We start from the raw sequence: 115,343 nt of genomic DNA, 5'->3' as shown, positions 1-115,343 counted from the left end.
TTTCCGGGTTTCTTTTGAAACAATCGAAACCCCAAGATTCATTGCCTGAATCGCTCCGCACAGGGTAATGTACAGAAAAACATAGGAATAAAAACCGAGCAGTGTGGTGATGGTCTCCAGGGAGAGGCCCAAGGCTTTTTTGACCGCATCCGGAAACCCTTCCAGTACTACTTTAAATTCTGCCGCCTCGCGTGAAAACGAGGGAAACATCGACAGGAAGAGGAGAAGCAAGCCAATCATTGCGCACGTCCACAGAATCGTTGATTTGCGATAGGCCCTCAGCTCGTGCAAATACATATTCATGGCGGCTACTCCTCCTTTTCATAGTAATGCATGAAAATCTCCTCAAGATCCGGTTCCGTCACCCACAGGTTCACAATCTCAACTAAGGCAATCCTTTTCATAATTTCATTGAGGTTGCCACGGTATAAAAAGCTGACAGTCGTCCCGTCCGCTTCCAAATCAGTGGTCCCGTCCAGTTGGAAAAGCCTCTCCTCCACCGGCACGGCTGTTTCAATCTTAAACTTTTTATACGTATTTTCTTTCAACGTACTGATTTTCTCAACCTGAACAATTTTCCCTTCCTTGATAATTGCCACCCGGTCGCACAATTTCTGAACTTCGCTTAATATATGGGACGAAAACAAAATCGTCACGCCTTTTTTGTTTTCTTCACGGAGCAGCTCGAAAAATTTCTGCTGCATCAGCGGATCAAGGCCGCTTGTCGGTTCATCAAGGATAATCAGCTTCGGTTCATGCAAAAGCCCCTGGATGATTCCGACTTTCTTTTTATTTCCGAGCGAAAGATCATCGATTTTTTTATGCACATCCAAATCGAGCAGTTCTGCCAGCTCCTTAATTCTTTTCCTGCAATCTTTTTTATAGAAGCTTGCTGAATACTTAAGAAGGTCAATCACTTTCATATTGTCATAGTAAAAAACTTCAGCAGGCAAATAGCCAATCTCTTTCTTGATTTTGGGCGCGAATTTCACACAGTCCTTCCCAAAAATCTTCGCGCTTCCGCTCGTCGGATAAATGAGCGACAGCAGTGTGCGGATTGTTGTTGATTTACCTGCCCCATTCGGCCCGATAAATCCGAAAATTTCCCCTTCCTCCACATGAAAGCTGATATCCGTAATTCCCCTAGCTTTTCCGTAATTCTTTGTTAAGTTGTTTATTTCAATGACATTCATCTAGTCCGCCCTCTTTCCAGTCAGGTATAGAAAGATTTTCTGAGCACATCCAAATACCCGTCCATTTTTGCCAAAATTTCATCATAATTTATTTCATCGACTGATAGGAATTTGATTTTTTCCTGAACTTCATTTGAAAAGCCTTGGATTGTCCAGATGATGATATTGATCGCCCTCTGAATGTCCAAATCTCCCCTGAATGGTGACAGGTCGATGTTCTCAAGGATTCTGGCGTAGCTTCTTTCAATCAGTTCCTTATTCCGGAGCGTAATCTCCTGGGATTCTTCCCGGACGGCCGCCAGCAAAAAATTAAACATATCAGGATGCTTATGAATCAACTCGAGTTTCAGCAAAACAATCTGACGCATTTTTGTAAAAATTTCTTGTTCCATCGAATCTGTTTTTCTGAAAAATTCTTTTTCAAAAATGTCGAGTGAATAGTCATACAAGTATAGATACAATTGCTTTTTATTTTTGAAATAGTGGAAAAGAAGGCCTTTTGAAATGCCTGCCTTCTTGACGATTTCATTCGTCGACGCATGTTCGTAGCCTTTCTGGACAAACTCATCCAACGCGGCGTTTAAAATGCGGTCCCGCTTCTCCGTTTCCAAGTTCAAAAACTTCGAAAACACGTATGCCCTCTCCCCCTTACCTCTCGTTAGCTGCTGTGGTCAATTTAAGATTATTCCTATTGACCAGTCTGGTCAATACAATCTTTTCGACAAACTCCGGATATGGCGGGGCAGGATTTCATTTTCCAACACAGGTTCTTGAAAATAAAAAAAGGCTGCCGGGATTTCGACAGCCTAAACGAGAAGGAAGTGACTACGCACTTCTCTCGTTGTATTTCTATCTATTCGCGTCTAACCACTTCCATCTTCATACCGGTTACCGAATTTATGGTTACGACTTTTACATATCTAGGTTCTACAGTGATTTGGGGATTTGTTAATTACGCAATTTTAACATGAGTCATGCATCACGACAACTTGTTCCATATCTCTATCCCGATAATTGAGGAAGATCGCGTTAAACATTTCAGCAGTTTTATTTGGGCATTTCGATAGCACGTCTTCCCAAATTCGGGCTTTCAATGTCACATCCAGGCCATAACAAGATCCAAACCGGATTCGAACACAATTTTTGCCGCATAATGATCCGCCATCAAGATGGTCGTTCTAAGCTTTTTGACATAGCTGAGCGACTTCCGGTTTAAGAAGTTTTTATCAAATATCATCAACTACTGCGCACAGGCTTTTATATAAAAAGTTGACGCATAATGATTCCATTAATAACAAACTATAAGTGTAATTACGAAAGGAGGAAGCATTGATGTTTAAAAAACTTCTGTATTCAGTTTGTGCCCTTTTAGTTACCCTCATGATGTTTGGGAATTACACTGGATTTGCTCAAAATCCAATCACAAACCTTTTCGAAAGTACTGAAAGTGCACAAGACATGAATAACAATGATGATAATGATAATGATAACGATTGGGGTTGGATTGGGTTAATTGGTCTAGCAGGTCTTTTAGGAATGAGAAGGAACGATAAGAGACAATAGATAGCCAAGAACACAGCTCCCTTTAAGGACTGTTGAAAACTTTTTAAACAACCCGAGACCAAGCCACTTCCATAAGTGGCTTGGTCTCGTTAGTAAAAAGTTCGGTTTTAAATCATTTTCGTCAATGTGCCAAGGAACCAATCCCGGAAGGCTTCAAGATCAATTCCGACTGCGACATTTACATTCGGTTCTACGTCTCTAAACACTTCCATTGTCATGCCGCTTGCCGGGCCTTCGGTTACGACTTTTACATGTCTTGGCTCAACAGTGAACATCTCAGGATTTGTTAAATAAGCAATTGTACAAGAGTCATGCATAGCAACGCCTTGTTCCAAATCACCATCCCGGTAATTGCGGAAGATGGCGTCAAACATTTCGGCAGATTTATTTGGGCATTTCGATAGCACGTCTTCCCCAATGCGGGCTTTCAATGTCACATCCAGGCCAATCATGACGATATCCAAACCGGATTCGAACACAATTTTCGCGGCATGGGGATCGGCCCATATATTGAACTCGGCGGCACCGTTCACGTTTCCACCTGATAATGAACCACCCATTAAGACAACTCTATCAATCTTATTTTTCAACTGAGGATACATCAGCAGCAATGCCGCGATATTTGTTAAAGGGCCAACCGGGACAAGTGTAATTTTCTCATCCGATTGCTCAAGCAAAGAACGGATTGCTTCAACTGCATGCTCTTTTAAAATAGTACGGTTTGGTTCAGGGAAGTCGTAGCCATCCATCCCGGTTTCTCCATGAACCTTGTTTCCCAAAGCAGGATTCAATAAAGGCGTTTCCATCCCTTTTGCAACCGGAATGTCCTTATCGAAAAATGTGACAAGCTTCAGCGCGTTCGTTGTGATGTTATGAATATCTACATTTCCTGAAACGGTCGTAATCAATTTTACATCCAGTTCATCCCTGTAAAAAGCCAACCCCAATGCCGCAGCATCATCTATACCAGGATCGGTGTCAATAATAATTGGAATTTTTCTCATTATGGTGCGCCTCCTAATTATAGCTCAGGTGTAACGGGAACCGATTAACAAAGAAATGTGGATTTTCCACACTCAATCCCTGTAACCGGTTCCATATCATTCGTACAAACACTCTTTTTTAAAAAATCAGCCAATCCCCGTGACATCTATATAATTTTTTATCTGCCACTTCAGGTATTGTGTAACCGATTACACATATATCGTAAACTAAACAAAAACAGTAGTCAATTCTCCCGGCAGAAATGTTAATTCCCATCCTTCCAAAATTCGCCGATTTATCCAGGAAGAAAACGAAAATGCATTCAACGCAAATTTCCGCTTTGTATTCACAGCCTTTTCGACTAAAACAATCCCCATCCTAAATATAGATGGGGAATTGCCTGCTTATTGTTATCGTTAGGAAAATAATATCCAGGTAGAGACTGGCACCGGTTGAAAAATTACGTATGTCGTTCCAGCAGCTATTTCAAATTATTTATCCTTAAGCTCCTTAAGCTCGTTGATCAACTGGTCGGTACGCTTCGCATTGCCTTCAGCGAAATTTTCCAGCCGATTTTTGAGCTCATCATCCTCATGGATATTGTCGGCTGTGATTAAATAGGTCCGCATTAGGTCTTCTTCCACTTCAAGCGAATGTGTAAGGACTTCCTCTAGCTTTTTCTTATCATTGTTCAACGTTCACGCCTCCTTTACGAGTATCGTTCTCTATACTTATTCCCATTATCCGTCAGGCAAAAACAGCGAAAGGCGCCCATTAAAGTTGCGCTCTTACGGACTTTTCAAGCTATTCCCGTTTAATTTTGAAATATACTTGAGATTACACATGGAACTTCGAAAGAATATTTTATGTGTGCAACTTCAGAATAGGAGTTATAAAACAATCGCAGCTACTAGGGTCTTTAAACCATATTTGCTGGTTTGGACACTGATGCTTAACTCTCCTGGATAAAACTCACCATTAAGAACTATGGAAAAGCTGGGATATTCTTTAAATTTTTTGTGCATGTTAACTAAATTTCATGCTAATTTTATGCTTGATTCATTTGATATGTCTATGTTGAACAAGTTCTTTTTTCATTTTCTATCCAAATAACACAATGACAAGTCTTGGATATTTAACTATTATTACAGTTAACACATTGTAAACCCTTTCAAAAAAAGGGGAATAAAGGGGGAGACATCATGGGTAAAAATGATTCAGTGCCGAAAAAAGGTTTTCAGTTGCCGCATATTTATGTCATTTTGTTTTTGTTCAGTGCAATTGCGGCAGTAGCAACCTACTTTGTTCCTGCAGGGACGTTTGAGAGAATTCCGGGACCAGAGGGAAGAACGACGATCGATCCTAGTTCCTACACACAAGTTGAATCAACCCCCGTGGGACTCATCGATTTTTTAACTGTTATACCAAGAGGATTGATTGATGCTGGGGAAGTTGTTTTCTTTACGTTTATTATTGGTGGCATGTTCATGGTCCTTAGACGTACAGGGATTATTGAAATTGCCGTTGATAACTTATCGAGGAAATTCGCCAATAAAAGTGTATTGCTTATTCCGATTTTAACGACTGTATTTGCGGTTGTAGCCACACTAATAGGTACACCAGAATTATCTTTAGTCTACATACCGGTAATATTACCGCTTATGATTGCATTAGGGTACGATTCGATGGTAGCGGCAGCTATTGCATTATTCGGTACTGTTATCGGATTTACAGCGGGTGTCCTAAATCCGATCAATACAGGTTTAGCCCAAAAAATATCCGGTTTGCCAGTGTTTTCCGGGGTCGGATTCCGGCTTATTATTTTTGTTTTAGCAGTAACAATGGCAGTACTCTTTCTTATGCGATATGCAAATAAAGTGAAAAAAGACCCAATCAACAGTTTCGTTTATGAAGATGACCGGGAAAAACGCGAAATGTATCAAAAAGTCGGGAATGTAGAGAAAATTAAAGCTACTGCAAGGCAGAAATACGCAGCTTTAGCTACTCTTGTTTTCTTTGGTATTTTAGTATACGGAGTTATCGGACATGGCTGGTTCATGGTAGAGATGTCTGGATTGTTCATTATCATGGGAATTGTGGTTGGTTTAATTGCTGGACTGACAACATTGCAGATTTGTGAAGGATTTAATCAAGGGTTCCGTGATGTGTTAGTAGGCGCGATTATCGTTGGGGTCGCCAGAGCAGTAGCTGTTGTTCTGGAAGATGGACAAATTATGGATACAATTGTTCATTCCCTAGGTTCATTTGTTGGGGATTTGCCACCTGTATTTAGTGCTGTTGGAATGTACATCGTTCAGTTATTGATCAACTTTATTATCCCTTCAGGCAGTGGACAAGCACTTGTGACAATGCCAATCATGGCGCCATTAGCCGATATGGTTGGTGTTACAAGACAAACTGCTGTACTGGCTTTCCAACTGGGTGATGGATTTGCCCACATTCTCTATCCTACTTCAGGCTACTTTATGGCAGCATTGGTAATTGCGGGTGTTCCATATCAAAAGTGGTTTAAGTTCTTTATTCCTCTATTTGGACAATTTGTAGCATTATCTATTATTATGCTGATCATTGCTCAATCCATCCAATGGACAGGCTGATAAAGACCTGAAATAATAAACTTAGCATGGTAAAAAGCCATAAATAAAACTGGGGCTGCACCATTGTCACATTGACTTTGGGACAGCCCTTTATCGTTACCGGAAGGCTACAGTCTTGTTTCAACCCGTTGATTAGCAATTGCGCAATCCCGACAAAAGCAAATGCACTTCACCACTGATTGCTAAGTTGGGAAGGTTCCCTACATTTCTGGTCTAGCTTCCCGAAGCGGTTCTACACTTTGCTTTTTTTCAATCGTTCCTTCTCATCTATTTGTTTTTCCACCGCTTCATCCCAGCGCCCGAGCCATGTATTCCAGACACGGGAGTAAAATGTGTCCTGTTCTTTATTGTACAGTTGAAATTCCAGGCATGGGAGATGTTTCACTTCCTGCTGTTCAAAGCTGTTAACAGCCTTAACGACTGTTTGAAAACCGTCTTCCTCCACTCCGTTCTCCGTTTCGGCTAGGTATCGCAACATTTTCTCCTCATCAATAAGGTTCTGATTCTCCGCATACCGATACAGTGGCAGGTCTTTGTCTGCTCCTGGCAAAGGCTCGTCCTTCTCCGGCCAACACTCATCATGGAACAGGCTGTATGAAAGACTTGTCGATTCTTCTTCCAATTCCTCTTCCATGATGCCGGTTTTTAGCTGCCCGTGCCCTTTCGGCGTAAGCATGTACGTCCCTTTTTCCAGCCGTATCAAGCCCATACGCTGCATTTTTTTCAATAAATCTTCAATGAACAGCTCCTCAACGAGCAGCAACTCGGACAAATTCGCTGCCCGGCGAATTTCGGTTTGCTCAAACGTAAGCATCATCATTTTCATGAGAATATCCATCCTGGAACGCTTTACACGGCTGAACGCGACAGAGTAGGTAATGACCGGCATCTGCCAGACCATCGAATTTTTGATTTCGACTGATGGATTTTTCAACAAAATCGCACGTAATTGCTTTGTTAATTTATCCATGCAAACTCACCTCTTCCAGGGTCCGCAGTCCCTCATGTTTCTTTACAGATTCAAAAACATGGGTATACATTTCTTTCGCACCGGCATGTTTCGTCTTTTCAGTAAACATCTTTGTACTGCCAATCATCACAAGCAGCTCCCTTGCCCGGGACAAAGCGACATTCAACCTGCGGTAGTCCTTGGCAAAACCAATATCGTCATGCTTTTGATCGTGATTGCGTACCATACTTAACAGGATCACGTCCATCTCCATGCCCTGGAATCTGTCGACTGTCCCTGTGCGGATCTCCAAGTGGGGCAAATGCAATTCCTGATGTAGAAGGCGGTCAATCCTTTTCACTTGCTCTCCGTAAAAACTAATGACACCAATGCTTTTCATCTCATCCAAACCCATTCGTCCTGCTTGCTTCGCTTCTGCCGTTGCCTGGTTCAATTCAATCAACAGTTCCCCGATTCTTTTCAGCTCGGCAGGATTATACAGGCTTTTACCGCCTTGCATTTTCTCCTCGAAAAACGCTGGCTCATTCGGCATATCGAGCCAAAGAAGATGATCGTTTCGCTTGATGAGCGGGGACTCAAGCTTATGGTCCCGGACCAAGTCGGAATCAGCCAAGCCGCATTGTAGCTTTTCATTTTCTTGCATGTAAAAAGGCGTAATGGTTTCCATGATGTTTTCATGCATCCGATATTGAATCGCAAGCATTGTTTTATTGCTTTTCGGCAAGTTTTTAAACAGGCGTTCAAACAGCGACTCTTCTAATAGCTTTTTAAGTTCTGCTTTTCCCTCAAAGTCATCATTTTCTTTCATCATTTCCTGAAGGGTTTCCTCAAGCGTATCGTTTCCGAGCAAAGGAGGCAGCTGATGATGGTCGCCGACAAGAATGATTTTTTTGCCTTTCAGCATCGGTAAAAGGAGCTCAGGCGGGGTTGCTTTTGATACTTCATCAATAATAACAACATCGAATTCCGGGTAGCTTTCGATAAAATCTTTACGGGCCGATGCAACACAAGTTGTTCCAATCACATTGGCATGCTTCACATAAAGCTTTCGGATTTCATTCAGGTCATGGTCGGTTGCTTCTTCCAGCAAAGATCGCCACATCCCCTGAACTGACTGGAACAACGGCAGCCGTTTCTTCTCCTGGTTCAACGACTCCCGTGTAAACGAATTGCTCGCAAGCTTTTTTAATACCTCTTCGTGCTCCCGTTCCGGTTCAGAAGCTAAGACTTCATTAAGCGGAATCTGTTCAGCTTCTTTTTCTTTGAGCAGAGTGGAGAGTGTTGCAAGACGGGCTTCGATTTCGATGTTTCTCTGCTCTGCTTCGTGTAGTTGAAGAGTCTCTTGTTCACGCTTCTGGCGATTTTTTTCAACCCTGAGCTTTGTCTGCTCGACCTGCTCTTTCTTTTGCCGGAGTTCAAGCAGGTTGGATTCTAATTTATGAAGCAACTCCTTTGCATCGGGGATGAGTTCCACCGTCTCCTTCATTTCCTTATGCTTGCTTTGTAAAAAAGTAAGCTTGGAGCCCTGCTCACACATCTGCCTCTGATAGTTTTGAAAAATCATTTTGTAATCATCCTGGACAGGCTTAAGCTGGCTAATCAGTTCCTGCTTCAACCGCAGCAATGCTTCCTGTGCCATTCTCTTATCATCATCATTCAACTTTAACCGATGGGCTTTTAACCAGATATACTGTCTCCTGCCATATAGCCCTTCCAGGTATCTGGCAAGCCTTTGAGAATGAATCGTTAAGTTTCCTTTCAATTCACTTCTCAGTTGCGTTAAAAATTGGTCAATTTCATTCGAATTGGCGGCTATGGGAGACGTGTTTTTAAATTGTTTGTACTGGTTCCCTATGAGCTGTTCAAGATAGCCGATGGCAGCTTGAAGTTTATCGTTATAGTCATGCAGTTTCTTAAGCTGTTGTTTTCGTTCACGAAGAGATTCGAGCATATCTATGATTGACCGGACTTGCAAAGACCGGGTGAAATTCTGTTCGAGAATGATCCATTTTAACGTATCGATTTTTTGGACCGAGGCTATTCGATCTGCCAATGCAGCCTTCTGTTCCACTGACTCTTTCCATTTCTCACAATCAGCAGAACTTTGATCTAGCGCTTGTTTCATTTCGGTTATTTCGTCTTCAAGCTCTTGAAGTTCAACACTATTTTGGAGATGTCCAATTTCTAACTGTTTGGCATTTATCTGTTCATGAATCTCATCAACGCTAGGCGCTTCAGCGAGTACCTTTTCGTCTTTTCCAATCGTGCTATTCAGCTCATGAAGTGACTGTTCTACTTTTTGTAAAAGCTCTTGTATTTGCTTCTGTTCTTGTTCAGCATCCTGGATGTCTTTTTTAGACTGATCTATAACGGACTGAATTTCGTCATATTTCTGTTGGACTTCCTTTTTTGCTAAAAGTTCGGCCTCTACCTGGACAAGTTCTTGCTGGAGCCGCTCTTGTTCCTGTTGGTTCGCCGCCCATTCTGTTTCTATTTCCGTTTCTCGCTGTTTCCTCGTTTCGAATTGATTTGAAACTTCCCTTAGGGTATGGTCTTTCCAATACTGCCCTACATTTTCCTCAATGAACTTTTTGCCTTCTTCTTCAATACTTTCCGTACGGCCGACCCGGAGGATTCGGATATCCTTATGTGCAAGCAATCGGCCGAGGGCATTGTCGACCGCCAAATTTGACTGTGATGCTACGAGAGTGCGCAGCCCCGCCTTCGCATTTTGCAGGCAAATTTCCGAAATAACGGTTGTCTTCCCTGTTCCCGGCGGGCCTTGGATGACGTATAAGTCTTCGGCAGACATCGCCCCTGTGACAGCCGCCTTCTGGAACTCGTTCAATCGATTGTGAAACTGCAAGTCAACCTGCTTTTCCACCGCTTTGACAGGCGGTTTGTTTTCAAATAAAAGCCGTTCCAGTTCAGGGTTCGCGGCCAAGCCGTTTTCCAATTGCTTAAACCCTTGCCGCAGCCTTTTCACCTGGCTCAGGGTTGCGAAATTGCTAAAAATCACTTCCCTTGGATGTGAATCCAGTCGGTGGCTGCGTGCCTGTTCCTCCATATATGCGTGCAATTCAACCTCAACCGTGGATGCCGAACGATTCGCTTTCAGGACTTTGCCGATATCCTGGCCGCTTCCCTTCAGCTTTACGCTCATATCCTTGAGAGACTTCCATTCCTTCTCACTCATCTGGCAGCCGGTTATTTTTACCCGGCTAAAATCATCGTTAAAAATAAGCGATGAATAGCGGGATGTGATATCAGGAATATCCGCAGACTCCTCCTGGATTTTCAAATAACCTTCCCAACTCGAAATCCGCTTCTTCACGTACAGCGAACTTTCCTGGGCGACCGGCATGGTATGAATTAAATTTAGCAACTCATACGGTACAGGTCCGCTATTCGGAACATTCAGCTCGAAGGCAAGACTAGCGGGGACACGCCAATTGGATGCCAATGGAAGATGTTTTGGCCTTGTCGTGACGTTCCTCACAACAAACAAGTCCTGCTTCACCAAACAATGCAGGACAATCACAAACCTGTTCCACTTGTGTGCCAGCCTTTCATTTTTCTCAAGGTCAAAAAACAACGCAGCCGAAACAAGCCCATCTGCCGATTGAGGATATTTTTCTAAATAAACATAAAAGGATTTTTCCAATAAAAAAAACGATCGCTCCTCCAACCCAAGCTCTCGCATTTTATCCTTTGCCTTATTGGTCAAGGTGATCGGACATCTATATGTAGTTTTTTGTGTCTTCACCATATGTCCACCCGCTTTACGAACAACAAAACATTTCGTCCATCAAAATAGTAACCTAGCAATTATAGCACACTCTTTGCGGGATGGATGGACATTCCTTTTTCCAGTCATAAGGTTTAGTTGTTTACTTTACGCAAATTTTTAGACAGTTGCAGTTGCTACATCTCAAACTCCCATTCTTCCTTCAAATGGAGGTAGAGGGCGAGAAGGTTATTTTCGAGTTCTGCCTCTGTTTGAGTGTGCCACTCGACTCCTGCTTTTGTAAGTAGTATGGCAGCAACTTGCTTAGTTAGTTCCGTTTTTTCGTTTATAGGGAGTTGGAGGAAGCGGGCGGCGTATGTGTTGATGAGCTTCCAGTCCTTGGCGTTGAAGGATTTGATTGTCCAGTCGCCAAGTGCCAGCGTTTCCTTGCTGACGCCCCTGTTCTTCATTTCCGTTTCCAGCGGGGAACTCTTTTTTCCCTTTTTCACCTTTCGCTCATGAATGACAATTGTTCCGGCGACGAGGTCACCGAGCCGCTTGTGCTGTTTTTGGAAAAAAACCATAACAATCCCGATGAAATAAAAGCCGGGCAGCATGTCAATGATGCGAATCAAATTACGGATCAGGCTCGACAGAAGTGTGATGCTGTGCCCGTTTTCCTGCATGACACGGATGCCTAGAAGCTTTTTCCCAAGCGTCCTGCCCCCGGAGAAAAACTCATACACAAAAAAATATCCCCAATTGACAACAAACAGCCCGATAATAAGAAATCCCAGTACATACGATTCGGCAAAGCGGATTAGCCAGACATCAAAGCCAGCCCCAAGGGAAAGTAAAACAATCAGTACAACAGCAATATTGAATGCCGTTAACAGCGCCTGGTCAATCAGGAATGCTGCCGCCCTGCTGCCAAGTCCTGCGGTTTGGAATTGTAAAGAAACGTATTCCGGTGTTTTGATATCGATTTTTTCCTGCTGCATGCTACTCCTCCGGCTCTTACAGTTTTCTATTAATCTTTCTATTCCCGGCAAAAAAATCTATAATGAAGATAAATGCCAGAGAAATCCAGTACAAGCAGGTGCCTATATGGATGTAAAACAGCTGATCAAAAAACATCGTGAAGAATGGAAACAGCTTGAACAGCTCATTTCCGAACTTGGCGGGCGCAAAAAGGGAATCACCGGAGAAAAAATTGACTCTTTTCACCGGCTTTACCAGAAAGCCTCCCAAAACCTATCCTATTGCCAGACGCATTTTCCGAATGACAATGTCACCGGATACTTGAATGGCCTTGTTTCGAAGGCGCATAATCTCCTGTATAAAGACCAAATTTCAAGCGGCAAGCAAATCCGCCATTTTTTCAGCACAAAATTCATTGGGCTGCTGCTTGAACAATGGCGGTTCGTCGTCATCGCGTTCGTCCTGTTTACGGTTGGCGCGGTAGGCAGCTTTTTTGCGGTATTGAACGATCCGCTCCATATATATACACTTCTTCCCGATAACATCTCGCATGCGGTTGACCCGGACCGGCTTGGGGAAGGGCATGAGGCCATCGATTCGGCCGTCATATCCACTGAAATCATGACGAACAATATCCAGGTCGCGTTTCTCGCCTTTGCCGGCGGCATTACCTTTGGGCTTTTGACTGTGTATTTGCTTGTTTACAACGGTGTCCTCGTCGGCGCACTTGCCGCCCTTTTCTGGCACTCAGGGAAAACGTATGATTTCTGGGCATATATTGTACCCCACGGCATGATCGAATTGACTGCCATCTTCATCGCTGGCGGCTCTGGCCTTTTGATGGGCTACAACCTGTTTGTCCCCGGCAACCTGTCTCGCGGCTACCAGCTGAAAAGGCAGGCAAAACGGTCCGTCCAGCTGCTGCTCGGCACGATTCCCTTGTTCGTTATCGCCGGGATTATTGAAGGCTATATCACACCTGCAAGCATTTCGCTCGAAGCGAAGTACGCGGTGTCCATTTTAACCGTCCTTGCACTTCTGCTTTATGCCATTGTCGGAGGGCTGAGATTCTCAAGAACAACTCCTAAAGAGCATTTTGGTTCATGATGTCGATATAATGCGAAATCGCCGTGACGGCGAGATGTTCCTCTTTGGCCTCCACCATTTGGAGGCCCTGCTTTTCCCATTTGATTTTGCCTCTTTGTTTAAGCAGCTCCTGCTGCTGGGCGATACTTTTGATCATCGCCGTTTTCACCTCGTCAGGCCTTATTGCGATGCGTTCTTTTAAGGTTCCATCCTCGATTCCAACCATGAAAAACAAATGCCGCTGGCGCAATCGTTTCAAATAAACGAGCGCGTTTTCTTCATGAAGGAAGGTACGGACATCGCTGAACAGCAGCAGGAGGCTCCTCTTCTTCTGGACATTCTCAAGATACTGCAGCACTGCTCCGTAATTCGGCTCGACAGGATCAACTTCAAGACCGTAAATCGCCTGAAGAATTGTCTGCAGATGATTCATCCCCTTTGCAGGCGGGACATACACCTTAATGTTTTTCGAAAAAGCAAGGACTGATACATAGTCGCCTTTTTGCAGCACAGCGGCCGCCACTGTCAGCGCTGATTCCAGCACATGCTCCAGGCGGTTGCCTTTTTTCAATTCGGCTCCCATCATCCTCCCGCAATCGATCAGGAGCGTGATGTACTTCCCATGTTCGGGTTCGTATTCATTCGCCATCACTTCGTGCAGCTTTGCAGTTTGGCGCCAATTGATTTTCCGCGGATCATCGCCGGGCACATAGGACCGCACCTTGGAAAAATCGCCTTCGCCCATCCTTTTTCGGCGAATGGCAGTACCTTCATGCAACAGGAATTGCTGGGCATTTTCCAGATACCTGCGCGTTTCCGTCAAGTCAGGGATCACCTTGACCAGGTCGGCAAGGTGAGGCGTCACCTGTTTTTCCCACAACCCGATGCTGCTACAGTAACGAAAGAATAAGTTGCCAATCTGATAATCTCCGCGGACAGAAGCGACCGTTTCATATGGGATGATTGTTTCCGATTGCCCATTTACACTGCCTGTGACAGGAAACGGCTGCCTAAAGGTTTGCGGTACTCCGTCGATGAACCGGAACAAGAATGCGTGCCGCGACTGGTTCGCTACCAGCACCTCAATCCTGGCCGGTATTCCCCTCTCCATTTCGCCTGGGAATACCCTCTGGAAGGAAAGCTCCTTCCGCTTCGGTGTAAAAAGCAAATCGGCCAGGCTAATTACAAGGAAAAGAACATTCGCACCAAATATCACCAACCAGGAAATCTTCACCATGACTGCACCCATTAAAAGTGCGGATAGCGGCAAGAAGGCCATTAGCAGCCTTTTTGTCGGGACAATGCCCCTATCTCGGAACAGGAACCGATCCCACAAGTTCTTCAATGATCTGGTCAACGGCCGCTCCCTCCAATTCCATATGCGGTGCAAGCTGGATTCGATGCCTCAGTGCTGGTTTTGCCACCATTTTCACATCATCTGGTGTCACATACTGCCGGCCCGACAAATAGGCCCAAGCGCGCGCCGCTTTTCCGATGGAAATCGCGGCACGTGTGCTCGCCCCATAGCGGATATAGTCGGACTCCCTCGTTTTCCTGACTATTTGCATCATATAATTGAGCACTTTGTCCTCGACTGTAATCGACGCGATTTCATTTCGAATAGTGATAAACGTTTCAAGATCAAGGATCGTCCGTATGTCTTCGACAGCAAAGACATGGTGCAGGTCGTTTTTCAGGACCTGCTTTTCCTCCTCAAAGGATGGAAAGCCAATGGTCAGCTTAAACAGGAACCTGTCCTGCTGCGCCTCGGGAAGTGGGTACGTCCCTTCGAATTCGATCGGGTTTTGCGTGGCGACAACGAAAAACACATCCGGCAAACGGTATGTATCACCCTGGATCGTCACCTGCTGCTCCTCCATCGCTTCAAGCAATGCAGCTTGTGTTTTGGCGGGGGTGCGGTTGATTTCATCGGCCAGGAGGATATTCGTAAATATAGGCCCCTTTAGTGTCTGGAAGATGCCTTCCTTCATATTGTAAATCATGCTTCCGGTAATATCGCTCGGCAGCAGATCTGGCGTAAACTGAATGCGGCTGAAATCCCCGCCGAGCAGGCCCGCAAGTGTCCGCACTATTTTTGTTTTCCCGGTGCCTGGTACTCCTTCAAGCAGCACATGGCCTCCTGTCAGGACCGCACACAATAGCAGGCGCAGATTCGTAGCCTGGCCAAGAATTCTTTCCTCGTAGGAATCCAATAATGCTTGCAGCTGTTTATTCAACCTTTCTCCACCTCTATCCTCAAGTCGTCGAGAAGCCTCGACCAAAGCAGGTATTCTTGTTTGTTCAGCCCGTCTTTCGCCAAAACGGCGGACAGCCCCTGTAAAAACTCTTTTATTTCCTCTACGGATTTTATAGTCCATTTTCTTTCCAAATAATCTGCCGCATCAATCCATGGCATGGAATAAGGAATTCGCCATTTTTCCTGAAGCTTCTGCTTCGTATAATCGGCCTGAATCTTGATGCTGTCCCCGTAACACCTGCCGCGGATATACCATGCTGCGAGCGCCCGGATGCCTTCGTCACTGAACCGAACGTACTCCTCACGCGGTGCGTAAACAGGACCAAACCGTTTCCCTTTTAGCCAAAGGAAAATGGCTGCCGCAATCGTCCCCTGAAGGACGAGGAACAAAAACCATTTCGGATAAACGAGTGCTCCTGACAGTACGCTTCGCTCACCGTGCACATACTCATCAAACAAAACTGAAGAAGGGCCAGCATCGTTCACGATTTTCAAAAAGACGGCAAGGTTGTCCTCCTTCAGCACTTCACAGTTCGTGATAAGTTCAGGCGCTACGAGAACATATAAGTTCCCTTTTCCAACCTCCCTTTGGGTGGCGACAGCACCCTCCTTGTCCCGGAGGAGAATCTTATCCTTTTTTGATGGAATCAGCCTATTAGGCAGGTTTACACTCACTTTGTATGTATTCTTCTCTTCGTCTTCCAGCAGGTTCGATTTTTCCACCGGTTTTACGGCTGCTGTTTTCAAGGCGAAAAAACCGTCCGGTATGTGTGACAGAAGCAGGATTGAATTCCCCGCCTCCATGAATTCCTCATACTGCTCCATTTCTGCGGTTTTCGAGATATTCAGCGGCTCCACCATGATCAGGAGCTGGCCTTGGGCCGATTTAGGCAGTACCTTCGGCGGGTGCACCCATTCCTTCGCACTTTTCTTATCTTGCAGGAACGTATAAATCGCCTTCACTCCGGTTGGTGCCGGTGAAGAGGCGATGTATTTTGGATAGCTTCTTGCTTCAGGCTGATATCCAATTATAAGAATGGCTATAAAAACCGTAATCAGTACAACAAAGGGAAGCCATGAGCGCAGGAGTAATCCACGTTTACCCATCACTGCTTCACCCTCCCTTCCTCCAGCCACGCAGCAATTTTGCCGCGGAAGGAGAGATAATCATTGTTGCTGATTTGTCTTTCACCGTATGTCACTTCGTCAAAAACAGAAGCAAGCTCATAGAAACGATCAGCATCAGCCCTGCTGGATTTACCTAGTTCAGCGAAGTATTCCCAGTTCGTTTTCCACTGTCTTGCTTCAATGCACTTTTGCTCGTGCAAAAACAATAGCAGAGCGAGGAAAAAATGGCGGACAGCCTTACTGAGCTGGCCTTCAGCTTCAAGCCTGATAGCCCTCTCCATATGCATCTCATACGTCCAGTCGATTTCCCGGGAAAACTGAAGCGGCTTATATTCCCTGTTCAGCTTTTTCCTTCGGCTATTCCTGATCAGCAGATAGGCAATCCAGGCTAGAATGAGAACAATAATGGCAATAATCACAATGAGCAGCGGCGCCGCGGCAGACCTGGACCCTTGTGCCAGGGAAGGAAACCAGTTTTCCAAAAGATCAGCGAGCCAAGCCATCGCCTCATTCCACCATTTCTCAACGAACCCGGGCGGTTTGGAATAAACAGTATATTCCTCTTGATTTAGGATTTCTTCAAGTTCTTTCCTTGCCTCAGTAGAATCAATCAAAACCTTCACCTAACTCAAATTCGATTTTTGCCATAAAGTGAAGCTTCAATCAGTGGGGATTTCTTGATCCCCCACTGATTGTTAGCTGAACCAATCGGGCTTTTACGGGCAGTCGATCCCCCACTTAACTTCTTCGAATAGTTCTAGATTCTTGAAGTGGGGATCTTACTGCCCGTTAATGCGGGATTAAGAAGAAACAGGCTCATATTCTGAAAGTAATTCCTTCAGGTCATCCGCCTCGTTTCTCACTTTTAAATCAAGGTAGATGACACAATAGCCTACAGAGAAAAACATCGTTGTCAAAATGGAAACTAGACTGACGATGATCGAAAGCAATACACTGCTTCCTAAAAAGGCGGTAAAGGCCATCTCGACGGATGCTGAGATAATAGTCGTAATCAGGGAAAAGACAATATAGATGCCCAGCAGCTTCCATGTTCGCTTTCTCGTCAGCTTCCAGCTGCGGCCAAGCCCTGGCGATTTCCGGTCCAGTACAACTGAGCCAAAGTAAAAGCTGAAGCGCGTCAACAACAGTACCGCGACAAGGAAGAGACCAATCGAACCGATGACGGCCAGGATGATGCCCGTAGCATCATTGGATAACGCGCCAATCATACCGCCTGCGACTATTCCGATAGTCGGGATGGCTATAAAGGCGATGGCCATGAGAAAGTACAAAATCGAGCTTCCAAGCATTGCCCAATAGCGTGACAACGCCAATTTGAATACCGAACTAACCGTGTACTCTTCGTTTTTACGAACATGGTTAACCGCGAAAAGAATGGCAGCTTGGGCAATCGGAAATAAAAACAGACTAAGCAGCGCGGTCACGCCGATTCCAACAAATTCAGCCGGCATAAACGACGGGTCAACTTCGCCTGTTCCCTCAAAGCTAGCCAACATCTGCTCTAACCAATCTCCCTCGCCACTCTTATCACGAAACAATGGTTTACCCGCCCCCACCTGAAACAACGCATCAATGAGATAAACCGGTCCCATGATTGCCAAAAGCACGGTCATAAACTTCTTAAAATGATTCTTGCTCAGCGTAAACGTATGATCCAAAATTTCCCCAACACTCTTTGGCTTGCTAAACTTATCATCCAATTAAAAATCCTCCCGAAAGTTAAGATAATTCATAATACTCATTTTAACATGTGGACCGTCCCCTCGCTCCCATTATTTTCAAATATTTTGAAATTGCGTAGATGAGCCTTGCTCATATTATAAAAAGGAAAAGAGAAGTGCCTCATCACACTTCTCCCAGGTATGAACCTTTTGAATTTTTCATTTTCCTTAACACGTCCTACATATATATATCTTAATTACTGTTTAAGTGTAATAACCTTAATCCCTTTAAGCTACATAACTTTCATTTTTTTTAAAAAAACTCCAAAGCTCATATCTCCCCACGCAACTACCCGTTGTTCTTGAGTCCTTTTCTGTTTCCGAAAAAAGCTTATCAATTGTATCTATATCTTTATTTGATGAGTTTTCCCTTTCCAAATGTAAAGCAAGATGGTCATAATACTCCTTGTTTTCCCGCAAGTCCCATTTCCACCAGGCAAGGTCCATTGGTCGGGAATGATTTTTACTTTTATCAAACTCAGAATCCTCGACAAATGAATCAAAGCCAAGGATTTCACCTAAATTAGCAAAATAATCAATTTCCCGATTGGTCATCATGGAGCGATTATGAAGTCTAGTTAAGTTCAACCTCCGATAATTCCTGACATATCCCTCAAAGAACTGCATTAAATCGAGATAATGTTTTTAGACATGGGCCTCATTTCCCTCTTTCGGCTTTTTACCAAATAATGCCGCAATGAATCTACATTGAGTTTTAGGTAGCGTATCAATCTCTTTCGGAAAAATGCAAATCAGAGCAACAGAACCAGATTGCTAAATATTTTGTTTTAACTGGTAGCAATTAAATCTAAATTTTTAGAAACATATATAATTCACAACGCAATTTTAAATCCGACTTTTCAAAAAATAATTAGCGCTTACATGCATAACCTTAAATTTCGCAAATAAATTAAGTGTATAAATTTTTTACTGAAGGGAGAATAATATGGAACCGATTCGTTTCACAGAGGATTTAGAATGGGTGGGACCTGGTGACCCAGAAGAATTTTATGGTAGGTCTGTAGATGTATATGTAATCAAAAACAAACCAGAAATCACAATGTACCTAGACTACAACAAAAATTTGCTTAGAGCAGAAGATGAAAACGGCAAGGATATATCAAAAAATTATCGAATCATTTAGCAGTAGCAACTATCATATACCCTCTTTAACAAAACACAAATAAAGAATTAAACATATACCCATATTTAACATGCCAATGTTCATTATTTGTAGTTTTAACATTCATCAAAGAGAGTTTACCTCAAGGGAAAAGTCAAAACTTTTCCCTTATTTTATTTTCTAACATATTATTTAAGTTTACTTAAATACTCTGACAGGTAAAATAATAGGAAAAGCTCCAAAGGGTGAAGACAATGGCAGACAAAATTACAAAAGAACAACGAAGTCATGTAATGCGTTCCATTAAATCTCAATCTCAACTTGAAAACCTAGTATCAAAAGAATTGTGGAAAAAAGGGTATCGTTTTAGAAAAAATGATAATACGCTTTTCGGCAAACCAGATATATCCATAAAAAAATATAAAGTTGTTATTTTTATCGATTCTTGTTTTTGGCATTTTTGCCCCATACATGGCCATCGCCCAAAATCCAACCAGGAGTATTGGGATAAAAAATTAAATAAAAATATTCAACGTGAGGCAAAAGTCAGAGAACATTACAAAAAATTAAGATGGAATTTAAAAAGGATATGGGAGCATGATGTGAGAGAAAATTTAAATAATACCATAGATGAATTAGCAACTTTCATTGAAGAATGTAAAAATAAAACAATAGCCTCTAACAGATAGGCTATTGTTTTATTTGATATTCAGATGTTAATTTAATTGAGGACCAACCGTGAGTTTCACCTTTACTAAATTTTACCCTTAAACTTATTTGTTCTAAATCGGCATTCCAAGATAGAGTATTCTGTATTGCTGTAGGTGTCTGTAACAAAACTTTTATTTCCCCTAAAATCTCTGTGTGTTCTTTATAAATACTTTTACCCTCATCATAAAATGTTATTGCCATCGTTGCTTTTCCAAATAAGTTTTCTATTCCTGTCCTTAATTGTTCTTGGCTTCCACCCTGAATTTTCGTGCCAAGCTCTTCTGCAATTATTTCTAAACTTTCACTACGGTTTATATTTCCAGCTAAATATTCTTCTTTTACATCAGAAACAAATGAAGTAATACTTCCTACATTAAAATATGTAGGACCAAGTATAGATCCAATCCCCGGGTTTTTTGTAGTAACTTTTCTTCCAGTTTTCGCTAAGGCTTTAAGAGAAAAATCTTCTTGTATATATTTCTCGCCTTTCCTTAAAATTAACTGTAAGTCGCCTGTATTTAATCTATCACTGATGTAACTTTCCGGCACCAACTCTATACTTTCTATTACGTAATCTCCGTATTTTTTACTTAGGTAAGAGGAAATTGCAGAAGTAATTGAAGAAGTTGAATCAAAAAGTTTTTGTAAAACATCTTCTTTTACTAAAGAGGAATATCTCTCTATTAGACGAGTACACTCCTCTGCATCAACTTGAGTTACCTCCGGGTTTTGTTTCACTATATTATAGTAAGTAAAAGCCTCATGGCATTTACCGATTGCATTACTCGAGTTCTTCCCTTGAATATACTGATGTTTTTCTATTAACTCCGCAACTTTGCTTAAAGTCTTATTATTCTTAACAAAGTTTTCTGATTGAGATGGAAAAGTTGCGTAACTTGTTGCCAGTTTAATAGAGGATATTGGTCCGCTCTCAAACTTAAACCGTAAGGTTAATGCAATATCCCCAAATTTTATACCTAATGAATTTTTGCCTATCTTATATAAATTTATTTCGTTAAAAGCAGTCAAATTATAATTAAATTCCTCTATATTTATATCGGAATCATATCTTCCGTAACTAGTAACAAGGTTTAAATCCTCCGTCATAAATAAATTATTAAAAGCATGAATAAACCCACTATCTTTTCTGTTATATAATTCCTTTATTAAAATAAAAGCTTCTTCCCGAAGAGCATATAAAAAATCATTTCTTAGTGGATTTATTTCCTCAGTGAATGAGGGATAGTACTTTCTTATAAGCTTTTTTAATTCAGTTATGCCAAATATATAATGAATACCTAATTTTTCTTCTACAATGGCTGATAAAAACTCCTTGTATTTTCTTACAAAAAACCCATTAAATACAGACTGGGTTTCCTCATCTAAAAAGTATTTTGAAAAGAAGCTTTTTGCGCCAATGTTTTTAGGCTGGATTCGAGCCCCCTTTTTTATTAGAAACAAATTAATTGATATTTGTTCATTGTTATCCAAAAAAATTGTTATATCTTTTTCTTGGTCTGGATTGTCATTATTAAATTTTGAAATTACGTAATTAATATTTGGATAAATTTTAATAATATAGTTTACCGTTCTTTTAGTTGTCTCGGGAAATGAATCAATAGACAGATTTTTTAATGACAATAATAATGCTTCACAAACCGATTTAACGTGTTGGTCACCAATCCGCCTTGGGTTCTTTTTCAATTATCTCACCTCTTTTACCTAATTATACATTATCAAATATATAGAAAAAACTGGCCAACCAATGTAAAAAGTGATAAAATACCTCTATATGATATCGGGAGGTATATACTATGAAACTAGAAGAAAGAGGACGCGCTAAATACCGCCCTTTAAAAGAGTATGACACTGAACAAGTTAAAAAGCTTCTCCTAGAAAAAATTAAGGAAGAAGAAAAATTGATAAATAGTTTAAAGGATCAAAACCCTCTACCACAACTAAACTATCGAGATGACAAAATCAATGTTATTAGCTTGTTTTCAGGATGTGGTGGACTTGACTTAGGGGTCGAGCTAGCGGGACTATCAGCTGTACTTGGGGAAGAAGAAGCTATGAAGGCTTTTAAAGAAAAAGATTGGTACGATGCAGTTCGAAATGAGAGTATTTTTCATACAATTTATTCAAATGACTTATTTAAAGAAGCAAACGAGTCCTACAGACGCAATTTTCCTCATGTATACCAACAAGAGTTAGATATTAGAAAAGTGAAATATTTTCCAAAAGCTGATTTAGTTCTAGGGGGCTTTCCTTGTCCTGGTTTTAGTGAAGCAGGTCCTCGCTTAATTGATGATGAAAGAAATTTCCTCTATATTCACTTTATTAGATGTTTACTTCAAGCAAGGCCTTTTGCCTTTATAGCAGAAAATGTCAAAGGTCTGATAACACTTGGAAAAGGTGAAGTCTTAAAACAAATTGAACAAGACTTTTCTTCTGCAGGGTATAAAATCAAAACCAAATTAGTAAATGCAAGAAATTATGGGGTGCCACAAATTAGGGAAAGAGTATTTATTGTGGGTATTAGAGATGATTTAGACTTTGAGTATACTCACCCTGAACCAACACATGGACCTGATAAAAAACCTTTTAAAACATTAAATGATACAATCAGAGATTTAGAAAATGAACCAGGTCCCTGCTTTGAAGGGGGTTTTTCTCCTATCTACCTCTCAAGGAACCGAAAAAAGGATTGGGATGAGCAAAGTTTCACCATACAAGCCTCCGGGCGGCAAGCCCCTTTGCATCCAAAGGGACCAAAGATGGAAAAGATTGGTCCAGATAATTGGACACTTCCTGGAGATATTACAGAGCATCGCCGTTTATCAGTTAGAGAAGTTGCTCGAATTCAAACTTTCCCAGATTGGTTTTATTTCTCTGATGGAGATAACTTTGCTGTTCAACCAAACAACAGATTGGACAAGCAATATAAACAAATTGGGAATGCGGTACCTGTATTATTAGCAAAAGCTATGGCAATGCCACTTGCTAATTGGGCGAAAGATAACTTAGACTTAATAAAGCAAGAAACATTTACGTTAAAATAAGCAAAAAAATACCCGAACAAAGGCTTCTTAAGTCATTTGATCGGGTTTTTTTATTAAAAATTTGAATTAAAACTAAGTTTGATATCATTCCTTATCAATCTTTTTTTCAAATACACCAGAGCCGTAATCCTAATTCCCTAAGATTGTGAAAATTATAAAGCTGTCTTCTATTCGATTTGTAAGTCTTGGATTTGTTCAAATAATCACCTTAAAAACAGAACCAATAAAAAAAGCTGCCTCAAAGATCCGATGATTAACGGTCTTTGTGACAACTTCTTAATAATGATTTTTTGCTTCTTAAATTTTTCGCTCTGCTACCAACACCGTCTCCGGGGTCTTGGTTTTTCTTACCAAGAAGAAATAACACATAAACGCCAAAGTACTGGCGCCAAAAATTACGGCGGCCATTGGTACTCCTGTGTAAGCTCCGCCAATTCCTACGAGCGGGGCGGCCAAGGAACCCATGACAAATGGCAATACCCCCAATAAAGCAGAAGCACTGCCTGCCATATGCCCTTGAGATTGTATGGCCAATGTGAAAGACGATGTTCCTATCATACTTATGGAAGATAGGAAAAAGAAAACTGGAATCGCGACACCAATCAACGGGGCTTCCAATACGAGTGCAATGAGTAAACTAAAACTTGCTACATTCGCTAAAGCCAGGCCTATTTTCAAGAAAGTCCGTTCCGAAACGATGTCTGTCAAGCGTCCGACTGACTGGCTTCCGATAATCAAGGCCAACCCATTGACCCCGAATAACAGACTAAACTGCTGAGGGGTTACCCCGTAAATGTTTTGGTAAACAAACGGAATGCCAGAAACATAGGCAAAAATGCCAGCCGTGATGAACCCTTGGGTAAAGGCATAGCCCATGAATTCTTTGTTTTTAAATAATGTTCCAAAATTGCCGACAACCTGAGGCAAATTACTTGGGACTCGCTTTTCTGGTGGCAAAGTCTCTTTTAACTTATATGAAACGGTAATGGTCAATACGACCCCAATACATGCAAGGACAATAAATACCCAATTCCAATCCTGAAACGCTAGGATGGCTCCTCCTGCAACCGGTGCAATAATTGGCCCGAGGTTCCCAACCAACACCATTAATGTGAAAAACTTTGTGAGTTCTTTTCCGCTAAAAAGATCCCTTACAATGGCTCTGGATAAGACAATTCCGCCTGATGCCGCAAAGCCTTGTACAAAACGGGCCGCTATAAGAAGAGAGATATTCGGTGCGATTGAGCATGCGAGAGATGCTAGGATGTAAAGACATAGGAAGAATACCAACGGCTTTTTGCGCCCTTTCACATCACTTAATGGCCCAATGACCAATTGCCCTAGACCAAGACCCAATAAAGCGGCAGTCAAGCTGATTTGGACAAGTGAAGCCGTCGTATCAAATTCCTTTACTATGGTAGGGAAGGCCGGCAAATACGTATCGATTGTAAATGGCCCCAAAATGCCAAGTGAGCCTAAAAGCAAAGCAAGCTGCAGCCGTTTCTTTCTGCTGGATTTATTCAAGTCGGTCTCCCCTTTCTATATGGTTTTTCATGCTGAAGACCTAATAAGTTTCGGTAACCGAAATTTCGCATTTGTCCATTATATCCTGAACTATCCCTTTTGGTAAACATTTAATAGAAATAAATTTGCTTTTTAAACTCAAAGTGGACTAGTCCTTCTATTTTCCGGACTTATGGCTAGCTTCTCAGACTCTTAGAGTGAGCCAAAAGAAAAAGGATAGATAAAGCACTATAGATATGCCCCATCTATCCTTTCTTAGGTATTTTCTGTTTATTTGAAAACAATTCTTAGAGAGGAAAGCACCAAAAATAATTAGTCATTGTTTTCCGTTAAAACTTCTGACGATTTATTCGCTTTACTACTAGATTCATCATGCCCGGGCCCGAATAAATTCAATATTACTACTCCAACAACTATAAGTGCTATTCCTGTGATACTAGCCAAATTAATTTTTTCTTTCCAAATAATCACTGAAATAATCGTCGTGGCAATGATTCCAATTCCTGACCAGATTGCATATGCAGTATTTAATGGCATTGTTTTAAGTGATAACGATAAAAAGAAAAAGCAGCTAACGAAAGCTACTATAACACCAAGCGTAGGGTAAAGTTTTGAAAATCCCTCAGATGCTTTCAATAAAGAAGAACCAATAAGTTCTAAAATGATGGCGAGCATTAAAAAAAGGTGAGACATTGTTATTCTTCCTCCTGAATCATGTTAATTAGCTCATTAATTTGTTGCATAGGTTCGTTTGGTTACCCTCTCTATCCCCTTTCCTTCTGTCTGAAATTGCTCTTACTTTTTGTCCACTACCAACACAATGAGAGGGGGGGGATTTTGCTAAAAAAAAGAAAAAAGTCCGAATAACAATTAAGTTACCAGACTCATATTAATGGATTCTATCATAAGTTATACAGTTGCTCCAATATAAGGACGACCCTTCCTCCATACAGCCGCTATTTAGGAAAAATAATAATATTATCAGCGACAAAAATCCAGATTTCCCATGGCGGCAGCTTTTAATTTAATATATATATTACGTGATTACCTGTTCCTCCTGCTAGGGGAAGAACACAGTTGTTAGTATTTTGGCCAATCAACAGTTCCATTCCGGTTGGTGTGGAAATATTGATTCCTCTCATTGAGACATAAGCATTTAATTTTTCATTTTTTCTTATGAGGTTATTTCCTGAAATAGTACCGGAATTATTGCCCGAACGAAAGGCGATGGCAGATGGCGCCACATATACATTATCCTGAACGTCCTCTACTTTGTTCCCAGAAACTGAAAACTGATGATTGTGAGTATATAAGTGAATGCCATTTGCATATGAATTGACTAGAGTATTATCTTTTATCACTAAGTCTTTAGTAAATGACGCCTGAATAGCACCCGAGATGTTATTTCCTTGCTGTCCGGCTTCAGTTAATTGATTACCTTCTATAGTGCAGTCTCTGCTGTTATCAGACGAAGCTCCAGCGACTACAATCCCATATCCCTTACCGATCCCATCTATTCGGTTGCCTTTGGCCGTGCATTTCTGGGATCCATATAAATCCATTCCATTATTTCCTGTTGCATTAACAAATGCGATTCCAACCTTGGTATTTCGTATTGTATTGTTGTTAAATGTAATATTCTCCCCGCCATGAGTATCTAAAGCCTCCCATAACGGAATGTCTTCTATTATACTGTCTGTCACAGAACTATCCGCACTTCTCGGATGTGCTTCTAAGCTGCTCTCAGCACCCTTTCGCGAGAAGAAGACGCCATAGGCATTCCCTACGCTTCCTGGTGAAATTCCCTTTATGTGGCTCCTATCAATATGCATATTTCTGACAGAAAGACCCCCAATGCCTGCAAATCCAATATCATGAATATTAGTATTTGAAATCTTTACATTATCAGCAAATTCAGCAAGGATACCATAAAAGCCTATATTGCGAATCTTTACATCCTCTATGACAATATTTTTGGTATAGCCAGCAGCACCTGCTCCCTGAATCCTTATCCCGATTCCTTTACTATCTGCGATCTTATTGCCTGACCCTTGAAGCTCAATACCATATAGCTTTACCCCACTGCCAATAGTCAACAGGGTCTGGTGTTTATTATCATTGTAAATCTTTGACCCGTACCCAATAAGAATGGTGTTGTCGGGAATCTTTAATCCACTGACTTTATATGAGCTTTCATACGGCAAAACAACATTTTTGCCGGCTCCAAGATTTAATGCCTTTTGCAATTGATCCGTCATATCAAAACCACTGTTAGCCAGGCTTGTGTCAATCATATCCGACACAAGTATAACGTTGTTTTTATCATTATCTGCCACTTGTGGATTAAGCCCCATTTTTACTTCTGCAAGATTGTACAGCCCATCATTATCAAAATCCTCAAATTCCATGCCTGATCCCAGGCCATACTCCCACTCCCAATTATCATCTAAGCCATTTTTATTATCGTCTATCATTCCCTGACCAGCTGCCAATGTATTGGGCAGCCAAATGATGGACAGAATTAAAATAATAATAAAACCCTTAAAGTAAATTCTCAGATGCCGCATTTTCCTTCTCCTACTCCCGATAACTAACCAAAAAACACTAAAAATAGTCTCTTTTTCATAGTAATCTTGATATTTTTAGCATTATTATACATAAATTAGGTAGATTTATGTAGGTAAAAAGTGACGAATTTTTGACATTTTTTAGACTAAGTGTTTTAAGGAGAAGGTTAATTACATAATGGATTCTACTGTGCAGTTGAGCTAATGTCATGATTATACGGGTCTTATTGATTAAGCAGTCATCCTAAAAAAAGGAGCCCCTAATAATTGGGCTCCTGATTATATAGTCCTTATAGGAAAGCCGGCTCTCTGTCAGATTTCTGGTCAATAGAGCTGGCTTTATTGCTTTCCTAATAAGGGAATTTTCTCTTTGTGAAAAATATAACTTGTCTGATTAATTGACTCTTTTAATAGAAGAAATCTTACTAAAAACCTTACTAATGCATGCCTACCCTTGTTTCTGCAAGACATTTTGAGTGCCGAAAAAAAACAAAAAAGCCTGAAGGAATAGAAAATAATTTTTTAAAATTTCTTGGAGTGTATTAAATCATTTTCTTCCTTTTTATCTAATAATCCATTTTTTCTTGCTAAGTTAATTACATTAGAAATGGGAATTATTTCATTGGGGGATACACCCTTCATTGTCGCTCCTTTAACTGCAACACCCACTACTTCATTATATTCATTAACAACAGGGCCCCCGCTATTTCCTCCGTATATCATTGCAGAAATTCCTGAGTTAGAAGGCGAAAAGTGTCCTTCATGGGGTGATGAGGGACAAAATCGAGCTGCAAAATCGTAAAAGTGTCCTTCATACATAACCCCGCTCTATCGGACAAAGCGGTGTTCCAATAGGATAAAAATGTCCGTTACCCCACCCCATCCAATGACCTGCCTAAACATAAATTAGGGGAAACCCCAAACATGGTTTCCCCTCATCACATATAAAATGATTAAATGGTAATTTCTATATCCAATGCCCCGCTTTTTAATGTGTTAAATGGGGTGTGGCTTGCTGTTTGGTTTGCTTTGATTCCAACCATCACCTGGGTGTGGGAAGCAGATCGAATATAATAATATCCCATCACGGTTGATCCTGCTACAAGCCCCCCGGCACCCGCATCCATCACTTTTACGAAAGGGCTCGTTCCTGATGGCACATTTTTTAAATTGACTGCTAGCCCATACGTATTCGATACGATAGAATCGACAAATTGAGTGCCGGCTTTGTAGGTAACAACTCCATTCCCGGAATTGGCCGCGATTCGAAATGCAACGGGCTGCCCTTGAATAGGCTGATAGGCTGCGTTACCGCCCGTGAGAGTATTTGCAAGAACGGTTCCGTTTGTTTCAGCTGTTAATGGTTCCCCAATTGTGCCAAGCCGAACTGTATTCCCAAACGCCCCGACTTTATCACAATTCCAGAGCTTAATTCCATTTTTAGCTGCTGAATGCGGAAGCTTGACGGTATTGCCTGACACCGTTCCTTCCTGAAGATTTCGCACCATGATTCCAATCGGGATAGCTGAATCCTCTATCTCAACCTCATTATGGCTGACGTTACCCGAATAGTTAGGCTGTGTGGCCACGGAATAACCGCAATAGATAGCATAAGGGTTAAAGGCAGTGATGGTTTTATCAAGCTGGTCTGGAACTTCATGGATTATATTTCCCTCTATTGATACTCGGTCAAATGCTCCTACAAAAATGATACCGTATGTCCCGAAGCATTTTTTTATATGATTGTTTTTCACTAAAGCATTCAATTCCTGGGTTGCTTTTGTACCTCCCCTTGCCCCTTCAAGTGCGATGGCTGCAAGTGGATTTCTCGCATATCCGCAATTGACCATTTTATTATTGGCAATAATGGAGTCCCGTGCGTATTGAGTAGAATTTACATATTGATAAAAAATCCCGCATACCATGGAATCGGCTATAAAATTATCCGTTGCAATCATACCGCCTCCGGAATGGGCATCAATTCCCTTTCTTTTGTTGCCCCGTATGGTATTAGCGTGGAACAATCCATCCCGTGCTTTTGAATAGTTGGTGCCCACCATATTGATCCCATACCCGGGATCTACATAAGTATGGGTTTTCGAGGCGTTTGGATGGCCTGCCCGCTCAATGAGGCAATCGATGACTTCCGGCCGGTCAACAGCTGACATGGCAAAATTAGCTGAATAATTATCATGGCCATAGCAATTGATAAATTTGATATCTGAATTATCACTATAACCTAAATTAGCTGGAAAATAATCGCCCAGGTGGCCAATAAGGAACCCCGCATAATTAAAACCGTAACTTTCACATTTTTCAAGGGTGATCCGCCTGCACCCACGGTGAATCAATATTCCAGATCCAATATTTCCTATAAACCCGCCACCAAACGTTCCGAAAGGAATTCCATCATTTTTTAATTTCGCACTGGTATCAAAGCTATTGTTCTTATAGTAATTCCAATAACCCGATGTTGGATAACCTCCTGCCGTGGTACCCTTTTCTCCATAACCGGTTACTGGATCCAACGGAGGAAACTTGCCGTATCCTTTTGTTTTCAGTCCTTCAATGACGATGTCTTCACAAAGCTGAAGTTCCAATATTCCCTGTGCATGAGTGCGAGTTTCAAACGTGGCACCCCAGGCACTAATCCTGATATTCTTCTTCCCTCTTAGCAGCAGGCATGGCTGGTCATTATTCGGGAAGTCGGTTAATCCCTTATTTTTTTCTACCCAGTAAAGGCCAGGGGGGATAACGATGGTGTCCCCAGTTGCCGATTTATCAAATAACGTTTGTAATTCGGCGGTCGACTGCATCCTGCCCGTAGGATCGCTCGCCTGCAATGTGATACTGGACATAGAAGCTGATAAATCCTTATTGTTAGGAGGAGTCATCTTACTTTGTTCCTCATTTGCAAAATCCATTTTCTCACCTCTTTGCTAAAAATTCTATATCCGTACCAGGTCTGAAAAGCCTTCAGGCATTACCCTGTACTTCTTAGATATGATATTTATATGCTTGTTCAAAATCAGAAGTATAGGTACTTAGGAAATAAGCAGGAGGAGTTTACACCTATTTATTTGCCGAAATACCACTGTTCTTTTATGTAAAAAGGGCCCAGCCCAAAAGGGCAAGGCGTTTTAATCCGCTTTACAGCCTATGATGACGTTTTTTCCCTTCTCAAGTTCATGTTCGAGGCGTTCTGCTTCTTCTTCGGAAAGTCCCAGCAAGACCATTTTATCCCTTAATTGTTCACCTCTGCTCGTATGGAAAAATGCCATAATATCCATAATATCGATTAGGCTATGCTCTTCAAGGGAGGTTTCATCCGTGCCGTTTTCCCCAATAAGCTGCTCCGATTGACGTTCATTGTAGGGAAATACATATTTCTCTTTCCCCTCTAGCAGTATTTCAGAAAGGAATGTCTTAATGTCATCATAATATTTCATAATTTTAACACTTTATTCAGAAACCACTAAATAAAGCACTCCCACTCATAAAACCAGTTAAAGCCATTGTTCCGCTTATTTGATACCACCTTGGTAGCTTACTTAACCAGTATACTCCGATTTCTAATATTACTGTTTTGGTAAGGTTGCAATCCCAAAAATACGTTTCTTTCAAACTGAATAAAACATAGATATACCTGTTCCTAGTTGAATAATACCAAACAATAATAATCTGAATTGTTCCAAAAATTACTCTCCCTTATAATAAAGTACTTGAGTCTTGCAAAAACCATGTCGTAAAAAATGTCGCTTTTTAACTTGTTTTGACATGTCCCTAAAAATAAGAATGACATCCCTTAATTCGTGGAATTTGTAGGTTACCACACCAAACAAAAAGCCAGAAAAAAGGAGATGTCTAAGGTCATGGTATCCTTCTATTCAGCTATCGTTAAATTCGTACTATTATTCGGTCTTTGCCTTTCTAAGCCTCAGATGAATCATCTTACTTCCATATGCATGGAATTATTCTGGCAGAGGGCCGAAAGACGATAACACAAATCCGGGAAAATACCGGTAAGAACCGCGACCTTAGTTCAATGACACGCTTCCTGAAGGAATCCCCATGGTGTACCAACCGAGTCGCCGGAATATTGAAAACTCCGACCTTCATTCCGTTACCATGAAGGATAAAGGGAGATTTCGCATTTATGACTATGAGGGCTCCATTTCGAATATTGATAATGCCAGGGTCCTATTATCATGGGAAAATCTTTTTCCAGTGAGAAAAAACCATTTTGCTTACTCTCAACGGATATCAGCCTGGATGTCGTGACCATCCTGGAATATTAGAATATTCGCTGGGAGATCGAGACGGCGTACCGCTACTTCAAGGAAATGATGGGCTTTGACCATTATCAGCTTCATTCCTATAAGGTAATCCAACGGTACTGAACCATACTGTACCTGACGCAGAATTTCCTCGAACTTCAAAGGATGGAGTGGTCAAAGGAATCCCTGATCACCTTCGGAGAAGCAGTCAGAAAAATAAGGAGCGACATGTTTGGACAACTGGTCGTGTATGTGTACCAGGAAGGTTGGGCCAACACCCCATTGGATAAGGTTTTTAAAACCCTCAAACTAATCGCTTAAAAACCGATTTTCTTAACTGCACTACCCGTATGCCCTTTTTTAGGGTTTTTATCAAATAATGCAAGAGTCAAGTGAATTAACAAAAATTAAAGAAGAACAAAACGTAACATAAAATGAAATTGGGGACTGCTTATTACGATATTGATTTGGTTATTTGCACAAAATTTGGTTGTGTGATTGACCCGAGAAATACATTAAGAACAATAAAAAAATACATACGTTCTTCTGGAGTAACAGTAATTAGGTTTCACGATATGAGACATACACACGCATCCATTTTGATATCGAGTGGTGTTGATATTGTAAAAATTGCTAACCGCCTGGGACATTCCAATCCCAGAACCACATTAGAAATTTACGCTCATCTAATTCCTAATTCTCATAGTTATGTAGCTGAAACATTTGCAGAAAAACTGAGGGGAAAACAAGAAGATAAATTCTGTTAGCAAATTATTAGCAAACACATTCAACTGAAGAACTTTACAAGATGTTCGCATTTAATAAAAGCAAAAAAATTGGCAGCACTCGTTTAACAAAAAAAGCCACAAACCCTTTTAATAAAAGAATTTGTGGCTTTTTCGAGTATGATTCCGACTGGGTTCGAACCAGCGACCCCTACCCTGTCAAGGTAGTGCTCTCCCAGCTGAGCTACGGAATCGTTATTAAGTTTTCCTCTTGGTGAGGACAATAATTACTATACTAAGAAACAAAGTTAAAGTCAATACCTTTTTATTAAATTCATTACATAATGAAAGCTTCCGTCTTTAAAGCAGATAATTTGGATGCCATCCCCACTCCCGCTTACACTATTAGTACACCTTACTATTTCGGGAGGGATTCGAGTGACATTGAAGATTCGTATATATTCAGATTTTGTTTGACCGTTTTGTTATATAGCGGAGGCTCCGCTAAAGGAAGCAATTAAAGGCAAGGATGTTGAACTGGAATGGATGCCATTTGAGCTGCGGCCGTTTCCCCATGAGACGCTGTCACCAAAGGGCGATTATATCCAAAATGCTTGGCATGGCTCAGTATGGCCGATGGCTGAGCGTTTTAACGTAAAAATCGTCCTTCCGGATGTTGATCCGCAGCCACATACACATCTAGCGCATGAAGGAACCCTGTTTGCGAAAGAGCATGGAAAAGGGAACGAGTACACAGAAGGTGTGTTAGCTGCCTTCTTTGTTGATGGCCGTGATATTGGCGATATTAATGTGCTGACGGATGTTGCGGGGAAAGCAGGACTTGATGAGGCAACGTTCCGGGAGGCACTTGAAACGCGGAAGTATGAGCAGGCGCACCAGGAGGCTCTTCGCCATGCGTATGAGGAAGCCCAGATTACAGCTGTTCCTACGTTTTTTATTGGGGACCAGCGTGTTCAAGGATTGAACACGAAGGAGATGCTGGAGCGGTATATTGAGCGCGAGCTCGGCAAGGAGCCGCCAGCTGCGGGCGAAGCTTGCGGGATTGATGGCTGCTGACTTTGTTCGTGGGCGCCAGCCGGGAAACCGGCTGGCTTTTTACATAAAAGGGCTTGGACTGAAGACTTGCACCAACATTCCAAGGATTAAGTTACCACTCTTGATCCTCGGTATAGAATTTAATATCGACTGTTTTTCCTAGGACTTTTTCTGCACTGGAAGAAATAAGCTCAAGGTATCGTTCTCTTAACCAATCTTTTTGAAAGGAATTGTCACACGAAATGATGAGTGTATTTCCCTCTAGTTGGACTTCCGTTTTCTTAAACCATGTTTCGAAGGATGGAGTAGAAATCTCTGAAGATATAATGGTCAATATTTCTCCCCAAATATCCGCTTTTTGATTTTTCATTTCACTATTTGCTGTGCCACTAGTTTTGGTAACCTTATATTTATGCTTGAGGTTTTCGTATTCTTGACCAGTCAGTTCGGAACTCCAAAAAATATAGTCCGCGGCTTGATTTTGATTTGCTGCCAATGCTTTCTCAATCCGTTTTGTATCTTTTTCCTTTATGTAATCCTTTAATTGCTGATCATAACTAGAACTGGATTGTTGAATTTGGTTAAATTCTTCCTTTGTAAGAGCTGAATACTTGAATAAAACCATCGCGTCGAACCATTTGCCATTTTCCAAGGCTTGCTTTATCCGTTCCTCATCGATTTTTTTAACCATTTCTTCGCTTATGTGCTCACACATGCAGGCTCAATCCTTTCAGTTTGTTAGGAACCCTCATCAGAATTCTATTTTTATGTTGGGTTTCATAGTTTCATTGTTCCTTTACATTATAGCCCACTATACTAGTTCACATCTCTGCAATGTTACATAAACATACGTTGCAGTTAGGTTGAGCTGTCTTTCTTAAGGACACTTACAAACGTTGTTGCTTATTTATGAAGGTTCTATTTATTTTCACTACCCCATAAAAAAACCTAACACAGTTCGGTTTAGGATAGTTCTACATCGAAAATCTTTTTAAATTTATAATCATCAATATCTGTAACCCCATGCTGCTTATGCAATTGCTCCCGCTCTTCTTCTTCCCTCTCTTCCTCAATAATCTCGATTATTGCTTTGGCTCTTCCAGATAAATTTCGATTAACATGGTATCGCAATAGCTCCAATGTTTCTTCATCAGCTCCCCTAAAGAAATCCTCGTTATGCTTTGACCATTTTTCCACTAACGGCTCTTGAATAAAATCCTTATGACATTCACCTGGGTATGCCTTGGTTGATGCAACTGCTTTACATAACGATTCCAGAATCATTCTTAATTCCGAGGCTCTAACTATTTCAGGTGCATCTAAGTGAACAAGCTGGTTGTAGCGTATCACCCGCATTAATAGTTGTTCGGCATTCAGTTTCAATAGCAATTCTTTTTCTTCCATTCCTAGCCCCTCCTAAAAAATTTTCTCATATATTGCTATACTCAAAAGATGAAAAAACACACATTTCTTTTAGGAACGGTTCGCCTACATTACTAGTACGAATTGGGTGCGTTGGCTGGCTAATTGGTGGGTGCCGGCTGTGTGCGTTGCCGCCAGCCGGTTTGGCGGCTGGCTTTTCAAAATAAAAGAAACAACCCAGCTATGGCTGTTTCATCGTAACTTAGTTTTTTAGACGTTTAATTCAACAGATACAGGACTGGTATGTTGCCTTTGTTTTTTCGCCTTTCGGAAGTGGAACAGTTCATAGAATGTCGGGATTACGATCAGCGTCAGGAACGTTGATACGAGCAGCCCGAAAATAACGACGACAGCAAGCCCTTTTGAAACAAGATTCATGCTCATTGCGGATTCGTGCGCAAATAATAGCGGAGCCATGGCAAAAACGGTGGCAAGCGCGGTCATCAGGATTGGCCGCAGCCTTACAGTCCCTGCTTCCATGATGGCTTCCCTGATCGTCATGGTCTCTTCGTTATGGCGGATCCGGTCGACAAGCACAATCGCATTCGTCACGACGATTCCGACAAGCATCAGCATCCCGATTCCGGATGAAATATCAATGCCGGATTTTGTTACGACAAGCCCTAAGAGGGATCCAATTGCCGCAAGTGGCAAGGACAGCAATATCGCAATGCTCGCCCGGAATGACTTTAATGTGACGAGAAGGATGATAAACACGATTCCAATGGAGAAGAGGGCAAGTTTCCCAAGCTCGACTAGATCATCGGATGACTGCATGGATGCGCCGGTGATTTCAGCGCTTGTTCCCTCTCCGAATGTGTTGTCTTGCTTCCAGACTGCCAATTGTTTATTAATTTCCCCGGCGACATCGACCATTTTCTTCGGGTCGACAACAGCGTTGACCTGAAGGTAATGGTGGCCGTCTTTTGAGAAAATAGTACCCGGTTTGTTGGACTCCTCAATGGTTGCGATGCTTGACAAGACAACCGGTCCTTCAGGAGTCATCAACTGAAGAGCCTTCAAATCGTCCGCACTATTGATTTCCTGCAGAGCACCAAGTTGGACAAGCGTGCTTCGGCCGTCGATTTCAACAGCACCGATTACTGCCGGCTCGATCATGCCGCGGATGGATTGGGAAATTTGCTGGGCATTGGCGACGGTTGGGTTTACCGTTACGGTCACGGTCGGCTTTTGATCTTCTTCATTGGTTTCTACTTTTTTGACACCGTCAATGCCTTCGAATGTTTTCTTGACTTTGTCTGCCGCCCGTTTAATGCCTTCCTCATTATTTCCGATGACATCCACAGATACAGTCGTTTTATTCTCACCCATGAGCCCTGCCGTGTTGGCAGTTAACTCCGCTCCCGGGAATTGTTCTTTTTCGTTCCTCAGTTTCTGAACCAGTTTAGCGGAATCTGTCCCTTCTTTCAGGAACACCATGAACTGGGCCTGGTTTGGATCCTGAAGCTCGCCAAACTGGGCAGCATCGGCATTCGTCCCGGCCAGGACAATGTGGTTTGTAACGTCTTTCTTTGCGGAAAGAAGGTTTTCCATTCTCTTTATCCCGTTTTCCATTTCCTTGAATTCGGTTCCATTTTGGTAGCGAAGCCAAATGGATAGATACGCGCTATCCTTTTGGTCGACGGAACCTTTTGGCATCGCCGCAAACAAGCCGATTGAACTGATGATTACCACAACGGATAGTAAAATTGGCAGCCATTTATGGTTCAGGGACCAGCTCAGGATTTTCGGATAAAATGCTCCTTTTTTATGCTCTTTTATTTTTACTTTTGCCATCATTCGCTGGCTGAGCATTGGCACGACGGTTAGTGATACGAGCAAGGAAGCCAGGAGCGAACACGTAATGGTAATCGCAAACGGTGCGATTAAATCTCTTAAACTGCCGGAAGCAAGCATCATTGGCAGGAATACCGCTACCGTCGTGAGGGTCGATGATGTAACCGCAGCGGCAACCTCTTTAACGGAGTCTACAATAAAGGCAGGGGTAAGAACTTTCTCCCTTTTTCTTCGGTAAATGTTTTCGACGACAACGATGCTGTCATCAACAAGCCGCCCGACCGAAACCGCGATTCCGCCTAAAGTGAGGATGTTCAACGTAACCCCGAAGAAGGTAAGCAAAATCATCGTTAAACATAGCGAAAGCGGGATGCTGACAATGGTGATCAGGGTCATGCGGAAGCTTTTCAGGAACAGCCAGATAATCAAGGTCGCAAATAAGGCGCCAGTCAGTACTTCCCTTGTCATCGCATTGATTGAATCCAGTACCGTATCTGCTAAATTAATGAAAATCGTTGCATTGAAAATTCCTTTGTAATCCTTATTGATCTTCTTGGCAACTTCCTCTACCTGCTTGCCTACCGTGACCGCATTACCCGTGGAATCTTTCTGGATAATGAGATGAATGAAATTCTTTCCATTCATATGCGCAATACTCTTTGTGTCCTTCTCCATTGATACCTCAGCCACATCTTTCAATTTAGTGGCCGCATTCAACTGAAGGTTCTCCATATCTTGAATGCTGTCAATTTTACCGGTTACAATAATGCTCGTCGCCTGTTTACCCAAGGTTTGCTCACCTACAGCGACAGTAGCATTTTTCCCCTGGAGGAGCGTGTACATCTTTTCGAGAGGGATTTGGGCAGCGGCAAGTTTTGCCGGATCGACCTTAATCATGACCTGCTGGTTCTTACTACCGTACTTTATAACGTTCCCTACTCCCCTTATGTTCTTGAGCTGGGGGAGAACTTCATTTTCCACGAGGCTTATTTCTTTGTTTTCAATTTCCTTATCAAAGGTAAGCCCTAGATGAACAATGGGGATCTGTGATGTATTCAGCAGGACCACATATGGTTTCATGACGCCATTTGGTAGGTTGACCATCGAGATGTTTTCTTGGATCTGCTGCTTTGCTTCTCTTAAATTTGTGCCGGATTCAAACGTTATCATCATCTGGGTGAAGTTATTGCCGGTTTCGGCGATTACATTGCGTTTCCCTTTGATGCCTGTTAAGGCTTTTTCAATAGGCTGCGSTACCTGTTCATCCATTGTGACGGCATCCAGGCCGTTGCCTACCGTCGAGACCGTAATATAAGGCTGGTCAGCTGACGGCATGAGTTCCATCGGAATCGTCATATAGCTGAAAACGCCGAAAATCATCGAGACAATTACGGAAAAAACAACTGCAGCCCTATTCCGCAACGCCCATTTTGTAAACCATGTCATACACATCCCCCGCATTCTTTTTTCCTTGCAATATAGGAAAATTATACTTAACATCCGGGTCTTTTGCACTACTAAATGGTAATAAATGAAAAACTTAACATTTGGTTCTTTTTTTCTTAAGAAAAAGTTAACTGGCAGGCATGCTGAGTTAAAAGAGTAAACTGCAAATCTTTAGAAATTGTATACTTATAATGAAAGGTAACGAGCGGTGTGCGTTGTGCGTCTAATTGTTGGATGTTGGCTTTGTGCGTTGCCGCCAGCCAAAGGGCTGGCTTTTTACATAAGAGGGGGTTGAGGGGTTTGGGTGTTAAGGGGTTGAATCATTTTTTGTTTTCGGTGAGTGATTTGGAGCGGTCGGTTGCGTTTTATCGGGAGGCGTTGGGTGCGAGGTTGCTGGTGAAGGGGCGGAGTACGGCGTATTTTGATCTGGCTGGGATGTGGTTGGCGCTGAATGTGGAGGAGGATGTTCCACGGAATGAGATTCGGGCTTCGTATACGCATGTGGCGTTTTCGGTGGATGAGGCGGAGTTTGATGGGATGGTTGATCGGCTGAAGCGGCTGGGCGTGGAGATTCTTCCTGGGCGGGAGCGGGATCAGCGGGATAAGCGGTCGGTGTATTTCGTGGATCCGGATGGGCATAAGTTTGAGTTCCATACGGGGACGTTGGAGGATCGGCTGGCGTATTATCGGGAAGATAAGGGGCATATGGAGTTTTATGAGGAATAGAGCAACTATAAAAGTTAATATGTTAACCAATTTTCACGCTATTTTTATTTAAAATATGGGAGATGCAGAATAAGAAAAGAGAGTAAATCATATATAGATTACTCTCCGTTTTTATATGATAAACCTTAAACATAAGTAAAAACAGTCTATTGTTACTCATTATGCTAATTTATATTAGAATATTCCGCTGTGGTATCTACCTTTCCTGTATAGAACAGTAACAGTAAAAATAGAATGCCTACCGATACAAAAATGGGTGTAAAACCCATTTTTGTTCCGATTAACCCAAAAAGTATGGGGACAACAAATTGCACTCCCTTATTTATAGAAATTCTGATTCCTAACACTTCACCTGTTCTACCAGCCGGGGAACTATTATAAACCATATTAATTGTTAGCGGCTGCGCACAACCCATTCCCAATCCTAGGAAAAAAGAGATAAGCATTAGTAATATGAAATTATTTGTTAGAGGGATAAAAACAAAACATAAGCCAGCAATTAAAAAGCAACTTGAAATAATAATGGATTCGCTATATCTTCTCGAAATCATTGGCATAAATAAACGAACAATATAATAAGCAATTGAATTCGCACTAATAATGATTCCGATAGAGGTAGCACTAAACTTTATGAATTCTGCATAGATTGGGAAATAAAATTCATACAACCCTATCCCTGTCAGAACGATGGCGCTAATTAAATAAATTTTTCGTAATCCCGGGTGTGTTAACAATTCGAAGCGATTACTAGCCTTTACTACCACTTGTCGAATTTCTGCTTCCGGGAAAGGAATCGTATTACTGATGATCAAGACTCCACATACAAAACATATTAATGATAAAACAAGGAAGGTGGGTCTATAACTTATTAAGCCGATTCCAACTCCAGCGATAATGGGCCCAATGAATCCCGCGAGCGAAATGCTTAACCCATTTGTAAAAAAGTTTTTGCAAAAATATAGGCGATACCAAAAAGCACCTGAGTAAAAATAAGAATGATTATATTGCCTTGGAAGAGAAACGGTATGAAAAGGGATATCCCACCTAAAAAAGCTCCAAAAACCAGTTGGATTTTATATCCGTACTTATCTGACAATCTGCCTACCCATACCGCGAAAAGCATTGGAAATAAAGAGCCAGCCGATATAATCATTCCCAATTGAAACGCATTCGCTTCCAGAGATAATGCATACAGACTAATATGTAAACTACTCGCGCGATAGCTAATGTGTATCAACATTAAAATACCGACAATTTTATTAATCAAATAGACCCCATCCTAGATAGGAGCATCATTTGAATTTAATTTAACAACTCAAATTTTATTCCTTTATCACGCGCTATATCGGCTAATTCTTCTACGATAACTGTACTTAATGGTAAGCCATTTTGCAGACGGCTTTCCATTAAATCGTATTCCAATTCACCCGGGAGTAATATTTCCTCTACCCCATCAGCTGTAGCCAAATTTTTTATATCTGATTTAAGTTTTTGGATATTATCCTTAAACGTATCTATTTCTACGAATAAATCAGGGCGCATAGCAAAGAAAAAATGGCCGACATTTTGTGTCCTATCAACTTGTTTCATGCTGCCGATATTTGTACCGAATGCTGCTCCTGAAATAATGCCCGATAAGATATCTACTAGCAGGGCCAATCCAGAGCCCTTTGGCCCTCCAACTGGTAAAACAATCCCTTCTAGTGCGGCTTCAGGATCTTCCGTAAATTTCCCATGTTTGTCTAATGCCCAACCAAGCGGTATTTTATGATTGTTTTTTAATGCGTACGTTATTTTTCCTCTAGCTACTACGCTGGTGGCCATGTCAAAAACAATGTTTCGATCTGTAAAAGTCGGGATAGCATACGAGAGGGGATTCGTACCAAAGTACTTTGCCTTTCCCCCCCAAGGTGCCATACTTGAAGGTGCGTTCGATACTGCAAACCCGATACAGCCTGCGTCCGCGATTTTATTCGTGTAGTCTGCCAGCATCCCACAATGATTTGAGTTATATACACCTATACATGCCAATCCGGTTGCTTTGGCTTTATTTATTGCTAATTCAACCGCTTTTGTTGCAACAATAATCCCTAAGTTGTTTCCTCCATTCACCCTGCAGAATGAAGGGAAATCATTTTCTATATGGATATTATTCTTACTCGCTACTAAATTCATTTTTAATCTATCAATATATGGCTTTACTCGAACAACTCCGTGGGATTCGATCCCCCTTAGGTTTGCTAAAACGAGATGCTTTGCTACACAATTTGCATCTTCACCTGAATTACTATGTGCTGAGAAAATATCAACCACTGCTTTTTCCAGCTTTTTCGGATCAACTTTAATCATCTTTTCTAAAACTGCCACAACTACATCTCCACATCATCAGCTATTTTTTTATTTGTAAAACCCAAGTAAATACTAACAATAAGCATAATAATGGCAATGATTAATAAAGTTGCTGATATTGGCCTCTGGAAGAATTGTGAAAAGTCTCCTCCAAAGATAGTTAGTGATCTTATTAATGAGCTCTCAACTAATCCACCTAACACGAAAGTTAAAATAACTGGTGCCAATGGGAACTCTGCTTTTTTCATGAAGTAGCCAATGATACCAAATACAAGCATGGCTCCAACATCAAATAAGCTATTATTCAAACTATAGGTCCCTAAGATTGTAATGATTAAAATAATAGGCAATAGCAATTTAAATGGAACCATTGTTATTCTCGCCCAAACGTTAGCCAATGGTAAATTCATTATGAGTAAAATGAAGTTACCAATAAACATACTAGCAATGACCCCCCATACGAATTCAGGGTTTTTATCCATCAATGTTGGGCCTGGTGTTAATCCATGCATAATAAAAGCTCCAAGTAATACAGCGATTGCTGGCGAGCTCGGAATACCTAAAGTAAATAATGGGATTAATGCCCCGCCACTATAAGCATTGTTTGCTGTTTCTGGGCCGGCTACTCCTTCAAGAGCTCCTTTACCAAATTTCGAAGGATCTTTTGAAATTTTCTTTTCCATAGAGTAGCTTAAAATTGTTGGAATCACTGAGTTTGTTCCAGGGACTAATCCAATAATAAAACCTAAACCACTACCTCTTAAAATAGCTTTCATTGTTGGGCCCCACTCGCCTTTTCGTGGCAATAGCCCTTGAATTTTTGGAGGCTTAGTGGCTTTAGCCTTAAGATTTTCTTCAGCATTAATTAACAACTCAGATATACCGAATAGCCCCATTGCAATGGAAATGAAATCAAAACCGTCTTCCAGATTTGGATTTCCAAATCCAAAACGAATGACACCCGTACCTGCGTCCATTCCTACCATTGCTAATGTTAAGCCAAATAATGCCGCTAATAATCCACGCACCAAAGATTTACCCATCAATCCGACAAGAAGGCACATTCCAACGATAATTAATGCAAAATACTCCGGCGGGCCAAATTTTAATGCTTGTTCAGCAACTAACGGTCCTACGAGAACTAACCCAATAATGGCTATAATCCCTCCAATAAAAGAACCAATAGCTGAAATTCCAAGGGCTACCCCTGCCCGCCCTTGTTTGGCTAAAGGGTATCCATCTAAACACGTAATGACCGAGGCAGCTTCTCCGGGCGCATTGATAAGTACAGATGTGATGGTTCCTCCATACATGGATCCATAATAAATCCCTGCTAACATAATAATTGCCGAAACAGGTTCCATACCAAACGTCAAAGGCAACAGGATAGCAGTTCCTGCAGTTGGGCCCAGGCCTGGCAACACTCCAATCAACATGCCAAATGTTACACCCAGCAGACAGTATAGAAGGTTTTGCCATGTAATCGCGGTTTCAAATCCAGTAATTAGAAAGTCTAATGATTCCATTACAGTTCTCCTTTACCATCCAAATGAATTCACAGGTAATGGTACACTCAAGATAGAGCCAAATAACCAAAATACAAACAAAGCAATTCCCGCTGCTAACCCCATACCGATATACCATTTATACCCTCTTAAGAACAAGAGGAATAACATAAGGAAACTTGCAAGGACAAACCCAATGTATGGAACTGTTACGATAAATAAAAGGAGTGTTCCAGCAGTTAATAATACATTTTTTAATCCTTCACCCTTTGGCATTACGTCCGCAAACTTAATTGCATCTTTTTTCAAAGAAGAAAAAATATTTATGATCGATAATATGATCATTAAACCGCTTATCCACATAGGCAGTAGTCCCGGACCCGGCCCAAATTCACTATAATAATTTAAAGAAAGGGATTGTATTAACACAATCCCTCCAATAGTCAGGAATAAGAGGCTTACATAAAGGCCAATATTTTTCATGTTAGCTACCCCTTTTTATGTTTTACCATCCTAAAACACTCTTTAAATTAGAAACTACTTTTTCCTCTTCCAGAAGAATATTTTTATAATCTTCTCCTATATGTAAATCCACATTCAATCCAAGTTCTTCCATTTTAGCTATATGTTCTGGGTTATTTATTGCTTTTTCAAATGCGTCTTGTAATACTTTTAATACCTCTGGGTCAAGTCCCTTCGGAGCGCCGATACCACGGGACGAATAGTTGACAACATCTCCAACAGTTTCTTTTAATGTCGGGACATCAGGAAATTGAGCAATTCGTTCTTCCATCATAACTGCCAACACTTTCATTTGACCTTCTTTTACAGGCTCTAATACTTCACCAGCTTTAGCAACCAGAACATCAACATGTCCACCTAAAACTGCTGTAAATGCTTCCGCTGTACCATCAAAATGTACAGGCTTGAATTTTGTTCCTATTTGGTCATTCAACTGTAATGAAGCTATATGGTTACCAGAAGCGACGCCATTCGTCGTTGCTGTTACATTATTCTTTTTTGCATACTTTATTAAATCCTCAATCGTATTAAAGCGATTGTCGTCAGCCTTAACAGCTATAACACCAGCATCCAGTACGTGGCTTGCGATATATTCAAAGTCATCCAAATTTTGCTGCCTCTTTGTTGTTGGATTTAAATATCCAGTGATTAATCCAGGGGTATTTAAATATCCGATTGTATATCCATCTGGCTTTGCTTTAATCAGATCCGCATATCCGATCCATCCGCCACCACCAGGCTTGTTCTCAACTACAACCGGTACCCCGAGTTCATCTTCCAAATAAGGCGCTAAAATTCGCGCGCCTAAATCTGTCCCACCGCCAGCCGCAAATGATACGATTAAGGTAATCGGTTTGTCCGGGAAAGTTTTTTCCTTTTTCTTTTCTTTGCCCTCACTTTTTGCTGTTGTATTATTAGATGAACATGCGGCTAATAGCAGCATTAAAATTAGTACAAATGAAAATAGTTTTGTAAATTTCATAAAAATTTCTCCCCCAATTTATAAATATAGTTTTAAAACGTCTTTCCAATTAGATGGTTTATCGCCATTTAACTTTTCTTTCAGATTTAATTTTGAGAAGTACTCCAATTTATCTCTTGCTGAACATGTCATCCTAGAATCTAATTCCATTTCAGAAAGCATTTCTATTGATCCATTTAACTCGATCGCTCTTCTTTCAGCATGAATTGCGTTCCCAGTAACAAGTCTATTCAACGTTTGTTCGAAATTAAAAGCGTCCATCGTTTTTGAAACAGATTTTAGGACTATATCTTCAACTTTATATGTATACGCTGCTTCTAGTAACTCAATATAAAGTGCTGACACGCCTTTCATAAAAATACTTCGAATTAATTTCACCGCTGAAGCCGTGCCAGGCTCTTTCCCCACATTAACCAAATCCATTCCGTATTTCTTCATTTTATCAGTAAATTGATTTGCCCCAGAGCCACTTAAAATAATTGGGACTTTATGTTTGTAAACAGGTAAAGACCCCAACATTGCAACATCTACAAATAAACAACCGACTGAAGTAATAAGTGTACTAATTTCAATTTTAGTTTTTGGAGTGGATGCTGTCACATCAACATATATAGTATTTGGGGTCAAATCATTTTTAACCGTTTGAGCTACTTCCAAGGCATTGTTTGCAGGAACAGCTACAAATACTATTTCAGATCTATTTAACACTTCTTTGGCATCAGCTGCTAATTCAATTCCTATTTCTGCGGCTTTGTTTTTAATTTTCTCCCCCCAAACATCATGGTTCATCATTACATCATAAGCTGTAATACTCGTTATCCCTTCGGTAGATAGTCCCTTTGCCAGTTCTGATGCAGCTTCCCCAAAACCTATAAATCCAACAGAAACCATGTCAACACCCTCTATACTCTATGTCTGTTTTTTAAAAAGCCGGGTTTAATTCGTTCAACGGAGTCAGCATCTAATTTTCTACCAGAATAGCTAACTAAAAAGTCCAAGCGGCTTTTTTCGTAATTTGCTTTCTTTTCTGCTAATTCAATTATTTCAGTTACATTTTCTTTTGCAACAACCACAACTCCATCTTCATCACCAAAAATTAAATCTCCGGGGTTTACTTTTACACCGCCACAATCAATTGGAGTATTAATGCTTCCAGGCCCATTTTTGTTTGGTCCATTAGGAATGAATCCTTTTGCATAGATAGGAAGATGAATATTTTCCAAGCTGCTGCGATCTCGGACTAAACCATCAATTATTATTCCTTCAACCCCCATTAACGTAGCAGCAGTTGCCATTAGTTCACCTAGATAAGCATTTTGCTTATGGTTTTTACCATCGGCAACTATGACATATCCCTGTTTGCATAAATAAATGGCTTCATGAAGATATAAATTATCTCCAGGCTCTAAATCTACCGTAACAGCAACGCCTATGACCGCCTTTCCCTTAGTAGCCGGTTTAATTTCTGAATCCATAGCCCCTTTGCGTCCCATTACATCCGATAAAAGCGCTGAGCTTAATTGATTTGCTCGTTCAATTAATTCCTCATCATATAAACTTGGTAAAATCAACTCAATTCCCCCCTTTAATAAATGTAGTAAATAATACTATTATTTTTAAAACAGAAACTTTTTTTACTACTTTTTTCAAGATTACCATCTCCCTTTATTGATGTAAACCCTTACATTTAAATAATTTTAAAAATTCACATAAATGAAGCCTCAGTATTATCTACTGAGGCCACAATTTATTTTTCATGATGATAGTTCATACCTAACAGAATAGAATTTATTTTTTCTAATCTTTCTTTTGTTCTTTCGGGGTATTTAATGGCAATCGCGCTAATAATGTAATCAACTATTATCATTGCAGTTACAGGCGAATTATGAAATGCAATACTCTCTGGGCTCGATCGGATCACTAAGTCCGAGTATTTAACTAATGGAGATGAGTAACTATCCGTCATCGATATAATTTTACAGTGACTATTATTGGCCATACGCATATAATCTACGATTCTATTTGCATATCGAGGGTAACTTACCGCTATTAATAAGTCCTCTGAAGTTAAGTCAACCGATTTATCAACCCAATCAGAATAGTCCGCTATAATTAATTCACAATTACCAATAAGCCTATTAATACCTTGCGTTAAGTATTGCGCGACCGGCAATCCACTTCTCACACAAGTGCAAAATACTCTTTTAGACTGTATAATCATTTCAATAAACTCATTCAACGTTTCTTCTGAAATACTCCCTAATGTATGCTTGATATTTTGAATTTGCGTTTCGGCAAACCTTTCCCAAAGCTCACTATTATTTATTTCTTTTACATTAATTTCTAATCTGGTTTGCGGGGCCGATTGATTTCTCAATAATTCCTGCAAACTTTTTTGAAATTCACTATACCCGCTATATCCTAAATTAAATGTGAAACGCATAACAGTTGTTGTGCTTGTACCAACAAGGTGTGCTAGTTGATCCAAGGTTAAAAATGYAACTTCCATCTGATTATTCATAATATAATCTGCTACTTTTCGTTGTGATTTTGGTAAATCAACTACCTTTTCTTTTATAACTGAAATTGGGTTCATGTTCACACACCTTCCAATAATAGAAGAAACTAGATATATTAGTACACTACTAATTCTACTAACTATTAACAACCGCCTCTCCCATAAAAGCTTGTCAAATATAATAATATCTTATTTATTCTAGTGGATGTAGTATTTTTCTGCCACTTATCATCTCTTCTCATTTTAAAAAATATTAAAGGATCCCTTTAAAGCTTTTTTTTCTGTGAGTGATTTGGAGCGGTCGGTTGCGTTTTATCGGGAGGCGCTGGGTGCGAGGTTGCTGGTGAAGGGGCGGAGTACGGCGTATTTTGATCTGGCGGGGATGTGGTTGGCGCTGAATGTGGAGGAGGATGTTCCGCGGAATGAGATTCGGGAGTCGTATACGCATGTGGCGTTTTCGGTGGAGGAGGCGGAGTTTGATGGGATGGTTGATCGGCTGAAGGGGCTGGGCGTGGAGATTCTTCCTGGACGGGAGCGGGATGAGCGGGATAAGCGGTCGGGGTATTTCGTGGATCCGGATGGGCATAAGTTTGAGTTCCACACGGGGACTCTTGAGGACCGGCTGGCGTATTACCAGGAGGATAAGGGGCATATGGACTTTTATGAATAATTTGTTTTGATTGGACCTCAAATAGGTATTCTAATTTAGCATGGAAATAACTAATTTATCTAGACGTTTATAGATCGCTGTCTATAATTCAAATTAATCAAGTATAATAAAAAGAAATAACTGAACGGAGGAGTGTAAATGAAAAGGCTATATGGGCATGCAGCGGATATCATTAAGGAAATTGTCCGCGAAGGAGAAACGATTTTTGAAGTCGATGGAAAAAAGTATGTTTTATCCCTGCTTGAAGAGCCAGGAACTTCTGTTAAAGAAGATGTTGTGCATGATTCCGAGTTAAAGGAGAAGTTAATTAAGGCAAAAGATGACATTTCGAATGAAAAAGTTTTCTCAACGGAAGATGTTTTGAAGATGATTGAGCAAGGTGAAATATAAATGAAACTCTAATGGACCAGACAGGCTTTGGAAGTATTTGCACAAATACAGAGCAGGCATTTTACCTTTGACGAAACCAAAGAATATAAAAAGGAATTAGTGGCTAAAATCGAAAGAATGATTTCCCTTCTAGGTACAAGCATTCCGTCCAATCAATCACATTGGGAAGGAACTTATAAAATTATTGTAGATAAGTATATTGTTTACTATTCCTATTCAGAGGATTACTCAACTTGTTATATAGAATACTTTAAATATTCCAGACAAGAAAGATAAGCTAGACAAGATGAATAAGTGTTCACAACCCCTACACAACTTCCACTATTAACCTCATAGCGCCGTTACCCCGTAGGTGATTTGTCCCCTTGATTTACGGAAAGACATTTTACGAATTTATTTATTCCTCATTCATGTTTTATTTTGGAAAAATAGGATAATTACATAAGTAATCGAACCTTTACAAAAGTTTGAAATTCTATTGAATATGGTATAATAGTTCCTGGTTAGATGTATATATATAAAGACCGAACATGCTGGTACCATGTCCGGTCTCCAATTGGCGGTTCTTGCAAGGGGCCGGCATTGGGGCAGTTAATCCACCCGAGCGACCACTCAAGGGTGGATTATTTTTTTTGTGAAAAAGCCAGTATTGTGACAACGAATCCCGCGAATGAAATCATTAGCGTCAGCGATTCGTATATTGTCACCGGCATCACCCCTTTCAACAAGGAGTAACCGGGCCACCCTTGGACAAACCTGTCCTATTGTTCTTTTATTATACCATCACACGCATATTAATACGGACATATATTCGTATAAAATAGGTGTTAGGAGGTTGGGAAAATTATTAATGGTTGGCAATTGATCCTTTTTCGTATTGTTCCTTAGCAACTTACATTATTTGGTCAATCTTTACTTACCTTAACATTCTTGCCCTGCCTTCCCACTTTTTAATAGCTTCTATTAAAATTCGTATTTTGCCTCCTTAGCTTCACGAATACTTCTATATGTTTCAGTTAATACTATTGTATCTTCTACCAAACGCTCCATCCGGAATAACACATCGTCATTGGTAATTCTGGCTTGAGCTGAAACACGCTCACCCGTTATTGGGTTAGGAATATGATCTCCTAATGAATAGAGTCCAAATTCCATACCTTTTGATGGATGAATTCGATATTGTTCCATACTTAATCCTCCTCAATTGGTTTTAGATTTTTTTCAATTTCTTCACGGCGATTCTCTAAAAATGGCGGCAAATCCAATTTTTCACCTAACGTGTTGATATCGCCGTCGATTATGAAGCCTGGTCCGTCTGTTGCAATTTCAAATAAAATACCGTTTGATTCGCGGAAATATAAGCTCTTAAAGTAGAAGCGATCCACAATACCGGATGACTGGAATCCTCGAGCCCGTACTTGTTCGTCCCAGTAGGCAAGCTCTACTTCATCTTTGACACGAATAGCTAAATGATGAATACTGCCGCGCCCAGGTTTTTCAGCAGGGCCGTCAAAAGATTTCACAACGATTTCGCCAAATACTTCACCTTGTATCGATTGCAAAATTGCTTCATCTTCCGTACGTGATACTTCTGTATAGCCAAACATCTCTGTCAGGGTTCTTGCTAATTTATCAAGTCTGCGCACGGTTATTTCCACCGAGCCCATGCCTTGAATTTGGTGTTCTGCGGGCACGCTAGATCCTTCCCATGTTTCCCAGTGTTCAACTTTCTCGCCATTTGATGCAAGCAGGACCATGCGCAGGCCTTCAGAATCTTCAAATTGCAGGGCAGGCCGGTTGGCGTACATGGTGATATCACCGTGTTGTACACCATGTTCCTCCAAACGTGCTTTCCAATAGGTTAAGCTCTTTTCTGTTGGTACAAGTAGACCTATTTGAGTAATGGCATTTGTGCCTCGGTATGTGCGTCCAACAAGCGGAATTTCAAAGAACGATAACTCTGTCCCCGGACTTCCTGTTTTATCCCCATAAAACAAGTGATACATCGACGGATTATCCTGGTTGACCGTCATTTTCACACGGCGTAAACCAAGTACATCACGATAAAAGTGGTTATTTTGTTTTGCATCTTTTGTAATCATTGAAATATGATGATGTCCTGAAATGGCGTACATATGATATTCCTCCTTTTTCATTTGACTAATCAAGTGATAGAGTGAAAAAATTTACTTCTTCGACATTTTTATATGGCTATTTTTTTGTACACGGGACATGAGCGAATATAAAACTCTTTGCTCTTCCTCAGACAAACACTCGTCAAAAAATGAGGATTGGAACGCAAGCTGAGCATCATAGGCATTATTTAGTTTTTCACGGCCCTTATTTGTTAACGAAATTGTTTTCGTTTTCCACTCTTGCTTTCGTTCAATGAGTCCGTCTTTCTCAAGGCGAGCGAGCATACGGGAAATACCTCCCTGTGTTACCGTGACTTTCTCAGCTAATTCACTTTGTGTTAATGGCTCGTAGGTTGAAATTTGCATTAACACATCAAATTGTGCAGTCGTTAATTCAAATTGCTTTAAAAACTCATTTGAAAGCAAGTTACTTTGATGTGTGAACCGAGTGATCCGTAGCCAGATTAATGAACCACGAGTGTTTTTCTGCATAACGTTGTGTCACTCCCTCTCGTTATTGTCACTTTACCACTCAATTGATTAAAACGCAATAAAAACATCTCGAGTTCGAGATGTTTTTATTGGGAATGATAAAGGCTATAAAGATACATCTAACATTTTTTGTGATTTAGATTTAAAATCAATCGTTGGGTAATTTTCAATTTCCATGATGGCTGCTTATATCAAGTGTTTATCACGTTCTTACTAACCTCTAAACTCATCTGCAAACCTCTTTCATTTTTATTCAGCTGGTCTCGGGCCGGGATCCAAACCAGAGTTTTCTACTGTCATGATTGGACGAACCATTAAGTCAGCATTCACACGGATTTGGCAAGATAAACGCAAATAATCTTCAATTCCCTTTTCGGAAAATGCTTTTTTCTCTACATTCGATAAATCACATAACTCACCTGCTAAAAGTTCTACTCTGCAGGTCGTACATTTCCCCTTTCCTCCACAGCGGTGGAGAATGTTTACTCCATTATCTTCGAGAGCTAACACTAATTTTTTCCCTTTATCAACTTCGAAAGTTCCTTGTCCAAACACAGTTACGTTTGGCATTTCTTTACCCCCTCAAAATAATGAGTAATAATCACCTTAGTTATTTTTTCCCTACATCGTTCTGTTCATATAAATAGGGAATTGGAATGGAAACAAATTTGATTTTTGATTTTTGCTATAAATTCCGACATTCAAAAAATACAATTACATATATTTAATTAATACGGATGTCTGAAGCGAGGGACTCTTATGTTTATTTATGTAGTTAAAAGTGGGGAATCCATTTTTTCCATTGCAACAAAATATCAGGTTACAATGGATAGTATACGCATAATGAACAAATTAAAATCTGACCGAATAGTGCCTGGTCAAGATTTACTCATCCCAACAAACATGTATATCGTCCAGCATGGGGACTCCCTCTATTCCATTTCCCAAATGAGCTTGATTCCAGTTGAAACGATCCGGCTATATAACGGTTTGCAATCGGATATATTAATGATTGGAATGAAATTATATTTACCTCCAAGAACCAAGTATGAAGCGGAAGGTTTTAGCTATATAACCCCCTCCAGACCTGAATTGAATCAATTGATTGTTCAAACCTTCGCCCCCATTAATACTTATTTTGGAGTTTTTGAGTACCATGTTCTTGAAGATGGAAGTTTGAGTACATTAAATGATGAGCAACTTATAAGGGTTATTAGAGAGAATAAGGTGGCACCCCTTGCTGTTATTACAAATTTGACAGCGACTGGATTCAATCCTGAGCTAACAAGACGGGTTTTAGGTAATCCTGAAATTAGAGAGCAACTAATTAATAATATTTACAACTTGGTTAAAACTAAAAACTATGCGGGTGTAAATATTGATTTTGAACGGATACGTGAAGGAGAAAGGGATTTGTATAGCGGCTTCTTGCGTTCATTAAGGGAACGATTGAGACCCGAAGGATTTTATACATCTGTTGCCGTTCCGGCTAAGACAAGCGATTATATTCCTTGGTTGAAGGGATATGATTACGGAGGGATTGGAGCAGCGGTTGACTTTGTCTTTATAATGGCCTACGATTGGCACGAAACAAGCAGTCCCCCAGGACCTGTTGCTCCTATTGGAGAAGTAAGAAAAACAATCGAGTATGCTCTTAAAAATATGGGAAGAAATAAAATTATCCTTGGGGTTCCGCGCTATGGGTATTACTGGACAATGTCTGATGCATCTGTGGTTAGCGCGCGTGCTGTTTCTGTAGGCAGGGCAACAGAATTAGCTATGAATTATCAAGTGCCAATCAACTATTCAACGGAATATCAGCAGCCTTTTTTTCAGTATCGAGACGAAACCGGAAAGAGACACATTGTGTGGTTTGAAGACGCGAGGGCACGTGCCCAAAAGCTCAAATTGTTTGTTAATTATCGTTTAAGAGGGATAGGCGCTTGGCAATTAGGATTGCAATTTCCTCAATCCGCCATTTTAGTGAATGAATTTATGTTTCCAAAAAAAATCATATGATTTTTTTGGATCTCCCGCATAAAAAAAACTAATCGGAAGCATTTCCGATTAGTTTTTCCTTTTTTGATTACACTAAAATGACCTTCTTCTATTTATCCAAAAAAAGCATTTCCTTTAGCTTCAAATGAAAATTTACTTTCAATGGTTACAGATATACTTTATTTTGCAAACGGATCTTTATTGTCATATTTGTTGTGGTGTATGACATCCGATTCAAGGTATTGGTACACATCATCGACAATTTCGATACCTTCTAGCTTTGATTTTTGTTCAACTAAAGTAGTGTTTTGACCAGGATATAATACCTGTTCAAATCCTGGCGCCGGTTTAATATTATTTAAATCGCTCATCATTTTGGATATGTTTTCCTTAAATGTTGTTAAATCTGTAAAATATGCTGGATTGATAACGATATGAAGCTGACCTAAATTACGCCCTTCGCTCAAGTCATGATACATGGATGAGACTTGGTTCCCGAATGGCAAACCTAGTAATATACCTGATAAAACGTCCACCATCATCGCTAAGCCGTAGCCTTTCGGTCCTGCGATTGGAAGTAAAGCATTGACTTTAAACGGATCTGTTGTTGGCTCACCATTTTTATCCACCGCCCATGTGTCGGGTATGGATTCATTCTTTGAGCGGGCATGAAGAATTTTCCCCCATGCCTGGACTGTAGTCGCCATGTCAAAGGTAATTATATCGTCATTTTTACCGGGGGCCGCAAACGCAATGGGATTTGTCCCATAGTACGGTTCAACCCCTCCAAAAGGAACAACCATCGGATCCGATTGAACAACAGATAGACCTATCAAACCTTCTTTAGCCGCCTGTTGGACATAGTATGAAAGAGCTCCACTGTGCCCGATTCGTCTTACTCCTACTACTGCAATTCCAGACTCTTTGGCCATGTCGATTGCGTGATCCATCGCTTTTTTAGCAGCCACATGACCAACACCATTATCGCCATCAAATATCGCTGAGCTTGGTCCTGTTTTTTTAAAAGTAAAATTGGGGTTTGTGGTAATTCCACCTTTCGCGATTCTTTCAGCGTAATAATCCACTCTCATCGCACCATGGGAATGAACGCCTCTAAGATCAGCATGAACGAGTACATCCGCTACTCCCTCTGCATGTTCTTCTGAAAGACCAGCTTTATTCAATTTCACTGTAATTAATTTTTTTAACGCTTCTTCTGTAGTTTTCAAATTGATCATCCCCTGTTAATTATTTTGATTGATTTTTACTCTTTATAGGCTAAAACATACAATGAATCAATTAATGCCTTAACACCCATAGCTAATTGTTCCGGGCTTGTATATTCTAAAGGATTGTGGCTAATCCCCTCACGGCTTGGGACAAATATCATCGCTGTTGGTACAATTGGGGCAATGATTTGGGAATCATGGCCTGCACCGCTGTGCATCATTTTGTAATTCAAGCCAGCTTCTTTCGTTTGTTTCTCAATGGCTTGAACGATTTGTTGATCCATAGGAATTGGGTCCTCATCCATCCACATATCGATGTTAACCTCTACGCCGGACTTAGTTGCAATCCTGTTAATGATACTGGTTAACTCCTCCGTGAACTTTATAAGTACATCTTTTTCTGTATGACGAACATCCAATGTGAACAATGCCTCTCCTGGTACAACATTCACGATGTTCGGTTTGACTTCGATTTTCCCAACTGTGGCAACAAGCGGATCGCCATACTCGATTGCCTTGTTAATCACATCTTGAATCATTTGGCTTGCCGCAAATACAGCATCCTTGCGATACCCCATCGGCGTTGTACCTGCGTGGTTCGCTACACCTTTTACTTCAATCGTAAACCGCCTTTGGCCAACAATACTATTGACAACCCCAATGGATTTTCCTTCTTTCTCCAAAACGTTGCCTTGTTCGATATGAATTTCCACAAAAGCTTTTAAATCATTACGGAACGCTATTGATTCATCCCTAAAATCAAACCCTGCTTCTCTCATAGCATCTACAAAAGGAATACCATTGAAGTCCACTATATTTTCAACGTCCTCTTGCTTTGCGAGCCCAACAAGGTTTTTGGAACCCCAGAAAGCATAAGGGAACCGGCTTCCTTCTTCTTCCGCAAATGATACGACTTCTAGATTACGGAGAGGCTGGCCATACTTCTCTTTTAAATAGCGAATCGCTAAAATACCAGCCAGGATTCCGAACGCACCGTCTAATTTACCGGCATTTCTTACTGTATCAACATGAGAGCCGGTTAAAATTGTTTCATCGTTATACTTACTTCCTTCTAAACGTCCGAATAAATTTCCGATTTCATCATAATGGGTAGTCAATCCATCTTCTTGAAGTACTTTCTCTAACGCTTTTTGTGCTTTAACCCACTCGTCTGTATAAAGCAACCGGGTTACGCCACCTTCAGGATCCTTACCGTATTCCCCTAGCCAATCTACGAGGTGAGCAACATCATGTGTTAAATCTTTCACATTCATCTGCCCCTTTCGTTTTTTTATTTAAACAATTAAGTCACTTTTTATAATCGAGATAACGTAATGTAGCCACAGTATGCTCGACTCCTACATTCGTCAATTGTTATACACCCATTGTTTTTACTTTGGATTCTTCTTTAAAGAACATCATTAGAACAAGCCCTACGGCAAGGACAATGACAGCCGAGTAAAATCCAGTAGCCATGCTGCCTGTTTTATCAGCAAGGAAACCAACAAACCAAGGGGCGATAATTGACGAGATCATACCTATAAAATTATAGAGGCTGAAGGCAACCCCATACGCTGATTGATGAACATTTTCAGATACAGAAGCTATCAGAAGCGGATCCAGCGCAATCTTACCAAAGAAGCCATAAACCACTAATGCTGTGATTAATAATGCAGTACTATGCACATAAACAGTTGCCCATAATGCGATCGCAGCAATTGGAATCAGCAGAAAAGCGAAAGGCTTCTTCCTTCCTAAGCGATCCGAAATATAGCTTGCGATAAGCGCCCCCGGTATCGAAGCCAATGGGACCAAGGCCGATATCAAACCAACTTGACTTCCGCGGAAGCCTCTTTCGGTCTCCAAAAATTTCGGCAACCATGTGACAATGACCGTAAAGCCGTAAATGGAACAAAATAAGACAAGAAAGGTAATCAAAAGATTGCGGTTTTTAAGCAGAGATAAAACTGAAACCTTTTCTCCTTTATGCGTTGACTCCTTTAATTGTTCACTTTGTTTCATTGTCTTTTCTGGATTTTTTTCTTTTACCAGTGCTGAAATAAGAATACCTACTAGGACAGTAAGAACACCGAAGATATAGAATGGAACACTCCAACTCATTCCCTTGTCCAAAACTAATGTGCTTGACAAAACAAAGCCTAAAGCAATCCCTATCCCTGATCCGCTGTTAATTATTGCACTGCCTACAGTCCTGCGCTTTTCTGGAATTGCTTCGGATGACAGGGCAAATTGAGGGCCATAGTAGGTTGCGGCAGAAAGCCCGGCAAATGCCCGGGCCGCCAAAAAGCCTGTGAAACCAGCCATTAGTCCGCTCACGCCTGTCAATATTCCATATAAAACAAACCCGATTACAAGCAACTTTTTCCTGCCAAATTTATCACTGAACGCCCCTGCCGGAATTTGCGCGATTGTGTAAGTCAGAAAGAAGATACTATTGACCAGTCCAAGCTGGCTATTATTCAGGCTGTACTCCAAGCCAATATTCCCCAAAATAGGATTCAGAAAGTATTTATTTGCATTTATGAACATCCATCCTAACGTGAATGCAAAAACCACTTTCCACCAATATGGAATCACAAATGTCTTGTTCTTTTGGGCTTGATGTTGCATGTCCTTTGATGCCATAAAAGTAACTCCCCTTCCCTTTCATGATGACTGTAAGGGTGTACAGCCACAGACTCTAACCCGCCACACGTTTATTTTCCCAAGATTTTACCATCCTCGAATACAACTTCGCCGCCGACAATTGTTGTCTTCACATTCCCTTTAAATGTCATACCAACATATGGTGAGTGCTGATGGCGGTAAAACAAATCTTCCTTTTTTAGTTCAAAGCTCTCATTCAGGTTAACAATCGCCAAGTCAGCATCGTAGCCTTCCGCAATTGTTCCTTTAGTCGAAAGCCCGAACAACTTTGCTGGATTGGTTGCGGTTAATTCAACAATTTTTTCTAGCGGGAGCTTTCTTTTGAAATGCCCTTCAGTCAACAAAATATTTAGCGTGGACTGCGCTCCTGAAATTCCGCCCCATCCATCAAAAATATTGTCTTTTACCATTTTCATGGATGCCGGCGCCGGTGAATGATCGGATCCGATGACATTTATTTCGCCATTCGCAACAGCTGCCCATAGGTCTTCCACTTCTTCCTCATCTCTTAATGGCGGGGCACATTTGGCCAATACCCCTTTTTCTTCTAAATCCTTTACTGTCAAGGATAAATAGTGTGGACATGTTTCAACTGTAACATCCAGGCCTCTTTGTTTAGCCTCATTAATGACTTGGACCACTTTCCTGCTGCTTGCATGGACAATATGAAGTTTGCATCCAGTTGCCTCTGCATAAGAGATAACTCTTCTAACCGCTTCTATTTCAGAAATAATTGGCCGTGATTCAACATAATCCCTTGCTGATACCTTTCCTTGGCCTATCTTTTCTTTAGCCAGCTGGTCACAAATAACCGTGCTTTCAGCATGAACAGCTAAAAGAGAACCCAAGGAGGCAATCTCCTTCATCCCTTTATAAAGTGTTTCATCATCAACATTACTGAAATCAGCAATTCCGCTTGGTGACATAAATGCTTTGAATCCGATCACGCCGTTTTCGTGAAGACCCTTTAAATCGCCAATATTTTCTGGTACTAGCCCACCCCAGAAACGCGGATTAACAACGGACTTTTCATCGGCAGCTGAGCTCTTTAGCGCCAAATTTGCTTTATTAATTGTCGGAGGCGTACTGTTTAACGGCATATCGAAAAATGTTGTGACCCCGCCAGCGGCCAAGCTTCTGCTTCCTGTCTCCAGGCCCTCCCATTCCGTTCTTCCTGGTTCATTGAAATGAACATGTGTGTCGATTAAACCAGGAAGAATATGAAGCCCTTCAGCGTTGATTTCTTTATCAGCTGTTGCGTCCAGGGATGTTCCAACTGCAACTTCCTTGATTTTTCCATCCTTGATTGCGATATCGCCTTGGACAATTGAATCCGCTGTAACGATTGTCCCGTTTTTAATAATTAGATCGTAAATAGCCAAATTTCATTCCTCCATTTTCTATTTTTCCTTTTCCCTTACCGTTTTACCTTCGCAAAGCTTTTGCAGATTTTCATCTGGTGTCTCGGTCAAATAAAAGAATATCTGCCCCCTTTGAAATAGGAAATTCCCCTTTATTAGACAAGTTAAAACGTTTCGCTGGGTTAGGGGCTATAAAACCGACAAATTTTGAACCGATAAATCCAACATACCCACCTTTGACTCGTAAATCCAAAGTCATAATTAAACCTCTTTCATTAAGAATCAAATGATGCCCACCGTAAAAATCAGTTTGCTTTCCCAAAGGTATATTCTTTGCAAATTGCATATTCCTGGTATCATTTCAATTTGTTCAGCTTCGTTAACTTAACATTTTTGTTACTTAGCGATTCCAGCAAAGTATAAAGAATAAAAGCTGAAATAATTCCTACGATCCACGAAATATCATAAAGTGGCTTTAAGAACGGGACAATATTACCGATTAAGCAAAGCACACCAGCAACACTTGAGGTAATGAGTGCATTTACATTAAATCCATTCGTATAATTGTATTTACCGTTATTGGAATACAATTCTTCCAGGTCAATTTCTGTTTTTGAAATAACAAAATACTGGGCAAGCATAACACCCGCTATTGGAGCTAATAAGCCGCCAACGATATTTAAGAAAGTAAAAATACTTGTCGCGTTTTCCATAAGTTTCCACGGCATTACGAGAATACCAATTACAGCTGCAATCATCGCTCCCGATTTAAACGTTAGTTTTTTCGGGAACAGTGATGCCAATTGGTAACCTGCAGGAACAATATTCCCTGTTACATTTACCGATAATGTTGTTAATAATAGTGTAAGAACTGATATTGCTATTGCAAAGGTGCTGTCAAACTTTGCAACAACATCAAGTACATTCCAAATTGGTGTCCCAAAAGCAATTTCTGAGCCCACAATTATCGAAATACTTGCAGTGGCAAACAATAAATAAGTCACAACTAAACCTACTGTTTGTCCAATAGCTTGATCCTTCGTAGAGCGAGCAAGTCTTGTAAAGTCCGACACGTTTACGATCGGGGCTGCCCAAGCAGCAATTAATGCTGTTACAGCTGCCAAAAAGGCGATTACTTTATTTCCGCTGACTCCCGCACCTGTATAAGCTAAGATAGGGCCAATGCCTCCGGCTAATTTAATCGCCCATATCGCCATACCACCAAAAACAATGTATACAAGCGGAGATAGAAAAGTTGAAAATTTGCCCAATAACTTCATTCCTCCAAAAATTAAAGCAACATTCATTAACCAGAATAAAAGGAATGAAATTAACGCAGGCAACGATAACCCCAAAAGATTCCAATCACCGCCTAACGTTAGGTACGTTGGCCAAAGCTTTCCAATTAGAATTGATAACGCTTGGCTCCCTGCATATGTTTGAAATCCAAACCACATGATTGCTGCAATTACCCCTCTTAATACACCAGGAAATATTGCACCTTTCGTGCCGTAGGATAACCGCAGCAGCATAGAAAAAGGCAGACCATATTTGGATCCCGCATGGCCGTTAAGAACCATCGCCGTTGCTAATATAATTGACGCACACATAATTACAGCGAAAACTTGTCCAACTGACATCCCTATGGCAAAAAGCCCGCCTACGGCAATATAGTTAGGGATATTATGCACCGAACCCATCCATATTGACGCGTAGTTTCCAAAGTTCCAATTCTTGTCTTCTGGCTTTGTCGGCAAAATGTCCTCGCTAAATCCCTTTGTTTTTAATTGCTCTCGATTGATTTGTCTCAATCGGAACCCCCCCTTAATTTTGTCGTATTTGCATATCGACTAAGCCAAGTCCCTCGTGTATTTATAGGTTTGGCCGACCCTAATTGAATTATTCACTGTTGCATTGAGCATCACATCCAACTAGTGGATTGATTTTCAGATATTCATTTTTTGTTTTAAATAAGAATTAAATTTTTTAGCCCATAAATTTTCAAAAGAGTTCGTTCAACTTCTTTATTTGAAAAAGGGACATAATCACCTTCTTCCATTTCAGGAAAATCGGTTACTTAAAGTAACTAATAAACTTTGTACGCCTATAATAAATCCTTGGTTACTAATTGTCAACAAAGATAGCCTGATTTACGAATATCGATTAAATCAATATTTAATGAGCTCCCGTCCTAATTAGAAATAAAACAAATTAAAATAAATTTTATTAATAAAATAATAATTATTAATTACTAGGTAATTTTTTGTATTCATATGTAATTAATGTAAGGAGCATTCTGCAATTTATGGCCAGAAAGACAAAATCCGTGCAAGCGCCTTGGTGACAAGCAAAAACTGCTTGTCCTTGCGATGATTATTCTAATGGGCTATCCTTAGTGGTCTCCCCCACCAAGATTAAGCGGTTCCAGCGCAGCTCGCCGAGGTATTAAGCTAGTCCCCTCCGAAGGCCAGGCATGTCCAACGGATTTCATCATTACATTACTAATTTCGAGTTCTCCACAATGAACGATTTTAAAATTACCTAAGCAACAAAAAATGCGATTTGATCGCTAGGCGTTCAAATCGCATCTTGAAAACGTTAAAACATTATTTTTACCATCAATAAAGCGGAGCTATACTTTAAAGTTACAAATTAACTTTTAGTACCAAAAACACAGAGGGTAACCATTGCATCAACAAAATATGTCCATATCACAAAAACAATAAAACCCAGATTTAACAAGAGTTTTTTGTGTTATAATTAAACATTATAACTTGTTTTTATTTTAAAATGTCTTAAGCTAATAGTTATTATAAGTGAAAAGATAACTAATAATAATTAAGTGAAGAGGTGAAAAAATGAGCGAAGGAATGCACCAGCCACCATTATGTGATAAGGTTGAACATTCTTATCAATTAATCGGTAAGAAATGGATAGGACTTATAATTCATTCACTTCTTGAGGAACCAAAACGTTTTAGTGAGATTCACGCTTATATTCCTGATTTGAGTAAGCGTGTGCTCAACGAACGGATAAAAGAGCTAGAGGAATCCGGGATTATACTTCGAAATGTTATATCAGACCGCCCCGTGCGAATAGAATATTCATTAACAAGAAAAGGGAATGAATTGGGGAAAGCCCTTAAAGCTGTAGAATCATGGGCTGAAAAGTGGTTATGAGCAGAACGTAAATAAAGGAGAAAGAAACAATGACGTTGGGCCAATCATTTTTTTCCGCTATGAACGAGGTTTACGGGAAACAGTTTTCCGAGCCTTATCCTGCTAGATAATGTGTAGCCGTCTTAGCAATGCCACTCGGTGCGAACACAGAAATCGAATTGATCACTAAAAGGCGTAACTGAAATAAAACAAAGCAGCTGATTCTTATCTCAGCTGCTTTGCTTTATTCTATCTTTTGTTAAACTGTTACAGCTGAAAAACCCTTTGCTACAGCTTCAACCTTTGCTAACCCTTCAGCAATAATGGTTTCCGCTTGGCTTGGCATCGCTGCATGGCCTTCAATAATTACTTCATCAGCAAGCTTCATGCCGAATACTCCGCCACATACATTTTTAATATAAGTTGCTGCCATTTCCATTGGTGCTGCTTCTGGTGATGAGTAAATTCCTCCGCGTGCACTTAGAACAACGAATTTTTTATCGGTTAATAATTGTACAAGTTGACCATTTTCATCATATTTGAAAGAAAATCCAGCTTGATACACATAGTCAATGAACGTTTGCAATTTAGCCGGGATTGTTAAATTCCATAACGGGAACGCGAATACAACTACATCTGCAGCTGTAACAGCATCCATTGCTTTTTGTTTTGCATTTAAAATGCGTTTTTCAATTTCTGTCAACTCTTCACCTGAGTTCATCTTACCAAAAGCACTGAATAAATCTTGGCCAAGGTATGGCATATCTTCTGCAAACACATCATAGGTTGTTACATTAACGCCTTCAATATTATTCATAAATGCTTCATACATTTTCGTTGATACCGCCTCAGATGCTGGGCGGTTATTTGCTTTGACTACTAATACATTCATTATCAAAAAGTCTCCTTTTATCTTTAAATTAATTATCTCGAAATCATAGTATATCAAAATAGGATAATTAGTCAATGATTCAATTTTCCTTTCTTGGAACTTTACCTAATCGTTTTGGAATTTGTTTTTTAACAAGTATCCATTTTCATTAAAATGTTTCAATCCTGTTATAAATATTAAATTAGGGCGCATTCTGTTTCTTTTTCGTGAGATTCACTTTATAATGCCCACTAGGTGATTTTTTTGAGGGAAAAATTATACTTCTAGCTTAGGGAAGGTGATTGATTATGAAAAAAATGATGATTTTCTTAATAACCGGTCTAATGGCCGTTGTTTTAGCAGCATGCGGAGGAAATGAAGAAAGTAAAGAAGCTAAAAATGATGATAAGGCAAAAACAGCGGAAACCGCTCAGCAGAAGGAACAGCAAAAGCAAATGGCAGAAATGCAAAAGAAATTAAAAGCACAGCAAGTAGATGAAAAGAAAACTGTTGCCATCGTGAATGATGAAGTAATTTCAGGAAGCGACTATAATAGCGCTCTAGCCTATACACAAGGACAAATGCAGCAAATGGGACAAGCCCCAACTTCCAAAGAAGCCGCTGAACAGGTGAAAAACCAGACGATTGACAGCTTGGTCGGACAAACTCTTCTTCTGCAAGAGGCCGATAAAAAAGGCTATAAAGCTTCAGAGGCAGATATTAATAAGAAGCTGGGCGAAGTAAAAAAACAGTTCAAAACAGAAAAGGAATTCGAAGCGGCTCTAAAAAAATCCGGAATGGATATGAAAACACTGGAAACCCAAATAGCTGAGGATCTTAAACTTAACCAGTACATTGAGAAAGAAGTGCCGGCCGGTGAAGTAACCGATGAAGAAATTCAAAAAACGTATAATCAATATGCGGAACAAGGCAAGAGTGCCGGACAAGAAGTTCCAAAGCTTGAAAAAGTAAAACCGCAAATTGAACAATCTCTTCAACAGAAAAAACAGCAGGATAAACTCGCTCAGTTGGTTCAGGAGTTAAAGAAAAATGCGAAGATTGAGATTAAGATTTAAAATGTAACAAACAAGTGACTGTGGACAAATGCCCCGCCAAACGAAAAAGAAGATGAATCTCTAAAATGTTGAGTTCATCTTCTTTTTTATTTATTATATTATCTTTGCTAATGCTACTCATCCAGTTTTCTTCATAAATAGAATTTGCTCAATAAGCTGATCCCTATTAATAAGCTTAACGGAATTGGACTTGGCCAGCTCAATTGCTGCTTTTGTGAAATAACTGTTTGTAATCACCCATGCCTCTCCCGCATGATAGTGAGATTGTGCAGCTTTTATTTCTTGTACCGCTTTCACCCCAACATTACTACTATGTCTCTTAGCCTGGACCACAATTTTCCGTCCATTTTGCGTTAAAATCAAATCGGCTCCGAAATCACCACTGGATGGAGTTACTCTAACACTATAACCTAAACCAGAATATAACTCTTTTAGATAGTGCTCAAATTTAATGCCATCCATTTTATCGATTTCGTTTATTCCTGATGCCCGCAGTCGTTCCTTAGCCTCTTATTCCTCAATATAAGAAAAGTGACTGCAACTACCCAATAGACTATCATAATTGAAACTGTTGATTGTATAGATTGAGTTGCAAAATAAATTAAAAAAACAGGTACAATAAATATAAGATAAAATAAAGATTCAAGTTCTTTTTCCTTTTTGGATTTCCTTCTAGCCATAATTAACCCCTCTTTTTAAATTCATTCTCCTATCCATAAAATACCACACCTCTTCCCTTTTGGACAGATACCTAAGACATTAAGGGGTTGTATCAATTTTTGTTTTTGCAGAAAGAATCATACCGTAAATCCTCAATTGAAAGGCCATTTTATTTCTACGACCCTAAAAAGCCTTGTCTTCTTTTTTAAAATCTCCTCTTTGGAAAAGAGCTCCTCATGTAACACTTTCATTATCCACTTCCGAATTTTGAGTTAATTTACAATTATTTATATTAGTTTAACGATGAATTAATAGATGATTCTTATAATAATAATTGTTCGCATGCCTAATGAAAGGGGGTTTAAGAAAACAAAAGGGAATCTGTCCAAAAATATCACTACATACGTTTGAAAGGGGTAATTTTGTGAAATTGAAATCTTTAACCGGAATCATCACCATTGCTTTTACTGCCATTTTTATTGCATCCAGCTTTACGAGTTCCTCGGTTCAAGGAAAAGTCAATGAGAATCAAAAGCTGCAGTTCAACTCTGATGGAAAGTATAAAGTTGTGCAGTTTAACGATATTCAGGATGATGAGGATATCGATCCCCGAACGATAAAACTGATGAATACGGTTCTTGATAAGGAAAAACCGGATTTGGCCATTTTAAATGGTGACATGCTTAATGCCGACATGGAAACAGCGGCAGAGGTGAGACAAGCCATCGATAACATCGCAAAACCAATGGAAGATAGAGGCATCCATTGGGCAGTTACTTTTGGCAATCACGATGAAGACCATACGCCAAAGACCGGTATGAGCGAAGAAGATATGCTAGAGGTTTACATGTCCTATGAGCATAATGTAAACAAACCAGGACCTAAGGGGATTACTGGAACCGGAAACACAAACCTGGTTATCCATAACTCTAAAAATACTGAGCCAGCTTTTAACATTTGGCTATTTGACAGTGGCAGATATGCACCAAAAGAAATCGCTGGACAGGATTTTGAAGGATACCAAACATGGGATTGGCTCCGCAATGATCAGGTTCAGTGGTATTATAAAACGTCGGAAAAACTGGAGCAAACAACCGGACGGAAAGTTCCTTCCCTGGTATTCATGCATATTCCCCTCCCGGAATTTGAAAATATGTGGTACGCAAGCCCCTCCAAAAGAACACACGAAAGCCATCAGAAAGCAGTAGAAAAACATTCTATCATTGGTGAAAAGAATGAATGTGTATGCACAGGCCCTTTTAACAGCGGAATGTTCGCGGCGATGCTCGAGAGAGGCGATGTGAAAGGTGTATTTTCTGGCCATGACCATATCAATACATATGTTGGAGACTATTATGGGATCAAATTAGGCTACGCTGGTAACACCGGGTTTGGTACCTATGGCCTTGGCGGCGGGGAAAATAACAGGCTGCGCGGTGCACGGGTATTCAACCTGGATGAAAGCAAAGAGGATGTACTTGTTGAAACAAAAATGGTCTTCGCCAAGGACTACGGGATCCAATAAACTTGTTTTTCAATTCGTTGAAAAAACAATGACCGCCAAGCCACCCCTTTTTAAGTTGGGTGGCTTTGGTTGTCTCACATCTATTTATATTGCACTGCCCCTATATAGTGCAGCGTGCCCAAACCACTCTGGGCAGTTTTTATTGTTGAATTGTAATGAAAGTTATATAACAATACAACGGCGTTTGCTTTTTCAGGCGCATTTTTGGCAAACATCTCTTGGAATTTCGGTATGATGACTTCCTCGAATGATGCCCCAGCCACTAATTGGTTTAGGGATGAATGTGGTTGTTGATGGTATACAACTTCCCGGAAATCCTCGTCATAGTATTCAATGGAAAAATCCTTTTCAAAATTGGAAGGAATGGCTTCTCCATCTTCATCATACTCAATGAAGAGATAGTCCCTGAACTTTTCAGAAGAGCCAAACTCCCCTACCCATAATGAAACGCACCCCTCTTGCTCCATGAATATCCCCCTTTTCATTTTGTTTCCAGTCTTCAACTCTAGATCGGTCTTCAAATCATTGGTGATTTGTTCAAGGATGTCCCAGTTGACATCGTCATGAAGTTCGTACGCTATGTGTTCAATTAGCTGGAAAGCCTGTTGGTCCATGCCGGCATCGTATCCATACTTGGAGATGTATTGATTTTTAAAATACACAAACCAGTAATACTGGCTGTACAGGATTTGCTCGTTGGTAAAAGAAGAACCGGCTGCTATTTCCTGGCCGAATTCCTTTAAGATTAAAAAATAATGCAGTACCTTCGTTAGGTCTTCATCGTCGATAGTTATTATATTTGATAAGTCCAACTTAGGTAGGAATGTATGGTAAAAAAGTTCAAGCTGTTCATTGGTAATAACCTTCATTTGGCCACCTCATTCGGGTAGTTCGTTCTAGCTAACCAACTTATTTATCCTTTTGCAGCTGGTATTCCTCTCCATCCCTTTTCGCTCAATATATAGTTAAATGTACCATATTAAGGAAAATGATTGAAGCAGAATTTGTAGCTTTGGCTGCCCATGCATGCCCATCATGAAACGAAAAGCTTATAATGAAATTGGAAATATACCGGGAAAGGAACGAGTTATGATTAAAATTGATTCTGGATTGGTAGCAAAATTGATTAAAGAGCAATTTCCTGAGTGGGCTCATTTAGAAATTAAACCGGTTAAAGTGAGTGGCCATGATAACCGGACTTTCCACCTGGGGGATGACATGAGTGTTAGATTGCCGAGTGCCCCTGGGTATGTACCGCAAGTGGAAAAAGAGCAAAAGTGGCTGCCGATTTTAGCAAAAAAGCTTTCATTGCCTATTCCTGTCCCAGTTGCAAAAGGAGCAGCGAATGAAGACTATCCATTCCATTGGTCGATTTACAAGTGGCTTCAAGGAGAAACAGTAACGAGAGAAAACGTAGCAGATTTACATCAATTCGCAGCCGATTTAGGCGGGTTTTTACTTGAATTGCAGTCCATTGATGCAAGTGGCGGCCCATTGGCTGGAGCCCATAATTTTTTCAGAGGCGTTCATCCTTCTGTTTATGACCAAGAAACGAGAAGCGCAATCCAAAGTAATCGAGATATATTTGGTGAAAGTATTCTGACAAAACTGTGGGAATCGGCTTTAGAATCCAAATGGGAACGGGAGCCTGTATGGCTTCACGGAGATATCGCCCCAGGTAATATATTAGTACAGAACGGGAAGCTTAGTGCCGTAATCGACTTCGGAATACTGGGAGTCGGGGATCCTTCCTGCGATGCAGCGATGGCTTGGACCTTCTTTGATCATGAGAGCAGGAAAGTTTTCAGGAATGTTTTAAAGATGGATGAAGGCACATGGAATCGGGCAAGAGGATGGGCTCTGTGGAAGGCTTTAATTACCTATGAGGAGTATAAGAACACTGACTCTTTGAAATCCAATGAAGCGTATAAAGTCATCCAGGCAATCATCGAAGATTCCGAAACAGTTTATAGCTGAACATCGAGATGACGTGACTTCTCTCTATGGCCATTTTCACAAAATAGCGAACCATCCCTATTGAATAACTTAGGGATGGTTTTGTTCATTTCCCCATTGCATTTGCATGACACGAATCAATACCTCCCTTTTTCCCTCATTAAAATCTCTTCCCCTTCCACTTCTTCGGTTAAAAAGTCTTATACAAACACCAAACTCACTGTAATATGAATGTAATATTTTTCCCTAGAATTCCCTCCAACTCTATGGTAATGTACTTGGGTATGAGAAATATAGACACATCCAGGGGGAATACAACTATGAGAAAAATGATCTATTTCTTGTTGGTGCTCATGCTGTTTGGCCTGGCTGCTTGCTCTTCAAACGAAGAAACGAGCAAAGCTAGTGAAAAACAGGATAAGCAAACAGAAAAGAAAACCGAAGAAAAATCTGTTGAAGTGGATAAAGGGCTTTTGAATGTCGAAATTACACTTCCAGCATCAATGTTTGAAGGTGAAGACATTGACAAGGTGATTGCGGATGCGAAGAAAGAGGGCATCTCGAAGGCCACAAAGAACGCTGATGGCTCTGTTACATATAAAATGTCAAAGGCAAAACATAAAGAAATGATGGCTGAAATTGCAAAGAGCATTAGCGAGTCTGTCAACGAAATGACAACAAGCGGTGATTTCGTTTCCTTTAAAGAAATCACTCATAATGATTCTTTCAAAGAATTCACAGTAACTGTGGACAAAGCCGCTTATGATAACAGTATGGATGGTTTTGGCCTATTTGGGCTGGGTATGTCCGGGATGATTTATCAGCTTTATAATGGTGAAAACGAAGAAAATACGAAGGTTACGATTAACACCAAAGACGAAGCCACTGGTGAAATCTTCGAAACCATTGTATATCCCGATGATATGGATGATACCCAGAGCGAATAGGAGAGAACAACTATGACAAACACTTTCAAGAAATTTTCCGGCCTTTTCGTTATGGCGCTCCTGGCAATTTCTGTTCTGGCAGCGTGCGGAACTGGCACAAAAGATGTAGCTGTAAAGGAAGACACCAGCAATAATTCTGGCCAAGAACAAAAGGAAACACCAAAAGAGGAGAAAAAGGAATCCAAACTAGGTTCCCGATCCAATCCTATCCCTTTCCAAAAGACTGCAACGGTCGATGATGAATTATACAATGATGACGGCGACGCTTTTAAAATCAAATTTGATTTGACTGTCTTTGAAGTGGTTCGTGGTGACCAGGCGTATGAACAATTGAAAAAAATGAACGAATTCAATGAACCGGCTCCTGAAGGATATGAATGGGTACTTGCAAAAACGAAAGTGAAGTTTTTGGAATCCGAAACCGAGGACCTTTCTTTTAACATCGACGGCATTTTCAATTTTGATATGGTGAGTGAAAGCGGGGATATTTACAGCGGTGATATCATTGGTTCAGCTGACCCTGACTTTAGCTTTGAAATGTATGTAGGCAATGAGAAAGAAGGCTACATTTCCGGGCTTGTTAAAACGGGTGAAAAAGCTCAACTTCGATATGAAGATATGATGGGCGGCCAGGTTTTCTTTAACCTTCAATAAAAATCCTAATATAAAATGCCAAAACCCTGCTCCTTTTTGAGCGGGGTTTTCTGTTTAATGGCTTGTTTTATTAAAAAATTACAGTTGTTATTGACTGAAATAACCGTTTTCAAATAAGCATTTAGCGACGACTCTTTTGGCGGCCCCCTTTTTCTTTTGTGTGGAAACTCCTGCATGTTGTGCGTTTGAAATGTGGGATGTCGGCTTTGTGCGTTGCCGCCAGCCGAATAGGCTGGCTTTTTACAAAAATAAAAAACCCCCTTCAGCAATACTGCCGATGGGGGTTGAATTTCTTCATTTATTAGAGGAACAATCCAACGATTGTACCAGTTAGGACTGAGCCGAGTGTTGCGACTAACAATACTTTTAAGAACACTTTTGCTAGTTGGCTTGCTTGTTTTTCGTTGATGGCTTGTACTGTTCCGAGGACAATTCCGACAGATGAGAAGTTGGCGAAAGAGACTAGGAATGCTGAGACAATCCCGACAGTTTTCGGGGACATCTCAGGGATGATTTTCATGAAATCAAGCATGGCCACGAATTCATTGGCAGCTACTTTTGTTCCCATGATGGATCCTGACCTGAGAATCTCGGATGCTGGAATTCCCATCATGTAAGCGACTGGGGCAAAGACATACCCGATAATTTCCTGGAATGTCATGCCTACCAGGCTTTCTAAAGCATAGTTGATCATCGCGAGCAAGCCAATGTACGTAATGAGCAATGCGCCGACAATCAGTGCCGTTTTTCCTCCGATTAATGCACCGTTCCCGATTGCCTCGAACAGTGATTTCTCAGGGATCATTTCTTTAATATCGATTTCTTCGTCTTCCTCTTTCGACACTGGGCAAACCATAGATGAAAGAATCAAGCCGGAGAATACGTTAATAGGTAATGCTACAAGGACAAACTCTGGCGGAATCATTTGCATGTAAGCCCCTAAAATCGAACAGGATACAGCGACCAGAGAGGATGTGACCACGATAAAAAGACGGTTTGGCGTTAGTTTGTGAAGCTGTGATTTCACTGACAGGATTGCAGTTGTATCACCGAAAATCATTGAGTTAACAGCTACAAATGATTCAATTTTTGGAAGGCCTGTTATTTTGGCCACTGCGCCGCCGATGTATTTAATGGCTAGTGGCAAAATTCTTAGGTACGTCAAAATTGATAGCAAGGCTGATACGAAAATGATCATCATGAGTACGTTAACAAAGAAATAGTTTTTACCTGAAAGGTCTCCGAATACGAAAGCGATCCCTTCGTTTCCGAAAGAAAGGACTTTATTAAAGACATCAACAATGTGATGCAGGACTTTCTTTCCTATTGACGTATTGAGCATGAACCAGGCGATGAACAGCTGGACAGCCAGCATGATTCCGACTGCGCGGAAATTAATGTTTTTCTTGTCGTTTGACATGAGCCAGGCCACTACTATGAGTGCAATAATCCCTAAAATTCCAATTAGGATAGACATTGTTGTGATCTCCCATCTAGTAAAGCTGCTAACATTTTTTTCCGATGGCCATCGGGTTAACGCTTTCATTTACATTGTTATTTCGGAATAATTATAGCATGTATTTTGAACATTTATTAAGCTTTTTTTGAACATAAATAAAGTTTTTATATTGGAAATTGAGATATTTTTTCCCCGATTCTGATAAAAGGGCGATTAAAGCCAACTTCCGGAAAAAAGAATGAAATTTTGTAAACGCTTTCGCTCTTAAATTGCACAAAAGCAAAGTATTATCCATGTAGTCGGAATGTTAACCTATTCTTATTCTTTTATTGTTTAGGTTATTGGAGTTTATATTTTCCAATCTTCCGCTTTTTTATAAAAAATCCCGTCCGTTTTCCACTTTTAAAATATACTGGAATAATTTTCATTTCTGGTTAATTAGGGCTACAATGAATCTGGGCCTACAGCTCATGTCAAAATATCCTTCGTCAGTGCCAATGTTATTTGTAGTCTTTGCTAATTTATTTGAAGGAATACGAACCAATTTGAAAAGCTGATTTTTCAAAAGGGTATGATTGAGAGTTAAATGAAAAAAAGGCAGACGGCTATGCTGCCTTTTTCCCCATTTTTCGCGCTAAAAGAACAGTTTTCAGGTGGGAATCCAATCATCTATTGCTTTGCCGCTCTTTCCTTGTCCCTGATTTCCTCAACTTTCTCTGGCGTGAGGATGATGTCGCCGACGGACGCTACCCTTCCCCATTCATCCTTGTAGACGATGTGCTTCCGCTCAAATTTCACCGGGGTATCGATGCCCGCCGCGGCTGCGAGATTGAACAGGCCTTCGCGCAGCGAGATGACATAGTTGGCAACGCGGTACATTTTTTCTTCAATGACAAGCCCGTCCTGAAGCTTCGGATCTGTCGTCGCGACTCCAGCTGGGCAGCTGTTCGTGTGGCACCTGCCGGCCATAATGCAGCCGACGCTGATCATGAAACCGCGTGCGATGTTGACGAGGTCGGCGCCCATGGCGAGTGCAATCGCGATTTTGTCGGGCGTAATTAGCTTCCCGGAGGCAATTAGTTTCACCCTGCCCCTCACCCCATACTTTTTCAACATTTCATCAACGACAGGCAGAGCCGATTGGATTGGCAGCCCGACCGCATCGGCAAGCTCCTGGTAGGTGGCGCCGGTACCTCCTTCCCCACCATCAACGGTTATAAAATCAGGGCCCATTCCAGTCTCCTTCATAATCGAAGCCATCTCTTCAAGCGAATCCAGGTCCCCGACAACAATCTTCATGCCAACGGGCTTTCCGCCGACATCCCTTAGCCGCTCGATAAAATCAAACAGTTCGTGATAGTTGCTGAATTCATAGAACCGGTTTGGGCTGTTGATCGTTTTGCCAGGCTCGACTAGGCGGATGCGTGCGATTTCCTCGGTTACCTTCGAGCCTTCAAGGTGGCCGCCTCGGATTTTCGCGCCCTGGGCAAGCTTTAATTCGAACGCCTTGACTTGCTCGATTTCACTTTTCCGCTTGAATTCTTCCCAGGAAAACTCACCGCCCGGCGTCCGGACGCCAAACAGCCCGGGGCCAATCTGCATGATGATATCGGGGTTCCCTGCCAGATGATAGTCGGAAAGCCCGCCTTCCCCGGTATTCATCCACGTCCCGCCTGCAATAGCAAGGCCTTTTGAAAGCGCGGTGATGGCATGTTTGCCGAGCGCGCCGTAACTCATCGCCGACTGCCCGACAAGCCCCTTTACCTTGAACGGTTTCCTGCATGTATCCGCGCCGAGTATTACCGCATCGCCATCATGGAGGTAATACGGGTCGACCTGCTTTTCCTCCCGATGTTCCCTCCGGGTGATCAGGCCTTCCTCATCGACTTTGTAGACCATTGTATTGATTTTCCGGCTGTTATCGATCCGCAGTTCCTCCCTCTGCAGGGGGAACATGCTGTTTCTTATATAATAGCCGCTTTTGGTAAAATCGCGTTCCGAACCGAAGCCGATCAGCCGTTCTTTGTATTTGCCCGCTTTGACGATATCCTCGAACTCCTTCCGAGGGAAAGGCGTGCCTTCAAGGTTATTCTGGAACAAATACTGCCTGAGCTCGGGGCCGATTTGCTCGGTGATGTACCTGATTCGGCCGACTATCGGGAAATTCCTTAGAATGGAGTGCTGCTTTTGTGTATCGTCTTTCCGGTACACGTATGCGGCTGCCGCTGCAGCTCCAAGAACGGCGGTCCCTTTTATAATTGCAGGAAGGATCTTTCTCATCTCCGTCATCGTATCACCCTTCGTTCGAAAATTGTTTTTCCTACGGGTCTATAATTCTGTCAAAGCCTGCTGAATCGGCGTTTCGCCTGAAGTCACCGTGATGGTTTTGTTAAATACGTGTTCCGTTTCCAGTACCTCGACGAGCACCGAGGCGAGATCTTCTTTCGGAATCTCCCCTTTTTCCGTGGCGAAGGTTTCCGCAACTTCCACTTTCCCCTTCCCAGGCTTGTCCACCGGTTCACTAGGCCTGATGATCGTATAGGTAAGCCCCTCTTGCCTCAACAGCTCTTCCGGCATCTGTTTCGCACCGGTTGTACCGGACCCGCTCGTGTCTGTTTCGTGGTCCCGCAAGGCGCTCAGCAGCAAAAAGCGTTTGACCCCATGCTCCTTGGCTGACTTGATCGAAACGAGAACGAGCTGATGGTCGATGAGGATGGGTTTGCTCTCGCCGGTCCGCGGACTTGCGCCGCCTAAATAAATCACCGCGTCACAGTTTTTGAAAGCAACGGAAAAATAATTATCATCCGTCTTTATTACCTCGCTCGCGCCGAGTTTTTTCAATCCTTCCTCCTGGTTTTCCGAGCCTGCCAAAGCAACTGGTTCATGCTGCTTCTCCGCAAGCAGCTTAACCACATGCTCCCCTGTCAAATCTTCCGTCCCGATTACAAGAACTCGCATCCTATTCCTCCTCATGGTTTGATTGGGTGAAGTGGAGAATGTTCACTTTCTTTATTTCGTTGGCCTGACTCTCCTCTACTCCCTTCTAGTTTCAATACATCTGCTCGGCATTTCTGCGATCATCAACAACAATTTAGAACAATTCCGTGCTCACATTGGACTTTTCCACCAATACTTGGTTGTAAACTTAATAAAAGGAAGGGAACCGTTTTCTTCTTCCAAATCCATACTTCCTCGTTCGTAAGTTAAAGGTAAATGTTTTCCTTCCAAGACATTTAACATATGAAAACTTTTTATTAATAAACTTAAATATGCGGTGGATAGATGGATGTAAGATTTTTATTTTTTTATAAAAAGAAATGGAGGAATTTATATGGCTACCACTTACACCGATGAACAAAATCATGTCTTTTTGGAAGTTATGGATGAGTATCGACGGAGAATTGAAGGAGCATCACCGAAAGAAACTGAACGATTAACTAGGGGATTTGCAAAAGGACTAATCAACACAGTTCCTTTACTCGATGGACGTAGTGAGAATGGGATTGCGGAAAGACTCGTTTATTTTGATAATCTTTTGGCCGGGGTAACATTTCCGTTTGATTATTATTTGAAAAGCACATTTCACTTCTTTGGGAAATTACCCAGAAAAAGTGGAGTAACTAAACCAAACAATTGGAAAACTCAACATGAGGCAAGAAGAGAAAAAGAATACAAGAAAAGCCTATTATAATTAAAGAAGAAAATACTTTTAAGATTAGATTGTTGCATAATTTTGTTAAATACAATAATAAACGCAAGGACTCGGGACTCCTTGCGTTTTTGCAATATTTATAGAGCTGACTTCAAATGCCTCTCCCTGCTCCTTCACCCAAACCGCCCCACCTCCATCAAAAACCCCAATTCCACCGTCCCAATCGGACCATTCCGCTGTTTGGCGACAATGACCTCAACCAGCTGCCCATTTAGTTGATCCATCCCCAAATCCAAAGCCCCCTCCTCCTTCTTTTTCCCGTAATACTCCTCCCGGTACAGAAACGCAATCACATCGGCATCCTGTTCAATCTGTCCGCTCTCGCGCAAGTCGGAGAGCATGGGGCGTTTGTCGTGGCGGCTTTCTACACCGCGGCTGAGCTGGGAGAGGGCGATGATGACGACGTTCGTTTCCCGGGCCATCTGCTTGAGCGACCGGCTGATTTCGCTTATTTCTGCCTGGCGATTCTGGTTTTGCCGGACGTTTCCGCCGATCAGCTGCAGGTAGTCGACCACGACGAGGATCCGCTTTCCCCCTCCAACCTCCTTCCGCAGCTGCCGGACCTTTGACCAAATATAGCTGATGTCCATCCCGGCTTTGTCGAAGATCCGCATGTTCAAGCTGGCCAGTACCCCCATTGCAAAATTGAGCTGGTTCCAGTCCTCCTGATTGAAGTAGTGCTTCGGATTCCTCATTTTCACGCTGCTGATGTTCCCTATACAGCTGGCGGCCCGCTTCAAGAGCTGCTTTTTTGACATTTCGAGTGAGAAAACAGCGGTCACGTCCTGGTTCGCAGCGTTCAGCGCAATGTTCAGGGCAAAAGCGGTTTTTCCCATACTCGGTCTTGCGCCGATGACGACGAGGTCGGATTCCTGAAAGCCGCCAGTCAGCCTGTCCAGCTTCTTGAACCCGGATGGAACCCCTGTTACTTCGCCCAAATCCTTCCCGCAATCGGTATACAAATCAACAAGCCCGTCGCGGATTTCCCCAACATCTTCGTCCCCCTGCATGTCTTCAATCTGTTTTAGCTGCTTAATCCCATCAATGAGGACATCGTGAATATCTTCATAAAATACCTTGTCCCTAATTTTCCCGGCAATCGCAATCGTCTGGCGCTTTTGGAAGTAAGCCTTGACTGTATCCTGATAAAAGTGGAAATTCGCTGTTGTCGGGACGCTTACGGCGAGATCGGTGATAAAACTGATTCCGCCAATGTTCTCAAGCTCCTGCGGGCCGGCTTCCTCCGTGACGGAAATGACATCGACCGGCTTGCCCTTTTCATACAGGCGCTGAATAACCGAGAAAATACGCCTCATTTTATACGTGTACAGCTGATTTGGATTGACTGTGCACTCTTGCATCAACCCGCCATCCAGGAAGAACGAGCCAACAAATGCCTCCTCCGCCTCCTGGTTAAAAAGCCGTCCATCGCCAGTTTTCCAGCTGTTCAAGGTTCCGTCCATCATCGTTTCCCTCTTTCTATTCCAAGGAGCTCCCTTATCCTTGCCAAGTGTAATTGTACAACCTCTTCGCTTGCCGTTCTTTCCGGTTGCCAAATCACCTCAAGCGTTTCCGCACTTGTTGGAATTGCCCGCCCAGCAGTGTGAAGGGCGAAATCACAAATTTTTGGCGGATAAGGGGAAATGGCTGCATGCTGCAGGACGCGCTGCTCGCAGTGCCCAAACGTACTCTCTTTCAAAACCATGTGCCAATTGTCGACTTTCTCCTCATCAATAACAAATTGATCATAATAGCTTTCGATCATCCGTAAAATGGTTAATACCTCACGTTTCGTCATCAAAACGGAAATCCCCCTCCCAAAACCTCTTTCTGGCGGGCTTTTGGTTCAAATACGATTCAAACTTCGTCCCGAAAAGCGTCTGGGGCCTCAGGTAGCGGCTCCACTTCGGGTGATCGAGCCAGTCAGCCGCTTTTTTGTCGATGACTTTTTTAAAATCATCAAGCCGGAATCCCTCTTTCCAGCGGGCGGTGATAAGCTTGTGCGTCCTGCTGTTTTCAGTTTTAAAAGACGAATAGGTCTTTTCATTCAGGTACTGCACGACTTCGGCAACCGGAATCTTCTCTGCTGGTTCCTGTTCCTCCTCTACGGCAGGCTCAGGCGTAGCCGCTGTTTTTATCGGCACAGACGCGTTCGGGGKTTTTCCCGGCATGAATGTGTTCGTGGCTTCTATCGGTACATACGGGTTCGTGGCATTTAACGGCATTGATTCTTTGGCAGCTTTTCCTGGTATGGACAAGTCCGCAGTATTTGCTGGCTTCGCTTGGCCATCAGCTAGCGCGGTGAAAACCTCTTCAATCTCGAACTCCTTCAGTTTTTCATAGTCAATCGTGTACCATTTCGTCTGGTCCATCTTATACTTGTTGAAGTTGCCGGTTTTGATAAGACCTAATTCCTCAAGCGTTTTAAACACTCGTTTGATTGTGCTCTCCGACCAGAAAGGAATTTGCTCCTGCCATTCCTTGTACGTGTTGTAAACCCAGCTGCGGCCATCGATGATATGGACATTTTTGGTGAGCCAATAATGGACTTGCTGCAAGACAATCGCTTCATTCAGCCCGATTTTCATCGCCAACGACCGAATGACCATTAGTGGCTGTTCCTGGATTAATAATTTGCTCATGCAAAAGACCTCCGTTTTCAACTTTGTAGTCGATGCTTTTTCCAAATTGTTTTATCTGACCTTCCACCCTTTATATAGTGATTCGATGCAAAAAAGGACATGGTCAAGAAAAAAAAAATGGACGAAAAATAACCCGGCTGTCATTTAGCCGAGGTTTATATATAAATATCCTGAAGAAATCTTTGTAGTAATCTTTGGTAACAACGGGCCAGATTGAAATCGCACAAAGTTTCAGCCTGACCCTAAGCGCTAGTAGATTTAGATTTGGGAGGGAGTCAAATCTCGCCCATGTAAAAAAACACAACAGATGCAAGAGTTTCATTTGAGCTCTTCAGCCGGAATCGTCTTCACACAAAAACGCAAGGCGATGAAAGATGCCTTGCGTTTTTGTGTAACTATTCACCTTAGAACATTTTGAGTTCTGGCTGCATGGATGTTTTGTATTCATCCTTTAATTGCCCATTTTCATAATGCGCCAATGGATGGAAAGGAATGACGGGTTCATTCGAAATATTCAACAGCCTCTGCCGATAGGCATTAAATAAGTCCGTTTTCACATCGTCCTTCGCTGTTGAGTGGAAAATAAACGGCTTGATAACGTCCATTCCGCAAAAGAATAATTTTTCATGCTGAATATTAAACAGCCTCTCGTCTAAATCTCCTTTTAAGCCATCGTTCCCGTAATTCGCTAAACTGGATGCGCCGTGGGTAATGGATAGCATCGCCTTTTTCCCCCGCAGGTTCCCCTGATCATAATGCCCGGGCCCATAAGCGAAGTTATAGGCCAAAACCCTGTCAAACCACCCTTTTAGAATCGCGGGGGACTCTGTCCACCAAATCGGGAATTGAAAGATTACGATATCCGCCCAAAGAAGATGGTCCTGTTCTTCGAGAATATCTTTTGTAAACGTCCTGTTTTTCGAAGCGTGATATTGTTCAACTATATAATTCAGTTTTTTGGGATTATACAGCTCCGTGAAATCATGTCGGTCCGCGACTGCTTTAAAGTTTTTTTCATAAAGGTCGGATACCATGACCTCATGCCCTGCTGTTGAAAGTGTTTCCACTGCTAGGTTTTTTAAATAACCGTTCAGGGAATTCGGTTCTGGATGGGCGTACACAATAAGTATATTCAATTGTTCTCCTCCTGCTTTTTTGAAAACTGGCGTGGTACACGGCACCATTCCGCTACCTGTTTCCCATCAGTTGTGCTTGCCTTTAGCGAGGCCGTTCACGCTAATTTTTGTATCATAAGAGATTCGACAAAAAGCTGCGACTTTCCTCTTTGACTTAATAATAGGCTGTCGGGGGTGGAATTTCACAAATGTTGTAATTGTTTATTTCAATGGCCATAGAAATTATGAAATCCGGCGCCTGCAGCGTAACACCGAAAAAGGAACCCGGCTGGCCTTCAACCGGGTCGAGTACTCTATCCTGCAGTATTCTGTGAGATTCTCTCGGACAGCAGCGTGCCGAATTGGTTTCACTTTTTGGTGCAAACTGAATTACTGTGCATGGCGATATTGAATTGGCTATGCTTCCATTTCACCGCCGGCCGTGTGCCCTTTTTTTAAAAAAAGATGGTTAAAAACTGTTTTCCAGCTCATCAACGATGTTACCTATATGGGCGATGGCTTGCTTGATGACGTCGGTTGTGGTCATATCGAGGCCGGCCATTTTGTACAGGTCGAAGCCGCCCAGTGTGCCTCCGCGCTTTAGGACATCTGTCCACTGCTCGCCGACGGATACCCCATCCTCCTTGATGCGTTCCGCGATGACGGTGGAGGCGGATGTGCCGATCGAATAGGTGAACGGATACAGGCCCATGTAATAATGCGGCTGGCGCATCCACGTCAGTTTCGCGCCTTCGTCGATTTCGACGGTGTCTCCCCAGAACTCTGATAAAATCGCGCCTTTCGTGTCGCTGATGATGCTTGTCGTCAAGGGAATCTCCTTGTCTGCCATTTTGTACAGCCTTCTCAGCAGTTCGGCCTCAAGGATATGGGTGACGCAATTATGGTGGTAGCTCATCATCAAGTACATATTGAGCCAGCGGTGCAGCCTTGGGTCATCTCGGTTTTCACGAAGGTACTGGACAATTAAATGTTCGACTAAGGTGGACGGCGCCTCGATGAATAACAGAGACCCACCATTGTTGATGAATTTCTGGTTTTGCGAGGCAAGCGTGAGATGGATGGCGTGGCCGAGTTCGTGGCCAAGAAGGATCACATCGAACAGATTGCCGCCCCACGGGTAAAATGAATAGCCATGAACGCCATGGACGCCGCCTCCGAATGCGATCATCCTTCGCCCCACGTTATCACCACGGTATACCCAGCGATCCGCGAACACCTTCCGCATGAGGTCCTGGTATTCAGGCCCAAGCACCCCGACAGCCTCCACAATGATTTCCCCTGCTTCTTCGTAGCTGATTGGCGGATCAAAATCCGGGTCGAGCGGCGCTTTGACATCCGAGAAGAGGAGCTTGTCGAGGCCGAGCTGGCGTTTCCTCAAGCGGGCATACCTTTGCATATGCGGGGCAAGCTCCTTCTGGAATGTGTCGAGCACATCCTCGAAATAGTCGCACGGAATGCCATCACCAGCATAAAAATTATTGTCCGCCGGCGAGTCATAGTGGAGCAGGTAATCCATCGTCGTTGGATACTGGCGCAATTTCGCAATCGCGACATTTTTATGTATTTCGTTCGTCAGCGTTTGGACGAGGCCATGCTGATATTTTTTCAAACCATTTGATAGCGACTGATACGCATTCCGCCGCAGCACAGTATCCGGTGATGTTTCAACCTGGGTCATGTACATGAAAAGCGAAACCGGCACGTCTTTTCCATCCTTATCTTTTACCGTTTCGAACTTGAGGTCGGAAGCGGTGATCGTTAAGTAGATCGAATTTGGTGCGTTTAGGGTGCGGCCGAGGGAAGACAGCAAATCTTCCATTTCCGGCTTTAATGAGTGGTCGCGCAGGTTATCGATTTTCTCAAGGAAGCGGTGAAATGCATGGAGGCCACTTTCTTCTTCCATGTACGTTTGCACGGTAGCTTTCGGCAACTGAAGGAGCTGGTTGACGATCACCGTACTGAGGTTATAGGATTTTTTGCCCAAATTTTGCGAGCGCCCGAGCCGGTGTTGATTCTCTGGATCTGTTCCATCCTCGGAGTATTTATAAAAAGCGTAGCTCGATACCCTGCTAAACCTTTCCATTAAGCTGTCGTATTTTCGGATTAAATCCAGGGTGTTTTTCGCACTTTCCAGGTCGGCGTTGTGGTGGAGCATCCTGTCCAGGTCTTCCTCAACCTGAATGTAGGCTTTTTCCCATTCTTCATCGTTGGCAAAAATCGGTGTCAGATCCCATGTTTCTTCCACTGGTACATCCTTACGCGTAATCACACTCATTGTAAACTCCCCTTTTTTATTGAGTACATAATATTCTGATAATAGCATTATTTATGGACCGAAGACAGATTAATTTTCTCAAATAAAAAGAGACTCCGAATGGTTCCCCCTCTTTGTCTCTTAGCTTTTCATACTTCTTGTCAGAAGTTCTAAGCTTTTTTCGGGCAAGATGAATTGGATAAACACGCATGCATTGCGTAGTGCTAAACCCGCCCCCTCCTCGTTTTCCTTGAAATTCTGCTTTTCCAAGCATTTTAGAATTGTCTTTAAAAATTGGAGTTTGGATCCTTCGTGCACTTGGTGACCATATAGATTTAGGAAATTTTTTTCAGACCGGGCCATTCAGACATTTCCTTCAATCTTGGGTTGGCCATGTAGCGGTTCCATCCCTTTTCGTTCCGTTCTTTGTAGATTAATTTCGAAAAACCCCTATATTTGTAAATAATATTTGTATTACAGTAGGTAAACCCTTAATATTCATTAATAAACAAGAATAAAAACGCAAAATTTATTGACAATAACGGAATAAAAGTGAAATAATGTGGAATATCATACCAATTTAATTATAGAGGTGATTAATTTGTTTTCGGACGAGAGAAGGCAATTGATATTAAAGATGTTAAATGAAAACGGTCGTGTATTGGCAAAGGATTTAGCAAGTAAATTTGAAATGTCAATTGATTCTATAAGACGAGACTTATCTATTATGGAAGAACAAGGTCTTTTGAAGAGAACGCATGGTGGAGCGATTCCTATTAAAAATGTTAGAAATATGCCTCAACCTCGGTCAATACGCTACGGTGAAGGAAGCGTTTATCAAAATGCTATTGCAAAGTTAGCCGTCACTTTCATAAAAGAAAACCAAACCGTTTTTATTGGGGGAGCTGCAATTCATTATGTAATGTTGAAATACCTTCCGAAAGATTTTGCATATACCGTTGTAACCAATTCCGTTGAAGTTGCTTATTATTTAAGGGATTTAGAAAACGTACAGCTGTATTTAATTGGTGGATTTGTAAAGAGTTCAGGGAATATAACAGATCATTTAGCTAATGAATTCGTTCGGCAATTTACTTTCGATTTATGTTTTGCAACTGCTGGGGCACTTTCATCAAAAGGATTAAGCACAGCTACACCAGAAGTATCAATTTTTCATAAAACTGTATTTGATAACTCAAGAATGATTATTGCTTTAATTGAGCATATAAAATTTGGAGTAGATATGTTTTCAAGAATGTATCCACTCGATAAATTAAACAAAATAATTACTGATGAAGAAACAACGGAAGAAAATATAAATTTAATAAAAAGCCAAGGTACTGAAATTCTAGTAGCAAAAAGTGAATTTAATCTCTTATAGAAAAAAATAATCCGAGGCAGGCGAGAAATTTGTTTTATAGAAGGAAATTTTACATTGTAGAAAATGAATTTGTTGAAACTTTCAATAAACATTTTAATGAAACTAATCTACCTAATCAGATTAAAAATGGTGCTCTTTTAATAGGAAGATGGATGGCACCTAATGATAAGAAAACCACTGAAATTTTCGCTATTTGGGAGTATGACAGTTTAGAGAAGTATAAAGAAATAGAAGCCAGGGTTAGAGGTGATCAAAAACACGTTGATCGTGTAAACCTTTGGTATAAAAAAAATGGTGGTAGAGAGTACGTTTATAAAAAGTATATTTTGAAGGTACGAAATGAACAGTTATTTTTGACTTTACAATAAACGAAATCTTTAAGCTGGTAAGAATTTGATGAATCGCTTATTTTTGTGATTCATAGACGGCAAATAGGAGGCTTTAATCAAAGAAGGATTAAGGCCTTTACTAATCTCCTTATTGAGCAAATCAGGTAAAAAAACCATTAAAACATTTGGATTAAGAGTATATAGATGTTTGTTCTCAAAACGCCCGTTTAGCTAAAAAATTAGTCATAGACCTTTACCAGCCCATGAAAGTTAGACAGGTTAGTAGGTCTTTACGGATAAAATCTGTTATGAAATGAAGGTGGGCGATCATGAAACCCATTGTGGAAGAAAAATTACAAGCATATTGTAATACCAAAGCAAAATCTATTTGGTCTAACAAAGACTTTGTGTTTTTGTTTATAGGTTCAAACGTAGGCAATTTAACTTTTCATGTATACTCTTTTATGTTACCAATATATATTTATAACCTAACAAACTCTTCATTAGCGATGAGTACTATGAGAGCAGTTGAAATTTTACCTACTATACTGTTAGGGATGTTCATAGGTGTTTTAGTCGACAGAGTTAATAGAAAAAAAATAATGATTATGACTATTTCTATACAAATATTGGTTATTTCTTTATTAATGTTTCTAATAATTAATTCACTAATAAGTATTTATTTATTTTACATAATTGGTTTCGCTTTATATCTAAGTAAGTATACATTTGGTAACACCTCACATGCGATTTTACCACTGATAATAGAAAAAACACAGCTTACACAAGCAAATTCCGCAAAGACTTTTATGAGTACATTTTTAAATATAATTGGTCCAACACTAGCTAGTTTAATAATGCTTAAATTAGGAGTCAATTATAGCCTCATTATAACTTTGGTAGGATTATCTATCCTTTTTTGTTTTGTCATAAATTTACGTCTACCTACAAACATACAATTAATAACACAAAATAAGGTTAAAAGGGAAAAAGGGATCCTCTTTGATATTAAAGAGGGATGGATTGCAGTTTTATCAAGTAAGACTATAAAATTAGCCAGTTTGATTGTCTTAAGTGTTAATCTAGCTAATTCTATGACAAGTGCTATTTTTATATTTTACGCCTTAGATAATTTAAAGATAAGTATTTCTGAGTTAGCTTTAGTTTCCTCTTTCGGAGCTCTTGGTGGTCTACTTGGTGCATTATTTGTTAAAAAATCTATTAAATATTATAATCGTGGATCATTATTTATTGTTTTTATTTTTATTATGTGCGTGAGTAGTTTTATTTTTTTTATTTCAAATACTTGGATAATGCTGGCATTCGGGCGACTGTTAGCCGATTTTAGTTTATCCCAGTTATTAATTCATTATAAGACTATAAGACAAGAGGAAACCCCCAATGAATTGTTAGGAAGAGTCGCAGGAACTACTTCGATGGCTTTAAAATTAATTGTTCCGATATCATTTATTCTCGCAGGATGGACAATTGAATATATAGATGGTAGTTATATCTTTTTAATTAGCTTCATTTATTTATTTTCACTAGGTATAGTAACAATATTTTCACCAATTATTACACTAAAATAAATAATAAAGCCTTTTCAATTAATATTGAAAAGGCTTTATTATTGAAAAGGTATTATTTCGGACGGTAGAAAAAAGGCATTCTATTAAGCAAAATCCAATGTACTGTATGTATTGTATTTATTATATTAAACTTAATTTAGAATTGTTCGCTTTTTCATTATTATCTCCTTCTTCCTATAGTTTTTGAAACTAAACGTATAGTGTAAGGAACCAATTTTAACCTTTTATTGAAAACATGTAAAAATAGCTTAAAGAAAACCAGTTCATTGGGAGCGAGAGAAAAGCGGACAAAAAACGGAGTTAGCACATCAAGGGACAGTCAAATTCGCAATTTTTTGTTAATATTCTAATAACGAGGCTATTTATTACAGGAGGGGAACGAAATGATCTATGAGATGACGTATCAAGTTCGCGTTATTGATTTTGAAAAAGGGAGAAAGTGGTATACAACATTACTTAATAAAGAACCTGATTATACTCCTCACGCAGGTTTTGCCGAATGGGAACTACTTCCCGGCTGCTGGTTACAGGTCGCCGAAGGGACGCCATCAGAAGGTAGTGGCCCATTACGTCTGGGCGTTTCTTCAATTGAAATTGAACGGAATAGGATGATGAAGGAATTAGATGTCGATTCGTTTGAAATCTGCTCCAGGGAAGAAGTACCTGTTAAATGGGCTACATTTACTGATCCTTGGGGAAACCGGCTTGGTTTCTTTGAGTACATTAGTGAAAAGGAGAAAAATGAGAGAATTAGAACCATAGTAGGAAATGATGGAGTATAACATCTGTAATGAATAATGGCTTACCAACCGCTTGCATTGCCAGTAAAATTATAGGATTTATGTGAGAGGACGAATGCGATATGTTTATTTCAGTTACTAGGTTGCATTTAAAAGGGAAACGAAAGTTGCCCAGTTTTTTCCTTCATACAATTAAATCAATTATGCAGTCAAGAAAAGCCGAGGGATTAGTATTTTCTTCTTTTAATAAAGAAGGATGGGACACGTACTGGACTTTGACAGTATGGGAAAGCAAGGAGCATATGATGGTCTATAGAAATAATGGCAGTCATTTAAAAGCAATGAAAATATCACGAAATATCGCTGATAAGTTAGAATTAGTAAATTGGGAAGCAGAAAGTATTCCTTCTTGGAATGAATGTAAAGACAGGTTACATAAGAAATTTGGCAGAATTGAGTCACGAAAGGGTGCAGTCCTTTAGGATACTCCAAAATGCAATTCAATTCAGGGGATAGCTTAGTTTCATGCGTAAACTGGGCTATTTTATTTTTCCTAAAACAAAAAGCACCCAACTGGTTTGCTGCTATAAGCAGTATCGACTGCCTATTTCAATTCACCGCCTCTACATATGGATCTGCAATTGCAGGTACATACAGCGCCTGCCCTTCTTTATTTTTAAAAACATAATAAGGCTGCATTACTTGTCTTGGTGCATCGGGGTGTTGTTCATGATAGGCTATTTCTATATGTGTTATTACAAATTCGCCTACATTGCCATCGAATTCAGGAACACCGTATTCATATATATACAAGTGAAGCCATTTTTCCTTTTTTAATTCCTCTATTGCTTCATTTGGTGAACGTGTTGGATAATAACTTTCCTCAATGATTGGCCTTCTTCTTCCTTCGATTGAAGTAACTCTTCCTTTATTATCAAAACGGATTCTTATTGGTTTGTCTACATACACCTTGTACCCATTAATATATCGAAAAAAAGTAACCGTCCAGCTCCCGTCTTTGTGTTGAACTGTTGATGGGTGTGAATCAGGCATTAATAATTTTCCAAGAACGTCTTTCGCTTTATTTTCGATATCATGTTTTTGAGGATCATCAATTTTTTCAGTAAGTGGATCCATGCCTGCAAAGTATATCCCTGAATAGGACGGATGATAATCCAGAACTTCGTGATATTGGGTAAAAGATTTAAGGAGTTCTTTATGATGTGATGGGTAGCTGCCTTGCATATAAACAGGGAGCTCTTTTGGTATGTTTGGAAGTTCAGTATCAACTTTAACCTGTTTTATAGATACATTAATATTTAGAGGGATGTGTTTTAACTGCCCAAAAGCAGCCCTTTCTAATTCTCTTGGTTTATCGGTTGCCCAGAATTGTCCTTCCTCGGGAAAAGCCTGATCCGATTGCCCGCCCCATTCATCAGGGGACCATATACACGGCTTGCATCTTAACCGAGGCTTTTCTTCTAGTTTACTATTTTGTTTCTTACCAATATTATTAATTTTTTTTGTATTCGGTTCATCTGCTTCAGATTCACAAGCTAAAAGAATGAAAGATAAAATCAGGATCATAAGCCCTTTTTTCCTTTTAAGTCCCACTATACCCACATCCTTTTATAAATATTTCTTGCTATATAGGTTGAATCAAAAATTGTATTGGCTAATCTAAACTTGCTGTTGATTTCCACTCCGGGCACACGCTTTCCGCGGGGCGTCAGTGGAGCCTCCTCGGCGCGAGCGCCTGTGGGGTCTCCACCTTGCCGCTGCATCCCGCCGGAGTCAGCGCCCTCCGCTCCAATCAACTTACATTTCAAATTGATAGTGTAATTATTTATTTCAACCTATATAAATATACGTATGAAGCAAATAAAAATTTCAATTAGGATCGCTCTTTTTCTAAGGGCCTATTTTGAAATAAGCCCAAAATAGTTGAAATGACCCAAAAACGCAGGGATAAAAAAATGTCTAATTCCTCCGCATTTTTACTAGGAATTAGACAAATGGCCTTCAACAATAACGCCCAATCGTTGAAAGTTGATATATTTGGAGAATCTATCGCAAATCCGGTTCTGAATCTCAACTGTTGCATCCTATAAGGTAAAGTACCGAGGTTCAATTATATGAACTTAGTCTCATCTTTTGGATTGCTCAACAACGATTTTTCAAGCTCGAGCCTCATTTTTTCCGTCTCGAGCATATAGTTTTCGTGTTTGAGCTTTTCCAGTTCCAGTTGGTCTTTCACCATACTGGCTTGTATTTTTGACTGCTTTTCGATATGGCTAGTAATAATGCCTAAAATGGGTATGCCAAATATCATAATAACTGCAATCGTCCCAGTCATGTATATCCCTCCTTATGTAGAAAACACATCCTTCTAAGTAAAATAATAACAAATTTTTCTGAAAACTTATATTGTATTTTTCTGAAGTTAATTATCTCGTTTCATGTATTCATTTATTAGATACATGAAATTCTTTGCGGGCGCAGATACATAATGATTTTCCAGCCAAATAACTCCTATTGAAGAGGCCATATTTGGATTTTGAATTGGTATTGTGTAAAGGCTATCGATTCCATAAACATCCAAAACAGATTCCGGAATAATCGTTGATCCCATCCCCCCCTTAACCAATTCCATTAACAATTTCATATCAGAACACTCCGCAATATGTTTGAGCTGAAGGTTTTCTTTAGTGAATGCCTCAAGAATTGTATTATAAATTCCCAACCCCTCCGTACTGGGAATAATCAGAGGAATATGCGACATTTCTTCTATTGATAGAGCGTTGGTTTCCTTATTTGTTACAAAGTAAAATGGCTCATTTTTTATATGCTGGTAAGTAAAACCACGCTGTTCAAGGGGCAGGCGAACAAACGCAATTTCAATTGTCCTCGCTTTTACCATTTCCGCCAAATAAAACGAGTCATTTTGCACAATTTTTAACGAAACAAGCGGATACTTTTTGTGGAAAGCCTGGATGATATCCGACAATCCCGAAAGAGATAAGGTATTTATCCCTAAAGTTAATTCCCCTTTTTTACCTTCCTCGGTTTCCCGGATTTCATGTTTAATTTCTGCCAGGCTGTTCAATAAATTGAGGGCCCTTGTATAGAGTACGGTTCCTTTATCGGTTAATTCCATGCTTTTGCCGCTTCGTTCGAACAATTTAACCCCGAGCTCATTTTCCAATTGTTTCAACTGAATACTTAATGGCGGCTGTGTCATATGGAGCCGTGCGGCCGCAGCTGTTAAGTTCTTTTCCTCAGCAATTGCTATGAAATACCGTAATTGTTTAATGTCCATAGACTTCTCCTTCTATTTAAAAAACGTATAGTTTCTATTCTTATTATATATTTTTAAAATAATTCGCTCCATGCTATGATTACTCTCATGTTCATTTGAAAGTGACAGCAGGAAGGTGATACGTATGGAGTGTTTTTTTAAATTTAAACAATATGATACATCTATTGGGAAAGAAATATCTGCGGGTCTTATCTCATATATAACTGTGGCCTACATTATTATTGTAAATGCGATGATTTTGGCGCAGGCAGGAATTCCGATGGAGGCAGGAATTATTGCAACGATCTTAACCAGTTTTTTCGGTTGTTTAGTCGTCGGATTATGGAGTAATACCCCAAATATTCTCATTCCGGGTATGGGTCTTAATGCAATGTTTACTTATACAATTGTTCAGTCCGGGGGATTTACTTGGCAGGAAGCACTGGCTATGGTATTTGTTTCAGGTCTGATTTTTGTTGTTATTGCCTTTACACCAACAGCGAAAATCATTACTGCCTCTATTCCTAATTCATTAAAAGAAGCCATAACCATCGGAATTGGGATCTTATTGATTTTAATCGGCTTTGAAAATGCCGGCCTTATTACGAAATCAGAACACACGCTGCTGGCAATTGGAGATTTAAGCAGCCCCACAGTCCTCATAACATTTGTTGGCTTGATTATTACGATTTTATTATTTGTTAAAAATGTTCCAGGAAATCTGCTGATAAGTATAGCCATTACGTCGATTTTGACTATTTGGTTTGGAGGGGCTTCCATAAAGGGCATTTCCCTTTCATTACCATCCTTTCATGAATACATTGGCCTGTTTGGTCAAATATCCTGGGCAAAAGCGGGAAATATCATTTTCTGGCTAACATCCGTCTCTTTTGCAATGGTCATTGTGTTTGAAAATATTGGCTTGATACATGGACATACAAAAATGCTAAACCGTCCTGAGAGCAGCAAAAAATCTCTTCAGGCTACAGCTGTTTCAGTTTTATCATCCGGAATCTTCGGTACGAGTCCCACAGTAGCCTCAGTGGAAGCCGCGGCAGGCATGACAGCTGGCGGAAGAACTGGGTTAACGAGCATTGTGACTGGATTTATGTTCCTTATTTCGATCTTGTTTATACCAGTGATTAAAATCGTTCCTGCCAGTGCGGTTTCACCGATTCTTATTTTAATTGGACTTCTTATGTTGCAAAACATTGTTCATATCCCAATGGATGACTTTGCAGAGAGCATTCCGGCACTATTAATTATTGTATTGATTCCATTGACGTATAGCATTGCGGATGGAATGGCCATTGGCTTTATTCTCTACCCACTGTTAAAGCTCCTAATGGGAAAAGGGAAGGAAATTCACCCTGTACTTTATACGATTGCGATTCTATTTGTTAGCAATTTTGTTTTACAGTATGTAATTTAAAAGGAATAGAAAATGGCCTGGGGATGGCTGGCTAAAAAAATGAAGCAAGGGATCTGATTTATAACGGGTTCGGTAAAAAGCTCGGAGCCATTGCTTCGAGCTTTTTGATATTAGCACGTTGTTTAAGATAAGCACCTTTATTTTAAGTGAAAAACTTCACATATAGTTGTTTTTGAACAACTATTATACTGTTAAATACTTCAAAAAATAATCTTTTGTATCTTGGTGAGTGAGTATGCCTACCAGTTTGTCTTTTTCAATAAATTTTATGTTACTAATCTCATTATCATTTGGACTTAGCGAGTTTATATCGCCTAAAAACTCTACAAGAAACATTGTTGTTTCCTGTTTATCGTATCCGATATTTACTTTAATTTTATCTGAAAAATCAAATCGAATTTTTTCATCCAATTCTTTAACAACCTTATATTCTTTTGAACCCGTCTCTTCTTGTAATTCACGAATTAGTGCATCGTATAAATCCTTATCATTTTTTTCTACTCCACCTTTAATAAAATCCCACTCCCCTTTTATAGTTTGTTTACCTTCAAGTGTATTTATTTTGGTTTTTTTTACGATTAAAAATTTATTTCCTTGAAAAACAATTGCACCAACAGCTCGTCTTATCATTTCTATCACTTCTCTTTCTGGATCTCTATATTCCGATGGGATAAATCACCCTCTAACACAATGTTTCTCTCTTTACCATTAAACTCAACTATTGATAGACTTGTATCTTGAATAAAAGGAGGTTCCCATAGTTTTTCTAAGGAATAATCCTTGAAGAGCGCCAACAATGTCTTAATAACAACTGAATGAGTAACTATTAGAATATTTCCTTCGCTATATTTATCTTGAATAGAATTAATAAAGTTTAATACTCTATTTCTAAGTTCATCAAAACTTTCTCCATTTAATGAACTATATAGGTGTGGGGTATTCCAGAATGAGTGAAATTCATTTGGGTACTTAACCTGTATGGCAGAAAAAGTTTGACCTTCCCATTCCCCGATATTTATTTCTTTCAAATTATCATCAAGAATGATAGGAATCTTTCTTTCACCTTTAACCAACTCAGCAGTTGATACAGTTCTTCCACTTGGGCTAGAGTAGATTGCATCGAATTTTATATCCTTAAGCCTACTTCCCAATGATACTGCGTTTTTTACCCCATTCTCGGTTAATTCCGAATCACCCCAACCTTGCATTCTTTTTTGCGTATTCCATATTGTCTCACTATGTCTTGTTATATACAAAGTTAGCAATTGTTATCCCACCCTTGAATGTTTGTTTGTGTTGGCAATTATGTATGTATAGGTTGAATATCTTGTTAAACTAACCCCTGTTTTTCATAAGGAATTGAACAAAAAAAGTGCCTAATCCTTCCTGGATCAATGCCTCCGTTACTTGAAGAAAAATTTTAATCTGGAATATCTAATTTTTGTAACACTCCAAACAATATATTTTGTATCTTTTTATCATCATTTACATATAACACCAATATGTTCCTTATTCCATATGCTTTATGTTCTACTAATTTTGCTGTTGCTGTTATCTCTTCAAACCTTTGAATTCCTTTTCCTCTATCACTTGCCGAAGGAAAAACATAAATTGATAATGTATTACCTTCTAAATTATACACTTCAGGTGTAATTCCGTTTAATTCTTGGATAAAAACGTTGTCACTTGATAAATCCGTATCTTTTTCTAATTTAAACTCATGCTCTGTTATAACGGATTTTACATTTTCCAAAGTTATATCGCTTGTTTTAGTAGGATTTCCTTCAGCTTCTTGTTGGCTACAAGCACCGTTAATAGATATAAATAGTACGAAAAACAATAGTTTTTTAATCATATATATCCCCTTTTAAAAGATGAAGTGAATTATTTTATGTTTCATCTTATTAAGTTCTTTTGCATCTTTTTTGAATATGCTTTATCTTTAATTTTAACATAAATATCCAAAAACCCACTTTCTATTTTTAACAAACCAATTACATAACAAGTAGCATACGAATTCGTACGCTGACAATAACTTCAGTCACTCTGCTAAAAGGGGTGCGAACTCGAGTGCTAATACGCCATAAAACGCATAGAAATCTTATATATTCATAAAAAGATGCAGTCCAATTCAGTTACGAATTGGACTGCTAATTAGTGTGCAAATTAAGTTTTTGTACTCGAAAACCAAAGCGTTATCTGATTTGTCCCTTGCTTCATTTTTCTATATAGAAACTATTATTTCCCTTTTAACTGGCGCTCTGCTTGCAACTCCCCGTTCCACTCATTCTCCATAAAATTCTGCTTCTCAAGGTAGTTTAGGACTGTCTGCGAAAATTCGATATGGGATTCCTTCGTGTACTTGGCAATCGTATAGATTTGGGCAAGATTTTTCAACCCAAGCCGTTCGGTCATTTCCTTAAGCCTTGGGTTGGACATGTAGCGGTCCCATCCCTTTTCGTTTCGGTCCTTGTAGATTTCGAGAATCTCTTCATCTGAATAATCGCGGTATGTATTATAGTGGACGAGTCCATGCCTTGGCAATCGATCGCGCGGTGCGGGGTTTTCGGCTGGATAGCCAAGTGAATACCCGACAACCGGGACGACATTCGGCGGCAGGTTCAGCAGCTCGCCAATCTGGTCGCAATTTGCAAGCGTCGAGCCCATATAACAGATGCCCAGCCCCGCGTTCTCCGCTGCCAGGGCACAGTTTTGCGCTGCCAAGGTTGCATCAATCGCTCCAATCATAAAGCTCATGAAATTATCAAAATGGACAGGTGCATCATTGAGTGCGAGCCATTTTCTCATCCTATTAAAATCGGCACAAAATGTTAGCAGGACCGGCGCATCAACGACCATCGACTGCTCCATATGTGCCGTATAGAGTTTTCTCCTAAGCTCTTTGTCTCTTGTGACGACAATTGAATACGTTTGCATATTGCCGCTGGAAGATGCTCGGATTCCCGCATCCAAAATATAATCCAGCAGTTCCTGGCTCACTTCCCGGTCTTCGTATTCCCGTATTGACCTGTGCCCAAAAAGTACCTCGTTGAATTCCAATGAAATCACTCCTTCTAAAAAGAACTATACCACTTAATGCGAATGTTCTGAATAGAAAAATTTCGTTTTACGAAATTTAATTTCAAAAAAATCCGCCTATTTTAAAAAGGCGGAACACTATTAATCAAACGGAAATTCATATCCTGTATAGTTAAATACATTGGTAAGCCCTAAATTTTCTGCAATTGCAATAGATGGCTTATTGGCTTCCATACAATCCCAATACGGAACCAAACCATTTTCCAAGCAATCTTTTACAAAACAGTGGGCAATCTTTTGAGCTAATTTTTTTCCTCGATAAAACTCTAACGTTTCAATGTCCACACAATGTACATTTCCAACGACAAAACCAGAAAAGCAGACACCCACAATGTGTTTTTCATGAACGATACAATAACCAGTCCCCTTATGAAAGAAGTTATCAGGCGAAGACCAGTATTCTAGGATTTTCGAGTGCAGGAATTCAATATTGTTCATTTCCTTTTCACTATTTTCATAGAAAGCTTTACTGATCTTTATTATAGAATATCCCTGTTCAAGGACGGGTTCATTCTCAGTTTTATAGTCCCCGTTTTGCAGCATATAAACCTTCTGGTTCCAGCTTCCTAACTTTCGATGTTCAAACATCTTTTCAATAATCTTGTTCCATTTTGGGTGATTCCCCATTCCTTCAAACCAACTTAATCCCACTTTCTTTGCATCAGGTTTAATAACGGTGTCAATAAAATGATCTATTTTGGAAGTGAACAGTTCATTTTCTTCATTTCCGATAAAAATAAATCCATCATTATTGCCTAACCATACAAGTCCGGAAGTAGGAGAAGCGAGATCGTCCACAAAAATACGGCCTGGATTCATTCCTTCAATGACAGCTTTAACTTCTAATTGCCCTCGTTGATTTGGTAAACTTTTGCATTTATAAAAGTCGTTTTTATTTATTTCATAAATCATTAAAATACCCCCCAACACCCTCGAGCACTATACGATAAATGGGCTATGCGTTTATAATAGCAATACATTTTTTAAATTCAAACAATGACTTCTCTAATCGTGAAAATGGACTACGAGTGACACTGATCATTGGGTCCGGTTCCTTCTGGGTGTACTGGGCATTTTTTTGGTTACCTAGGGTTCATTTCGAAAGACTGGTTGTTTCGGAAAGTTAATAGCTTTGCGCCAACCTCAATGAAAAAAAGGATGCACTACATTTATTGAAGTCATGCACCCTTAAAAATTTCAATTTTTATTTTTCAAATGTTTAATGACATCCCCAAACGAGTCGTCTCTCCAAATTTTAAAATAGACAATATCATTTGGCTTAAGAATTTTTTCCAAGAAATCTTGAACATCATGAGTATCGGTATAATGATGGATGTCCCGCTTACTCATGCCTGCTAAAAGAGCTGCTTTAGCAATTTCTTTTCCAATAAAACCCTTGGTAATAAGTTTATTTACCCCTATTTCAACCAGTAAGCGACCGACTTTTTTATATTTTTCATCCGCGTATTGTCCCAACGGTCCCATTCTTCCCAGGACAGCAATTTTCCGTTGAGATGGTACTGAAATTTCCCCCAGTAAACGCAGCCCATTTTCCAAGGAAGGGGGGTTTGACTTCCATGTATCATCAATTAACGTGATTTGATTTGGTAGTTGTATTATTTCAAAGTGAGATCTTAAATGTTGAAAAGAAGCGAGCCTTTCTATGGAGGCCGTGATATCTATACCTGCCTCTACTGCTCCCGCTATTGCAGCTACCGCGTTGTATACATTATGTTCCCCTATTCCCGGTATAAACGCGATGTATTCTTTCTTTTGATGGATCAGGGTAAACTCCATACCAGACTTATGAAAATGACTCTCCTTTATTTGAAAAGTAGCACCTTCGCTTTTGCCAAAGGTGATAATTTTCCCTTTGAAAATTGAGAAGTTCATAGAAGAAATATTGGAATCATCTATATTAATAATAAGTGTCCCTTTTTCATCAAGTCCATGGATTAGCTTCTCTTTTTCGGCAACATAGTCCTCGAAGGAAGGGAACTCATCCGTATGATCTGTATCTATCATGGTCATGATCCCGATAGTTGGGAAAAAATAATTACATGCTTCTACCATGTCACCGGGTTCTGCTACCCCTGTTTCAATTACTGCAATATCGGTTTTTTCTGTAATACCCACCAGATAAGGGAGATTAAAGTAGCTGCTGTTTCTATTTCCAATTGTAGCCTGGACAGTAAAATTTGTTTGCAGAATATGTTTCAGCATTTCCTTCGTCGTTGTTTTCCCGCAGGTACCGGTAATAGCTACAACAGGGATGTTAAACATATGACGGTAGTAGGAAGTAAACTTGTAGAACGTGCTAAATATATCCTCTACCATGATAATCTGCTCAAACTTCATTTTTTCCATATTGTCAAATGGAGAGTCAGTCACGATATAAAGGTGATTATATTTTTTCAGCTTATCCCCATCCAGAATATCCTTTTTCCTAATATGAAAATACAATGTATGATCATTAGCATGTTTCGAGTCATGAATGACTTTTACTATAGAAACTCCTTCATGGACTTTTTTCGGTTTCACTCCTATAGCGGTTATTATATCCACTAATTGCAGGGCTTTCATTTGTTCTCACCTGCCCCATTTTGTTTTGCTAAATAGACAGCATATTCTATTGCTCTTTTTGCTATATCCATTTCTAAATAGAAAAGAACAGGTGCACCGGGGCGCCAATTGACCTCATATAACCAAATTTTTTGGTTCTCATCCATTCCTATGTCGATTCCCAATTCATCTAACGGCTCATCATATAGACTGTCAAAGTGGGTTGAAAATTGTATGGCGAAGTTTTCCAAATAGCGTTTGACATTATAAAATTCTTCATCAAACTGCTTTCTTAAAAATCCATCTAAAATACTCGTATATCCTCCATAGCTGATGTTAGAAACAACTCCTGTATCAGCAATGCGAGGATATATAGCTGTATTCACCCATTTTCCTTGGCCGTTCTTTTGTACATGGAGGCGAAAATCAAACGCTAATCCTCTCTTTGTCTCCGAACGGATAAACGGCTGTACCAAGTATTCTTCATCTCGGATAAGCAGTTCAGCAATCCAATCATCTAATTCTTCCTTTGAAAAATTATGTTCAATGTCGTCAGCTTTTAAGGAATAATTCTCCCCCCTCTTCTCTACAAATATGATTCCTTCTCCTTTAGCCCCGGAAACAGGCTTGATAATAATTGAGTTATAGTTATTCAGGTACAAAAAAATAGTTTGTATCCTTTCAACCTTTTCTGAAGGAATTAAATACTGACTAAATTTCCCGCTTTTTTTTATCCGATAATAGACGCTCATTTTATCTCCGATGGCATGGCTAGTAAACGGAATTTCTTTTTCTAGTGCATCGACAATTTCATCCTGCTTCGATGTAAGCGTACCTCCTGCATTAAATATCACATCAGGATATCCTACTTCTCGTTCAACCCACCTACCCTTTTCATAAAAAAGTCCTACAATCTGCTTTTTGTCCAAGTTGACTTTACCAGGAGTAAAGTAGAAAAAGTTAACACCTTCCATTTTCGCTGCAGCAGCATAGGCATAAACTTTATTCACCTTCTCTGGATCTTTACGGTAGTGTAGCATTCCAATTGTGACCATAAGTGGCTTTTATCCTCCAAACTGTTGTTAGTTTAAGTGGAAGTTAATTTCCTCTGCTGCTGTTTTTGCTATTTTCCTAGCTTCTTCCGTGTTAGACGCAGTTGCCATAACATAACCATAGCGGTGTCCCATTGAAAGAGGGGACTGCAAATAAGCACCTTTCCTTGGCTTTATATAAACGTCCACTACCCCTTTGTGTTTAAGAGCTTTTTCTTTCCCGGTAACCTTCTGAAGGGTTCCTTTTGCAGATACCGTAATATACTGTGTAAACACAAAGCATTCATGCTTATGCTTCAGGGATGGCTCTTCTCCAAGCCAAACTTTCAAAATTTGTTCAACGAAGTTAAAACCATAAGCAGCTTCAATCATCTTATTTATTGCTCCTCCAGAAATACGAGGATTAATTTCAATAACCTTCCATCGGTCTTCATGGCGGCGTAATTCAAAATGGCATGAACCATTAGTAAATTGTAATGTATCAATAATTGAACGGACTGAATTGCACAAACTGTCATGTATCTCCTTAGGCAACTGGTTCAACAAAGAATATCCTGTAATAATAAACCGTTCCCTCTTGGGTATTTCCTGTTCAATTACTGCAACAATGTAAGCTTGATTATTGTAAACAAGCACTTCTACAAGATATTGTTGACCCTCAATATACTCCTCAAATAAAATCGGCGTATCCAGAGATTTTTTTTGCAGTTTCGCTACATATCTTTTCAGTTCTGATTCATCTTCAGCTTTAAATACATCTTTTGAACCTGTTGAACCAGGAGATTTAATAATAACGGGGTAGTCCAAAGCATGTTTTCCCATAAAAGCACCTAGGTCTTCCTGTTTGTCATATATGGCATGTTTGATACCAAACTCCGTATGCTGCAAGGCTTTCCTTGTTTCTATTTTGTTTTCCATTTTAGAGATGGCGGGAGTTGAAATTTTTTTACTGCATAATTGTTCACAAAGGTGAGCAGCGATACTTACATAGGGATCAATAAAACTTACTATGGTGTCGATTACGAACCCCTTTGTTTGTAGAATTTCTATTTTCTCCTTCATCGCCTTCATATCTTTAAGATCATCCAATATCATTCTATGAACATCTGGGAATTCATTTCTCTGGGATAGATGTTTCTGTTGATTTGTAAAAACTACAGTAAAATAACCAAGTTTCTCAGCAGCTCGGACCGCCTCCCTGCACGAGCCTGATTTTTTTAAACCTATAAATACAACTGTCCTCATAGATTGGCAGCTCCTTTTAAAAGGTGAATAGGGATGGTGTGTTTTCTTGCAAATGAAGCGCCGTTACCGGCATTATCAACGTAGTAATGAAACTAGGTCCTTAAGACATGAATGAGGGAGCAGTCTCTAGTCCCTAGCACAGCCTTCTTCTGGTTTACCCATTACTATCCTATTCTTTAATCTAAAACTTGACTGGGGCATATTACATTCCCTGCGTTATGGATTGAAGCGAATCTTTTAGTTTGTTAGAGACCACGCTTTAAATGTTGAAAAAATTTTACTAATCTAAAATGGGTTACGAGAAAAACTGGAAAGAACGCACTTAGGGGATTGTTTATTAGGACTATACTGAAAAAAAAGAATCCATTTTGAAGCTCTTCATTAAAATGGACTCTGCCTTGCAATTCAGTATGGATATTTATGGGAGAGGAATTTATTCATATTTATAAATTGTTCATAAACGAATAGTACTTGGTAATGAAACTTAGGCTATTTACATTTCGGCTCGATTATAGGTAAATATCTATTGATTAATTCAGTCGGCAATGGAATAATTCCACATACCACATCCAAATTCAAAGTAATATGGTGACTTGTTAAAAGGAGCGAATACAAATCCGAGCCTATATCAACGGGACACCCCTCCATATCGATGGGTATTAGGATAGTTAGTACAAGGCATCCGGACTTCCTATTTAATTCTTTTATCGTAAAAACTGGTGAGGATACAGTACCAAAACAGTCATTAACTATTACTGCATTAAATATGTTGCAACTTGGTGTTATAAGAAAAAAGGGTATGACCTCCTTTTTTTCAATTATCATTTCTAATATATTGCACAATGGGCTTTGCGGCTTATTGTTATAATCAGCCACTTCCATTCCCCCTCCTGTTATCCTACGAAATAGGAATCAATTCAAATGTAATATTCTCTGAAGCACGCATTGCATTAGCCTTCGCTTCATCACACGACTCTCCTTTTGCTATCACAATCCCATAGCGATGTCCCATTGAAAGAGGAGGAGATAAAACTTGACCCTCTTTGGCATTAATTAAGACTTCAATTACTCCCGGCAGACCTCTTGCCTGATCAACACCCGATACGGATAGAAGTTTTCCGATCGAATTTACTGTAATATATTGTAAATAAACAGAACGTTCATATTTTCTTTCTATTGACGGCTGCTCTCCCATATATAGTTTTAAAATCTGTTCAGCATAATCAAACCCATAGGTTTCATAGAGCAATCTATTCATTGCCCCGCCGGACATTCTGGGATTAATTTCGATAATTTTCCACTCACCATCTACCAAACGTACCTCTAAATGGCAATTTCCATTCTTCATTCCTAAATCATTAAGAACACGTTTTGTAAATATAGAAATACTCGAGTGTATATCATCTTCTGCTTTTGGTACTATACGATAACCTGTCACGATAAATTTCGTATGCAGGGTGATCGTTTGTTCAATTACTGCAACGATTTGAATTATTCCTTCATGCACAATGGCTTCCACTAAATATTGCGGCCCTATCAGATATTCTTCAATAATCAAATCTTCATTTGAATTTCGGTTTCTAAGAAAATGTATACGATTTTTCATTTGTGTTTCGCTGTTAACCAGGTAAACATCTTTTGATCCTGTAGATGAAGGGGATTTTAGAATTAGAGGATATTTGTGTTTAATCTGATACATAACTTTATTGATTGGGTCTTCTCTTTTGACAATCGTATAGTAAGGGGAATATGGCTTAGATTGAAAAAACTCTCTTGTTAACACTTTGTTTTGCATGATATTAATAACATGTGGTGAAATGTTTTGATTACAGAAAAAATGATGTAATTTAGCTGCCAGGTACACATATGAATCAACAAAGCTGATAATAATTTTTACATCGTACACTTTCCTAATTTCTTTTATTAGCACAATTAAAAGATCCTCTTTAAGTTCTTTTGTTAAATGAACATAATCGGCTTCTGGAAATTCCTGCGATGACTTGCGATTTGAGATTAAATGGATAGAGTATCCTAACTTTTTTCCTGCCTTCACCGCATCTTTACTGGTTCCATACTTAGTTGATTCAATAAACACGATGGCCTTCATATACTTGAACGACGCCTTTCATTTGCACATTTTCTTATTTTGTATGATATGCCCGGATATTTTGGTTAGTATAGGCTAACGTCCTTGCTTCAAAACTATAAATCTTCACCTTTATTTCCAGTATGCATACAAACATTGAAGGCGCCCTGTGGCCAATCATCTTGATTCTCCAAGGCAGATTGATGAAGGCGATGTCCCTGCGATAAGCCCGCAGGGACACTTTTTTGGTCGCATTGACCGTTTATTATGGTGACCGATTTTATAAACCTTTTACGTAAAAACCACCTGCTAATCATCAGCAAGTGGCTTTTTGGTGTGGCGATTTATCCGTGAAACATTCTGTGTATCAAGAAAACTCGGGGAGTGACAGGCACTGTTCGGTTTTCTGTGTCGGTTCATTGAATCCTTTGGTTAGGAGCCAGTTTTATAAAAAATATAACTGTACATCATCGTATTAGCATGAAAAGGGGACCCAGCATAAACATCCATTCATGGATTGCTCTTAACACAGTACCTGAAGCATGAATAGAAGCGGGATCGACCGAAGCTCCTGCTGCTACGTATTCACGGCTCAAGGTCAACAGGGACAGAACACTGATTATGCCTACCGTAATGACAATCGCTTCAATTGGAACCTGAAGCAAACATGCCAGAGCGCAATTGTCTCGGTATACTTCCTTAATATCGGAACATCGTCGTTGCAGTGCCAACCACCGAAACGACAAGCATAAGTTCCATAACCGCCCCCAACACGATACAGTTGGCGTGCTCGGAACCTTTCGCAAGATAATCAGACCCTATCAGGATAGGATCGTAAAGCTTAAGGACGATTACCGCCGTAACCGTAGCCGTTATGAATAGGAACCTAACAATTTTTGCCGCCTTCTTATTTGAATTCATTTGCTCCCCTACTTTAGAATGATTCGAACGAATTTTACAGCTCTGGATCATCCCCATAAAAAAATACTTCTTCTAGCGGCAAGTTAAAGGCATGGGCGATTCGGAAAGCGAGTTCCAATGATGGAGAGTAGTTTCCCTTTTCAAGTGCCACGATTGTCTGCCGGGTGACCCCGACCTTGTCAGCGAGCTGCTGCTGAGTCATTTCATCATGGTTGAATCGTAATTTTCGAATATGATTGCCAACAAGATTTTTACCCACGATTACACTCCTTTCCTGTAATGATAAAGCCGTGTTATGGAGCCGAACACATCGGAAAGGAATCCTGAAACGACCAGGATGATGAACATCGCCTGTGACGACTCATAAAAAACAAGTGATCCCATTGAAATAAGAAAACCGCTGACAAACACGAAAAATGAATTTCGAAATGCCTTCAAACCAATTAATTTATCGAGTTCATCCTCAAAGTTCGGTTCCTTTTCCTTGGTCGTAATTCGAAAAATAATATTAAAAATAATGCTGATGATGATGTGCGCAACGACTGAAAACAAGGTCAGGATAAGGACGAAGGAACCCCAGTAATGAAAGGTTTACGCCGATTCGAGCCCCCCTCCCGGATGCCGAGGGTACATATACTGGCAATTACCAGCAAAGATGAGAATCGTACAAATCAACGATACGATGCTTTTCTTTTCTTGATACGTCATGTATTTAATCCTTGTCTAATTTAATTAAAGTATAGTTCTATATACTAAATGTAAAACCAACTTTACATAAAGTTAAACAAAATTTACAGATTTTAAGAAAACATTTCAAACACTGCAAAGAGAATAAAACTTTCCAAAATAAAAACACAAGGCCAATGAGAGCACCTTGTGTTCAATCCAAAGTTTTTAAAAGCACACTATGACTTCCCTTTTGAATGATCCTTTCGTCACGACTGCACTGTCCGCTATTGAAAATCCCGCCTGGATGAGGATTTCATCAACCGGTTCGACGGTGACAATGACGGCTTTCTTGGCAAAATTGCGGGCGCTTTGAAGCATCTCGAGCTGCTGTCCGGGGCTTATGACCGAACACAAATTATATGGCATATCAATAATTGCCACGTCATAGTGCTCGGTAATGTCGAGCATATCTTTCAGTTTCACTTCACAGGCATACCCGAAGTACGCGATATTCTCCCTCGTCCCGCCAAGGACCAACGGGTTTCTGTCGCTCCCTGCGATATCGATCCCCATTGATAAGGCTTCAACCAATACGGTCCCTATCCCGCAGCATGGGTCGATAGCCTTGATTCCTTCTGGATTTGGTATCGCGATGTTTACCACCGCCCTCGCGACCCGCGTATTGAGCGCGGTCGAATAACTGTGCGGCTTCTGCTGGTGATGGTACCAGATCGGCTCGCTTTTAATATAATCTCCCAGTATCCATCGTCCGTCGGTTAAATTCATGACCCCGAATACCCTGTCCGGAGTGTGCAAATTCGCCCGGCCATTAATATGCAATCCAACTTCTTTTTCAATAGCACGTCGTTCATCGGACGTTTTTGCCACCCCGGCACTCTTCACATACCTGACTTTAAACGATTCCTCGAAAGCCGGCAGCAACCCGACTTCTTTAAGGAGCTCTTCTAAACTGGTTCCCTCATTCAACACGGAAATCCGTTCTTTAATGAACGGACTCCGGCTTGGGTCTATTTTTACATGGCTTTCCAAAAAACCGATTTGCGAATCGCAGCCAAAAAACGACCGCATCTCCAAAAACATGAGCGAACGTTCTCCCTCATAACTCGAAAACGTATAGATATAGTTAGTTTCATTCATTCCGCAATTGTCCCTTACAACTATTTTGCTGTTCAATAGTAATCACCATTATCTATTTTTCCATTAGCGCATTGCACCTTTATAAAAAGAACTGGCCATTTGATCGAAGTCATACTCTTTAAGTTCTTCTAAAGTAATATTTGCATGCGCGCCTTCATGTACCATGAGGTTACTGTTTTCACCAACATGTACCACAATGACAGGCTTGTCGGTTGCATACGCGTAGCCAAGTTCCCAGGCTGTACCGCTGTCGGAATAGTTTCCATGATAGATGCCGACAACAACTTCAGCCCATTTTATGTGTTTAATATCATCCATAAATGTTTCAATCGACCACTGGCGAGAGCCAAACTCTGCCTCGCTAGAGTGCCTAAATGGCGAGAACAGCCTTAAGCCTTTATCTTCCAAAATTTCTTCAACCTGTTCCAAGTATCCAATCTCTTTTTCATTAAAAAACGGACTAGCTAAATATACTCTTTTCATCATTAGAGCCTCCAAAGCGGTATATAACCAAAAAATTTATTTTACCTTTGTTACAGTACACTGTAATGATTTCACCCATATAGGCGGAAAAAATTATCTAAGTTCCTTAAAAATTCATTCTCGATTGCCCGCCGTCTACATTTATGCTGGCGCCAACAATCCAGGATGCTTTTTCAGAAGCGAGAAACACTGCTACATTCGCAATTTCTTCCGGGGTACCGAAACGGCCGGAGGGTATTTCCTTCTTCACAAATCCTTTTATGCCTTCCGGGTCTGCCTCAAGGCGTTTTTTCCAGTTGCCTGTTTCGTGCAATATGCTCCCTGGGGCGATGCTATTAACCCTGATTCCATCGGAAATCACCTCATCCGCCAGCGATTTTGTAAAACTGATCAGTGCGGATTTCGCATTGTTATAGGTAACCTTTCCCCCGCTCTCTCTTCCAAAAATGGATGTAATATTAACAATTGAACCAGATTGCTTCTTTTTCATATCTTCCACAGCCAATTTACTTAGGTGGACAGCAGAAAAGTAATTCAACTCCATTGCTTCGTAGAATAAATCCATATCTGTTTCGGTTGCTTTCCCGCCATTGCTTCCGCCTGCATTATTGATTAGGACGTCAATTTTTCCGTATTTTTCAACAAAGGAAGTGATAAGGTTTTCCCGCTCGTCTGGTTTGGTAATATCCGCTTGTAAAATAGAAACGTTGCCTCCAAGTTCTTCCTTTGCCTGTTCCAGCGCTTCCTTACCCCTGGCTGAAATCGCAACATTCGCGCCCTCTGCTACGAATGTTTTGGCAATCGCCTTTCCAATTCCTTTCGATCCGCCCGTGATGAGTACATTCTTTCCATGCAAGTGCAAATCCATCGTAAAATTACTCCTTTTCAAATTAAAAACTAGGTTCATTATACCCTTTTCAAAAGTTTATCTGGCAACTAACGCTCGTAATGGTGATTTTGATAAAAAATAGAAAGTCCCTTTACGAGGTCCTCAATTTTAACCCAAACTTTTAAAAATATCACATCAATAGTAAAAAGCCCCTCCTACTGCTCAGCAAGCGGCTTTTCGATGTTCTCGTTCATCCGTGAAACATCTTGTGAAACTAGATGTTTCGGTGAGTGACAGGCACTGTTCGCTTTTTAGAGCAATGCGGGTGCTGATTGATTGAATCCTTTTGTTAATAGCCATACTGCCAGTATCATTTCGTTGGCTGCTACGGGTACGGCCAGGATGCCGCCCCAAACAGATATCTGTTCAATGATTCCAAACATGACCAACAACGCACAAATGAAAACAGATGCTGCCCCGGTAATGCCCAGGGTTGAAATGAATCTGGGTACGAGCCTGGTTTTGTAGAAGATATAACTGTACATCATTGTATTGATGCCGAGCATGAAAAGGGGACCAAGCATAAATGTCCAATCGTGGATTGATTTTAACACTGTACCTGAAGCGTGAAAAGAAGCGGCATCGACTGAGGCTCCTGCTGCTACGAATTCCCTGCTCAAGGTCAACAGGGATAGCACACTGATTATGCCGACGGTGATGACAATCGCTTCAAGGAACCTGAAGCAGACATGCCAGAGCGCAATTGTCTCGTTATATTTCTTTAAAATCGGGAACATCGTCGCTGCGGTGCCAACCACTGAAACTACAAGCATCAATTCCATCACTGCCCCTAGGACGACCCGATTGGTGTGCTCAGACCCTTTTGCCAGATAATCCGGCCCTATGAGGATAGGGTCATATAATTTAAGGCCAATTACCGCCGTGACCGCCGCAAGTATGAACAGGAACCCAACAATTTTTGCCGCCTTCTTGTCTGAACTCATTTGCTCCCCTACTTTCTATTGATTCAAATGATTTTACAGGTTTGGATCTTCCCCATAAAAGAATACTTCTTCCAGCGGCAAGTTAAAGGCTCGGGCGATGCGGAAAGCAAGTTCCAAGGATGGGGAGTAGTTTCCCTTTTCAAGTGCCACAATCGTCTGCCGGGTGACACCGACCTTGTCAGCGAGCTGCTGCTGAGTCATTTCATCATGGTTGAATCGTAATTTGCGGATATGATTGCCGACAAGATTTTTACCCACGGTTACACTCCTTTCCTGTAATGATAAAGCCTTGTCATGGAGCCAGTGACGTCTGCAAGGAATCCTGACGCAATCAGAATCATGAACATCAATTGTGAAGGCTGAAAATAGACCAAAGATGCCATTGAGAAAAGGAAGCCTAGGACAAATACGAAAAATGCATTCCGGAATGCCTTCAAACCAATTAGTTTATCGAGCTCATCTTCAAAAGACGGCACCTTTTCTCTGGTAGTTATTCGAAAAAAGATCGAGAAAATAATACTGATTATAATTTGAGCAACGATTGAAAACAAAGTCAGGATAAGGACGAAGGAACCCCAATAGTGGAAGGTTTCCGACGATTCCAACCCCCCTCCAGGATGCCTTGGATACATATACAAGCAATACGCTGTAAAAATGAGGATCGTGCTAATCAATGACACAATGCTTTTCTTTTCTTGATACGTCATACATTCACCTCTTGTCTAATTTATTTTACTTAAAGTATAGTTTTATATACTAAATGTAAACTAAACTTTACATTAGGTCAACTGTAATTTACAGAGAATTCCGCCTTTTTTTAAAAAATAGGCCATCCTAACTTTATTGCAATCATTTCATGTTCATCTACACCAAAAATACGGGAGAATAAAATCTCCCGTACTCCTGCACAATCTCCCCACTATCCTTAACCCATGCCAACATTAGTTCATCCTACATTCTCTTTTTGATTATTACCCAGGTAATTTTCATTCAGCCAGCCTTCAAGTTTTGCCAATGCGTCTGGATGAAGCGGTCGTTTTAGGATTTTCTTGAATCTCTTTCCTGATTTTAAAATGCTGAGTTCCTCAGTCTGTATGCGCAAGCCGTGTTCCATGTCCTTAATAATCGAATAATCGGCTTTCCCCTGTACGAGGGATGGAAGTTCTGATAGCACTTCTTTATCCGCCAGAGCGTCCTTGTCACCGACCATGGCTAGGACGGGAAAGTTCATGGATTTTAACGCTTCGCGGGTGTTAAATGCGATATGTTCTCTGTACCATTTTGCCGGCTGTTTAAAGAAGAGCTGGACTTTAACAATGTCTTCCTTGGACTGTTTGAATTTTTCCATCATCTTGGCTGCCGACTTTTCGCTTTTTTGTGCAACATTTAAAAACTTAAGGAGCTTCCCGAGAACAGGCTTTGCGAGCAATTCATTGCTTCCAAGCTCCCTCTGCTTACTTAATGCTTCAGGTAAATTGTCGACCCCGCCTGATAGGAAGATAACTCCACCGAGTGGCATTGAGGCACCCAAAGCGGTAGCAAGGATTGTTCCTTCACTATGTCCGGCTACAATGATCTTTTCCTTATCCACATTCGGGTGGGCTTGAAGGAATTCAACCGCAGTACGGGCATCTTCCACGAGATCCCACATTCCGGCAGCCATCCAGTCGCCTTCCCGCTTGCCTGTTCCCCGCTTGTCATAGCGAAGAGTAACAAATCCAAGGCCAGTGAAGAAGCCGGCTAGCTCCTTATAAAGGTTCGTCGTAAGCTTTTTTGCAACATTTCCATCCCGGTCGAGCGGCCCTGATCCCGCAATGATCACTATGGCAGGGTGTACCCCTTCACCCGCTGGCAATGCCAATGTTCCAAACATTCGATTTTTCTCCCCAAACTCAACCTCTTTTTCCATTCCAATCCCCTCCATTACATTTCTACCTTAATTTTTTTCCGGAATGACAACCGTCGCAAGATTTCGTGGTGTCCGTTCGGCCGATGGCTCATTCTTCATTGCCTCACCAATCAGGCGCCCCATATTTTGGGCAAGTTCCATGAATTCCTCATCTGTCAGATGCATTCTGGCCACGCGGTAGGTAACGCCGTCCCTTTGCAAATCGAAATCAGTCGATAAATATTGCTCATACGTTCCCATTAATTGCGCCATAAAGGTGAAAAACAACTCCAAATGCTGCTCTTTGCTTATACTGTCTACCTTTGTCGGAGCGGTTTGTTTTAAGCCATATACTTTTTCAACGGTGCCCCTTACCTGGTTTTCCTGAACCACCTCAATAAATCCCGCTTCCAGCAGTTTGTTCAAATGGCGATACAGTGTTGCCTGGGGTACATCCTTGATATGCTCGAGGAGTTCAAAAGCTGTTCGATGCCGGCCATTTACCAGTGACTGGAGAATTTTCATCCTGACTGGGTGCAGAATAAGTTTAGTACGATCAAAATCCATTCTGAATAACACTCCTCTGATGTTCATTATCAAAAATGATAACATTAGTGTAAAAAAAATAAGCTTTTGATATTATTATCACTATTGATAATAATTCAAACTGTTTTACATGTCAACATATTTTTCCAATAAAAAAGCAATGTCATTTCCAATGAGGAAACGCATTGCTTAAATTTCAAAGATTACTGCTCCACTTCTTCCGCCAGATTAAATAAAAATCCGTACACAAGGTTTAATATCTCCCCAATTGATCGTCCTTCATCGAATTCTTTCAACGCTTCAAGCGAGAAATTAAAGTTAAAGATTCCTTCGCCCCCGTCAAACATGAGGCTGTAGTCAGTTTTGGCAAATTCGAACTTCTCCTGTAAAAGCTTGTTCAAGGAATCAGCGTATTTCTTCTGGAGTCTTAATCCGAGCAGCGCCTGATAATTCCGGAAAACATCATCCACTTCAATGACCACTGCGTCAACATCGACCAGCTCAAACCATTTCGACTCTACATATATGAATTGATTCATGTTCTTTTTTAAAAAAGAAACCGGCTGCTGCAATAATTCCGTTCCGTCGTTTGAAACCATTTGCTCCGTTTCCTTATCACTCAGTTCGATGTAGGCTTCCTGAAAGCGCTCGGCTGAGTTCCTTTTGCTAACTGCCCCTGGCTGTACTAGGCCATGCTTTTCGGCATATGCTATCTCTTCCGCAAATAAGGGCTCGTTTTTCTGTAAACGTTTTTCCATGTTTGTTTTCAGCATTGTTCAATTATCTCCTTTAATCCGGCTATATATCTCGTTATACCATGTATCGCCCGGATAAAAAAGTTTCGCCACCATATTCCCGCTTCTTCTGGCCCCTGATTTCAATTGTGTCTAAAAAGTTACAGTTCCGGATATAATTAAAAATTCCCGGATATCTCCGAAAAAGTGCCCGATAAAATGAAAAATTCCCGGATATATTCAAAAAAGTGCCCGATAAATTCCAAAACCAACTGTAATATTTTCAAAAAAACCGGCCCACCAGGTTAACTGAACCTGATTGGGCCGGTTCTTAATAGTAGAAAATCAATCCAAGCAATGAAACGCTGACGGAACTTAAGCCGATTAACGAAGTGTAGGTAATCAGGTGACGAAGCAGGCTTCCTTTGAATTCCGCAAGCCCTTCATCCTCCCTCGCCCGCTCGTCTTCCCGTTCCATCGCCCTGGACTTTGGCGAGATGAATGAACCGAGCTTATTAAAGCCTTCCAAAAACAAGGTAAGGAATCCTGTTTTTAAAATCAAAAAGATCGCGCTGGCCAAGAGGAAGCTGATGCCCGCCAAAAAAGAACTGTTAACAATCTCTATCCAAGCCAAAGACAACACGAACTTTGCAATTAGCCATGCAATAATGATCAGAAGAAAACCTGCACATTTTTTGGCCATCATAGTCCCTCCTTTAACCAACGCAGGAAAAAGCGACCAGAGCGCTTTCCCCTGCTTGATTTACAAAATTGCTACTTATTCAGAAACCTTTTTCGCCCACTTCACGTTTGGATAGCGGTTGAAAGGATACACAACATCCTTGACTGTGGGTGAGGTCAAGTATGTGTTCGTGTAATGATAAACCGGAATAAACGGAAGCTCTTCCATCAGGATATCTTCTGCCTGGTGAAGGAGTTCAAAATGCTTGTCCGGGTCCTGTTCAGCCTTTGCCTGTGCCATCAGGCTATCGAATTCCTCATTTACCCAGCGTGAACGGTTGTTCGGGCTGTCGCCGAGGTAATAATCGAGGATGACAACCGGATCAAGCAATGTGCCAATCCATCCCATGCGCGCCATCTGGAAGTTGCCCTGAAGCGTTGTATCGAGATACGTTTTCCACTCCTGGTTCGCCAGCTTGACGTCAATGCCTAGGTTTTTCTTCAGCATTTCCTGGACCGCCTCGGAGATTTTCTTATTGTTTTCGGACGTGTTGTAGATTACGGTTACAGGAGGAAGCGTACTCCAGCCTTCTTCTGCCATTCCCTCTTGTAAAAGTTTCTTCGCTTCTTCGTTATCTTCTTTGAAATATTCACCGCCGACTTCACGGAAATCGCCTTTTGATGTTTCCACTCCTTGAGGAACAAATGCATAAGCCGGGGTTTCCCCTGCTTTTGTAACGTTTTTCGTCAAAGGTTCCCTGTTAATTGCCATAGCAAATGCGCGGCGTACTTTCGCATTGGTGAATGGTTCTTTGCTTACGTTGAACATGTACATATAGGTTCCAAAGTAAGGGACGTTTTTGAACTCCTTGTTGCTCTTTTCCTGTTCGACAACATCTGTCGGAAGCGTCTGAATCAGGTCAAGCTCGCCCGTTTTGTACATTTGGTAATAAGTTGTAGCGTCATTAACGACTTTCCAGGTAACCTTTTTCAGGTTGATTTTTTTGCTGTCATAGTAGTTTTCGTTCTTTTCCGCGACAACCTGGCTGTCATGCTTCCATTGTGTCATTTTGAATGGGCCATTGCTGACATAGCCGTCCGCTTCCCCTGCCCAGTTTTCGTTCTGTTCGACAAGGTCCTTTTTGACAGGATAGAATGTCCACATCGTCAAAAGCTCTTCGAAATAGCCAAGTGGATTGTTCAGCTCGACGACAAGGGTATGGTCATCTGTTGCTTTTAGTCCAACATCATCAATTGTGCCTTTTCCTTTGTTAAAATCTTCAGCGCCTTTGATGTAATACATATAGAAAGCGAATTGCGCGCCTGTTTCCGGGTTCATCGTCCGTTTCCAGCTGTACTCAAAATCATGCGCGGTAACCGGTGAGCCGTCAGACCATTTTGCATCGTCACGGATGGTGAACGTATACGTTTTGCCGTCATCGGAAACTTTGACGTCTTTCGCTGTACCAAGAACCGGCTTGCCATCCTTGTCTTTTGTGTACAAGCCTTCAAACGTGTGATCCAAAATCCATCCGGAGGTTGTATCCGTAGCCATTGCCGGATCCAATGCAGGAGGCTCATTAATCGCATTGAGGACAAGTTCCTGCTTAACTCCCTTTGTGCTATCCTTCGACCCCGAMCCCGAGGATGAATTTTGATTTCCGCCGCCGTAACAGCCAGTTAAAACAGAGCTGATTACCATAATGGCAGCTAGCATCCAAAACCATTTCTTCATTTTCCCTTCCTCCTTTGGTGTTTATCTTTCATTATATAGATGGCACGCCACCCAATGCTCCGGCTGAACTTCCCTGAAATCGGGAATCACTTCGGCGCAAATGGACATGGCATGCGGGCATCTCGTACGGAATCGGCAGCCGCTCGGCGGGTTGACCGGACTCGGGGGATCCCCCTGCAGCACAATCCTTTCCCTTTTTGCGGCGCCTGGTTTCGCGACAGGAATCGCGGACATTAATGCCTGTGTGTATGGATGGAGCGGCTCGGCGAACAGATCGTTGCTCGTCGCGAGCTCCATCATTTTCCCTAAATACATCACACCGATCCGGTCGCTGATATGCTTTACCATCCCGAGGTCATGCGCGATGAACAAGTAAGTTAATCCTTCCTGTTCCCTCAGGTCCTCCATCAGATTGATTACCTGTGCCTGGATGGAAACATCGAGCGCTGAAATCGGTTCATCCGCAACGATGAACTTTGGATTCACGGCTAGCGCTCTAGCAATCCCGATCCTCTGCCGCTGCCCCCCGCTGAATTCATGCGGATACCTTCGCGCATGCTCGGGGCGGAGGCCGACACGTTCAAGTAAATCATAGACCCGCTCGTGCCTTTCTTTTCCCTTTGCGAGGCCGTGGGCGTCAATGCCTTCGGCGATTATGTCGCCAACTCGCATCCTTGGATTGAGGGAAGCATGGGGGTCTTGGAAAATAATCTGCATTTCCCGATTGGCAATTGCTTTTTCCTTTCGTCCGAGCGTGCTCAGGTCAGCTCCGTTGTAAAACATTCTGCCTTCTGTTGGATCCTGCAGGCCGACAATCGTTTTACCGAGTGTCGACTTGCCGCTCCCTGATTCGCCGACAAGGCCAAACGTTTCCCCTCGCTTGATTTCAATCGAAATATCATCGACCGATTTAACGGTCTGGTTGTTTTTGATAGTAAAATACTTCTTCAGATTCTCGACTTTAAGGAGCGTATCGGATGCGGCGGACTGCTTTTCCGCGGCTTCCTCGAGTAAGTTGGCCATTAGTTTTCCCTCCCTGCTGCCACAAGGTCTTCAGCCTTCGGGGCTCTTGGGTCATTTAGCCAGCACCTTGCATAATGCCCGGTTTCTGTCTCGAAAGCCGGGGGCATTTCAGAAAGGCAGACTTCCATTGCGTATTTGCATCTAGGGGCAAAAGGGCAGCCCGCTGGCGGCGAAAAGAGATCCGGCGGAGTTCCTTCAATCGGGACCAGCCGCTCCTTTTCATTGCTTGTATGATCTGGTATGGATTCCATAAGCCCCCATGTGTACGGATGGCGGGGATTTTCAAAAAGTTCGCGGACTGTGCCGCTTTCTACCATCATTCCGGCATACATGACGATAACCCGTTCCGCAGTTTCCGCTACAACCCCAAGGTCATGCGTGATAAGAATGATGGCGGTATCAGTCTTTTCTTTTAAATCCCTCATCAAATCAAGAACCTGCGCCTGTATGGTCACATCAAGCGCGGTTGTCGGCTCATCGGCAATCAGCAGTTCAGGGTTGCAGGCAAGCGCGATGGCAATCATCGCCCTTTGCCTCATTCCGCCGCTGAATTCGTGAGGATACTGATTGTACCGCTCTTCCGGGTTCGGGATACCGACGAGTCGGATCATCTCGATCGCCCGCTGCTTTGCCTCCGACTTCCCGAGCTTCTGATGCACAATCAGTCCTTCTTCAATTTGCTTGCCGATTCTCATCGTTGGGTTAAGTGATGTCATCGGGTCCTGGAAGATCATGCTGATTTTTGACCCTTTCACTTTTTGCATTTCACGTCTTGATAGCTTTAGAAGGTCTCTTCCTTGAAAAAGGACCTCCCCATTTTTGATCATCGCAGGCGGTGTTGGGATGAGCCCCATGACTGTCTGGACAGTGACGCTCTTTCCGCTTCCGCTTTCTCCCACAATGGCGACAATTTCGCCTTTATTCACATGGAAGGAAACATTGCGGACTGCCTTTACCTCGCCGCCGTATGTTTTAAAGTTCACTTCGAGGTTTCTTACTTCGAGTAAATGGCTCACAATTGCTCCCTCCTATTTCCGGTTTCTTGGGTCCAAGGCGTCCTGCAGTCCGTCCCCGAATGCATTAAATGCAAACATTGTTAGGGAGATCATGAACCCAGGGAAGAACAGCCTCCACCACTGTCCGCTTAAAATGACTCCGAGCGCGTCGTTCGCCATCGTCCCCCAGCTTGCGAACGGCGCCTGTACGCCAAGTCCGAGGAAGCTAAGGAATGATTCGGCGAAAATGGCTTGCGGGATTGTAAATGTCAGGTTAACAATGATGATGCCGAGCGCGTTTGGCAAAAGGTGCCGCAGGATGATTTTTGCATGGCTCGTCCCAAGCTTTTCCGCGGCCATTACATATTCCTGTGATTTCAATTGCAGGATTTGACCTCTCGTAATCCGCGCCATGCTGACCCATCCGGTAACGGTCAGGGCGATAATAATGGAAATGACGCCAGGCTCCATAATGACCATCAGCAAAATAACGATCAAAAGGTAAGGAATTCCGTAAAGAACTTCGATAACCCTCATGATAATGTTGTCGACACGGTCGCCCTTCTTGCTGCGGCCGGCCATATATCCGGCAATTCCTCCGATTGTGACTCCGAGTACGAGGTCAATCAAGGCTGCTACAAAACCGATTGTGAGCGAGACCCGTGCCCCGTACCATGTGCGCGCCCACATATCCCGGCCAAGGTCATCGGTTCCAAACCAATGCTTTCCGGGGGCCATGTTCCCATTCGTCAGGTCCTGGCCCGAAGCGCTATAGGGAACCATTTTTGGCCCGAAAATGGCAAAGAACAAGATGACGACGAGAATCGACATGCCGAGGACAGCCAATTTGTTTTTCATGATATTTATCGCGGTTTCTTTCCAGACACTCAGGGACGGGCGCTGGATTGGGTCAACAATTCTTTTTTCTGGGGAGACAGGAACAAACAACGCATTTTCTATTTTTTTTGCCCCCATGTTACTTCCCTCCGCTCGTCAGTTTGATTCTTGGGTCGATAAGCCTGTAGGAAATATCAATCAGGAACAGGATGACCACAAGGATGGTACTGAAAAAGATTGTTGTCCCAAGGATAACGGGATAATCCCGGTTAAAGATGCTATCAACGAAATACTTTCCAAGGCCAGGAATTGCAAAAATCTTTTCGATGACGAATGTCCCTGTAATTAGGGCCACCGCCAACGGACCGATAAAGGTAATAACCGGCAGGATCGCATTCCTGATTCCGTGCTTGATAACTAGCCGAGGTGTGGAGAGGCCTTTGGCATTGGCTGTCTTGATGTAGTTCTGGTTCATGACGTCAATCATACTCGACCGCATAAAGCGCGCGATTACTGCCGTTGGCGAGGCTGCAAGCGCCAGAGATGGCAGGATGCTGTGCTGGAAGCTTCCCCATGAAGCAACCGGGAGCAGCCGCCATTCGACTGCGAAATACTTGATTAACAACGGCGCCAATATGAAGCTTGGCACCGAGATGCCGAGGATGGCAATCATCATTGCCAGGAAATCGATTGGCTTATTATGGTTCAGCGCCGCGATGATCCCGAGCAGAAGGCCAAAGAACAGAGCGATGGTGAGTGCTTGAATTCCCAGGGTTGCTGAAGCGGGAAGCCCGTCAGCGATGATGCTGTTCACCGATCGGGTCTGTGATTTAATGGACGGGCCGAGGTCCAGCATCGCAAGATTCTTCATATAAAGGGCGTACTGGACCGGCAGAGGCTTGTCCAGATTGTATTTCGCCCGGATGTTTTGCAAAACTTCCTCCGGCAGGACATCCGCATCCGATGCGAATGGATCTCCCGGTATAAATTTCATGATGACAAAGGTTAACGTGATAATGACCCAGATCGTCAAGAGCATCGTTAACAGCCTTTTGACAATGTACATCTCCATTCACCTCGCTGCTTTTAATTTTTGTTGGGGGAAAAATCCCCGTATATTCCGCTAATCTATCTCGAAACTGCAACTCTTCTTTCCAATTAACGCGTTAGTTCATTAAACTTTTACGCATTCACCGATCCAAGAACTCCGTTTGTGGCTGTCATCGCGATGATAACGCAGCCCCACATATGCTTGTAGGCTGTGACCATGTCATCACATGTAAAGCGGATGCTCTTTGGTCCGGTCAGTTCGACGGTTGGCAGGGTCGTTGTCATTTTTGCCTGCTGAGGACCTTTGAATTTCAAATCAAATGTAACAGGGCCTTCGCCGATCACAAGCGGCTTTGCCTGCTTCACTTTTTTAACAGCCGCTTCGGCTTTTTCACGGATTTCCTTCCGCGCAACCTCGGGATGGAGAAGCTCGGCTGCGAAGCGGTCAACAGCCCTTTTGGTTACGGCTCCTTCCACTTCCGGCAGGGTTTCCTGTACTTCCTTTACATACGCGTCATCACCGCTGATGAACAACGGCGGAACTCCCATCGAACCGGCCACATACGAATTCATTTCTGTTTCGCCGACGACTTTTCCGTTGATTTTCATTTCTTCAACACAAATCCCGGCGAGCGTATGGCTAATCACGGTTACATCGGAGCCGCCTTCACGGCCGTGGTGGCCGACAAACATGATGCCATCGAATGATTCATCAAGCCCTTCCAGCTGGCACATCACCCTGTTGTTTCCTGATACGAGGCGGGCGCGCGGGTCGAGCTCCTCGATGATGATGTTCGACATGTTTCCATGCCCATCCGCTACAACTACCTCTGTCGCTCCCCCGTTAAATGCCCCTTCAACGGCAGCATTTACATCCGCTGTCATCAGTTTGCGGAAACGCTGGTATTCCGATGGTGTTTTCAGCTGCTGGTTTGTAGCTACTCCAGAAATTCCCTCCATGTCCGCTGAAATAAAGATTTTCATTTTTCATTCCCCCATAATACGAATATTTTGTTTTTTTAAGATAAAGAGAGGGTTTTACACTGCTCTCTTTCACTACTAAAATTCAAATTTCTGATTTTCTTCTAGACTAAGGATAAATGCTTTGAGCAAGTCCTTTGTGGCTTCGAGGTCTTTCATGTCAATAACTTCTATGGGCGAGTGGGCATATCGTGATGGGATGGACAGAACGCCAGTTGGAATTCCCTTGTTTGCATAGTTGACGGCGCCGCCATCCGTGCCGATTCCCGGGAACACTTCAAGCTGATAAGGAATGTTCTGCTCCTTCGCTAGTTTTACAAGCGTATCTTTCATTGTCTTATGGACGATAAGGCTGAAATCCATCACCTTGATTCCGGTGCCCCGTCCTAGCCCCAGGCTCTGATCCATCGTTTCTTCGGGAGTATCGCTGACAGCGGTTGTATCTACGGCGATCGCCGCATCGGCCCGGAGATGTTCCGAAGCTGTCTTTGCGCCTCTTAAGCCTACTTCTTCCTGGACGGCAAAAAGGAAAATGAGCTCCCCCGCAAACTCCTCGTTCCGGACTTCTTCAAGCGCCTGAAGGAGGACTGCGCAGCCTGCCCGGTCGTCAAGCGATTTGGCGCGAACTTTTGGGGATTGTTCCGGCCCGAAAACTACGAAATCTGTTCCCCAGGTAATTGGCGTTCCGACTTCCACGCCCATTTGCTCAGCTTCCTCTTTTGAAGAAGCACCGATATCTATGTACAATTGGCTGTGCCTTCTCACTTTTGATGCATCATCGAACTTCACATAATGCGCGGACATTGTCCCAATGACGCCGGATAGCAAGCCTTCATTCCCCATCACTGTGACAGGCTGCGCCAACAGGATCCGATCATCATTCCCACCCAACTTCTCAAATCTCAACAACCCATTCGGCTCGATTTTTTTGACGATAAAGCCAATTTCGTCAATGTGGGCGGTCAGGATCACTTTCGGGCCTCGTCCGGTGCCTTTTTTCCTGGCAATCACGTTTCCGATTGGATCAATCTGGACCTCGTCTGTCCTGTCCTGCAAATATTCTTTCAGGAAATAGGATACGGAATGCTCGTACCCGCATGGCCCGGATAAGCTTGTCAGTGTTTTTAACAGTTCAATCAATGCCCCTGCCTCCTCAATAGTACTCGTACGAATTTTTATAGACTTCGAGCTGAATGATGGAATTCATTTCGGTGATGGAAGTGAGTTGATTTATTTTTAAAAGGGTTTCCGTTATGTCATCCTGGGTAGGGACCGCGATTTGCACCAAAAGGGAGTATGGGCCTGAAGTCATGGTGATGTAGCGGATTTCCCGGAACTTTTTGAGTGCCTCCACAGCCTCCCCCACCCTCTGGGGCTGTACTTTTAATTGGATAATCGCTCCGGCCTTTACTCCGATTGCAACTGGATTTACGACCCCGACGA

Annotated in this window: 115 protein-coding genes, 1 tRNA gene and 1 pseudogene (2 of these 117 running past the window's edge); 25 read left to right on the top strand and 92 right to left on the bottom strand. The window is 41.2% G+C overall.

Features of this window, described 5'->3' with window-relative positions; all coding sequences use genetic code 11:
- The 4 genes from ADU24_RS06180 to ADU24_RS23285 form a co-directional block, all read right to left on the bottom strand.
- Positions 1–303 carry the start of an ABC transporter permease subunit gene (locus tag ADU24_RS06180; RefSeq protein ID WP_053365809.1) on the bottom strand. 489 nt of this gene lie to the left of the window's left edge, so 303 of the gene's 792 nt are visible here — the first part of the coding sequence; it begins with the start codon at positions 301–303; its stop codon lies beyond the left edge, outside the window.
- 5 nt (positions 304–308) lie between these two features.
- Entirely contained in the window at positions 309–1,193 is an 885-nt protein-coding gene (locus ADU24_RS06175; RefSeq protein WP_053365808.1) for an ABC transporter ATP-binding protein, read from the bottom strand.
- A 20-nt stretch (positions 1,194–1,213) separates the two neighbouring features.
- Positions 1,214–1,825, bottom strand: coding sequence for a TetR/AcrR family transcriptional regulator (locus ADU24_RS06170; RefSeq protein ID WP_053365807.1), 612 nt, complete (start codon positions 1,823–1,825; stop codon positions 1,214–1,216).
- 464 nt (positions 1,826–2,289) lie between these two features.
- On the bottom strand, positions 2,290–2,430 hold the full coding sequence (locus ADU24_RS23285; RefSeq protein WP_197277480.1) for a hypothetical protein: 141 nt from the start codon (positions 2,428–2,430) through the stop codon (positions 2,290–2,292).
- 95 nt (positions 2,431–2,525) lie between these two features.
- On the opposite strand from ADU24_RS23285, the gene ADU24_RS06165 reads away from it, so the two are divergent.
- Positions 2,526–2,756 carry a WGxxGxxG family protein gene (locus ADU24_RS06165; RefSeq protein WP_053365806.1) on the top strand — a complete coding sequence of 77 codons (231 nt, stop codon included), beginning with the start codon at positions 2,526–2,528 and terminating at the stop codon, positions 2,754–2,756.
- Between the two features lie 107 nt (positions 2,757–2,863).
- Here ADU24_RS06165 and rihC read toward each other — a convergent pair whose 3' ends face one another.
- Positions 2,864–3,760, bottom strand: coding sequence for a ribonucleoside hydrolase RihC (gene rihC / locus ADU24_RS06160; protein ID WP_053365805.1), 897 nt, complete (start codon positions 3,758–3,760; stop codon positions 2,864–2,866).
- 471 nt (positions 3,761–4,231) lie between these two features.
- On the bottom strand, positions 4,232–4,435 hold the full coding sequence (locus tag ADU24_RS06155) for a hypothetical protein (RefSeq protein ID WP_053365804.1): 204 nt from the start codon (positions 4,433–4,435) through the stop codon (positions 4,232–4,234).
- Between the two features lie 507 nt (positions 4,436–4,942).
- Here ADU24_RS06155 and ADU24_RS06150 point away from each other — a divergent pair.
- Positions 4,943–6,358, top strand: a complete 1,416-nt coding sequence (locus ADU24_RS06150; RefSeq protein ID WP_053365803.1) for a YfcC family protein — start codon at positions 4,943–4,945, stop codon at positions 6,356–6,358.
- A 232-nt stretch (positions 6,359–6,590) separates the two neighbouring features.
- On the opposite strand, the gene ADU24_RS06145 is transcribed toward ADU24_RS06150, so the two are convergent.
- The 3 genes from ADU24_RS06145 to ADU24_RS06135 all read right to left on the bottom strand — a co-directional run bounded on the left by ADU24_RS06145 (position 6,591) and on the right by ADU24_RS06135 (position 12,056).
- The gene (locus ADU24_RS06145) at positions 6,591–7,328 is read right to left on the bottom strand and encodes a hypothetical protein (protein WP_053365802.1); all 738 of its coding nucleotides are present in this window, start codon (positions 7,326–7,328) and stop codon (positions 6,591–6,593) included.
- Positions 7,321–11,097: a DEAD/DEAH box helicase gene (locus ADU24_RS06140; protein ID WP_053365801.1), complete on the bottom strand. Its 3,777-nt coding sequence runs from the start codon at positions 11,095–11,097 to the stop codon at positions 7,321–7,323. The genes ADU24_RS06145 and ADU24_RS06140 overlap by 8 nt, the downstream gene beginning before the upstream one ends.
- A gap of 155 nt (positions 11,098–11,252) precedes the next feature.
- Positions 11,253–12,056, bottom strand: coding sequence for an RDD family protein (locus ADU24_RS06135; protein WP_053365800.1), 804 nt, complete (start codon positions 12,054–12,056; stop codon positions 11,253–11,255).
- A gap of 106 nt (positions 12,057–12,162) precedes the next feature.
- Between ADU24_RS06135 and ADU24_RS06130 the strand changes: the two genes are divergently transcribed.
- The gene (locus ADU24_RS06130; protein WP_053365799.1) at positions 12,163–13,143 is read left to right on the top strand and encodes a stage II sporulation protein M; all 981 of its coding nucleotides are present in this window, start codon (positions 12,163–12,165) and stop codon (positions 13,141–13,143) included.
- Here ADU24_RS06130 and ADU24_RS06125 read toward each other — a convergent pair.
- The 6 genes from ADU24_RS06125 to ADU24_RS06100 all read right to left on the bottom strand — a co-directional run bounded on the left by ADU24_RS06125 (position 13,121) and on the right by ADU24_RS06100 (position 18,837).
- Entirely contained in the window at positions 13,121–14,479 is a 1,359-nt protein-coding gene (locus ADU24_RS06125) for a DUF58 domain-containing protein (protein ID WP_231689573.1), read from the bottom strand. The genes ADU24_RS06130 and ADU24_RS06125 overlap by 23 nt on opposite strands.
- Positions 14,430–15,359 carry an AAA family ATPase gene (locus tag ADU24_RS06120; protein WP_053365798.1) on the bottom strand — a complete coding sequence of 310 codons (930 nt, stop codon included), beginning with the start codon at positions 15,357–15,359 and terminating at the stop codon, positions 14,430–14,432. The genes ADU24_RS06125 and ADU24_RS06120 overlap by 50 nt, the downstream gene beginning before the upstream one ends.
- Positions 15,356–16,486: a DUF4350 domain-containing protein gene (locus ADU24_RS22945; RefSeq protein ID WP_053365797.1), complete on the bottom strand. Its 1,131-nt coding sequence runs from the start codon at positions 16,484–16,486 to the stop codon at positions 15,356–15,358. The genes ADU24_RS06120 and ADU24_RS22945 overlap by 4 nt, the downstream gene beginning before the upstream one ends.
- Positions 16,486–17,121 (bottom strand): DUF4129 domain-containing protein, encoded by a 636-nt coding sequence (locus tag ADU24_RS06110; RefSeq protein ID WP_053365796.1) that lies wholly within the window; start codon positions 17,119–17,121, stop codon positions 16,486–16,488. Before ADU24_RS06110 ends, ADU24_RS22945 begins: the two co-directional genes overlap by 1 nt.
- Positions 17,122–17,307: 186 nt before the next feature.
- A complete protein-coding gene (locus ADU24_RS06105; protein ID WP_053365795.1) occupies positions 17,308–18,228 on the bottom strand; it encodes a hypothetical protein in 921 nt (306 codons plus the stop codon).
- Positions 18,229–18,477: 249 nt separating this feature from the next.
- A complete protein-coding gene (locus ADU24_RS06100) occupies positions 18,478–18,837 on the bottom strand; it encodes a hypothetical protein (RefSeq protein WP_197277479.1) in 360 nt (119 codons plus the stop codon).
- Between the two features lie 358 nt (positions 18,838–19,195).
- Between ADU24_RS06100 and ADU24_RS06095 the strand changes: the two genes are divergently transcribed.
- Together ADU24_RS06095 and ADU24_RS06090 are read left to right on the top strand one after the other, a co-directional pair.
- Positions 19,196–19,393: a hypothetical protein gene (locus ADU24_RS06095; RefSeq protein ID WP_053365793.1), complete on the top strand. Its 198-nt coding sequence runs from the start codon at positions 19,196–19,198 to the stop codon at positions 19,391–19,393.
- A gap of 233 nt (positions 19,394–19,626) precedes the next feature.
- A complete protein-coding gene (locus ADU24_RS06090; RefSeq protein WP_053365792.1) occupies positions 19,627–20,061 on the top strand; it encodes a very short patch repair endonuclease in 435 nt (144 codons plus the stop codon).
- A 1-nt stretch (position 20,062) separates the two neighbouring features.
- Here ADU24_RS06090 and ADU24_RS06085 read toward each other — a convergent pair whose 3' ends face one another.
- Complete coding sequence (locus tag ADU24_RS06085; protein ID WP_053365791.1) at positions 20,063–21,787, bottom strand: hypothetical protein; 1,725 nt, start codon at positions 21,785–21,787, stop codon at positions 20,063–20,065.
- A 110-nt stretch (positions 21,788–21,897) separates the two neighbouring features.
- Between ADU24_RS06085 and ADU24_RS06080 the strand changes: the two genes are divergently transcribed.
- The gene (locus tag ADU24_RS06080) at positions 21,898–23,145 is read left to right on the top strand and encodes a DNA cytosine methyltransferase (RefSeq protein WP_053365790.1); all 1,248 of its coding nucleotides are present in this window, start codon (positions 21,898–21,900) and stop codon (positions 23,143–23,145) included.
- Between the two features lie 297 nt (positions 23,146–23,442).
- Here the strand turns inward: ADU24_RS06080 and ADU24_RS06075 are convergent, their stop codons facing one another.
- The 6 genes from ADU24_RS06075 to ADU24_RS06050 all read right to left on the bottom strand — a co-directional run bounded on the left by ADU24_RS06075 (position 23,443) and on the right by ADU24_RS06050 (position 30,685).
- On the bottom strand, positions 23,443–24,669 hold the full coding sequence (locus ADU24_RS06075) for a Bcr/CflA family multidrug efflux MFS transporter (RefSeq protein ID WP_053365789.1): 1,227 nt from the start codon (positions 24,667–24,669) through the stop codon (positions 23,443–23,445).
- Positions 24,670–24,981: 312 nt separating this feature from the next.
- On the bottom strand, positions 24,982–25,362 hold the full coding sequence (locus ADU24_RS06070) for a DMT family transporter (protein ID WP_053365788.1): 381 nt from the start codon (positions 25,360–25,362) through the stop codon (positions 24,982–24,984).
- Between the two features lie 326 nt (positions 25,363–25,688).
- Positions 25,689–27,236 (bottom strand): right-handed parallel beta-helix repeat-containing protein, encoded by a 1,548-nt coding sequence (locus ADU24_RS06065; RefSeq protein WP_053365787.1) that lies wholly within the window; start codon positions 27,234–27,236, stop codon positions 25,689–25,691.
- A gap of 522 nt (positions 27,237–27,758) precedes the next feature.
- Complete coding sequence (locus ADU24_RS23515) at positions 27,759–28,055, bottom strand: trypsin-like peptidase domain-containing protein (protein WP_082306834.1); 297 nt, start codon at positions 28,053–28,055, stop codon at positions 27,759–27,761.
- 134 nt (positions 28,056–28,189) lie between these two features.
- Positions 28,190–30,160, bottom strand: coding sequence for a right-handed parallel beta-helix repeat-containing protein (locus ADU24_RS06055; RefSeq protein ID WP_053365785.1), 1,971 nt, complete (start codon positions 30,158–30,160; stop codon positions 28,190–28,192).
- Between the two features lie 216 nt (positions 30,161–30,376).
- Positions 30,377–30,685, bottom strand: coding sequence for a general stress protein (locus ADU24_RS06050; RefSeq protein ID WP_053365784.1), 309 nt, complete (start codon positions 30,683–30,685; stop codon positions 30,377–30,379).
- A gap of 1,262 nt (positions 30,686–31,947) precedes the next feature.
- Here ADU24_RS06050 and ADU24_RS22500 point away from each other — a divergent pair.
- A complete protein-coding gene (locus tag ADU24_RS22500) occupies positions 31,948–32,280 on the top strand; it encodes a tyrosine-type recombinase/integrase (protein WP_082306833.1) in 333 nt (110 codons plus the stop codon).
- 139 nt (positions 32,281–32,419) lie between these two features.
- Here ADU24_RS22500 and ADU24_RS06040 read toward each other — a convergent pair.
- Positions 32,420–32,492 (bottom strand) — tRNA-Val (locus ADU24_RS06040).
- Between the two features lie 184 nt (positions 32,493–32,676).
- Between ADU24_RS06040 and ADU24_RS06035 the strand changes: the two genes are divergently transcribed.
- A complete protein-coding gene (locus ADU24_RS06035; RefSeq protein ID WP_082306832.1) occupies positions 32,677–33,315 on the top strand; it encodes a DsbA family oxidoreductase in 639 nt (212 codons plus the stop codon).
- A 91-nt stretch (positions 33,316–33,406) separates the two neighbouring features.
- Here the strand turns inward: ADU24_RS06035 and ADU24_RS06030 are convergent, their stop codons facing one another.
- The 3 genes from ADU24_RS06030 to ADU24_RS06020 form a co-directional block, all read right to left on the bottom strand.
- Positions 33,407–34,009: a DnaA N-terminal domain-containing protein gene (locus ADU24_RS06030; protein ID WP_053365782.1), complete on the bottom strand. Its 603-nt coding sequence runs from the start codon at positions 34,007–34,009 to the stop codon at positions 33,407–33,409.
- A 248-nt stretch (positions 34,010–34,257) separates the two neighbouring features.
- Positions 34,258–34,698, bottom strand: a complete 441-nt coding sequence (locus ADU24_RS06025) for a hypothetical protein (protein WP_053365781.1) — start codon at positions 34,696–34,698, stop codon at positions 34,258–34,260.
- Between the two features lie 228 nt (positions 34,699–34,926).
- Positions 34,927–37,959, bottom strand: a complete 3,033-nt coding sequence (locus ADU24_RS06020) for an efflux RND transporter permease subunit (protein WP_053365780.1) — start codon at positions 37,957–37,959, stop codon at positions 34,927–34,929.
- Positions 37,960–38,259: 300 nt separating this feature from the next.
- Between ADU24_RS06020 and fosB (ADU24_RS06015) the strand changes: the two genes are divergently transcribed.
- A complete protein-coding gene (gene fosB / locus ADU24_RS06015) occupies positions 38,260–38,685 on the top strand; it encodes a metallothiol transferase FosB (protein ID WP_053365779.1) in 426 nt (141 codons plus the stop codon).
- A 164-nt stretch (positions 38,686–38,849) separates the two neighbouring features.
- On the opposite strand, the gene ADU24_RS06010 is transcribed toward fosB (ADU24_RS06015), so the two are convergent.
- The 9 genes from ADU24_RS06010 to ADU24_RS05970 form a co-directional block, all read right to left on the bottom strand.
- Complete coding sequence (locus tag ADU24_RS06010; RefSeq protein WP_331457062.1) at positions 38,850–39,578, bottom strand: MFS transporter; 729 nt, start codon at positions 39,576–39,578, stop codon at positions 38,850–38,852.
- A gap of 32 nt (positions 39,579–39,610) precedes the next feature.
- The gene (locus ADU24_RS06005; protein WP_053365777.1) at positions 39,611–39,952 is read right to left on the bottom strand and encodes a hypothetical protein; all 342 of its coding nucleotides are present in this window, start codon (positions 39,950–39,952) and stop codon (positions 39,611–39,613) included.
- Between the two features lie 35 nt (positions 39,953–39,987).
- Positions 39,988–41,052: an Ldh family oxidoreductase gene (locus tag ADU24_RS06000; protein WP_053365776.1), complete on the bottom strand. Its 1,065-nt coding sequence runs from the start codon at positions 41,050–41,052 to the stop codon at positions 39,988–39,990.
- Between the two features lie 2 nt (positions 41,053–41,054).
- Entirely contained in the window at positions 41,055–42,560 is a 1,506-nt protein-coding gene (locus ADU24_RS05995) for a tripartite tricarboxylate transporter permease (protein ID WP_053365775.1), read from the bottom strand.
- A gap of 12 nt (positions 42,561–42,572) precedes the next feature.
- Complete coding sequence (locus tag ADU24_RS05990) at positions 42,573–43,022, bottom strand: tripartite tricarboxylate transporter TctB family protein (protein WP_053365774.1); 450 nt, start codon at positions 43,020–43,022, stop codon at positions 42,573–42,575.
- 22 nt (positions 43,023–43,044) lie between these two features.
- On the bottom strand, positions 43,045–44,043 hold the full coding sequence (locus tag ADU24_RS05985; protein ID WP_053365773.1) for a tripartite tricarboxylate transporter substrate binding protein: 999 nt from the start codon (positions 44,041–44,043) through the stop codon (positions 43,045–43,047).
- 18 nt (positions 44,044–44,061) lie between these two features.
- The gene (locus tag ADU24_RS05980) at positions 44,062–44,934 is read right to left on the bottom strand and encodes an NAD(P)-binding domain-containing protein (protein ID WP_053365772.1); all 873 of its coding nucleotides are present in this window, start codon (positions 44,932–44,934) and stop codon (positions 44,062–44,064) included.
- 11 nt (positions 44,935–44,945) lie between these two features.
- The gene (locus ADU24_RS05975) at positions 44,946–45,614 is read right to left on the bottom strand and encodes an RraA family protein (protein ID WP_231689572.1); all 669 of its coding nucleotides are present in this window, start codon (positions 45,612–45,614) and stop codon (positions 44,946–44,948) included.
- Positions 45,615–45,790: 176 nt separating this feature from the next.
- Positions 45,791–46,639, bottom strand: a complete 849-nt coding sequence (locus tag ADU24_RS05970) for a MurR/RpiR family transcriptional regulator (RefSeq protein ID WP_053365770.1) — start codon at positions 46,637–46,639, stop codon at positions 45,791–45,793.
- Positions 46,640–46,811: 172 nt separating this feature from the next.
- On the opposite strand from ADU24_RS05970, the gene fosB (ADU24_RS05965) reads away from it, so the two are divergent.
- Positions 46,812–47,231 (top strand): metallothiol transferase FosB, encoded by a 420-nt coding sequence (fosB, locus tag ADU24_RS05965; protein ID WP_053365769.1) that lies wholly within the window; start codon positions 46,812–46,814, stop codon positions 47,229–47,231.
- A gap of 138 nt (positions 47,232–47,369) precedes the next feature.
- A complete protein-coding gene (locus tag ADU24_RS05960; protein WP_053365768.1) occupies positions 47,370–47,621 on the top strand; it encodes a hypothetical protein in 252 nt (83 codons plus the stop codon).
- A 623-nt stretch (positions 47,622–48,244) separates the two neighbouring features.
- Here ADU24_RS05960 and ADU24_RS23740 read toward each other — a convergent pair.
- The 5 genes and pseudogenes from ADU24_RS23740 to ADU24_RS05940 form a co-directional block, all read right to left on the bottom strand.
- Positions 48,245–48,301, bottom strand: a complete 57-nt coding sequence (locus ADU24_RS23740) for a hypothetical protein (RefSeq protein WP_442853753.1) — start codon at positions 48,299–48,301, stop codon at positions 48,245–48,247.
- A gap of 394 nt (positions 48,302–48,695) precedes the next feature.
- Positions 48,696–48,809: pseudogene (locus ADU24_RS23275) on the bottom strand (LLM class flavin-dependent oxidoreductase); the annotation flags it as partial.
- 2 nt (positions 48,810–48,811) lie between these two features.
- Positions 48,812–49,756, bottom strand: a complete 945-nt coding sequence (locus ADU24_RS05950; RefSeq protein WP_053365766.1) for a ring-cleaving dioxygenase — start codon at positions 49,754–49,756, stop codon at positions 48,812–48,814.
- Between the two features lie 51 nt (positions 49,757–49,807).
- Entirely contained in the window at positions 49,808–50,248 is a 441-nt protein-coding gene (locus ADU24_RS05945) for a MarR family winged helix-turn-helix transcriptional regulator (RefSeq protein ID WP_053365765.1), read from the bottom strand.
- Positions 50,249–50,497: 249 nt separating this feature from the next.
- A complete protein-coding gene (locus tag ADU24_RS05940; RefSeq protein ID WP_053365764.1) occupies positions 50,498–50,818 on the bottom strand; it encodes a 2Fe-2S iron-sulfur cluster-binding protein in 321 nt (106 codons plus the stop codon).
- Positions 50,819–51,007: 189 nt separating this feature from the next.
- On the opposite strand from ADU24_RS05940, the gene ADU24_RS05935 reads away from it, so the two are divergent.
- Positions 51,008–52,267, top strand: a complete 1,260-nt coding sequence (locus ADU24_RS05935; protein WP_053365763.1) for a glycosyl hydrolase family 18 protein — start codon at positions 51,008–51,010, stop codon at positions 52,265–52,267.
- 158 nt (positions 52,268–52,425) lie between these two features.
- On the opposite strand, the gene allD is transcribed toward ADU24_RS05935, so the two are convergent.
- The 6 genes from allD to allW form a co-directional block, all read right to left on the bottom strand.
- Positions 52,426–53,484, bottom strand: coding sequence for an ureidoglycolate dehydrogenase (gene allD, locus ADU24_RS05930; RefSeq protein WP_442853737.1), 1,059 nt, complete (start codon positions 53,482–53,484; stop codon positions 52,426–52,428).
- A gap of 26 nt (positions 53,485–53,510) precedes the next feature.
- On the bottom strand, positions 53,511–54,749 hold the full coding sequence (gene allC / locus ADU24_RS05925; protein WP_053365761.1) for an allantoate deiminase: 1,239 nt from the start codon (positions 54,747–54,749) through the stop codon (positions 53,511–53,513).
- 100 nt (positions 54,750–54,849) lie between these two features.
- Complete coding sequence (locus ADU24_RS05920; RefSeq protein WP_053365760.1) at positions 54,850–56,121, bottom strand: MFS transporter; 1,272 nt, start codon at positions 56,119–56,121, stop codon at positions 54,850–54,852.
- A gap of 71 nt (positions 56,122–56,192) precedes the next feature.
- Positions 56,193–57,524: an allantoinase gene (locus tag ADU24_RS05915; protein ID WP_053365759.1), complete on the bottom strand. Its 1,332-nt coding sequence runs from the start codon at positions 57,522–57,524 to the stop codon at positions 56,193–56,195.
- A 70-nt stretch (positions 57,525–57,594) separates the two neighbouring features.
- The gene (locus ADU24_RS05910) at positions 57,595–57,849 is read right to left on the bottom strand and encodes a hypothetical protein (protein WP_053365758.1); all 255 of its coding nucleotides are present in this window, start codon (positions 57,847–57,849) and stop codon (positions 57,595–57,597) included.
- A gap of 10 nt (positions 57,850–57,859) precedes the next feature.
- Entirely contained in the window at positions 57,860–59,314 is a 1,455-nt protein-coding gene (allW, locus tag ADU24_RS05905) for an allantoin permease (protein WP_053365757.1), read from the bottom strand.
- Positions 59,315–60,361: 1,047 nt separating this feature from the next.
- Here allW and ADU24_RS05900 point away from each other — a divergent pair.
- Positions 60,362–60,682, top strand: coding sequence for a winged helix-turn-helix transcriptional regulator (locus ADU24_RS05900; RefSeq protein WP_053365756.1), 321 nt, complete (start codon positions 60,362–60,364; stop codon positions 60,680–60,682).
- 238 nt (positions 60,683–60,920) lie between these two features.
- On the opposite strand, the gene ADU24_RS05895 is transcribed toward ADU24_RS05900, so the two are convergent.
- Complete coding sequence (locus ADU24_RS05895; RefSeq protein ID WP_053365755.1) at positions 60,921–61,553, bottom strand: FMN-dependent NADH-azoreductase; 633 nt, start codon at positions 61,551–61,553, stop codon at positions 60,921–60,923.
- A gap of 287 nt (positions 61,554–61,840) precedes the next feature.
- Between ADU24_RS05895 and ADU24_RS05890 the strand changes: the two genes are divergently transcribed.
- The gene (locus tag ADU24_RS05890; RefSeq protein ID WP_053365754.1) at positions 61,841–62,608 is read left to right on the top strand and encodes a SurA N-terminal domain-containing protein; all 768 of its coding nucleotides are present in this window, start codon (positions 61,841–61,843) and stop codon (positions 62,606–62,608) included.
- 117 nt (positions 62,609–62,725) lie between these two features.
- On the opposite strand, the gene ADU24_RS05885 is transcribed toward ADU24_RS05890, so the two are convergent.
- The gene (locus ADU24_RS05885) at positions 62,726–63,070 is read right to left on the bottom strand and encodes a restriction endonuclease (RefSeq protein WP_053365753.1); all 345 of its coding nucleotides are present in this window, start codon (positions 63,068–63,070) and stop codon (positions 62,726–62,728) included.
- Between the two features lie 622 nt (positions 63,071–63,692).
- Here ADU24_RS05885 and ADU24_RS05875 point away from each other — a divergent pair.
- Entirely contained in the window at positions 63,693–64,793 is a 1,101-nt protein-coding gene (locus ADU24_RS05875) for a metallophosphoesterase family protein (protein ID WP_053365751.1), read from the top strand.
- A gap of 80 nt (positions 64,794–64,873) precedes the next feature.
- Here the strand turns inward: ADU24_RS05875 and ADU24_RS05870 are convergent, their stop codons facing one another.
- The gene (locus tag ADU24_RS05870; protein WP_053365750.1) at positions 64,874–65,662 is read right to left on the bottom strand and encodes an immunity 22 family protein; all 789 of its coding nucleotides are present in this window, start codon (positions 65,660–65,662) and stop codon (positions 64,874–64,876) included.
- 220 nt (positions 65,663–65,882) lie between these two features.
- Between ADU24_RS05870 and ADU24_RS05865 the strand changes: the two genes are divergently transcribed.
- The 3 genes from ADU24_RS05865 (at position 65,883) to ADU24_RS05855 (ending at position 68,350) form a co-directional block, all read left to right on the top strand.
- Positions 65,883–66,770: an aminoglycoside phosphotransferase family protein gene (locus tag ADU24_RS05865; RefSeq protein WP_053368801.1), complete on the top strand. Its 888-nt coding sequence runs from the start codon at positions 65,883–65,885 to the stop codon at positions 66,768–66,770.
- 299 nt (positions 66,771–67,069) lie between these two features.
- Entirely contained in the window at positions 67,070–67,696 is a 627-nt protein-coding gene (locus ADU24_RS05860) for a hypothetical protein (RefSeq protein WP_053365749.1), read from the top strand.
- A 12-nt stretch (positions 67,697–67,708) separates the two neighbouring features.
- Positions 67,709–68,350, top strand: a complete 642-nt coding sequence (locus ADU24_RS05855; protein ID WP_053365748.1) for a hypothetical protein — start codon at positions 67,709–67,711, stop codon at positions 68,348–68,350.
- 301 nt (positions 68,351–68,651) lie between these two features.
- Here ADU24_RS05855 and ADU24_RS05850 read toward each other — a convergent pair whose 3' ends face one another.
- The 3 genes from ADU24_RS05850 to ADU24_RS05835 form a co-directional block, all read right to left on the bottom strand.
- A complete protein-coding gene (locus ADU24_RS05850) occupies positions 68,652–69,827 on the bottom strand; it encodes a NupC/NupG family nucleoside CNT transporter (RefSeq protein WP_053365747.1) in 1,176 nt (391 codons plus the stop codon).
- 651 nt (positions 69,828–70,478) lie between these two features.
- Positions 70,479–72,098: an FMN-binding glutamate synthase family protein gene (locus ADU24_RS05840; RefSeq protein WP_156324522.1), complete on the bottom strand. Its 1,620-nt coding sequence runs from the start codon at positions 72,096–72,098 to the stop codon at positions 70,479–70,481.
- 39 nt (positions 72,099–72,137) lie between these two features.
- Positions 72,138–72,767 carry an NAD(P)H-binding protein gene (locus ADU24_RS05835; RefSeq protein ID WP_053365745.1) on the bottom strand — a complete coding sequence of 210 codons (630 nt, stop codon included), beginning with the start codon at positions 72,765–72,767 and terminating at the stop codon, positions 72,138–72,140.
- A 373-nt stretch (positions 72,768–73,140) separates the two neighbouring features.
- Here ADU24_RS05835 and ADU24_RS05830 point away from each other — a divergent pair, with 373 nt between their 5' ends.
- Positions 73,141–73,500 carry a hypothetical protein gene (locus ADU24_RS05830; protein WP_053365744.1) on the top strand — a complete coding sequence of 120 codons (360 nt, stop codon included), beginning with the start codon at positions 73,141–73,143 and terminating at the stop codon, positions 73,498–73,500.
- Positions 73,501–73,634: 134 nt separating this feature from the next.
- Here the strand turns inward: ADU24_RS05830 and dnaB are convergent, their stop codons facing one another.
- From dnaB to ADU24_RS05805, 5 genes are all read right to left on the bottom strand, one after another.
- A complete protein-coding gene (dnaB, locus tag ADU24_RS05825; RefSeq protein ID WP_231689571.1) occupies positions 73,635–74,987 on the bottom strand; it encodes a replicative DNA helicase in 1,353 nt (450 codons plus the stop codon).
- Positions 74,984–75,322, bottom strand: coding sequence for a hypothetical protein (locus ADU24_RS05820; protein ID WP_053365743.1), 339 nt, complete (start codon positions 75,320–75,322; stop codon positions 74,984–74,986). Before ADU24_RS05820 ends, dnaB begins: the two co-directional genes overlap by 4 nt.
- Complete coding sequence (locus ADU24_RS05815; RefSeq protein ID WP_053365742.1) at positions 75,306–76,163, bottom strand: conserved phage C-terminal domain-containing protein; 858 nt, start codon at positions 76,161–76,163, stop codon at positions 75,306–75,308. Before ADU24_RS05815 ends, ADU24_RS05820 begins: the two co-directional genes overlap by 17 nt.
- Before the next feature lie 404 nt (positions 76,164–76,567).
- A complete protein-coding gene (locus ADU24_RS05810) occupies positions 76,568–77,299 on the bottom strand; it encodes an NAD(P)H-dependent oxidoreductase (RefSeq protein WP_053365741.1) in 732 nt (243 codons plus the stop codon).
- Positions 77,300–77,747: 448 nt separating this feature from the next.
- The gene (locus tag ADU24_RS05805) at positions 77,748–79,574 is read right to left on the bottom strand and encodes a M3 family metallopeptidase (RefSeq protein WP_053365740.1); all 1,827 of its coding nucleotides are present in this window, start codon (positions 79,572–79,574) and stop codon (positions 77,748–77,750) included.
- 580 nt (positions 79,575–80,154) lie between these two features.
- Between ADU24_RS05805 and ADU24_RS05795 the strand changes: the two genes are divergently transcribed.
- The 5 genes from ADU24_RS05795 (at position 80,155) to ADU24_RS05775 (ending at position 84,074) form a co-directional block, all read left to right on the top strand.
- Positions 80,155–80,934 carry a DeoR/GlpR family DNA-binding transcription regulator gene (locus ADU24_RS05795; RefSeq protein WP_053365738.1) on the top strand — a complete coding sequence of 260 codons (780 nt, stop codon included), beginning with the start codon at positions 80,155–80,157 and terminating at the stop codon, positions 80,932–80,934.
- A 29-nt stretch (positions 80,935–80,963) separates the two neighbouring features.
- Positions 80,964–81,302 carry an NIPSNAP family protein gene (locus tag ADU24_RS05790; protein WP_053365737.1) on the top strand — a complete coding sequence of 113 codons (339 nt, stop codon included), beginning with the start codon at positions 80,964–80,966 and terminating at the stop codon, positions 81,300–81,302.
- Positions 81,303–81,592: 290 nt separating this feature from the next.
- Positions 81,593–82,852 (top strand): MFS transporter, encoded by a 1,260-nt coding sequence (locus ADU24_RS05785; RefSeq protein WP_053365736.1) that lies wholly within the window; start codon positions 81,593–81,595, stop codon positions 82,850–82,852.
- 383 nt (positions 82,853–83,235) lie between these two features.
- Positions 83,236–83,634, top strand: a complete 399-nt coding sequence (locus ADU24_RS05780; protein ID WP_053365735.1) for a VOC family protein — start codon at positions 83,236–83,238, stop codon at positions 83,632–83,634.
- Positions 83,635–83,714: 80 nt separating this feature from the next.
- Entirely contained in the window at positions 83,715–84,074 is a 360-nt protein-coding gene (locus ADU24_RS05775; RefSeq protein WP_053365734.1) for a DUF3291 domain-containing protein, read from the top strand.
- Between the two features lie 127 nt (positions 84,075–84,201).
- Here the strand turns inward: ADU24_RS05775 and ADU24_RS05770 are convergent, their stop codons facing one another.
- From ADU24_RS05770 to ADU24_RS05760, 3 genes are all read right to left on the bottom strand, one after another.
- A complete protein-coding gene (locus ADU24_RS05770; protein WP_053365733.1) occupies positions 84,202–85,206 on the bottom strand; it encodes a hypothetical protein in 1,005 nt (334 codons plus the stop codon).
- A 517-nt stretch (positions 85,207–85,723) separates the two neighbouring features.
- The gene (locus ADU24_RS05765) at positions 85,724–85,948 is read right to left on the bottom strand and encodes a hypothetical protein (protein WP_053365732.1); all 225 of its coding nucleotides are present in this window, start codon (positions 85,946–85,948) and stop codon (positions 85,724–85,726) included.
- Positions 85,949–86,035: 87 nt separating this feature from the next.
- Complete coding sequence (locus ADU24_RS05760; protein WP_053365731.1) at positions 86,036–86,911, bottom strand: LysR family transcriptional regulator; 876 nt, start codon at positions 86,909–86,911, stop codon at positions 86,036–86,038.
- Positions 86,912–87,035: 124 nt separating this feature from the next.
- Between ADU24_RS05760 and ADU24_RS05755 the strand changes: the two genes are divergently transcribed.
- Positions 87,036–88,322 (top strand): NCS2 family permease, encoded by a 1,287-nt coding sequence (locus tag ADU24_RS05755; RefSeq protein ID WP_053365730.1) that lies wholly within the window; start codon positions 87,036–87,038, stop codon positions 88,320–88,322.
- Between the two features lie 183 nt (positions 88,323–88,505).
- Here the strand turns inward: ADU24_RS05755 and ADU24_RS05750 are convergent, their stop codons facing one another.
- The 32 genes from ADU24_RS05750 to ADU24_RS05600 form a co-directional block, all read right to left on the bottom strand.
- Positions 88,506–88,952 (bottom strand): NUDIX domain-containing protein, encoded by a 447-nt coding sequence (locus tag ADU24_RS05750; protein ID WP_053365729.1) that lies wholly within the window; start codon positions 88,950–88,952, stop codon positions 88,506–88,508.
- A gap of 5 nt (positions 88,953–88,957) precedes the next feature.
- Entirely contained in the window at positions 88,958–89,587 is a 630-nt protein-coding gene (locus tag ADU24_RS05745; RefSeq protein WP_053365728.1) for a histidine phosphatase family protein, read from the bottom strand.
- Positions 89,588–89,742: 155 nt separating this feature from the next.
- On the bottom strand, positions 89,743–90,177 hold the full coding sequence (locus ADU24_RS05740) for a hypothetical protein (RefSeq protein ID WP_053365727.1): 435 nt from the start codon (positions 90,175–90,177) through the stop codon (positions 89,743–89,745).
- 383 nt (positions 90,178–90,560) lie between these two features.
- Entirely contained in the window at positions 90,561–91,382 is an 822-nt protein-coding gene (locus ADU24_RS05735) for a nitroreductase family protein (protein WP_053365726.1), read from the bottom strand.
- A 120-nt stretch (positions 91,383–91,502) separates the two neighbouring features.
- On the bottom strand, positions 91,503–92,333 hold the full coding sequence (locus ADU24_RS05730) for a GNAT family N-acetyltransferase (protein ID WP_053365725.1): 831 nt from the start codon (positions 92,331–92,333) through the stop codon (positions 91,503–91,505).
- Between the two features lie 285 nt (positions 92,334–92,618).
- On the bottom strand, positions 92,619–94,004 hold the full coding sequence (locus ADU24_RS05725; protein ID WP_053365724.1) for a Mur ligase family protein: 1,386 nt from the start codon (positions 94,002–94,004) through the stop codon (positions 92,619–92,621).
- The gene (locus ADU24_RS05720; RefSeq protein WP_053365723.1) at positions 94,001–95,038 is read right to left on the bottom strand and encodes a YheC/YheD family endospore coat-associated protein; all 1,038 of its coding nucleotides are present in this window, start codon (positions 95,036–95,038) and stop codon (positions 94,001–94,003) included. Before ADU24_RS05720 ends, ADU24_RS05725 begins: the two co-directional genes overlap by 4 nt.
- Positions 95,039–95,065: 27 nt before the next feature.
- A complete protein-coding gene (locus ADU24_RS05715; protein ID WP_053365722.1) occupies positions 95,066–96,280 on the bottom strand; it encodes an ATP-grasp domain-containing protein in 1,215 nt (404 codons plus the stop codon).
- A gap of 489 nt (positions 96,281–96,769) precedes the next feature.
- Complete coding sequence (locus tag ADU24_RS05710) at positions 96,770–97,156, bottom strand: CotY/CotZ family spore coat protein (RefSeq protein WP_197277478.1); 387 nt, start codon at positions 97,154–97,156, stop codon at positions 96,770–96,772.
- A 22-nt stretch (positions 97,157–97,178) separates the two neighbouring features.
- Complete coding sequence (locus tag ADU24_RS05705) at positions 97,179–98,375, bottom strand: ATP-grasp domain-containing protein (RefSeq protein ID WP_197277477.1); 1,197 nt, start codon at positions 98,373–98,375, stop codon at positions 97,179–97,181.
- 458 nt (positions 98,376–98,833) lie between these two features.
- A complete protein-coding gene (locus ADU24_RS23510) occupies positions 98,834–99,031 on the bottom strand; it encodes a DUF4386 family protein (protein ID WP_231689676.1) in 198 nt (65 codons plus the stop codon).
- Positions 99,032–99,065: 34 nt separating this feature from the next.
- A complete protein-coding gene (locus ADU24_RS23505) occupies positions 99,066–99,287 on the bottom strand; it encodes a hypothetical protein (protein ID WP_053365719.1) in 222 nt (73 codons plus the stop codon).
- 34 nt (positions 99,288–99,321) lie between these two features.
- Positions 99,322–99,546, bottom strand: a complete 225-nt coding sequence (locus tag ADU24_RS05695; RefSeq protein ID WP_053365718.1) for a helix-turn-helix transcriptional regulator — start codon at positions 99,544–99,546, stop codon at positions 99,322–99,324.
- Between the two features lie 2 nt (positions 99,547–99,548).
- Positions 99,549–99,839: a hypothetical protein gene (locus ADU24_RS05690; RefSeq protein WP_231689570.1), complete on the bottom strand. Its 291-nt coding sequence runs from the start codon at positions 99,837–99,839 to the stop codon at positions 99,549–99,551.
- 342 nt (positions 99,840–100,181) lie between these two features.
- The gene (locus ADU24_RS05685) at positions 100,182–101,114 is read right to left on the bottom strand and encodes a TRM11 family SAM-dependent methyltransferase (RefSeq protein ID WP_053368798.1); all 933 of its coding nucleotides are present in this window, start codon (positions 101,112–101,114) and stop codon (positions 100,182–100,184) included.
- A gap of 63 nt (positions 101,115–101,177) precedes the next feature.
- Complete coding sequence (locus tag ADU24_RS05680) at positions 101,178–101,597, bottom strand: nucleoside 2-deoxyribosyltransferase (RefSeq protein WP_053365717.1); 420 nt, start codon at positions 101,595–101,597, stop codon at positions 101,178–101,180.
- A 106-nt stretch (positions 101,598–101,703) separates the two neighbouring features.
- The gene (locus tag ADU24_RS05675; RefSeq protein WP_053365716.1) at positions 101,704–102,465 is read right to left on the bottom strand and encodes an SDR family NAD(P)-dependent oxidoreductase; all 762 of its coding nucleotides are present in this window, start codon (positions 102,463–102,465) and stop codon (positions 101,704–101,706) included.
- 272 nt (positions 102,466–102,737) lie between these two features.
- The gene (locus ADU24_RS05670) at positions 102,738–103,430 is read right to left on the bottom strand and encodes a DUF4386 domain-containing protein (protein ID WP_053365715.1); all 693 of its coding nucleotides are present in this window, start codon (positions 103,428–103,430) and stop codon (positions 102,738–102,740) included.
- Positions 103,431–103,463: 33 nt separating this feature from the next.
- Positions 103,464–103,688: a helix-turn-helix transcriptional regulator gene (locus tag ADU24_RS05665; RefSeq protein ID WP_053365714.1), complete on the bottom strand. Its 225-nt coding sequence runs from the start codon at positions 103,686–103,688 to the stop codon at positions 103,464–103,466.
- A gap of 2 nt (positions 103,689–103,690) precedes the next feature.
- Positions 103,691–104,137 (bottom strand): hypothetical protein, encoded by a 447-nt coding sequence (locus tag ADU24_RS05660; protein WP_053365713.1) that lies wholly within the window; start codon positions 104,135–104,137, stop codon positions 103,691–103,693.
- Positions 104,138–104,376: 239 nt separating this feature from the next.
- The gene (locus tag ADU24_RS05655) at positions 104,377–105,339 is read right to left on the bottom strand and encodes an alpha/beta hydrolase (RefSeq protein WP_053365712.1); all 963 of its coding nucleotides are present in this window, start codon (positions 105,337–105,339) and stop codon (positions 104,377–104,379) included.
- Between the two features lie 27 nt (positions 105,340–105,366).
- A complete protein-coding gene (locus tag ADU24_RS05650; RefSeq protein ID WP_053365711.1) occupies positions 105,367–105,885 on the bottom strand; it encodes a helix-turn-helix domain-containing protein in 519 nt (172 codons plus the stop codon).
- Between the two features lie 182 nt (positions 105,886–106,067).
- Positions 106,068–106,637, bottom strand: a complete 570-nt coding sequence (locus ADU24_RS05645) for a hypothetical protein (protein ID WP_053365710.1) — start codon at positions 106,635–106,637, stop codon at positions 106,068–106,070.
- Positions 106,638–106,929: 292 nt separating this feature from the next.
- On the bottom strand, positions 106,930–107,301 hold the full coding sequence (locus ADU24_RS05640) for a DUF3899 domain-containing protein (protein WP_053365709.1): 372 nt from the start codon (positions 107,299–107,301) through the stop codon (positions 106,930–106,932).
- Positions 107,302–107,376: 75 nt separating this feature from the next.
- On the bottom strand, positions 107,377–109,014 hold the full coding sequence (locus ADU24_RS05635) for a peptide ABC transporter substrate-binding protein (RefSeq protein ID WP_053365708.1): 1,638 nt from the start codon (positions 109,012–109,014) through the stop codon (positions 107,377–107,379).
- Positions 109,015–109,035: 21 nt separating this feature from the next.
- Complete coding sequence (locus tag ADU24_RS05630; RefSeq protein ID WP_053365707.1) at positions 109,036–110,037, bottom strand: ABC transporter ATP-binding protein; 1,002 nt, start codon at positions 110,035–110,037, stop codon at positions 109,036–109,038.
- Positions 110,037–111,053, bottom strand: a complete 1,017-nt coding sequence (locus ADU24_RS05625; protein ID WP_053365706.1) for an ABC transporter ATP-binding protein — start codon at positions 111,051–111,053, stop codon at positions 110,037–110,039. Before ADU24_RS05625 ends, ADU24_RS05630 begins: the two co-directional genes overlap by 1 nt.
- A gap of 12 nt (positions 111,054–111,065) precedes the next feature.
- Positions 111,066–112,007 (bottom strand): ABC transporter permease, encoded by a 942-nt coding sequence (locus tag ADU24_RS05620; protein WP_053365705.1) that lies wholly within the window; start codon positions 112,005–112,007, stop codon positions 111,066–111,068.
- 1 nt (position 112,008) lies between these two features.
- Positions 112,009–112,935: an ABC transporter permease gene (locus ADU24_RS05615; protein WP_053365704.1), complete on the bottom strand. Its 927-nt coding sequence runs from the start codon at positions 112,933–112,935 to the stop codon at positions 112,009–112,011.
- Positions 112,936–113,051: 116 nt separating this feature from the next.
- Positions 113,052–113,903, bottom strand: coding sequence for a M55 family metallopeptidase (locus ADU24_RS05610; protein ID WP_053365703.1), 852 nt, complete (start codon positions 113,901–113,903; stop codon positions 113,052–113,054).
- A 75-nt stretch (positions 113,904–113,978) separates the two neighbouring features.
- Positions 113,979–115,040, bottom strand: a complete 1,062-nt coding sequence (locus tag ADU24_RS05605; protein WP_053365702.1) for a M42 family metallopeptidase — start codon at positions 115,038–115,040, stop codon at positions 113,979–113,981.
- Between the two features lie 13 nt (positions 115,041–115,053).
- Positions 115,054–115,343, bottom strand: partial view of an Lrp/AsnC family transcriptional regulator gene (locus ADU24_RS05600; RefSeq protein ID WP_053365701.1) — the 3' portion only. Its footprint extends 157 nt past the window's final position; 290 of the gene's 447 nt are visible here — the last part of the coding sequence; its start codon lies off the right edge, out of view; its stop codon occupies positions 115,054–115,056.

Source organism: Bacillus sp. FJAT-27245, from assembly GCF_001273955.1.
Lineage (GTDB): Bacteria > Bacillota > Bacilli > Bacillales > Cytobacillaceae > Bacillus_D.
The sequence above is the reverse complement of the archived record's forward strand: the minus strand, read 5'-3'. Positions and strand labels throughout refer to the sequence as shown.

What these genes read in the sequence shown, in the direction of transcription:
- ADU24_RS22945 (WP_053365797.1), bottom strand. Translation starts at nt 16,486, where the DNA reads ATGGGTAAACGTGGATTACTCCTGCGCTCATGGCTTCCCTTTGTTGTA.
- ADU24_RS23285 (WP_197277480.1), bottom strand. Translation starts at nt 2,430, where the DNA reads ATGATATTTGATAAAAACTTCTTAAACCGGAAGTCGCTCAGCTATGTC.
- ADU24_RS05685 (WP_053368798.1), bottom strand. Translation starts at nt 101,114, where the DNA reads ATGAATGAAACTAACTATATCTATACGTTTTCGAGTTATGAGGGAGAA.
- ADU24_RS06145 (WP_053365802.1), bottom strand. Translation starts at nt 7,328, where the DNA reads ATGGATAAATTAACAAAGCAATTACGTGCGATTTTGTTGAAAAATCCA.
- ADU24_RS05900 (WP_053365756.1), top strand. Translation starts at nt 60,362, where the DNA reads ATGAGCGAAGGAATGCACCAGCCACCATTATGTGATAAGGTTGAACAT.
- ADU24_RS05990 (WP_053365774.1), bottom strand. Translation starts at nt 43,022, where the DNA reads ATGAAAAATATTGGCCTTTATGTAAGCCTCTTATTCCTGACTATTGGA.
- ADU24_RS05980 (WP_053365772.1), bottom strand. Translation starts at nt 44,934, where the DNA reads ATGGTTTCTGTTGGATTTATAGGTTTTGGGGAAGCTGCATCAGAACTG.
- ADU24_RS05960 (WP_053365768.1), top strand. Translation starts at nt 47,370, where the DNA reads ATGAAAAGGCTATATGGGCATGCAGCGGATATCATTAAGGAAATTGTC.
- ADU24_RS05935 (WP_053365763.1), top strand. Translation starts at nt 51,008, where the DNA reads ATGTTTATTTATGTAGTTAAAAGTGGGGAATCCATTTTTTCCATTGCA.
- ADU24_RS05920 (WP_053365760.1), bottom strand. Translation starts at nt 56,121, where the DNA reads ATGGCATCAAAGGACATGCAACATCAAGCCCAAAAGAACAAGACATTT.
- ADU24_RS05740 (WP_053365727.1), bottom strand. Translation starts at nt 90,177, where the DNA reads ATGATTAAAAAACTATTGTTTTTCGTACTATTTATATCTATTAACGGT.
- ADU24_RS05995 (WP_053365775.1), bottom strand. Translation starts at nt 42,560, where the DNA reads ATGGAATCATTAGACTTTCTAATTACTGGATTTGAAACCGCGATTACA.
- ADU24_RS05870 (WP_053365750.1), bottom strand. Translation starts at nt 65,662, where the DNA reads ATGAAGGTTATTACCAATGAACAGCTTGAACTTTTTTACCATACATTC.
- rihC (WP_053365805.1), bottom strand. Translation starts at nt 3,760, where the DNA reads ATGAGAAAAATTCCAATTATTATTGACACCGATCCTGGTATAGATGAT.
- ADU24_RS05780 (WP_053365735.1), top strand. Translation starts at nt 83,236, where the DNA reads ATGATCTATGAGATGACGTATCAAGTTCGCGTTATTGATTTTGAAAAA.
- ADU24_RS05855 (WP_053365748.1), top strand. Translation starts at nt 67,709, where the DNA reads ATGACAAACACTTTCAAGAAATTTTCCGGCCTTTTCGTTATGGCGCTC.
- ADU24_RS05785 (WP_053365736.1), top strand. Translation starts at nt 81,593, where the DNA reads ATGAAACCCATTGTGGAAGAAAAATTACAAGCATATTGTAATACCAAA.
- ADU24_RS05680 (WP_053365717.1), bottom strand. Translation starts at nt 101,597, where the DNA reads ATGAAAAGAGTATATTTAGCTAGTCCGTTTTTTAATGAAAAAGAGATT.
- ADU24_RS05760 (WP_053365731.1), bottom strand. Translation starts at nt 86,911, where the DNA reads ATGGACATTAAACAATTACGGTATTTCATAGCAATTGCTGAGGAAAAG.
- ADU24_RS06140 (WP_053365801.1), bottom strand. Translation starts at nt 11,097, where the DNA reads ATGGTGAAGACACAAAAAACTACATATAGATGTCCGATCACCTTGACC.
- ADU24_RS06065 (WP_053365787.1), bottom strand. Translation starts at nt 27,236, where the DNA reads ATGCGGCATCTGAGAATTTACTTTAAGGGTTTTATTATTATTTTAATT.
- ADU24_RS05775 (WP_053365734.1), top strand. Translation starts at nt 83,715, where the DNA reads ATGTTTATTTCAGTTACTAGGTTGCATTTAAAAGGGAAACGAAAGTTG.
- ADU24_RS05715 (WP_053365722.1), bottom strand. Translation starts at nt 96,280, where the DNA reads ATGAGGACAGTTGTATTTATAGGTTTAAAAAAATCAGGCTCGTGCAGG.
- ADU24_RS06025 (WP_053365781.1), bottom strand. Translation starts at nt 34,698, where the DNA reads ATGGAAGAAAAAGAATTGCTATTGAAACTGAATGCCGAACAACTATTA.
- ADU24_RS05610 (WP_053365703.1), bottom strand. Translation starts at nt 113,903, where the DNA reads ATGAAAATCTTTATTTCAGCGGACATGGAGGGAATTTCTGGAGTAGCT.
- ADU24_RS05895 (WP_053365755.1), bottom strand. Translation starts at nt 61,553, where the DNA reads ATGAATGTATTAGTAGTCAAAGCAAATAACCGCCCAGCATCTGAGGCG.
- ADU24_RS05750 (WP_053365729.1), bottom strand. Translation starts at nt 88,952, where the DNA reads ATGATAAGACGAGCTGTTGGTGCAATTGTTTTTCAAGGAAATAAATTT.
- ADU24_RS05910 (WP_053365758.1), bottom strand. Translation starts at nt 57,849, where the DNA reads ATGCAATTTGCAAAGAATATACCTTTGGGAAAGCAAACTGATTTTTAC.
- ADU24_RS05950 (WP_053365766.1), bottom strand. Translation starts at nt 49,756, where the DNA reads ATGTACGCCATTTCAGGACATCATCATATTTCAATGATTACAAAAGAT.
- allC (WP_053365761.1), bottom strand. Translation starts at nt 54,749, where the DNA reads ATGAATGTGAAAGATTTAACACATGATGTTGCTCACCTCGTAGATTGG.
- ADU24_RS06055 (WP_053365785.1), bottom strand. Translation starts at nt 30,160, where the DNA reads ATGGATTTTGCAAATGAGGAACAAAGTAAGATGACTCCTCCTAACAAT.
- ADU24_RS05670 (WP_053365715.1), bottom strand. Translation starts at nt 103,430, where the DNA reads ATGAGTTCAGACAAGAAGGCGGCAAAAATTGTTGGGTTCCTGTTCATA.
- ADU24_RS05660 (WP_053365713.1), bottom strand. Translation starts at nt 104,137, where the DNA reads ATGACGTATCAAGAAAAGAAAAGCATTGTGTCATTGATTAGCACGATC.
- ADU24_RS06070 (WP_053365788.1), bottom strand. Translation starts at nt 25,362, where the DNA reads ATGTCTCACCTTTTTTTAATGCTCGCCATCATTTTAGAACTTATTGGT.
- dnaB (WP_231689571.1), bottom strand. Translation starts at nt 74,987, where the DNA reads ATGATGGACGGAACCTTGAACAGCTGGAAAACTGGCGATGGACGGCTT.
- ADU24_RS05830 (WP_053365744.1), top strand. Translation starts at nt 73,141, where the DNA reads ATGGCTACCACTTACACCGATGAACAAAATCATGTCTTTTTGGAAGTT.
- ADU24_RS06090 (WP_053365792.1), top strand. Translation starts at nt 19,627, where the DNA reads ATGGCAGACAAAATTACAAAAGAACAACGAAGTCATGTAATGCGTTCC.
- ADU24_RS06150 (WP_053365803.1), top strand. Translation starts at nt 4,943, where the DNA reads ATGGGTAAAAATGATTCAGTGCCGAAAAAAGGTTTTCAGTTGCCGCAT.
- ADU24_RS06175 (WP_053365808.1), bottom strand. Translation starts at nt 1,193, where the DNA reads ATGAATGTCATTGAAATAAACAACTTAACAAAGAATTACGGAAAAGCT.
- ADU24_RS22500 (WP_082306833.1), top strand. Translation starts at nt 31,948, where the DNA reads ATGAAATTGGGGACTGCTTATTACGATATTGATTTGGTTATTTGCACA.
- ADU24_RS05840 (WP_156324522.1), bottom strand. Translation starts at nt 72,098, where the DNA reads ATGACGGAGATGAGAAAGATCCTTCCTGCAATTATAAAAGGGACCGCC.
- ADU24_RS05720 (WP_053365723.1), bottom strand. Translation starts at nt 95,038, where the DNA reads ATGGTCACAATTGGAATGCTACACTACCGTAAAGATCCAGAGAAGGTG.
- ADU24_RS05765 (WP_053365732.1), bottom strand. Translation starts at nt 85,948, where the DNA reads ATGACTGGGACGATTGCAGTTATTATGATATTTGGCATACCCATTTTA.
- ADU24_RS05890 (WP_053365754.1), top strand. Translation starts at nt 61,841, where the DNA reads ATGAAAAAAATGATGATTTTCTTAATAACCGGTCTAATGGCCGTTGTT.
- ADU24_RS06080 (WP_053365790.1), top strand. Translation starts at nt 21,898, where the DNA reads ATGAAACTAGAAGAAAGAGGACGCGCTAAATACCGCCCTTTAAAAGAG.
- ADU24_RS05730 (WP_053365725.1), bottom strand. Translation starts at nt 92,333, where the DNA reads ATGATTTATGAAATAAATAAAAACGACTTTTATAAATGCAAAAGTTTA.
- ADU24_RS05985 (WP_053365773.1), bottom strand. Translation starts at nt 44,043, where the DNA reads ATGAAATTTACAAAACTATTTTCATTTGTACTAATTTTAATGCTGCTA.
- ADU24_RS05655 (WP_053365712.1), bottom strand. Translation starts at nt 105,339, where the DNA reads ATGGAAAAAGAGGTTGAGTTTGGGGAGAAAAATCGAATGTTTGGAACA.
- ADU24_RS05865 (WP_053368801.1), top strand. Translation starts at nt 65,883, where the DNA reads ATGATTAAAATTGATTCTGGATTGGTAGCAAAATTGATTAAAGAGCAA.
- ADU24_RS05805 (WP_053365740.1), bottom strand. Translation starts at nt 79,574, where the DNA reads ATGAGTGTGATTACGCGTAAGGATGTACCAGTGGAAGAAACATGGGAT.
- ADU24_RS05940 (WP_053365764.1), bottom strand. Translation starts at nt 50,818, where the DNA reads ATGCCAAACGTAACTGTGTTTGGACAAGGAACTTTCGAAGTTGATAAA.
- ADU24_RS05650 (WP_053365711.1), bottom strand. Translation starts at nt 105,885, where the DNA reads ATGGATTTTGATCGTACTAAACTTATTCTGCACCCAGTCAGGATGAAA.
- ADU24_RS05945 (WP_053365765.1), bottom strand. Translation starts at nt 50,248, where the DNA reads ATGCAGAAAAACACTCGTGGTTCATTAATCTGGCTACGGATCACTCGG.
- ADU24_RS06095 (WP_053365793.1), top strand. Translation starts at nt 19,196, where the DNA reads ATGGAACCGATTCGTTTCACAGAGGATTTAGAATGGGTGGGACCTGGT.
- ADU24_RS05640 (WP_053365709.1), bottom strand. Translation starts at nt 107,301, where the DNA reads ATGGCCAAAAAATGTGCAGGTTTTCTTCTGATCATTATTGCATGGCTA.
- ADU24_RS05630 (WP_053365707.1), bottom strand. Translation starts at nt 110,037, where the DNA reads ATGGCCAACTTACTCGAGGAAGCCGCGGAAAAGCAGTCCGCCGCATCC.
- allD (WP_442853737.1), bottom strand. Translation starts at nt 53,484, where the DNA reads ATGATCAATTTGAAAACTACAGAAGAAGCGTTAAAAAAATTAATTACA.
- ADU24_RS06130 (WP_053365799.1), top strand. Translation starts at nt 12,163, where the DNA reads ATGGATGTAAAACAGCTGATCAAAAAACATCGTGAAGAATGGAAACAG.
- ADU24_RS05615 (WP_053365704.1), bottom strand. Translation starts at nt 112,935, where the DNA reads ATGTACATTGTCAAAAGGCTGTTAACGATGCTCTTGACGATCTGGGTC.
- ADU24_RS05850 (WP_053365747.1), bottom strand. Translation starts at nt 69,827, where the DNA reads ATGTCTATCCTAATTGGAATTTTAGGGATTATTGCACTCATAGTAGTG.
- ADU24_RS05835 (WP_053365745.1), bottom strand. Translation starts at nt 72,767, where the DNA reads ATGCGAGTTCTTGTAATCGGGACGGAAGATTTGACAGGGGAGCATGTG.
- ADU24_RS06050 (WP_053365784.1), bottom strand. Translation starts at nt 30,685, where the DNA reads ATGAAATATTATGATGACATTAAGACATTCCTTTCTGAAATACTGCTA.
- ADU24_RS05860 (WP_053365749.1), top strand. Translation starts at nt 67,070, where the DNA reads ATGAGAAAAATGATCTATTTCTTGTTGGTGCTCATGCTGTTTGGCCTG.
- ADU24_RS06030 (WP_053365782.1), bottom strand. Translation starts at nt 34,009, where the DNA reads ATGTGTGAGCACATAAGCGAAGAAATGGTTAAAAAAATCGATGAGGAA.
- ADU24_RS05725 (WP_053365724.1), bottom strand. Translation starts at nt 94,004, where the DNA reads ATGAAAGCCCTGCAATTAGTGGATATAATAACCGCTATAGGAGTGAAA.
- ADU24_RS05675 (WP_053365716.1), bottom strand. Translation starts at nt 102,465, where the DNA reads ATGGATTTGCACTTGCATGGAAAGAATGTACTCATCACGGGCGGATCG.
- ADU24_RS06165 (WP_053365806.1), top strand. Translation starts at nt 2,526, where the DNA reads ATGTTTAAAAAACTTCTGTATTCAGTTTGTGCCCTTTTAGTTACCCTC.
- ADU24_RS05620 (WP_053365705.1), bottom strand. Translation starts at nt 112,007, where the DNA reads ATGGGGGCAAAAAAAATAGAAAATGCGTTGTTTGTTCCTGTCTCCCCA.
- ADU24_RS05755 (WP_053365730.1), top strand. Translation starts at nt 87,036, where the DNA reads ATGGAGTGTTTTTTTAAATTTAAACAATATGATACATCTATTGGGAAA.
- ADU24_RS23515 (WP_082306834.1), bottom strand. Translation starts at nt 28,055, where the DNA reads ATGTATGAAGGACACTTTTACGATTTTGCAGCTCGATTTTGTCCCTCA.
- ADU24_RS05645 (WP_053365710.1), bottom strand. Translation starts at nt 106,637, where the DNA reads ATGCTGAAAACAAACATGGAAAAACGTTTACAGAAAAACGAGCCCTTA.
- ADU24_RS23505 (WP_053365719.1), bottom strand. Translation starts at nt 99,287, where the DNA reads ATGAATTCAAATAAGAAGGCGGCAAAAATTGTTAGGTTCCTATTCATA.
- ADU24_RS05885 (WP_053365753.1), bottom strand. Translation starts at nt 63,070, where the DNA reads ATGGATGGCATTAAATTTGAGCACTATCTAAAAGAGTTATATTCTGGT.
- ADU24_RS06135 (WP_053365800.1), bottom strand. Translation starts at nt 12,056, where the DNA reads ATGCAGCAGGAAAAAATCGATATCAAAACACCGGAATACGTTTCTTTA.